Origin of the sequence: Archangium sp. Cb G35 (assembly GCF_001896145.1) — a bacterium.
Taxonomy (GTDB): domain Bacteria; phylum Myxococcota; class Myxococcia; order Myxococcales; family Myxococcaceae; genus Archangium; species Archangium violaceum.
Genome location: NZ_MPOI01000002.1, coordinates 57,278 through 172,620, shown reverse-complemented (window position 1 = coordinate 172,620; position 115,343 = coordinate 57,278). Strand labels below are relative to the sequence as shown.

Sequence of the window (115,343 nt, the reverse complement as noted above, 5' to 3'; positions counted from 1 at the left end):
CCATCCCCATCCTCTACATCTCCGCCCTGCTGCAGGACTCGGAGCTGGAGGAGCGGCTCTTCGACGACGGCGCGGACGGCTACATCCCCCAGCCCATCGAGTCGCGGCACCTGGTGGCGCAGACGTGGGCCCTCGTCCGCATGCGCCGGGCGGAGCAGGCCCGCCAGCGCGAGCGCGAGGAAGCCCAGGCCGAGCAGGCCCGCCTGCGGCGAGAGCTGGAGCGCACCCAGGCCCGCGCGCGCCGGCTCACCGAGTCCGGTCTCGTGGGCATCCTCTATTGGGACCTGGATGGCTCCGTGCTCGAGGCCAATGATCTCTTCCTGGCGATGGTGGGCTACACGCGCGAGGACCTGGCGCGGGGTCTCATCGACTGGCGGAAGATGACGCCGCCGGAGTGGGATGCGCCGGATGCGTGGGGCATCGAGAAGCTGCGCGCCCAGGGCTTCAGCGGGCTGTACGAGAAGCAATTCGTGCGCAAGGACGGCTCGCGGCTGGACGTGATGCTGGGGTCGGCCTCCTTCGACGCCGAGCCCCAGCGCGGCGTGACGATGGTGGTGGACCTCTCCGAGCGCCGCGAGGCCGAGCGCCAGCTCAATCACCTCATGGTGGAGCTGGGGCAGAGCGAGGCCCGGCTGCGGCTGGCGCTCGACTCGGCCGAGCTGGGCGCGTGGAGCTACGACCTGGCCACCGGCCAGCACCACTGGGACGCGCGCGCCAAGGAGCTGTTCGGCCTGCCGCCGGACGCGCCGGTGGACGTGTCGGTGTGGCGGGAGGCGACGCACCCGGACGACCGGGACGAGGTGTCGGCGGGCGTCCGGCGCGCGTTGGCCGGAGAGGGCGGGGGCTCGTTCTCGGCCGAGTACCGGACGGTGGGCCCGCGGGACGGGGTGTTGCGGTGGATTGCCTCGCGGGGCCGGGTGCTCTTCGGCGCGGATGGGCAGGTCACGTGCCTGTCGGGCACCTACCTGGACATCACCGAGCGCAAGCTGAACGAGCAGCGCGCCACGGAGCTCCAGGCCACCACCGCCGCCTTCGCGCACGCGCTCACCCCCGAGCAGGTGGGCGCCGCGCTGGTGGAGCACGGGCTGAAGTCGCTGGATGCCTACGCGGGAGCCCTCTGCCTGGTGGATGGCGAGTGGTTGCGCACGTTCCGCTCCTTCGGCTACCCGGCCCACCTGGTCCGGGACCTGGGGGTCCTCCCGCTCCGCGTGCGCACCCCCTTCTCCGTGGCCATCCACGAGGGGCGCTCCGTGGCGTTGCAGGCCACCGAGTCCCTGGCACGGGAGTGGCCCGAGTTCGCCGGGATGGTGCAGGGCAGCCGCAGCCGCACCTGGCTGGGCGTGCCCATGAAGGTGGGGGCGCGGGTGGTGGGGGTCCTGACGCTGAGCTTCTCCCTGTTGCGCCGTTTCAGCGTGCGGGACCTGGCATACATGGAGTCGCTCTGCGGGCTGTGCGGCCTGGCGCTGGAGCGCGCCCGGCTCTACGAGGAGGAGCGGCGGGCGAAGGACGAGGCCCGGCAGCGTTCCGAGCTGGAGCAGCAGTACCTGGGCGTGGTGAGCCATGACTTGCGCAACCCCCTGGCCTCCATCTCGCTGGGCGCGCGCACGTTGCAACGCCTGGAGCGGCCGGCTCCGGAGACGGTGTTGCGCACGGCCGGACGCATCGCGAACAGCGCGGACACCATGGGGCGCATGGTGTCGGATCTGCTGGACTTCACGCGCGGGCGGCTGGGCGGGGGCCTGCCCATGGAGCGCACGCGCAACGACCTGGTGCTGCTGTGCCAGGAGGTCATCGGCGAGTTCGAGGTGACGCACCCGGACCGGCGCATCCTCCTGGAGGGAGACGCGCGCTGCGAGGGATGGTGGGACGGTGAGCGCATGCGCCAGGTGCTCTCCAACCTGTTGTCCAACGCGCTGCGGCACTCGCGGCCGGGGACGCCGGTGTCCGTGCGGGCGCTCGGGTTGGACGGCGAGGTGGAGCTGGCGGTGTCCAACGAGGGCGAGCCGATTCCGGCCGAGCTGCTGCCGGTGCTCTTCGAGCCGTTCCGCCGGGGCCTGTCGGGGTTCCGTCCGGCGGGCAGTCTGGGGCTGGGGCTCTTCATCGTGCACCAGGTGGTGATGGGCCACGGCGGCCGGGTGGAGGTGGGCACGGGCGTGGAGGGCACCACCTTCCGCGTGCGCGTGCCCCGGGGCGCCCTGTCCGGAGAGCGGAGCGCCACGGGCGCGGCCGATGCGTGAGATGGCGGACAGCCATCGCCTCCCTTCCTGAGCGCGGGAGGGGCCATTCGTGGCAGACATGCGGGATACCCGCTCCCCCCGGCGGGTGAGCAGGGAGTTCCCCATCGTGTCGAGCAGCGGCCCCTCCGCCCCCTCTCCGCGCCCCGAGTCGCGGGAGACGGCTTCCCCCTTCCGGATGGAGGGGCGGGTGCTGGTGGTGGATGATACGGAAGCCAAGCGGTACTTCATCGTCAAGACGCTGCGCCGCGCGGGCATGGAGGTATTGGAGGCGGCCAGCGGGCAGGAGGCGCTCACCGCGGCGGCGCTCAAACCAGACGTGGTGGTGCTGGACGTGCGCCTGCCGGACATGAGCGGCTTCGAGGTGTGCCGCCGCCTCAAGGAGGACCCCTCCACCTCCGCGCTCGCCATCCTCTATGTCTCCTCCATGCTGCGCGACGAGGAGCTGGAGGCGCGGCTCTTCGAGGACGGCGCGGACGGCTACATTCCCCAGCCCCTCGAGCCCCGGCACCTGGTGGCGCAGACGTGGGCCCTCGTCCGCATGCGCCGGGCGGAGCAGGCCCGCCACCGTGAGCGCGAGGAGTCCCAGGCCGAGCAGGCCCGCCTGCAACGGGAGTTGGAGCGCTCGCAGGCCCGCGCGCGCCGGCTCACCGAGTCCGGCGTGGTGGGCACCTTCTACTGGGACCTGGACGGCTCCGTCCTCGACGCCAACGACACCTTCCTGGAGATGGTGGGCTACACGCGCGAGGAGCTGGAGCGGGGCCTGCTCGACTGGCGGAAGATGACGCCGCCGGAGTGGCGGGAGCAGGACCAGCGCAACGTCCGGGCCGTGCTCGAGCATGGTGTATCCGGGTTGATGGAGAAGCAGTACCTGCGCAAGAACGGCACGCGGGTGGATGTGATTCGCGGGGCCGCGGCTTTCGAGAGCGAGCCCCACCGGGGTGTGGGGGTGGTGGTGGACATCTCCGCGCGCCGCGAGGCCGAGCGCCGGCTGGCCCTGCTCATGGCGGAGCTGGAGTCCAAGGAGCGGCTGCTGCACGCGGTGCTCCAGCAGATGCCCACCGGCATCTTCATCACCGAGGCCTCCACGGGGCGCACGCTGCTGACGAACGAGCGGATGGCCACCCTGCTCGGCACTGCCCCGAGGCTGAACCTCGGAGAGATGCGCATGCACCTCATGGAGTACCCGGACGGCAGGCCCTGCTCGCGCGAGGAGCTGCCGCTGCTCCGCGCCATGCGCGAGGGCCGGGATGTGATGGAGGAGCTCGTCGTGCGGCGCGAGGACGGCTCGACCCGGTTCAGCTGGACGTGTGCCTCGCCGGTGCGGGATGCACGGGGGGAGATCGTCGCGGGCGTGCTGACGATGGAGGACATCACCGAGCGCAAGGCCACCCAGGAGTCCCTGCGGCTGAGCGAGGAGCGGTTGCGCCTGGCGATGGACTCGGCCGCGCTCGGGGTGTGGTCCTACGACCCCGCCAGGGACGAACTGGAGTGGGACGCGCGGACGCGGGAGCTGTTCGGCCTGGCCCCCGGTGCGCCCGTGGACCTGGGCGTGTGGCTGGAGCGCGTGCATCCGGACGATCGCGAGCGGATGGAGGCCATGGTCCGGCGGGGCTTCGCCGACGCGGACGGCGGCGTGGGCGACTTCGAGTACCGGGCCATGGGCGGGGAAGGCGTGCTGCGGTGGCTGTCGGGACGGGGCCGGGTGCACATGGGCACGGACAGGAAGGTCCGGCACATGGGCACCGTGCTGGACATCACCGAGCGCAAGCTGGCCGAGCAGCATGCCGAGGCGCTCCTGGCGACGACGGCCACCTTCTCGCACGCGCTCACGCCCCAGCAGGTGGCGGATGCGCTGGTGGCGCATGGGCTGAAGTCCCTGGATGCCTGCTCGGGCTCCGTCACGATGGTGGTGGACGAGACGCTGGTGGTGCTCGGGGCCGTCGGGTACCCGGAGACGGCGCTGCGCGAGTTCCGCACCGTGCCGCTCGCCCGGCGCATCCCCATCACGGAGGTGGTGCGCACGGGGCATGCGGTGTGGACTGAATCCTCCGAGGTGCTCGAGCGGGACTGGCCGGACATGGCCCGGTGGGTGCGGGACAGCCAGAGCCGGAGCCGCTCGTGGGGCTCGCTGCCGCTGATGAGCGAGGGGCGGGTGATGGGGGTGTTGGGGTTGAGCTTCCCCACGCCGAGGCGCTTCGGCGCGCGGGAGAAGGCGCACCTGGAGTCGCTCTGCCGGCTGGGCGCGAAGGCGCTGGAGCGGGCGCGGCTCTACGACGATGCGCGGCACCGGTCCGAGCAGGAGCAGCAATTCCTTGGCGTGGTGAGCCATGATTTGCGCAATCCCTTGCAGGCCATCTCGTTGGGGGCGCGCACGCTGCAGCGGATGGAGCGGCCGACGCCCGAGGCGTTGTTCCGGATGACGGGGCGCATCGCGAACAGCGCGGACACCATGGGGCGGATGATCTCCGACCTGCTGGACTTCACGCGGGGGCGGCTGGGCGGAGGCATTCCGCTGGAGCGCACGCACAACGACCTGGTGCGGTTGTGCCGGGAGGTCATCGACGAGTTCTCGGTGACGCACCCGAGCAGCGACATCCGCCTGGAGGGGGACGCGCTGTGCGAGGGGTGGTGGGACGGGCCGCGCCTGCGCCAGGTGCTCTCCAACCTGCTGTCCAACGCGTTGAGGCACGCGCGCCCGGGGAGCGAGGTGGTGGTGCGGGTGCACGGGCTGGACGGCGAGGTGTTACTGACGGTGTCCAACGAGGGCGAGCCGATTCCGGCCGAGTTGTTGCCGGTGCTCTTCGAGCCGTTCCGCCGGGGGATTTCGAAGTTCCGCCCGGCGGGCAGCCTGGGGCTGGGGCTCTTCATCGTGCACCAGGTGGTGACGGCCCACGGCGGCCGGATGGAGGTGGGCTCGGCCGAGGGCGTCACCTCCTTCACGGCGCGGATGCCGCGCGGGGCGTAGTCCGGAGGCCCACAGTGCGGTCTGCACGGAAAGTGCCCGGCCGGGCAGGGAGACGTCACGTTCCACGACATGACATGGGAGGTTGGCAACGTCTCGACAGAGGGTTACTATTCAGGTAGGGTGCTTCGCATGCGATACGACCGGAAGGTGGTCGCCTACCATGGCTGTGATTCGAGCGTTGCCGAGCGGCTCCTGACTGGGGAGTCGTTCAAGCTCAGCCAGAACACGTATGACTGGCTGGGGGATGGCATCTACTTCTGGGAGTACGGCGCCGGCCGTGCGCTCCAGTTCGCCCAGGAGCAGGTGGCACGGGGCAGGGTCCAGACGCCGGCCTGCGTGGGCGCGTTGATTCAGCTCGGCAAGTGTTTTGATCTGCTGGATACCCGCTTCACACGTGAGTTGGCGGCGGCCTACGATCCTTGGACGAAGCGCTATGCGTCCGAGGCGCTGCCATTGCCGCAGAACGCCGGACAGGCCCCGGACTTCAAGCTACGTCTCCTGGATCGCTCGGTACTCAATTGGTACCTGCGCCTATCCGATAGGCGGGGCGATCGCTTCGATACCGTGCGCTGCGGATTCCCGGAGGGTGGGCCGATCTATCCAGGCTCCGGGATTCTCGAGCAGACCCACATTCAACTGACGGTGCGCAACCCAGGTTGCATCCTCGGGGTGTTCCGTCTCAACGCGGAGACAGTATGAGCAGACACTCCATCAGCAAGGCACGCAGGCTGCGCACCATCACTACCCTGCCACCCCACGCGAATGCCGAGAACCACAAGCACATCATGGAGAAGCTCAGGACCATGACGCAGGCGGAGTTCTTCCAATCCCTGGTGGATGCGGGCATCTACACGCCCAAGGGCCGGCTCACCCGGCGATACGCGGGAGCCATCGACTTGTATCCCGTCCTGACCCCCGAGCAGATGGGGATTGCTCCGGCCACGAAGGCCATCCAGTCGCCCCGGCGGACCTCCGCGAAGACGGCCGCGCGCAAGTCCACCCGTGCTCCCCGCCGGAAGTCCGCGAAGGACTCCCGGCGGTAGCTCACTCCGGCTGTTTTACCTGCCCGGCGCGCGCCGCAGCGGGAGGAACTCGGGCCGCCACATCTCCGCCTCGAGCAGGCTTTCCAGGTCCTCGGGCAGCTTGCGCGTGGCCACTTCCTCCTTCATCGCCTGCCGCATCACGGCGATGGCCACCTGACGGCTCGCCGCGCGCAACCGGTCCATGCGCGGGTACAGCGCGCCCTGCGCCAGCCGCGCCCCGTCCGTGTAGTCCGCCAGCGCCAGCGACGCCGCCGTCAGCATCCCGTCCGTTACCCGCTTCGCCCTCGACAGCAGCACGCCCAGCCCCAGCCCCGGGAAGATGAACGCGTTGTTGCCCTGGCCCACCGGGTGCGGCGCCCCGTCCCACTCCACGTCCTCGAAGGGGCTGCCCGTGGCCACCAGCGCCTTGCCCTGCGTCCACTTGTAGATGTCCGCCGGCACCGCCTCGCTGTTCGCCGTCGGGTTGCTCAGCGCGAACACCACCGGGTACGCCGTGTTCTCCGCCACCGCCTTCACCACGTCCTCGCCAAACGCCGCCCGCTGCCCGCTCAGCCCCAGCAGCACCGTCACCTTCGCCTCCCGCGCCGTCTCCAGCAGGCTGGGAATCGAGCCCTGAATCTTCCACCCCGCCACGCGCGCGGGCTCGTGCGCGAACTCCAGCTTGTACGGCTCCAATCCCTTGCGGTCCTTCAGGATGAGGCCCTTGGAGTCAATCAGGTAGATGCGCTCGCGCGCCTGCTGCGTGCTCATCCCCTCGCGCTCCATGCCACGCACAATCTGCCTCGCCACGCCCACGCCACCGGCGCCCGCGCCGTGCACCAGGTACACCTGCTGGCCGAGCGTCGTCTGGCTGCGCCGCGTGGCCGACAGCAGGCCCGCCAGCACCACCGCGCCCGTGCCCTGGATGTCGTCGTTGAGCGAGGGCAGCACGTCCCGGTAGCGCTCCAGCACGTCGAAGGCCTTCTGCTTGCTGAAGTCCTCCCACTGCACCAGCACGTTGGGGAAGCGCTTCTTGAGCGCCGTCACGAAGGCGTGGATGAAGTCGTCGTACTCCTTGCCCTCCATGCGCGGACGCTTCACGCCCAGGTAGAGCGGGTCATCCAACAGCTCCTTGCGGTTGGTGCCCACGTCCAGCTCCACCGGCAGCGTCACCGCCGGGTCGATTCCCGCCGCGGCCGTGTACAACGACAGCTTGCCGATGCAGATGGCCAGGCCGCCGAAGCCCTGGTCTCCAATGCCCAGAATGCCCTCGTTGTCCGTGGCGACAATCAATTGCACGTCCGGGAAGGGCGTGTTCGCCAGCAGCGAGTCGATTTCGCCGATGTTCTCCGGGCTCACCACCAGCCCGCGCGGATAGCGGTAGATGCGGCTGAACTGCTCCACCGCCTGCGCCACCACCGGGGTGTAGATGATGGGCATCATCTCCTCGATGTGCCGGTTGAGCAGCGCGTAGAAGAGCACCTCGCTGCGGTCCTGCAGCGCGCGCAGGAAGACGTGCTTGTCCAGGTCCGAGCGGAAGGAGCGGAAGTTGGCGTAGGAGCGCTCAATCTGCTCGTCCAGCGAGGAGACGTGCGTGGGCAGCAGGCCCAGCAGGCCGAACTCGCGCCGCTCCTCCAGGCTGAAGGAGGTGCCCTTGTTGAGCAGGGGCAGGCGGGTGAGCATCAGCCCCTCCAGGTGCGTCTCCAGGTAGGGGCGGCCGTTCGCGTCGAGCTTCTTCTCGTACTGTTTCATGGGGGAAATTCGTGTCGTAAAAGGGGGGGCGCTCCCTTAACGGCTCGCCCTCGCCCTCAACAAGGCCCCCCATCAGGCAGGCATAAGCGACGGTTCGTCCCTCCATGCGGCCCGTGTACGCCGCTCCGCGCCAACGCGTCGCGTCAACCGCACCCCACCTCACGGGTCGTCAAGGATATTCCCCCGTGGAAGGGGGGCTGGCGGCCCGCCTGGTGCGGGAGCGGTTTCACACGTGGAACTGGCCTCGGGAGGGGGGCGCTGGTTCAATCCGCGCCCCGGGTCTCCGTCCGCCGCGACTGGCAGAGGATCGATGAACGCACGTGTCTGGAAGATTGCCCCCCTGCTGTTCGGCTCGGGCTTCTGCTCCCTGGTGTATCAGACGGCATGGCAGCGCGAGCTGCGCCTCATCTTCGGAGCCTCGACGGCGGCGTCGGCCGCGGTGCTGGCCATCTTCATGGGCGGGCTGGGCCTGGGCGGTGCGCTGTTGGGGGGGCGGGTGGACCGGGAGAAGCGCCCGCTGGGCTTCTACGCCAACCTGGAGCTGCTCATCGCCCTGAGCGCGGCGCTGACGCCCCTGCTGGTGTTGCTGGCGCGCGCCGTCTACACGGGCCTGGGTGGCTCCGTGTCCATGGGGCTGGGGCTCGGCTCGGTGGTGCGGCTGGTGCTCTCCGCGCTGGTGCTGGCGGTGCCCACGCTGCTGATGGGAGGCACGCTGCCGGCGGTGGCGCGCGCGGCCGAGACGGCGGAGGACGTGCGGCGCCGGGCGGTGGCGGTCCTCTACGGCGTCAACACGCTGGGCGCGGTGGCGGGCGCGGCGGCCTCCACCTTCCTCCTCTTCGAGGTGTTCGGCACCCGGAGCACCCTGTGGCTGGCGGCCCTCCTCAACGTGCTCGTGGCGCTGGTGGCCCGCACGGTGGACCGGACCCTGCCGGAGCAGGAGGTGGCCGCGGCCCCCGCCGCCGGGGAGTCCACGCCGGCCACCGCGCTGCCGCCGCGCCGCTTCGTGCTGGGCGCCGCGGCGCTGGTGGGCTTCGCCTTCTTCCTCATGGAGATGGTGTGGTACCGGATGCTGGGGCCGCTGCTGGGCGGCTCCACCTTCACTTTCGGCCTCATCCTGGTGGTGGCGCTGGCGGGCATCGGCCTGGGCGGCGCGGCGTACGCGGCGTGGGGCCAGCAGCGCCCGGCCACCCTGCGCGGTTTCGCGCTGACGTGCCTCCTGGAGGCGATGCTGCTCGCCGTGCCCCTGGCGCTGGGGGACCGGGTGGCGGTGCTCGCCTCCCTGGTGCGGCCGATGTCCGTCTTCGGCTTCGGCGGGCTGGTGCTGAGCTGGGCCGTCATCGCCGTGCTGGTGGTGCTGCCGGCCGCCTTCATCTCCGGTGTGCAGTTCCCCCTGCTGCTGGCGCTGCTGGGCCGCGGTGGAGATGACGTGGGCCGCCAGGTGGGCCAGGCGTATGCGTGGAACACGGTGGGCTCCATCGTGGGCTCGCTGGCGGGAGGCTTCGGCCTGCTGCCGCTGCTGTCCGCCCCGGGCGTGTGGCGGCTGGTGGGCGCGGTGCTGGTGGGCCTGGGGCTCGTCGCGGTGGTGCTGTCGCTGCGCCAGGAGCCGCCGTCGCCCGTGCGCATGGTGCCGCCCCTGGCCACGGCCGTGGTGGCCGCCCTGCTGCTCACCTCCGTGGGGCCCACCGCCGCCTGGCGCCACAGCTCCATCGGCGCCGGACGCGACAGGTTCGAGGCCTCCGACATCAACGGCATGCGCGGCTGGCTCGCCGACTCGCGGAAGTGGCTGCTGTGGGAGACGGACGGCGTGGAGAGCAGCGTGGGCGTGCTGGGCGCCTACGGCCTGTCCTTCATCGTCAACGGCAAGTCGGACGGCAACAGCATCGGCGACTCGGGCACCCAGGTGATGGGCGGCCTCATCGGCGCGCTGGCCCACCCCAACCCCCGCCGCTCGCTGGTGGTGGGCCTGGGTACCGGCAGCACCGCCGGCTGGCTCGGCGCCGTGCCGGAGATGGAGCGCGTGGACGCGGTGGAGATCGAACCCGCCATCCTCCCCTTCGCGCGCATGTGCGAGGCCGTCAACGAGCGGGTGCTCGACAACCCCAAGGTGAAGGTGCACCTGGACGACGCCCGCGAGGTGCTGCTGGCCTCCAAGGAGTCCTACGACATCATCTTCTCCGAGCCCTCCAATCCCTACCGGGCCGGCATCTCCAGCCTCTTCTCGCGCGAGTTCTACCAGGCGGTGAAGAAGCGGCTGGCGCCCGGGGGCATCTTCCTGCAGTGGCTGCAGACGTACGAGGTGGACTCGCGCACGGTGCGCAGTGTCTACGCCACGCTCGGCAGCGAGTTCGGCGCGGTGGAGACGTGGCGCACGCAGGGAGGAGACCTCATCCTCATGGCCACGGAGATGCCGCTGCGGCACGACCTGGAGCGGATGCGGGCGCGCGTGTCGCAGGAGCCCTACCGCCGGGCGCTGCCCTGGGTGTGGGGGACGAACGAGCTGGAGGGCGTGCTGTCGCACTTCATCGCCGGGCCCGCGGTGTCCCGGGCGCTGGCCGAGGGCCAGGAGGCCCTCATCAACACGGATGACCTCTCGTACGTGGAGTTCGCCTTCGCCCGCAGCGTGGGGCGCAAGGAGACGGGCTTCTCCCAGCTGGATCTGCGGCGTGCGGCCTGGGAGCACAAGGCGGAGCGGCCCGAGGTGGCGGGCGGCACGGCGGACTGGCAGCGGGTGGAGGAGCTGCGGGTGATGGCGGGTGATCCGCCCCTCGTCCGTGCGCGCTCCGGCCTGGACGAGGCCGCGCTCTCCCGGCGCCATGCCTTCCACGAGGCGATCAAGGCCAACGACGTCAAACGGGCGCTGAGCCTGTGGCGCGAGGCCGGGCGGCAGCCCCAGGGGCCCTCGGAGCTCACCAGCCTGGGCTCGATGCTGGCGTTCCTGGGGGACGAGGCGGGACTCCTGCCGCTCCTCGAGCCGCTGCGCGGCATGAATCCCTTCGATGCCGAGGCGCTGCTGGCGCGGTTGCGCTTCAAGCAGGGGCGCCTGCCCGAGGCGGCGGAGTCGCTCGAGCGGGCCTTCGCCGTGCTGCGCCAGTCTCCCTGGCACAACCGCACCCTCTTCAAGGACGCGCTGACGGTGGGCATGGAGCTCTCCGAGAAGGACGAGGCCCTGGGCCTGCGGATGTGGACCGCGCTGGAGAAGCCCTTCATCAACAACGTCGGGGAGGGCATGCGCGTGAGCGCCCGGCTGATGCTCGGCTTCCGGCTCGAGTCCGGGAAGCGGTGCGCCGAGGCGCTCGCGCACTTCGAGCCCCACGTCCCCTGGAACCGGAAGTTCCTCGAGGATCGCACCCGCTGCTACGTGAACACCCACCACCCGCTGCAGGACCAGGCGCTGGAGGACTACCTGGAGTTCATGCGGTCCGAGCCGCCGCCGCTCTGGGAGAACGGGCCGGACGCCGCTCCGGACGGGGTGCCCCCGCGGGATGGGCCTCCGGTGTCGGACGTGGGCTCGCCGTAGGCCAGCCCCTCCCTCTCCCGGGGTCTCCGCGCTAGGGTGCCGACCCATGCCGGAGACCCCCCTCGTCTTCAACCACACCGTCCAGGGACTCTTCTCGCGCTCGTTCCCGGACGGGGTGCCCGCCGGACTCAAGGCGCAGCTGCGCGAGGCGGGCGTGGACCTGGACAAGCCGCTGCTGCCCGCCTACCCCACCCCGGTGTGGTCCCGCTGCATCGACCTGGGCGCCCGGGCCGCCTTCCCCGACGAGCCGCGCCGCGAGGTGGCCTGGCGCAGGATGGGCGAGCGGATGATCGACGGCTACCAGGACTCGATGATCGGCCGGGCCATGTTCGGCATGCTCCAGGTGCTGGGGCCGCGCCGCACGTTGCAGCGGGCGCAGAAGAACTTCCGCACCGGCAACAACTACTCCGAGGTCCGCGTCAGCGACGTGTCCCCCACGGAGATGGAGCTGTGGTTCAACGAGACGGACGACGTGCTGCGCCACTTCACCGTGGGGCTGGTGCTCGCGGGCATGCGCGCCGGCGGCGCCGAGGAGCCCCAGGTGCGGCTGCACGAGGTGGACGCGAAGGGCTTCACCCTGCGCGCCTCGTGGAAGCCGAAGTGAGCGGGCTCCGGAGCCCCCTCACTTCCGGGGCGGGCCGCCGTAGAGCGTCTCGGCGCGGTGGAAGAGCACCCACGAGGTGATGATGTACTTGTCGTTGGACTCGGGCACGTTGCCCCGGTGGGTGTGGGTGAAGCCGGCGGGGAAGATGAGCATGCGGCCCGCCTTCGATTGGACCTTCTTCTCCTGGTAGAAGAACTCCGTCTCGCCGCCCTGGCCCACGTCGTTGAGGTAGAACTGGAAGGCGAGCACGCGGTGCAGGGGCTCGCAGCCGGCGTCCTTCGGGTACACCTCCGAGTGCCAGTGCGGATAGCCGCCGGAGCCCTTCAGGTACTTCTGCACGGTGAGGTCGCCGTAGCGGTAGAGGAAGCCGACGAGCTGCTCGAAGACGGGGTCTCCCAGCTCGGCGAAGTTCTCCCGCGTGAGCGTCGTCACCTGGCCCGTCTTCGGGTGCTTCGTGGACAGGGAGACGGCGCCGATGAGGCTGTAGAGGTACTTGCGCAGGTAGCTCTTGAGCGGGGGGAAGGCCGCGTCCAGCAACTGGCGCAGCACGGGCTGGTAGTCCGCGTGCTGGTTGAGGTTGAGGTCGTAGCTGTCCTTCTTGGTCACGTCCACGCCGCCCCCGGTGCGGCCGCGCTGCACGTGGGGGCTCTTCTCGAAGAGCTGGAGGATGTCCTGGCACAGCCGGGGAGAGAGGACCCCGTCGTGGACCTCGATGAAGTCGGTCATGGGGCGCGGCTCAGCGGGCGGTGAGCACTTCCACGTCGAAGATGAGCACCGAGTGGGGCGGGATGACGGGAGGGCTGCCCCTGGCGCCGTAGCCGAGGGTGGAGGGGATGACGAGCCGGCGCTTGCTACCGGCCTTCATGCCCACCAGTCCCTCCTCCCAGCCCGCGATGACGCGGTCGTAGCCGAACCGGAACTCGAAGGGCTTGTTGGTGCCGCGGCTGCTGTCGAACTGGGTGCCGTCGGGGAGCCAGCCGGTGTAGTGCACCTCGAGGTAGCGGCCGATGGAGACCTCGGTGGCACCGGTGCCCACCGCCAGGTCCTGGGTGTAGAGGCCGGACTCGCTGCGGTTCATGGCGCCGAGGTCCACGCCCAGCGCGGCGGCGTAGCTCACCTGGGTGGGGTCTCCCGACTCCGAGGAGCCACCGTCACAGGCGGAGAGGGCGAACAGCAGGCAGGCGGAGAGGAGCGGGAAGAGTCGATTCATGGCGCCCGGAGCCTAGCAAGGCCGGGCGCCGGCTGGTGGGAACTCACTGGGGACGGGCGCGCGGCCCGCCGCCTGCCCACTGGTAGCCCACGGTGGCGCCCGAGCCGATGAAGCCCAGGGCGATGTACTTGCGGAACCAGCCGAGCGTGCTGCGATTGTCGACCACTTCCTCCAGCAGGCCATGGACCGCCACGCCGAGCAGCGTGCCCACGGCGGCGCCGCCCAGCGCCCCGAGGAAGGCGCGGCCCCGGTCCTGGCTGCCGTCGAAGGCCAGCTCGCCCAGGCCCCAGGTGCCCAGCGCGGCCAGGGGCGGGGTGAGCACCAGCCCCGCGCCGAACGCGGCCACGTCCAGCTCGGCCCAGCGTCCGCCGGCGTCCGCGGACTGGAGGAACAGCAACTGCGCGGGCAATGCGCCCGTGAGACTTCCGGCCACCGTCTCCGTGGCGGTCACCCACAGCCGCTCCTCGCCAAGGCGGCTCGCCCCGTACACGCCCCCGAGCGGCGCGAGCGCGGCCGCGCCATACGTCACCCAGGCTCCGGGCGTGACGGGCGCATCCGTGGCGGTGAGGTGGGGAGACGTCCGCTCCGTCTTCTCGGGGGGCGGGGTCTTCTCCACGTCGGGGGAGGCCTCGGGGGGCTCCGGCTGGACGGGGATGGCGGGGAACTCGACGTTCTGATTGGGGACGTTCTGGTGGGGCAGGAGCGAGAGCGCGGCGGGGATGCCCCGGGCCCGCGCGCTCAGGGGCGACTCGTGCAGGGGCCGGGAGAAGGCCTGGGGCGGTGCGAGCACGGCCCCGAGCAGCGAGAGGGAGGCCAGACAGGAGGGCAGGGAAGCAGGCAGTCGCATGGTATCCAAGGAGGGCGCGCGTGTCGGCGGCCCCTGCCCGGATGCCGGGCGGCGGGGACGCGGCGGCGGGCCCGTGTGGGGGGAGGGATGGGGCGGGTGTCGCGTTTCGTCCACCCGTGCACCGGGAGGGGCGCGTTCCAGCGGACAGAGGGGCGCCGGGGGTGTCTCCGGGTGGACGGAGCGCGGGCCCATGAAGGCAGACGCGCGGAGCGTGACTAGCTTGCGCGCGTGAAGAAGACACCCTGGACACTGCTGCTGCTCGCGCTGGTGCTGGCGGGCTGTCCCCTGCCGAATCACCGCCTCGCCCTGCGCATCCGCGACACCGTGCCGGAGACGCCGGAGGGCATGTCGCTCGCCTGGTACCAGACGGTGGGCGTGGAGCTGGAGCCGGGCAATCAGGTGGAGCTCGTCCACAACGGCCACGTGTTCGACCGGCTGGTGGAGGAGATTCACGCCGCGCGCTCCAGCATCCACATCCTGCTCTACATCTGGCGCCCGGGGTACCCGTCGGACCGCATCATCCAGGCGTTGCGCGAGCGCCAGCCGGGGGTGGCCTGCCGTGTGTTGGTGGACCCGCTGGGCAGCATCCGCTTCGAGGACAACGTGGGGCCGGAGCTGGTGGCGGCCGGGTGCGAGGTGCGCATGTTCCGCCCGCTGCAGGGCACCATCTCCACGCTGAACCTGAAGCGCTTCCAGTCGCGGCTGCACCGCAAGCTGATCGTGCGCGACGGCGTCTCCGCGATGACGGGGGGCTGGGGCATCTGGAAGAGCTGGATTGGCGAGGGGCGCAAGCCGGACGAGTGGCGCGACGCGAACATCTGGGTGCAGGGCCCGGCGGCGCGAGGCGTCCAGCTGGCGTTCGCGCAGAACTGGCAGGAGGCGGGGGGCGGGATGCTGCCGGCCGAGGCCTTCCCGGAGCCGATGCCCACCCCGGGCGGGGCGCGGGCGGGCTTCGTGACGCACACGGGAGCGCCGGTGCTGACGAACGCCGAGCGGATGACGTTGCTGGCGATTGCCTCGGCGAAGAAGCGGCTGTGGATTTCGAACTCGTATTTCATTCCGACGGGGCCCATCCAGGACATGCTCATCGCGAAGGCGAAGGCGGGGGTGGACGTGCGGGTGCTGACGCCGGGGCGGCACCACGACATCCCTCCGGTGCACGAGGGCCAGCGTGCCACCTATGCGCGGCTGTTGGAGAACGGGGTGCGCATCTGGGAGTACGAGGTGTCGATGATGCACTCCAAGGCGGTGCTGGTGGATGACCGGCTGTCGATGGTGGGCTCGACGAACCTGGACCCGTTGGCGCTCAGTGCCGAGGAGGGCTCACTGGTGGTGGATGACGAGGGCCTGGCGGCGCAGATGGCGCAGGACTTCGAGGAGGACATGAAGCACTCGGTGGAGATCCGCTGGGACTCGTGGAGGAGGAGGGGCCTGTTCAAGCGGCTGTCGGAGCGGGTGACGGTGCTGTTCGGCAAGTACCTCTGAGGGCCCCACTCGCCGCTGCGCCGAGTACCCGGTAAGCTGGCCCTTGACAGGGAGGCTTCACGGCAGGGCCGGCGGACCCGCTTCCCGTGCGCATTACCGCGGGAGGACGGTCATGAACGGCTCCATCACGAGTCTCGACGGCATCCTGGCGATGTACCAGGAGGAGCGGTTCTTCCTCATCGCCATCTGTTCCACGTTGCTGAGCATCGGCGCGTTCCTGGTGTTCGCGCTGCCCTGGACGTGGGTGGCGTACAAGAACCCGGAGTCGCTGAAGAAGTACCGGGTCCAGGGGAGGGAACTCCCGGTGAAGCGGTGGTTCGCGCCGTCGTTGCAACGGTTCGCCATCAACAACCTGGTGTCCTTCCTGGGAGTGCTGGTGGCGTGGCCGGTGTTCCGCCTGTCTGGCATCCACACGGGCGAACTGCCCGCCTGGTACGTGATGGTGGGGCAGATCGTCTTCTTCGTCGTGCTGGACGATTTCCTTTACTACTGGATGCACCGGGCGCTGCACACGCGGTGGCTCTACAAGCACGTGCACTCGGTGCACCACCGCATCACCACGCCGTATGCGCTGACGGGCAATTACATGCATGCCGTCGAGTTCATGCTGACGTCGACGCTGGTGTTGGTGGGGCCCTCGCTGGTGGGGGCGCACGTGGTGACGTTGTGGGCGTGGATCGTGTTCCGGCAGTTGGAGGCGGCGGATGGGCACTCGGGGTACGACGTGCCGTGGAACCCGGCGCTGCTGATTCCGTTCTACAAGGGGCCGGCGTACCACGACTTCCACCACCGGAGGTTCTTCGGCAACTACGCGGGGTTCTTCTCGTACCTGGACAAGGTGTTCGGGGGCACGTGGTCGAAGGGATACGAGGAGTACCGGAGGGCGCAGCAGCAGAGGCCGGAGCCACAGGTGCAGCCGGAGCCGTAGCACCCTCTCCTTTCCATCAAACATGCATGGCGCTGGTTGGTGCTCCTTGGTCTGGCTGGTCTACCGTCGTGGGAATGAAAAACCAGGAGTTCAACCCACGTCTCTGGGTTGCCATGTTGGCTGCTGGGCTCGTGTCGGGTTGTGCAGCGGCCATCGCATGCCGGCCGGGAGAGTCCACGGTTGACTGCTGCATCAAGAAGTACCCATTGACCGCGATAGAGAGTTGCACCGCCAGCCGCTCGGACGTGCTCCGGGTCCTCCGGGACATTTCTCTGAGGATCGATGATGAGGAGTTCGAGAACAACGAAGACCTTCCCGAGTGGAAGCAGAAGTGCATCAAGAACTTCGTCCTTTGCCAGGACGAAGGCTGGATGGGGTCCTGTTACGACTGCATGCGCTATTGCGAGGGCCAGCACAAATGGCCAGAAGACAGGTGCCCGGATCCTCGTCAGAGTAAGAAGTAGGAGCGGAGATGTCCGATAGTCAGATGGATTGGGACCCCATTTGGGCGCTTGCAAAACGGGTCCTGGAGCAAGGCGAGCCCCTGGAACTCACGGATGAAACGTGCGCTCTCTTGCTGCGAAGCGCCCGCGAGGTGGCCATCAGTGACGCGGATGCGGAGAACTCCCTGCGCAGTCTGTCCACCGCTACGACTCTGCTACAGGAAGTCCGGCGGCGCATTCATGACGGGTCATGGCGGCTGAGCCGTGCTCGAGACCGGGCCTATGAGCTACGGGACGCGGGCGATCTCGACGGGGCACAGCAGCTCATGCGTGATGTGCTCGCCGTGGAGGTTGTTCCCTTCTACCGGCAGCAGGCTGAGATTGCGCTGGAGAAGTTGGCCGGGCTGGCGGAGGTGCGTGCAACCGGGCGGCTCGATCCAAACCTGCACGACCGGCAGCAACTCGCCGTTCTTCTACAACGCACCGAGCAGGGGCACGCCTTGGAACTCACCGACGACTTGCGCGCCCTTCTGCGCCGCACCGCTCCCACGGCGGCAATTGGCGAAGCCGAGGCGGAAGAGGCTCTCAAGAGTCCGGAAGGCGTTGAGGCCCTCATGGGGATGATTCTCTCCCGGTTCCAAAAGGCGCAGCGCCGATTCCTGCGCGCGATGTACCGGATGACGAGCCTCCGGGACTCGGGAGATCTTGAAGGAGCCCGCCAACAGATGCGCGACGTGCTCGCGGTGGAGAACGTGCCGCAGTACCGCCGGATGGCCGAGGAGGTGCTTGGGGGCCTCGACAGTCCGCCCCCGGAGTCGTGAAGCGCATGCTTGCCGGAATTGTCCGCGTGCCGGTTGCGTGCAAATCACCCGCGGACCAGTTCCTCGAAGCGGCGCCAGGAGACGTTGCGGCCGGTGAGCACGACCACGGTGGGCCCGAGCGCTCGAGGCAGCAGCTTGCGCAGGGCCGCGAGTCCCGCGGCGGCGGAGGGTTCGAGGATGTATTTGGTATCCGAGACACACCAGCGCATGGACTCGCGCAGCTCGTCGTCGGTGACGAGCACGAACTCATCCACGTTGCGCTTCAGGTAGGGCCAGGGGAGGAGCTCCTTCTCCACCTGGGCGCCGATGCCCTCGGCGATGGAGGGGCGCACGTCCTGGACGTCCACGGGTTGGCCCTCGCGGTGCCAGCGGGCGAGGACGGCGGACGTCTCCGGCTGGACGCCGATGAGCCGGATGCGCGGGTTGGCGGCCTTGAGCACGACGCTCATGCCGGCGAGGAGCCCGCCACCGCCCACGCCGACGAGGACGGTCTCCACCTGGGGGCAGTCCTCGAGGATTTCGAGGGCGACGGTGCCTCCACCTTCCATCATGTGACGGTCGTTGTAGGCGGAGAGGAAGGTATAGCCCCGCTCGGCGGCGACGCGGCGTGCGGCCTCGCGGGCGAGGGGAACGCTGTCGAAGTACTCGAGGTGGGCACCGTACTCCTGGATCATGCGCAGCTTGTCGGGGTCGGCGGAGCGGGGCAGGTAGATATGAGCCTTGGCGCCGAGGGTGGCTGCGGCGTAGGCGAGCCCGATGCCATGTCCGCCGGCGGTGGGGGCGATGAACTCGGCATCGGGGCGCGAGGCGCGGACGGAGAGCACCTTGTGCAGGGAGCCACGGGGCTTGAAGCTGCCGGTGACCTGGAGGTTCTCGAGCTTGAGCAGCACGGGGGATCCGGCGAGCTTCGAGAGGGAGGTGTTGGGCTCGAGAGGAGTATGGCGGAGATACGGGGCGATGCCGCGGCGAGCGGCGATGACATGCGAGGGGATGAGTTCCAACTCGGAGTCGGGCGTGAGCATGGCGCCTGTTATCACGTCCAATCACGTCCAGAGCCCAAGCACACCCGGAGCACAAGCACACCCGGAGCACAATCACACCCGGAGCCCAATCACACCCAGGAGCCCCCACGGTGCCCAAGTACCCCTCGCCCTCCGGGAGAGGGACGGGGTGAGGGTATCGAGGTTCCCGGGTTCCCCCCCTGCCTCGGCTCCACCGCACGATGGAGAGCGCCGCTTCCGAGATCGGCTGCGCGAGGACCCCACTCAACGAGAAGCCTACGTGGCCCGCAAGCGGGAGATCCTCGCCCAGGGCATCACCCACAGCGGGGACTACTCGGAGGCGAAGGGCACGGTCATCGAGGGCATCCTGAAGAAGGACTCCTGAAGGGCTCCCTGTACCCTCCAAGCCATCGGCGCACCGTAGACGCAAGCCAGGCCCTCGCGTTCAGCCCGCCTCCCGGGCGCGCTCTTCATGAACTTGTCCAACTGTTGGACAAGTTGGGCGAGACCGTGCCCGGAGGGGTCCGCCCTGCTCTCGAGCCGAGGACAGACTCCTGCACGGACTGTCTTCGGATGGCCGGGTCTACGGCGCGGGAACTTCCTGGCCGGGGTGGGAGGCGGGGCGCAGCTCATCGGCCTCGAGCATCACCTCGTCGTCGTAGCACCAGCCCCAGTCCTCGCCGGGCTCGAGCGAGCGGATGATGGGGTGCGACGTGGCGTGGTAGTGCTTCGTCGCATGGCGGTTGGGCGAGGAGTCGCAGCAGCCCACGTGGCCGCACTCCATGCACAGGCGCAAGTGCACCCAGCTCCCGCCGACGCGCAGACAGTCCTCACACCCGGCGGTGGTGCTCGGTCGGACGTCGTGGATGGAGTCGAGGTGGCGGCAGCCGGAGGTTTGCATGGTGGGCTCCTTTCCCCACAGGGTAGGCACCCCCCGGGGGCCTCGGGGCAGGCGGCCCGGGCAGGGCGCGGCCGGGCGTCTCGAACTTCCCGCCGGGAGGGCTGTCCTCCATTGAACAATCCCTGGCATCCTGGCCGCCGCGCGGCGTTCACCATCCATCATCGCATTGCCCTTCTGATCGCCTCCGGACTGGGAGAAGAGAGAACGCGTTCCCAATTTTTCCGTGTGATTGTCACGGGAGCGTGGGGCATGCAGGGGCTCGAGGGGTCGCGGGAGCTGGGGGCGGAACGTCCGGCGGCGGCGCGGCGGCGGTTGGTGTTCGAGCACACGGTCGATGGGCTCTTCCGCTTCTCCCTGCGCTCGCGTCTGTCCTCGCAGGCGTGGAATGGCCTGAAGGCGGTGGGCATCGACCTGTCCAAGCCGCTGCTGCCCGCCTACACCTATGACACGTGGAAGCGGGCCCTGGAGCTCACCGTGGTGGACCTCTACCCGCTGTTGCCGCGCGAGGAGGGATGGCGGCGGCTGGGGCAGGAGGTGGTGAATGGCATGGTGCACACGGTGATGGGCCGCGCCATGGTGGGAGTGGCCCGGCTGCTGGGGCCGCTGCGCTCGCTGCGCCGGTTGAACAACACGCTGCGCAGCGCGGACAACTACGTGGAGTCCCGCCTGACGGAGCTGTCGCCCACCTCGTGCGAGGTGTGGATCAACGAGGTGATGGGCCAGCCCGCCTACTACCAGGGGATTCTGGAGGCGTGCCTCGCCCTGGCGGGAGGCCAGCGGGCGCGGGTGCGGGTGCTGGCGCGCGAGGGGACGGGCGCGCGGCTTCACGTGGAGTGGGAGGAGTAGACGGCCTGGGGTGTGAGGCGAAGTCTACCCACGTGGGTAGCAGGGGACTCGGCGAGCGGATACTTCCCGTCTGCCGGGGATTACGGCACTCCTGCGGTGCTCGCCGGGTTTCAGGCATACTCGCGCCGCCAGGGCGCGGGAGAGCCGCCCGTTCATGTCGAGCATGTCCACCAGGGTCGCGCGAGCGCAGGGAGTTGGAGGGCTGGAGCCGTCGGGGCAGAGCCTCGCGCGTGCGAGAATGACGGTCCGGCTGCTGGCGGCGCTGGACGCCTTCCTTTCCGAGCCGTTGCGCCGCGCGCCCGCCGAGGAGCTCGGCCGCAGCCGGGTGCTGGTGGGCGCCAACGCGGTGCTGTTGTTCTGCTGCCTGGTCTTCCTGCTCTACGTGCCGAGGATGCCCTTCCCCGTGGCCATGGGGGCGGTGGGCGTGGTGTGCATGGCGGGCTTCCTGGGCTCGCTGCTGCTGCTGCGCCGGGGCGTGTCCTCGCGGCTTCCCGGGTTGCTGCTGTGCGCGATGCTGACGGGAGGCTTCCTGGCCGCCGGGCTGTGCATGCCGGATCCGCACGTGGGCACGCATGCCATCTGCATGCTCATCCCCATGCTGTCCGTCTACCTGCTGGGGCCCCGGCCGGGATTCCTCTTCGCGGTGGTGGGCGCGGTGGGCGTGGGCGCGGTGCTGCCTCTGTGGCACGGGGTGCAGGGGGGCCTGTGGATCCGCGCCTTGTGCGCCGCGCTCTTCATGCTGGGCGCCTGGGGGCTGAGCTGGCTCATCCTGGCCGCGAGGGATCAAGCCAACCAGGCGATGGTGCGGGCGCTGCGCTCGTTGCGCGAGAACGAGGGCAAGCTGACGAGCCTGCTGGAGAACACCGAGGACATCGTGTGCTCGGTGGACGCGGATGGGCGGCTCATCGCGGCCAACCCGGCGCTGGGGGAGATGTACCGGGAGCTCATCGGCACGGAGCTGGCGCCGGGGGACTTCCTCTTCCCGGAGCGCGCGCCGGAGCGGCTGCGCGTGCGCTGGCAGCAGTGCGCCGCGCAGGTGATGGCCGGCAAGCGGGTGCGCTTCGAGGCCTCGCCCTCCAAGCTCAAGCGGCCGCGCGTGCTGGATATCTCGCTCAACCCGGTGTTCGACGTGACGGGCTCGCGGGTGGTGGGAATGACGGTGTTCGGCCGCGACATCACGGACCGCAAGGAGGCCGAGGCCCGGCTGGGCGAGATGCACCGCAGCCTGCTGGACGTGTCGCGCCAGGCGGGCATGGCGGAGATGGCCACCGGCGTGTTGCACAACGTGGGCAACGCGCTCAACAGCGTCAACGTGTCCGTCAACCTGCTGGCCGAGCGGCTGCACCAGTCGCGGCTGCCCGGCCTGAAGAAGGCCACGGATTTGATGGCCTCGCACGGGGCGGACCTGGCGGCCTTCCTCACGGCGGATGGCCGGGGCCGGCAGCTGCCCTCCTACCTGCAGGCGCTCGCGTCCCAGCTCACCGGCGAGCGCGAGGAGCTGCTGGAGGAGGTGGACACGTTGCAGAAGAGCGTGGAGCACATCAAGTCCGTGGTGAGCATGCAGCAGGAGCATGCGCGCTTCGCGGGCGTGGTGGAGCCGCTGGAGCTCACGGCGCTGCTGGATGATGCGCTGCGCCTGCAGGCGGTGTCCTTCGAGCGCCTGGGCATCCAGGTGAAGCGCGAGTACACCGAGGGGACGCTGGTGAAGGTGGACCGGCACAAGCTGTTGCAGATCATCCTCAACCTGCTGAGCAACGCGCGGCAGGCGCTGGTGGAGAGCGGGCGGGCGGACAAGCAGCTCACCATCCGCGTGGAGCGCATGGTGGCCGAGCGGCTGCGCATCGCGGTGCAGGACAATGGGGTGGGGATTGCTCCGGAGGACGCGCCCCGCCTCTTCACACAGGGTTTCACCACCAAGAAGGACGGACACGGGTTCGGCCTTCACATCAGCGCACTGGCGGCGGCGGAGATGGACGCGTTCCTCTCCTGTTCGAGCGAAGGCCGCGGCCAGGGTGCTACGTTCACCATTGATTTGCCCATCTCGGGCGAGGAGAGCAGGGCATGAACGCCGCCACCACACCCAACCGCCGCATCCTGGTGGTGGATGACAACCAGGCGATCCACCAGGACTTCCGCAAGATTCTCTGTGCCGCCCCGGCGAGCACGGCACTGGACGCGATGGAGGCCGCGCTGTTTGGCGGGCCCTCGGCGGTGCCGGTGGACACGGGCTTCGAGGTGGACTCGGCCTACCAGGGCGAGGAAGGCCTGGCGAAGGTGAAGGAGGCGGTGGCCGAGGGGAAGCCGTACGCGCTGGCCTTCGTGGACATCCGCATGCCGCCGGGCATCGACGGCGTGGAGACGGTGCAGCGGCTGTGGAAGGAGGACGCGGACCTGCAGGTGGTGCTCTGCTCGGCCTACTCCGACTACTCGTGGGAGGAGATGACGCAGCGGCTGGGCATCAGCCAGCGGTTGCTGATTCTTCGCAAGCCCTTCGACAACATCGAGGTGCGGCAGCTGGCGCACGCGCTCACGGAAAAGTGGGAGCTGCTGCGGCAGAGCCACCGGCGTCTGGAGGATCTGACGCGCGAGGTGGAGGAGTGGACGCGCGAGCTGGCGGCGGCCAACGAGCGGCTGCGCAAGGAGATGGAGGACCGGGCGCGGCTGGAGCTGCGGCTGGTACAGGCCCAGCGGCTGGAGGCGCTCGGGCGGTTGTCGGCGGGGCTGGCGCACGAAATCAACAACCCGTTGAGCGTCATCATGGCCAGCGTGGGCTTCATCCGCTCGGAGCTGGATGACCAGGCCAAGGGCGGCCGGCAGGCGGACCCGGTCGAGTTGAGCGAGGTGTGCTCGGACGCGCTGCTGGGGGCGGACCGGATTCTGCGCCTGGTGAATGACTTCCGGCTCTTCTCGAAGCTGGATGGGCAGCCGCAGGCGTGGGTGGACCTGCGCGAGGTGCTGGACCATGCGCTGTCGGGGGCCAGCTACAACCTGGGGCCCAAGACGCAGGTGGTGCGCGACTTCCAGGACGTGCCGCCCGTGTGGGGCAGCGAGCAGGGCCTGGAGCAGGTGTTCCTCGGGTTGCTGAACAACGCGGGGCACGCGCTGAAGAACACGGCGGAGCCGCGGGTGGCCATCATCGCGCGCCAGCGGGAGGACGGCGGGGTGATGGTGGAGATCCGCGACAACGGGACGGGCATCGCCAAGGAGCACCTGACCCGCATCTTCGATCCGTTCTTCACCACCAAGGCGCCGGGAGAGGGGACGGGCCTGGGGCTCTCCATCTGCTACGGCGTGGTGTCGGGACTGGGCGGCGCCATCGAGGTGGACAGCGCGCCGGGACAGGGCGCCACCTTCCGCGTGAAGCTGCCCAAGGCCCCGGAGAACGTGGCCTCGGCGAGCAGCCCGTAGCTCCCGTTGCGAGCAATGGCCATCACCATCCGGCCCGCCCGTGCCGAGGATGCTCCCGCACTGGGACGCATGGGCGGGGCGCTCGTCCGCCTGCACCATTCGTATGACCCTCGGCGCTTCATGACGCCCGAGGAGGACGTGGAGTCCGGCTACCGGTGGTGGCTGTCACGGGAGATGAAGCGCCAGGGCGCCGTGGTGCTGGTGGCGGAGCGGGAGGGCGCGGTGGTGGGCTACAGCTACGCCACGGTGGAGGGCCGGGACTGGAACGCGCTGCTCGATGCGCACGGTGAGCTGCACGACGTGTGGGTGGACGAGTCCGTGCGAGGCAGTGGCGTGGGAGGGCTGTTGCTGGAGGAGATGGTGCGGCAGCTGAAGGCGCGGGGCGTGCCGCGGATCCTCTTGATGAGTGCCTCGAGGAACGAGGCGGCGCAGAGGCTCTTCGCGAAGCACGGCTGGCGCCCCACCATGGTGGAGATGACGCGCGAGGTGGAGGATTCCGGGAAGGACTCCGAGGAGGAGTGAGCCCATTTCCCCTCTCCCCTCGGGAGAGGGACGGGGTGAGGGTGCCACGCATCCCGGGTTGAACCCGGTGTCCACACCGTGGGCCACGGGTTGAAGAACGGGCCCGGATACCCTCACCCTGACCCTCTCCCGGGGGGAGAGGGGATATTCAGACAGATAGTGGATGCTCTCCGGTTCGCGCATGGCCAACGGAAGACACGTTGCCCTGGAGTCGGAGCCGTCTGTCTTCATGCGCCGCGTACCTTCGCGCGCTCCGGGCCCCACGCCCGGCCCGACGCGGAGGAGTCTCCTTGTCCCAGTCCCTGCACCGCCGCACCGTCCTGAAATGCCTCGTCGCCGCCGCGGCGAGCACCGCCTTCGGCTGTCATGAGGATGAGCCGCCCGTGGAGGACGGGCGTACGCATTTCCCTCAGTCCGTGGCCTCGGGAGATCCACGTGCCCTCAGCGTGGTGCTGTGGACGCGCGCGGTGGACCCCGCGCTCCCCGACGCCGACCTCGCACTCACCCTGTTGGTCGCCCGGGACGAGGCGTTCGAACACCTCGTCCTGGAGGAGACCGGTTTGCTCGCCAGCGCCGCGCATGACCACACCCTCCAGGTGAAGGTGACCCGCCTGGAGCCGAGGACGCGCTACTACTACCGCTTCGTCGTCGAGAAGGAGGGGAAGCGCCTGGGTTCGCCCGTGGGCCGCACCCGCACCGCCCCCGCCTACGACGCGAAAACCCCCGTCCGCTTCGCCGTGGCCAACTGCCAGGACTTCCGTGGCCGCTACTACAACTCCTGGCACCGCCTGCTGCAGCTCGACGAGGACCTCGACTTCGTCCTCTTCGTCGGCGACTACGTCTACGAGTCCGACTCCTCGGCCGTGCCCTCGCCGGACCCCGCGCGCGTCGTGCGGTTCTCCGACCCCGGCTCCGCCCTGCCCAGGGATCTCGGCGGAGGACGTGGGGAGCTCGTCGCCCAATCCCTGTCCAACTATCGCGATCTCTATCGCACCTACCGCTCGGACCCCTTCCTCCAGAAGGTACACGAGCGCTACCCGTTCATCGTCGTCTGGGATGACCACGAGTTCTCCAACGACTGCTGGGACGCGCACGCCACGTACACCGACGGGCGCACCGAGGAGTTCCAACCCGAGCGGCGGCGCAACGCGGAGCTCGCCTTCTTCGAGTACATGCCACTCGACACCGATGCCGGAGCGGGGGTCATCGACCCGGAGGAGCTGCCCCGCTACCCGGACACGCGCATCTACCGGGACTTCATCTTCGGCAAGCACCTGCGGCTGTTCGTCACGGACTACCGCACCTACCGGCCGGACCACCTCATCCCCGAGGATGCGTACCCCGCCACGGTGGCCATGGACGCGGCGGTGCTGGCCTCGCTGGGACTCACCGGCGCCTTCGCGGCCGATGCCTTCGCCTACGTGAACATCGACGAGTTCCCCGCGCAGCGGGCCGTGCTGCGTGGAGCGTACGTGCAGCTCGCGGTGGGAGGGGGGCTGACGGCCGAGGAGGCCTCGATGCGGGCCGAGTTGCTCGTGAAGGGCAACCTCGCACTGGCCTACGCCAACCCGGTGTTGCAGGCGGCGGCGCAGCCGGGGGCCGGGCCCATCGGCCCCGCGGGCAAGCCCCGGGGACTCGCCTTCGTGCACATGGGGAAGCAGGACCTCTTCTCCAGCATCGGCGCGCGCAACGTGGTCATCAAGGACACCTTCGACGTGTACGCGGCCTGGCGGTACAGCACCTCGGGCGGCGAGGCCCAGCACGCGCTCGGCAAGGACCAGGAGGCGTGGCTGCTGGCGCAGCTGCGCGAGGGCGTGAGCCCCCAGACGTGGAAGGTGATGGCGAGCTCGGTGTCCACGACGTCGATGATCTGGGACCTGAGGGCGAAGCCGGACGTCGAGCCGCCCTCGGTGCGCAACCGCTACTACTTCAGCGTGGACCAGTGGGACGGCTTCCCCGACAAGCGGAGCTCGCTGATGGCGGAGCTGCGGGAGCGCACGGATGGCCACGCGCTCGTCGTCGCGGGGGACATCCACGCGGCCTTCGCATCGGTGGAGCAGGGGGTGCCCTGCCTCACCGCGCCCGCCATCGCCTCGTCCGCCGTGCAGGAGGAAGCCGGCGCGGCGGTGGAGGCAGCGGGCTTCCCTCCGGGCTCGGCCGTCTACCGCTACGTCGTCACCGAGCAGGCGGCCACCTTCCGCGAGGGCAACCCGGGCATCGCCTTCGTGGACACCAACGCCCACGGCTTCACGGTGGTGGAGGTGGGCCCCGAGGAGGTGAAGGCCGCGTACCACCTCATTCCCAGCAGCGAGGTGGATGTGGACTACGGCTCGCGGCCCGGGGATCTCGCGGCGAGCTTCTCCCGGAGCGACTTCCGCGTCCGGCCCGGAGGCACCATCGACGCGGCGTGAGGGCCCCGAGGTGTGTCAGCCCGCCGAGGCCTTCGCGGGCGCGGGCAGCAGGGGCTGCTCCAGGGCCTCGAGCGCCCGCAGCGGGCCCGGTGCGTCCAGGTGCTCGAAGATGCGGCGGGCCCGTGAGAGGTGGATCTCGCGGGTGCCGCCGGGCTCGGAGGTCCGGGCCAACTCGTAGTGGGCGAGCCCCTCGTCGGTGGGCAGGCGCCAGGTGTTCGCCAGCTCGACGGCGCGCCCCCACAGCGCCCGGGCCCGGCCGGTGTGGCCCTCGAGCCAGGCATATGTGCCCTCGAGACGGGCGGTGCGGCTGTGGGCGGTGGGGTGGAGGCGGCTCGCCTTGCGCAGCACCCGGAGGGACGCGGTGGCCAGCGCCCGGGGCTCGGTGTCTCCGGTGCCGCGCGAGGCCTCCCAGAGCTCCAGACACGCCTGCACCAGCGAGGTGAGGGAGGTGAGGTCCGACCACATCACCAGCGGCCGTTTGTGCAGCAGACGCAGGGCCTCACGCGCGTGGAGGAGCCCCCGGCCGGGCTCGCCCTGACGCTGGGCCACGAGCGCCGCGTTGCAGCGGAAGCGCAGCGCGTTGCTGGGGTCCGCCAGGCCGAGCAGCACCTCCGCCTCGCGCAACCGCTCGGCCGCCTCGTCCTGCCGGGCGAGCAGCAGCAGCGTGGGCGTCATCTCCGTGAGGGCCCACAGCACGTTGACGACGTTGGAGACCTCGGTGGCCTCGCGCAGCATGGACTCGCGCACGTACTGGGCGGCGCCCGGCTCGCGCGCCAGCTCCAGCCCCATGCCCAGCACCTCCAGGCCGGTGCACAGGGTGAAATGCTCATGGAGGCGGCGGGCCCCGGCGATGCCCAGCTCGACCAGCCGCAGGCCCTCCTCCCAACGCCCGAAGGTGAGGTGCCAGGAGCCCTCGACGATGTCGGTATGCGGGCTGCGCGAGCCTCCCGGGGGACTCGCACGGTGGAAGTAGCGGCGCGCCAGCCCGTGCATCCGCCCCAGGCCGGCCATGTAGCCCAGCGAGTTGTAGGCCGGGGTGGAGGTGGAGAACTCGCGCGCCGCCTCGGCGAGGTTCACGGCGGTGAAGTTGGCGGCGAAGTGCTCCAGCATCCGGTCCGCGTAGAAGCTCTGCTGGGCGAGGGTGCTGAAGATGCCCGCGGCCAGGGTGAGTCGCTCCCGCTCCGCCTCCAGGCGCGGTGCCGGCAGCCAGCGCCCCACCAGCATGTGCCCCACGTGCCGCGTCACCTCCCATGCCAGCCGGCCGCCCCAACCCGCGCGTGAGCCGGGCCTCGTCAGCCCCAGCAGGCGCAGGGCCGCGTCACAGTGGCGCAGGCTGTGCTCCGTCTCGCCCAGCGCGTGGTACGCGGCGCCCAGCCGCGCGCTCCACCGGGCCTTGCGCAGCGCGTCCACCGGCTCGCCGCCGCTCGCGGCCAGCTCCAGGGCCCGCTTGAGCAGGGCCACCGTCTCCGCGTGCGCTCCTCGGGACACGGCGGCCTCCGCGGCCCGCTCCAGGTGCTCCAGCGCGCGCTCGGGCTGCTCGGCCATCCGCCAGTGGTGCGCCAGCAGCGGCTGGAGTTGCTCGCCCCGCTCCTCCTGCTCGCGCTCGTGCAGCAGCGCCACGGCGCGGTGCAGCTCCCGCCGCTGGGAGAAGGCCATCAGGTGGTAGGCCGCCTCCTGGATGAGCACGTGCTTGAAGGCATACACCGGACCCGTGCCGGACTCCTCGCGCTGCACCAGGTCCAACCGCTCCAGCTCGGCGAGCTGTTGCGGCAGCGTGGGCCGGTCCGCCTCCACCGGGTGCACGGCGCGCAGCAGCTCGAAGGGGAAGGCCCGGCCGAGCACGCTGGCCACCTTGAGGGTGAGCTGTTGCTGCTGGGTGAGCCGGTCGATGCGGCTGGTGATGAGGCCCTGGATGGTGCCGGGCAGCTCCAGGGCCATCTTCTCCACGGAGCGGGCACCCAGCCGGCACTCGCCGCGCTCGATGACGAGGTAGCCGGCGTCGCGCAGGGCACAGGCGAGCTCCTCGCTGAAGAGGGGGTGGCCCTCGGCCCGGTCGCGGATGAAGGTGGCGGCCTGGGCGGGCAGGGTGCGCGAGCCGAGCCGCTGGCGCACCAGGGCCAGCACGTCCTCATAGGACATGCGCCCCAGGGGCAGGTGCACGGTGCCGGCCGAGTCGCGCAGCTGGCGGTACTCGGCGGGCGTGGACTCATTGGGAGGGCGGGTGGAGAGCACCAGCAGCAACCGCTTCACCCGCCGCTGCACGGCGAGCGCGAGCTCCCACGAGGCGGAGTCCATCCAGTGCGCGTCGTCGAGCACCACCAGCCGGGGCCGCTCGCGGGCGCGGTCGTCGAGCAGTTGCACCAGCAGCTCGCGGGTGGTGGCGGTGCGCAGGGGCGCCGGCATGTTGTGCACGGCGTCGTTCTCCGGCACCTCCACGGGCAGCACGTCGTTGAGCAGCGGGGCCCACGCCTCCTGCTCGGGCCAGGCGCTCAGCCGCTCCAGGAGGCGCGCGGTGCGGGCGGCCTCGTCCGGCAGTCCCTCCAGCTCCAGCAGGCGCGAGAAGACGGAGCGCCACGCGTGCCACACGGGAGAGCCCTCCACGGAGGTGCCCAGGCCGAGCGCGGTGGACAGTCCCGCGGCGCGGGCGCGCTCGAGCAGCTCGCCCACCAGCACGGACTTGCCGATGCCGGCCTCGCCTTCGAGGAGCACGGTGCCGCCCACGCCCCGCTCCGCCAGCGCTCGCACCGCCGAGGCCAGCCGGGTGCGCTCCTCCTGCCGGCCCACCAGCCGGGTGCCCGGCCCGGAGGCCGTGGTGGTGTCGCCGCCGGGCTCGGGACGGAACACGGGCACCGGGTGCGTAATCCCCTTCATCTTCAGGGGCGCGAGCGTCTCGAAGCGCAGCCGCGAGGAGGCCAGCCGCAACGTGGTGGCATCGCACAGCACGTCGTCCACCGCGGCCTGCATGAGCCGCGCGGCGAGGTTCACCGTGTGGCCCACCATCACGTACTCGCGCCGCGTGGCCCCGCCGGTGGTGCCGCAGAAGACGCGCCCGGTGGCCAGCCCCAGCCGGTACTGCAGATTCAGCACCTGGAGCGCGCCCCGCAGGTCCAACGCCGTCTGCACCGCGCGCGCCGCGTCGTCCTCGTGGGACAGGGGAGGCAGCCCGAAGGCCGCCACCATGACGAGGCCCTTGTCGTCCACCACCACCTGGTTGGCGCTGCCCCCGTAGCGGAAGAGGACGGACTGGAGGGTGCTCACCGCGCGCTGCAACTCCTCGGGACGCTGGCCGGAGGCGAAGCCGGGCGCGGCGAGGTTGATGAACATCACCGTGACGGTGCGGAACTCGGAGAGCCACTGGCCGTGGCCGGCCTCCAGGCGGTGCGTCACCACGCGCGGCAGGTAGGAGCACAGCGCGGGCTCCAATTCCGGCGGCACCGGCTCCTGGGGGCGCACGTCCGGCAGCGGCCCGGGCTCCATGGACAACAGCTTCCAGCCCGCGGCGCCCCGGGGCTCGCCCTGGGCACGTGGCAGCAGGGGCCAGGCGCGAGGGCCGAGGATGATCTCCCCCGGCAGCGCCGCGCCCTGGGCCTGGGCCATCTCCAGCAGGGGCTCGCCCGAGGCGAGGAAGTCCCAGCGGCCCCGTTCGCCGCCCACGTCGGACAGACGCACGGTGCCGGCGCCGATGCCCACCTTGAGGCGCAGCCGCAGGCCGTCCACGGGCTGGCTGCCGTCGATGAGGCCCTGGGCGGCCTGGGCGCACTGGGCCGCGAGCCGCACCGCCCGTGCCAGGTCTCCGTCCGCTTCCACGGGCCAGAGGGCCACGAGCGCGTCACCGGCGAAGCGCAGCACGTCTCCGCCATGGGCGAGGAGGGTGTCGATGAGGCTGGAGAAGAAGGCGTCGAGAATGCCGCGAAGCCGCTCGGCGCCGGCGGGGCCGCTGTTCTCGAGGGCCTCGGCCACGGCGGTGAAACCCGTCAGGTCGGCGAAGAGGACGGCGCCCTGTTGCTCACGGAGGGCACCGGCGCGCGGCCGGGAGGTGTCCTCCTGGAGGGCGCGCACCAGGGAGCCGGGCAGAAATGCCGCCAGTGCGTGCAGCCGCGAAGGGAAACTCATGCCATGCCACCACCTTCGGGCGGGGGGAAGTCCCGGGGTGGAAGTGGGCCCATTCGTAGCAGATGGTGGCGGCTCCAGCCACACTGGAGGCTCGTCCTCGGAGCGAGCGAGCAGGCGAGCGGAGGGGCTGCCGGCGTGGGCGGATTTCGCGCGGTGTGAGAGCGCGCGGTGTTGTCCAGCGGGCCACGGGGCACTTCGGGATGTTCACCGTGCGGCGGAGTCCGGAGGGAGTGCTTCCTCTCGGGCTCCGGTCTCCAGATTGTGAGGAGATGGCACAGACTCCCTCCTCGGCCTGGCTGGATGTCTCCATCCCCCTGTCCTCCGCGATGCCTCATTACCCGGGAGACCCGGTGCCGGAGATCAAACGGGTGCAGGCGCTGGAGGAGGGAGCGGACGCCAACGTCACGCACCTGTCCTTGAGCGCGCACGCGGGGACGCACGTGGACGCGCCGGTGCACTTCTTCTCGGGGAGGGCGGGCATCGACGAGCTGCCGCTGGATGCCACGATGGGCCGGGCGCGCGTGGTGCATGTGCCGGGGGACGGGCAGGTGCGCGCGGAGGCGCTGCGAGTGCATGACCCGAGGCCTGGGGAGAAGTTGTTGCTGCGCACGCGCAACTCGGACCGGCGCTGGTGGGAGCTGCCGTTCCAGGAGTCCTTCATCGGGCTGACGCGGGAGGCGGCGGACTTCCTGGCCGAGCGCAGGGTGGGGTGCGTGGGGGTGGATTACCTGTCGGTGGCGGGCTTCCACGAGGACAGCCCGGCGGTGCACCGCACGCTGCTCGACGCGGGCATCTGGATCATCGAGGGGCTGTACCTGGGCGAGGCGGCACCGGGAGATTACGAGCTGGTGTGTCTGCCTTTGCGCGTCGCGGGCTCGGACGGAGCCCCGGCGCGCGCGCTGCTGCGTCCGTGGACGCGGGGATGAGAACTACGCCTCGCGCTTCTCCAGCGCGCTGAGCCGCTCCAGGAAGGCGCGGCCCTTCGCGGGGTCCGTCATGTGGATGAAGGCGGCCATGCCCTTGAGCTGGTCGAGCGTCTCGCCCTCCTTGCCCGGCTTGCCCTTCTCCCGGTTGTGCAGCGCCGCCCGCAGCTGGCGCACCACCTCGCGCGGCACCCGCGCTCCGGGCTGGTCCTTCGCGGCCTCGTTCACCACCAGCCCCGTCACCACCTGCCGGTTCCCCGGACGCATCACCCGCGTCTTGTCCGGATGCACCCGGAAGCCCTCCGCCTCCAACACCTTCTCCACCCGGGCGATCAGCACCGCCACCGGTGCCTCCGTCTTCCCCCGGCTCTTCTTCCAGGAGAACGTCATGTCGTCCGCGTAGCGCGTGTACGCGAAGCCCAGCCGCCTCGACAGCGCCGACAGCCGCTTGTCCAGCCGCAGGCACAGCGCGTTCGTAATCCCCGGAGACGTCGGCGCTCCCTGCGGCAGCGCGCGCGGCCCCTTCGCCACGTACAGCGTCTTGCCGCGGAACTGCACCACCTCGCGCGGCGCCTCCGTGGCCATCAGCGCCAGCAGCGTCGCCGTGTTCTCCGTGAGCCCGCCCTTGCGCAACAGCCCCTTCACCCGCTGCCACGTCACCGAGGGGAAGAAGTCCTTGATGTCCATCTTCACCACCACGTCCGCGCCCTTGTGCGCCATCGCGTTGGTGACGATGGAGCGCCCCGCCACGAAGCCGTGCGCCGCCCCGTGCACCGGCAGCCGCTCGACCACGTTGGCGAGCACCCAGCGCTGCGCCTCCTTCAACTCCTTCTTCGGCGAGGTGATGGTCCGCTTCCCACCGTCCCGCTTGGGAATCTCCCAACTGCGGTAGTGCGTCCCCGTGTCCACCTCGCGGTGGTAGGCGAACCAGCGCAGCCGCGACACGCTCAGCCCCAGCGCCTTCGCCAGCGTCTGCGCCGACTCCAGCTCCGGCAGCCCGTTGGACTTGGCCCGCTCCTCGCGGTCCTTCAGGTCGAACTTGTCCGGGCCTCCCGCCTCCTCCCAGTGCACCCCCGCGCCCAGGTGGTTGATGTGCGCGGTGCGCCACGCCTCCCACGCCAGACGCTTCAGCGCGCGGCGCTCGGCGGCCTCGGCCTTCTTCTTCTCCTTCCAGGCCGTCTTCTCTTTTTCCGAGAGTCCGCTCGGGTCCTCGTGCTCGGGCGCGAGCCCCTTGGCCTTGAGCTCGGCCTCGACCCACGCCTCCTGGCCGCCGGCTTCTTCAATCGCCTTCCAACGGGCGAGCCGGGCCTGCTCCTCGCGCTGCGAGACTTCGCGCTGGGCCACGACATTGGCCGAGGGGGTGGCGGGAGCGGGGGCGGGCACGACCACGGGGGCCGCGGCGGGGACGAACGTCTCGAGCTTCGCGGTCATCACTGCACCTCGTTGATGCGAGGAGTCGTCACGAAGGAGGGGGGACGGGGCGGCGCGAGCGGTCGAGAGAGGCCTGGAATCACCACATGCTCACCTGGGGCACGGTAGCCTCACCGGCTCTCCCTGGTAGTGGAGCTCCGGCCGCCTGGGGAAACGGCGGTTGCGTCGTTGGCTCAGCTCCCCGGGCGGCCGGAGCTCCACTACCAGGAGAGAGCCAAGAACAGGCTACCTTGCGGAGAGTGTCCTGCATTGCTTCCAGAGCGGCGCAGCGCCGCTCCCGCGCTCGAGGCGCGAAGGCTGATGCTTTCCGGACCTCTCTCGACCACTCGCGCTACCTGGCGCGTCTGCCGTGCGTCGTCGCGTCCACCCCTCCCGGCCGCGGGGGTCGCGGCCAGATGACAGCCGGAGTTTCTACACCATCCCTTTGGCCGAGTCGATGAACGGCGTCATTCATTCATTCCAGGGGCGCAGGGGGGTGAGGAGGCCTGCCCGGGCGAGGCGCTCGGAGACGTCGCGGGCCAGGGCCACGTGGGCGGGGTTGGAGGCGGTGAGGCGCTCAGGGGTGAGGATGACGAGCGTGCCCTTGTCCTCCACGGGCTCGGTGCGGACGGGGGCGGGGAGGGGCGGCAGGGGGCCGCGGCGGTGGGAGAAGTACGTGAGCCAGCCGATGAAGGTGCCGCCCGGCGTCGATTCTGGCCACACCTCATCGCGAAGCTCATGGGAGGTGGCGAGGCCCCACTCGGGCTCGAAGGCCACGGCCATGGCTCGGAGTATCCGCGCGAGGACGGGGGCTTGGAGCACGCGCTCCTCGGCGGGACCTTCCGCGGGCGGGTCGAAGAGGCACAGGTTGGAGACCCAGATGGATGCGTCACCGCAGAGCAGGGAAAGGCTGCTTGCCGCCTCATGCGTTACCCCGTTCCATCCTCTCAGGGAGAAGCCGTCCGTTGCGAAGCGCCCTTCCTTCTGTGCTTGCTGGTGGAAGAGCTTCGCGAGACTCGCCGCATCGGCTTCAAGGCGGTGTTGCAGCGCTTTCTTGAGGCTTCTACCCTTCTTGAACCACTGGGCGAGGCTTGGGTCGCATGCAGCGAGCAGGCTGAAGAAGGCTTCTGTTCGATGAGCACACGCCTCGATCGTCTCTCTCCGTGCCAGCCAGTACGCTCCAACGTAGTACGTTTCCTTCATGGGATGACCTCGATCCTGTCGAGGCGATTGGCCTTGAACAGCTTCCGCATGAGGTCCGCGACCTCCTGCTCGGCGAAATGCCACTGGATGGGGGTGCTTCCTGCTGCTTTGAGCTGCCTTTTGGCCTGCTCGAGCATCTCGTTGAGTCCTTCGAACCACCGCTTGCCGTACATCTTCTCCAGAAGCGCCTTGTAGCCGGGACCTTTGACCTCCAGGAGCACGCCGTTTTTGAAGCCATCGAAGTCCACGAAGTCCTTGGGCCCCGGGCCCGTGCGGACACGGTAGACCCAGCCCTCTGGAGCGCCCGTCATCTCGGACTGGAAGCGCCTGGCATCATGGCTCATGCGCTCCTCCTTCTGAATCCACTGGCCGGGTCCCTCGGGTGGCGGGGGCCAGGGCGTGGTGCCGCCGGCTGCATTGCTGCCCTGCGCCATGAGGACGATGGCGAGCGGTGTGGCTCCAGCCCCGACCACCGCCGTCATGGCTCCGGCGGGTACGGCCACTTCGTTCACCGCCAGCGAGCCCCTGGCGGACAGGGTGAGCACCGGCAGCTTCGTGGCCGAGGCCAATCGCGGCCCCACAGTGGCCGCACCTCCCTGGAGGGTCAGCAGATGCGTGGTCACCCGTGATGCCTCGCGAATCTGGTCCTCCAGATTCATTGCCCCATAGCGGGCGAAGTATTCGGGAGAGTTGGCGATGAGGCCCGCCACTGACGAGGGCAGGTGCGCCAGTCCTTCCAGGGTGCGAACCGGCTCGGAGAGGAGGGTCGCCAGTCCCCTGGCCATCTCCTCCAGTGCTGCCTCCGTCCCCAGCAGGGCGGCGGTGGCGGGGTCCCTTCCCAGGGCCCGTTCGCCCACGGGCGGAGAGTGCTGCTTGCGCAGGGCCTCGTCCACGGTGAAGTAGACGCCGCCTCCGTCGAAGTGGAAGGCACCCACGCGCATGTGCTGCACGTACAGCTGCCCCTGCTGGAGCGAGGGCTGTCCCAGCCAGGAGATGGGTGTGCCGGTGAGCGCCACGGCGCAGTAGCCATCCGGTCGTGCCACCACCAAGGGGCGGAAGCGCGCGGTGCGGGCGAGCAACTCGGCGTAGGGCAGGGGATGTTTGTTGGCCGAGGCCTCGCGGAACAGTCGCGCCAGGGTGGTACGGGGCGCGAAGGTCCGCAGGTCGGCGGGGCTGTCGACGAGACCCCGCCAGAGGGCCTGGGCCTTCTCCGGGGTGAGTGCCTGGCCCGGAGCCAGGTGGACGGATTGCGGCAGTCCGCTGTGTCGCAGCAGTACCTGGAAGTCATCCACCTCGGCGGCGAGGGCACCGGAGGCCAGCAGCAGCACGGCGGCCAGGAGCGCGGCGGGTGTTGGCAACCTCATGGCGCCATGCTGACACGTGCCGCGTGTCACAACCACACCACAGCCGCGGGTGGTACTGCGCGCCCAGGCGCGGACTCCACCGACGCATCAACGTTTCACGCGCCGCGCGCCCCGGTCCACCCGGGTGATGCGCCGCGAGTCCCCAGGCGCGGCCGAACGCCCCTCGAGGGCCCGGGCCAGGTCCCCCAGCCGGGGGTGCTCGAAGAGGACGCGCAGCGGCACCTCGAGGCCCAGTTCCTCTCTCGCTCGTGCCACCACCCGCATGGCCAGCAGCGAGTGGCCGCCCAGCTCGAAGAAGTCGTCCTCCAGGCCCACCCGCGGCACGCCCAGCAGCGCCCTCCACACGGTGGCGAGCCCGAGCTCCAGCGGCGTGGAGGGCGGCGTGCGGGGTGCGTCCGCCCCGGCGTCCGGCGCGGGCAGTGCGGCCCGGTCCACCTTGCCACCCGGCGTGAGCGGCAGGTGCGGCAGCGCCACCAGGGCCGTGGGCACCATGTGCTCCGGAAGCTGGCCCCGGGCGAAGGCGCGCAGCTCCGTCACCTCCAGGGGTGCGCCTCCCGAGGGCACCACGTAGCCCACCAGCCGCTTCACCCCCGGCGCTTCCTCGCGCAGCACCACCACCGCTTCCCTCACCCCCGGGTGCCGGCCGAGCACCGCTTCAATCTCCCCCGGCTCCACCCGGAAGCCGCGGTACTTGAGCTGTTGATCCGTGCGGCCGAGGTACTCCAGCGAGCCGTCCGGCAGCATGCGCGCCAGGTCCCCCGTGCGGTAACAGCGCGCCCCCGGCTCGGGGGAGAAGGGGTCCGGCAGGAAGCGCTCCGCCGTCAGCTCCGGCCGTCCGAGGTAGCCCAGCGACACGTGGGCGCCTCCCAGGTAGAGCTCGCCGGGCACTCCCGGCGGCACGGGCCCGAGCGACTCGTCCAGCACATACGCCCTCATGCCCGGCACCGGCCGGCCGATGGGGACGAGGCCACGCCGCAGCTCCTCGTCCGCCACGGCGTCCAGCTCCGCGGCCACCGCCACCACCGTCGTCTCCGTGGGGCCGTACTCGTTGCCCAGCCGCACGCCGCCCGCCACCCTCCGCCACTGGAGCACCTGCGCGGCGGGCACCTTCTCGCCTCCCGCGGCCACCGTCCTCACGCACCCGGGCAGCCGCGCCGCGCCCGAGGCCAGCGCTCCCGTCAGCTCCACCCAGAAGGCCGTGGGCAGCCACAACAGCGTGACGCCCCACTCCTCGCACCGCGCGCACAGCTCGCGCGCGTCCAACAGGGCCTCGGTGCGCAGCACCACCGTGCCCCCGCTCAACAGCGCCGGGTAGATTTCCTCCACGCTCGCATCGAAGCTGAGGGTGGAGAACTGCAACACCCGGTCCTCGGATGTGTAGCCGTGGAGCTGGATGCACGAGCGCGCGTAGCCCTCCACGGCCCGGTGGGGCACCACCACCGCCTTGGGCCGGCCCGTGGAGCCCGACGTGTACATGAGGTAGGCCGGGGCCGAGGGAGGCACGTCCACCCGGGGTGCCTCGCGGGGCGCGGCCTCCAGCTCGGCGCGGCAGGCGTCCACGTCCAGCACCTCCAGTGCTTCAGCGCCGCGCGTGCCCACCCGCTCGAGCAGCGTGGAGCGGGTGAGCAACAGCCGGGCGCCACAGTCCTCCAGCATGGCCTCCAGGCGCTCGCGGGGGTACTCGGGGTCCAACGGCACATAGGCCGCTCCCGCCTTGAGCACCCCGAGGAATCCCACCAGCGCCTCCACCGAGCGCTCCAGCAGGATGCCCACGTGCGCCCCCAGGCCCACGCCCCGGCGCCGCAGCGCGTGGGCGAGCTGATTGGCCCGCGCGTCGAGCTCCGCGTAGGTGAGCGAGCGCGACTCGTGGCGCAGCGCCAGGGCTCCGGGCGAGCGCGCCACCTGGGCCTCGAAGGCGCCGTGCAGCGTGAGGGTGGGGCCGGGCGGGGCGGCGGTGGCGCGGTGGCGCGCCAGCAGCACCGTGTCCTCGGGTGTGAGCAGGGGCAGGTGCCGCACCGCGCGCCCGGGCTCCCGCACCACGGCGGACAGCAGTTGCTCGTAGTGCCGCGCCAGTCGGGAGACGGTGGCCTCGCGGAACAGGTCCGTCGCGTACTCCAGCGAGCAGCGCAGCCCGCCGGGTTGCTCCAGCACGCTCAGCGTCAGATCGAACTTGGCCGTGCCCGTGTCCGCCTCGTACGGCGTGAGGCGCAGGCCGCCGAGCTGGAGCGTGGCCTCGGGCGCCACGTCGTAGCTGAACATCACCTGGAAGAGCGGCGAGCGGCTCGTGTCCCGCGGCGGCTGCACGTGCTCCACCAGCTTCTCGAAGGGCAGCTCCTGATGCGCCAGTGCCTCCCGGGTGCGCTCGCGCACCTGCTCCAGCAGCTCCGTGAAGGGGCGCCCGCCGCGCACGTCCACGCGCAGGGCCAGCGTGTTGACGAAGCAGCCCACCACGCCCTCCACCTCGCGCTGGCCGCGGTTGGCCACGGGGATGCCGAGCGTCAGCGACTCCTGCCGCGTGTAGCGGTGCAGCAGCGCCTGGAAGGTGGCCAGCATCACCATGAAGGGCGTGACACCCCGGGCCCGGGCGAGCGCGCGCACGCCCTCCGACAGGGACTCGGACAGTCCCCACGCGAGCGTGGCGCCCCGGTGCGACTGGACCGGGGGCCGGGCGAAGTCCGTGGACAGGTTCAGCTCGGTGTGGCCCTCCAGGTGCTTCTTCCAGAAGGCCAGCAGCGGCGCCTGGGCCTCCTCCGTCAGGTGCTCGCGCTGCCACGCGGCCACGTCCACGTACTGCACAGGAAGCGGGGGCAGGGCGGCCTCTCCGCCTCGCGTCCGCGCCTCGTAGAGGGCGGCGAACTCCCGGCTCAGCACCGCCAGGGACCAGCCATCCGCGATGAGGTGGTGGAGCGCCAGCACGAGCAGGTGCTCTCCGGCGCCCACCTCCACCAGCACGGCCCGGAAGAGCGGCGCCCGCTCCAGCGCGAAGGGGCGCCGGGCCACCTCGGCCACCACCGCGTCCATCCGCTCGCGCGCACTGGCCCCGGTGTCCGGAAGGGCGAGCCGCTCCAGCGAGAAGGGCGGCGCGGGCTCCACCACCGCCACGGGTCCGTCCGCCCCGGACTCGAAGCGGGTGCGCAGTGCCTCGTGCCGTGCCACCAGCGCGCGCAGCGCCTCCTCGGTGGCACCCACGTCCAGCTCACCCTCCAGCCGCAGGGCTCCGGCGATGGTGTAGAGAGGGCTGCCCGGCTCCAACTGGTCCAACAGCCACAGCCGCTGCTGGGCGGAGGACAGCGGCAGCGCGCCCGTCCGGGCCACGGGTACCACGGGAGGCGGCCCGTCCGTCCGCCGCGTCAGCCCTTCCACGCCGCGAGCCAGGGCCGCCAGGTCCTCCGCCTCGAAGAGCAGCCGCAGCGGCACGTCCACGCCCAGAGCCTCGCGCAGGCGCGACACCACCTGGACGACCTGCAGCGACTGGCCTCCCAGGTCGAAGAAGTTGTCGCCCGGACGCACGCCTCGCACGCCCAGCAGCTCCCTCCAGACGGAGGCCACACGCTCCTCGGTGGGGGACAGGGGCTCGCCCGTCTCTGGCTGCGCGGCCTCGTGCTCCTCCGCCAGGGCGAGCAGCGCCTTGCGATCCACCTTGCCACTCACCGTGAGGGGCAGGCGCTCCACGGGGATGAAGGCCGAGGGCACCATGTACGCAGGCAGCCACCGCTTGAGGGCGGCGCGCAGCGGGGTCACGTCCGGCGCGGCCCCTCCCGGCCCGGGCACGAGGAAGGCCACCAGCCGGCGCGGGGCCGCGTCCGTCACCTCCACGAGGCACTCGGAGAGCTCCGTCCCCGAGTGCAGGGCCGCGCGGCGCAGGGCGGCCTCGACCTCGCCCTTCTCCACCCGGTAGCCGCGAATCTTCACCTGCTGGTCCGCCCGGCCCACGAAGTCGAGCTGTCCGTCCGGCAGCCACCGGCCCAGGTCTCCCGTGCGGTACAACCGCCCGCCGGGGTGGAACGGGTCCGGCACGAAGCGCTCCGCCGTCAGCTCGGGCCGGTTCAGGTAGCCGCGCGCCACGCCGGGGCCGCCCACGTACAGCTCGCCCACACAGCCCGGCGGCAGCTCCGCGAGCGACGCATCCAGCACATGCAGGGTGTAGTTGTCACAGGGCCGGCCGATGGGCACCCGCTCCAACCGCTCCCATTCGGACGTCATCAACGCGGTGGCGTTGAGGCACGTCTCCGTGGGCCCGTAGTAGTTGATGAGGTGGCGGATGTGGAGGCTGCGGCCCACCAGCCGCACCACGTCCGTGCTCAGCACGTCGCCGCCGAAGCACAGGTACTCCACCTCCAGCCGGCCCGCCGCCGCGTCGCGCTCCAGCAGCCCCTTGAGCAGCGCCGGCACCGAGTCCACCACGTCGATGTGGTGCGCCGCCACGTAGGCCGCGAGCGCCTCGGGCGAGAGGATGGTCTCCTGGCGCGGCAGGTAGAGCGTGTCGCCCCGCATCAGCGGCAGGAAGATTTGATGCACCGACACGTCCACCGCGGGCGAGACCAGCAGCATGTGGTGCATGCGCCTGGACGTCCCGGAGAAGAAGCGGCGCAGCCAGGCGAGCTGCGCGCACAGCTGGCGCTGCTCCAGCATCACCCCCTTGGGGGTGCCCGTCGTCCCGGAGGTATAGATGACGTAGGCGAGGTGCTCGGGCCGGGCCACCTCGGGCAGGGCACCCTCTCCGGAAGCGTAGAGCAACGGCGCATCCAGCCGCAGCACGCGCCCTTTAAATGATGCGGGGCACGGCGTGGCCCCCTGGTGGAGCAGCAGCTCCACGCCGCTGTCGCGCAGCAACAGCTCGAGCCGCTCCTCGGGGTGGGAGGGATCCAATGGCACCCAGGCGCCGCCCGCGCCGAGCACGCCGAGGATGGCCACCACCATTTCCAGCGAGGGCTCGGCGAGCAGGCCCACGCGCACCTCGGGACCCACGCCGAGCGCGCGCAGCGTCCGCGCCAGCCGGCGGGAGCGTGCCTCCAGCTCCGCGTAGGTGAGCGAGCGGCCCTCGTGCCACACCGCCACGTCCGAGGCGTGCCGTGCGGCCACCTCCGTGAACAGGCCCAGCACCGTGACGTCCGTGGCGTGGGGCTGGCGCTCGGTGTGGAAGGCGTCCAGGCGGGCCCGGTCCTCCGGGGTGAGCACGTCCACGCCCGCGAGGGGCCGCGAGGAATCCCCGGCCAGCTGCTCCAGCACGCGGCGCATGCGCCGGGCGAGCGCCGCCACCTCCCCGCCCTCCAGCACGTCCGTGCGGTACGTCCACTCCAGCGCGAGCGCCCCTCCCGTGGACGAGGGCACGGCCGTCAGCGTGAGGTCCACCTTGGCCGCGGGGATGGGGTACTCCACCCGGTGGACGCGCGGCCCGTGGGCAGACGTCCGCTCCAGGGGCCGGGGCTCGCGCACGAGCAGCAGCACGTCATACGTGGCGCCCCCGGCGTCCGCGGAGGAGCCCTCCAGGAGCATGTCCAGCGGCACGGCCTCCCGGGCGAGCGCATCGCGGGTGCGCTGAGTCACCTCGGCGAGCAGCTCCGCCACCGTCATGCCCGGCCGCGTGCGGTTGCGCAGCGGGAGCGTCTGCGTGAGCAGGCCCACCATGCGCTCCAGCTCCGGGAGGGGACGTCCCAGCACCGGGGCGCCCACCACCAGCTCCCGCATACCCGAGTGCCGCGTCAGCAGCAGCGTCAGCGCGGACAGCAGCACATTGTAGAGCGTGGTGCCGTGCGCGCGCGCCAGGGTGTGGAGACTCGCCGCCAGCTCCGCGGGGAGTTCCTCCGTGTGCGTGGCACCGGCGTTGGAGACGGTGGCGGGACGCGCCCGGCCGGTGCCGAGTTCCAGCGGTGTCGGAGGCAGGGCCAGCTCACGCCTCCACCACGCCTCGGCCTCCTGGAGCGCCGGAGCCCCAGCCAGCCGCTGCTGCCAGGCCACGTGGTCCCTCGGCTGCAGGGCGGGGACCTCGAGCGTCCGCCCTTCATAAAGAGCCCACAACTCCTCCACAAGCACCTCCACCGAGGCCGCGTCCGCCACGAGGTGGTGCAGATCCACGAGCAGCAACGCCTCGGACTCCGAGATACGCGCCAGCCCCGCGCGCATCAGCGGCGCGGTGTCGAGCCGGAAGGGCCGCACGAAGCGGGCGAGCAGGCTGGAGACGTTCTCCCCCCGCGCCTCCCAGCGCTCCAGCGGCAGCTCCACGGCACTGCCCACGCGCTGCACCGTCTCTCCCTCCACCTGGTGGAAGGAGGTGCGCAGGGCCTCGTGGCGATGCACCAGTCCGGCCAGGGCCCGCGTCAGCCGGGCCTCGTCCAGCGGACCTTCCAGCCGCAGCGCGCCCGTCATGTGGTAGCTGGTGTCCGTGCCTCCGCTGCGCTCGTGCACCAAGTACATCCGCCGCTGGGCGGCGGTGGTGGGATGGTGGGAGGCGGACTCGGTGGGGACCAGGGGAGGCAGGGCGGCCTCGGCCTCGTCGAGCAGCGCGGCCAGCCCGCGCACGGTGGGGGCCGCGAGGAAACGCGAGAGCGGCACGCGCCGGCCCAGTGTGCCGGCCACGCGGTGCAGCAACTGGATGGCGAGCAGCGACTGACCGCCTTGCTCGAAGAAGTCGTCCGTGACGCCGCCCGTCTCCCGGCCGAGCACCTCGTGCCACAGCGCGAGCAGCTCCCGCTCCCGCGCGCCCTCGGGCGGCACGGCCTCGCGGGCGCGCACGGCCAGCGGCCACCTTCCCAGCGCCTTGCGATCCGTCTTCCCGCTCGGCAGGGTGGGCATGGCCGGCAGCGGCACCAGGTACGTGGGCACCATGTAGTCCGGCAGGTGCGCGGCCAGATGGCTCCGCAGGCCCGAGTCGTCCCCGCGTGGCACATAGAAGGCCGCGAGCACCGCCTGCCCGGCGCCGTCCTCGCGCACCACCACCGCGGCGCTGGCCACCACGCCCGAGGCCATCATCCGCGACTCCACCTCGCCCAGCTCCACCCGGTGCCCGCGCACCTTCACCTGGTGGTCCGCGCGGCCCCGGTGCTCCAGGTTCCCATCCGCCCGCCACCGGCCCAGGTCTCCCGTGCGGTACAGCCGCTCCGTGTCGTAGGGCCGGCGGATGAAGCGCTCCGCGTTCAGCTCGGGCCGGTTCAGATATCCGCGCGCCACACCCTCGCCGCCGATGAGCACCTCGCCCACCACGCCCGGGGGCAGCAGCTCGCCCTGGGCGTCCGTCACGTACACCCGAGTGGCACGCACCGGGCGGCCCACGTGGACATTGCCCGGCTGGCTCAGCTCCGCGGCGGTGGACCAGACGGTCGTCTCCGTGGGGCCATACATGTTGAAGAGGCGTGCCGGGGTGAGGCTCCGCACGGTGCGCAGCAGCGCGGGGGGCAGTGGCTCTCCGCCCACCAGCAGCAGGCGCACCGAGCGCAGCGCCCGCTCCCCGAGCGGATGGCCCAGGAGGAGCTGGAGGCGGGTGGGCGTGAGCTGCACCAGCCCGCAGCCCTCGCGCAGGATGAGGGTGGCCAGCAGCTCCGGCGAGGCCTGGGCCTCCTCGTCCGCCAGCACCACCTCCAGCCCGAGCGACAGCGGCAGCAGCGTCTCCAGCACGAAGATGTCGAAGGTGGCGTTGGTGCAGCACAGCACCCGGGGGCGCTCCCCGAGCGGCAGGGCCTCGGCCATGGCGGCCAGGAAGTTGCCCACGCAGTGGTGCTCGATGAGCACGCCCTTGGGGTTGCCGGTGGAGCCGGACGTATAGAGGACGTAGGCCAGGTCCCCGGGCTCGGGGCGGGCGGGGAGGGGCGCCGAGGCCACTGGCTCGCGGGGCATGTCCACCCGCACGGCCGGCACGGGCAGGACGTCGGCGAGCGAGGCGGTGGCCGCGTCCAGCAGCACCAGCCGGGCGCCCGAGTCCTCCAGCATGAAGCGCAGGCGCTCGGGAGGATGGGACGGCTCCAGGGGCAACCAGCCCGCGCCCGCGCACAGGACGCCGAGCTGTCCCACCAGCAGTGACGCCGAGCGCGACGTGCACAGCGCCACCGTGTCGTTCCGGCCCACGCCCCGGGCGGTGAGCTCCGCGGCGAGGTGCCGGGCCCGGCCGAGCAGCTCGCCATAGGTGAGCCGCTGTCCGCCCGCGCGCAGGGCCACCGCGTCGGGCGTGCGCGCCGCCTGCTCGAGGATGGGCGTCAGCGCGTCCCCGGGAGCGGGCGTGGTGGGCGGGGGAGGATTCAGTCCGAGCAGTTCCGCGCGCGTGGCTTCGCCCACCAGTGGCAGCCGTCCCAGCGGTGTGCCGGGCTCGCGCACCACCGCCTCCAGCAACGCGCGGAAGCCCTCCGCGAGCCGTGCGGGCACCTGCTCGGGGAAGGCGCCCGTGCGCACGTCGAGGTCCACCCGCAGCTCGCCCTGGCGCGTGCGATCGCTCACCTGCACCGCGAGCGCATGGGCTTCGTGGCCGCTGAACAGCCAGTGGATCTCCACCGGGTGGCCGGCCAGGGTGCTCTCGTACTGCTGGTTCTGGTAGGAGACGACGGTGTCGAAGAGGCCCTGGCGGCGCAGCGCTGGCGCCTCGAGCCGCTCCAGCAGCGACTCATACGGGTAGCGGCCGTGCCGGAGGAAACCCCCCACGCGGGAGCCCGCGCGCGGCAACCACTCGGAGAAGGGGCTCTCGGGCTCCAGCTCCAGGCGCAGCGGCACGGTGGCCACGCACATGCCGAAGGTGAGCATCGCCGGGCGCGAGTTCCGGTTGTGCAGGTACGTCCCGAGGCACACGTCCCGCCGCCCCAGCAGTCTCCCGAGGAAGAGGCCCGTGAGGGCGCAGAAGAATCGGTTGGGCGTGCTGCCCCACTCGCGCAGCCTGTCGTGGAGGGCCCGCGTCAACCCGGGCTCCAGCACCAGCGTGTGACGCTCGGCGCGGGTGCCGGTGAGGGCCAGCCCGGACTCTCCCAGCAGGGTGGGCTCTTCCACGCCTTCCAGCGCCTCGCGCAGCGCGGCCAGGTCTCCGGCGGCGGCCTCCGAGGCCAGGTACTGGCGCTCCTCCTCGCGGAAGGCGGCATAGCGCCCCGGCGTGGGGAGCTCCGGCTCGCGCCCCGCGGCGAGCGACTCATACAACCTGCCCACGCCCCGGCCGAGCAGGGCCAGCGATGCCGCGTCCGCGAGCAGGTGATGGAATCGCGCGAAGAGCGCTGAGCCCTCGCCCCACGTGAGCACCGCCAGCTCGCGCAGGGAGCCCTTCCCGAGGCTCAGCGGCTCGCGTGCGCGCTCCCCGGCCCAGGCCAGCGCGGCGGCACGGGGCTCGGGCCCGCCCCGGAAGTCCCGCACGGGCACTTCCTCCACGGGCCCGCGGGCGGGCACCTGGAAGGGCTCTCCCTGGTGCACCACCACCTCCGCGCGCGCGTCCTCCGTCCGCTCCAGGAACAGCCGCGCCGCCCGGGCCAGCAGTCCCGCGTCCACCTCGCCCTTCACCTCCAGCAACCCGGCGAGCGTGCCCACCGCGCCGCCGGGGGCCACCTGCTCCGTCAACCAGATGCGGCGTTGGGGATGGCTGAGGGGCTCGGCTTCCTCGGGAATGGCGGACGGAGAGGGGCTCATGTGTCGGGCGGGCGGGAGAGGGGAGAGCGTTCGGCTTCGGTGCTTCTCAGCGCTTCAGAGGTAGGACACGGCATCGCCGCGGCGGCGCACGTCCACCGTGGCGCAGTGGAACGAGCCGCCGAAGGTGTTGAAGTTGCGGAAGTTGCAGGGAATGGGCGTGAAGCCCCACCGCCGCAGTGCGGAGATCATCGGCTCGTCGCTGCGCTCCACGACGACCCGCTTCTCGTCCAGGCTGAGCAGGTTCATGTTGATCCACTTGCTCGTCATGTAGAGCGGGTGGCCGTCGGGGATGCTGGGCGTGGGCGCCTCGAGGATGTCCCAGCCGCGGAAGAGGGAGGGCACCTTGGGGAAGCGGTGCGGGTTGACCAGCAGCTTGCCCGGCGCCAGCGGCATGATGGTGGCGTCGATGTGCATGGGGTGGGTGTCGCGCGGCTCCACCACGTGCACCCGGAAGCGGCCCTCCAGGTGGCGCTGCAGCCACCGGATGCCGAACTCGTTGGTGACGTTGCTCTTCTGGACGACGAGATCCTTCCCGAACTTGATGAAGTCCGCGGCGTCGAAGGTGGGCTCGGTGTCGGTGATGACGTAGCGGGGCGGCTCGTCCTCGGTGGGGTCCACGAAGTCGTGCACGTACAGCTCGTCCTTGAGCTCCGGCTTGGGCGCGGCCGTCCAGCGCGCGCCCGCGCGGAAGTACTCCTTGATGAGCGCGCGGTAGGCCAGGGGCTCGAAGTAGCGCGAGCGCCACGCCATGGGCGACTCGATGACCTCATCCCCCACCACGAGCAGCACGTCGCGGGGCATGGCCGCGTACAGCCCGCCCGAGCTGGCGAAGTGGGGCGTGACGATGGGCCGGCGGAAGTCCAGCGCCTCCGGCCTCCGCACGGTGACGCCCTCGGCCTCCAGGATGTGGACCAGCTCCTCCAGATCCTTCTTCGCCGCGGCGATGCGCTCGGGCGGAAAGGGGCGGCCCGCGTTGCGCTGGAAGAGATCCCACATGTTGTCCGGCACGGTGGCCTTCAGTGAGATGTGCCACTCGGGGAAGGTGGCGTTGTCCACCACGCCGACAATCACCTCCTCCAGGAGATCCCACTCGGTGAAGGCGTTGACGACGGGCAGCGACCTGGACGGTTGGAGTTGGGCTGGGGCGATCATTCGGGTGTCTCGCGAGGAGGGGGGTGGAACGGAGGGCGTCAGGCCACGCGCTCTGGCGGGACCTGAGCGTTGGCATCGGGAGGCCGGGCGGCGTTGAACGCCGGAGTGGTCCAGCTCTTCACCACCGCGGTGGGACCCAGGAAGTAGCCGTGGCAGTGATTGGCCGCGGAGTACTCGGGGAGCGGTTCCAGCATCCGGTGGATGTGGGCCAGGTTGGCCAGGGGGATGCGAGGGAAGATGTGGTGCGTGAGGTGGTAGTTGTCGTGGTGCGGGTGCAGGAAGAACGCCAGCCCGTTGGACGGCAGGTTGCGCGTGTAGCCGACGATGCCTCCCGGCTCGAGCCCGACATGGTCGGAGATCTCCGCGAACACCTTGATGGCGTGATAGACGGTGGCGCGCGCCAGCATCCACACGGCCGCGAATGACAGCGCGGCGCGGGCGCCTCCGAGGACGCCGAGCACGGTGAGCAGGACGGCCCACCAGAGGACCACCCGCAGACGCTCGGCTCCGCTCATGCGCGGCAGCTCTCCCAGCAAGGACTTGCGCCACAGCGCGCCGTTGAACAGGAAGTGCCGGTAGAAGCGCCACGGCGAGCGCACCACGTGGGTGTCCGCGTCACGGGGCGGCGGGAGGAAGTCCGGGTCCCCCTCCGGGTCTCCGAGGTAGGCGTGGTGCCGCAGGTGCGAGAGCCGGTACGCCTCGAAGTCCTCGAAGATGCAGGGGCCGAAGAGGAGCGTGGCCACCCCGCGGTTCGTCTTGCGCCCGGTGAACATGTTGCCGTGGGCCGCGTCGTGCAGCGTGTTGCCGAGCGCGCGCTGCCGCGAGCCCACCAGCACGAGCGCCAGGGGGAGCCACAGCGGGGACACGTACACCACCGCCGCCCACCCGGCGAAGACGAGCGCCCACGACTGCACCACCTGCCAGAGCGCCACCAGGGGCCTCGGCTCGTGGTAGCGCCGGAAGAGCTCCGCGCGCTCGCCCTCGGACAGATAGGTCCGGAAGCGGCGCAGCTCATCCACCTTCAGTCTGGGTGACGCCGCCGTCTCCCGGACGGTGGAGAGTGGGGGGGCCGTGTCCTCCATGATGATGTCAGTGCTCCATGTGTCGGGTTCGCCCGTCACCGGGGTCGTGTCTGGCTTTGTGAGATGAACCCGATGCCAGGGATGGAGGAACCGGGCCGCTCGAAGCTTTCACGGGGACGATAGCGGCGCGTCTGACATGCCCCGCCGCCGCGGGAGGGGACACGGGCGTTGGGCGGGCATGACAGACCTATGTCCTATACAGCGCCATCACCTGACACGTTCCCGGGAATCAGAGACATGTACACGCTGCGTACTTTATTCCAGACACATCTCGTGAAACCCCAGGGCATCATCTACGCGGGGGCCCACGTGGGTGAGAATGTCGGGGCCTTTCTCGACGCGGGCTTCGAGTCGGTGTTGTGCATCGAGCCCAACCCCGAGGACTTCTCCCAGCTCGAGCGCCATGCCTCGGCGCGCGTGCGCTGTGTGCACGCGGCGGTGTCGGACCGGGAAGGAATGTCCGCGTATTACATGGTGCCGGGAGTGCCCACCCTCAACTCCCTCCTGAAGCCGGACGATGAGTACTGGGTGAAGCTGGTGGGGAAGGAGATGGCGGACGCACACGCGCCGGCCCGCGTGGAGGTGCGCACGCTCCGGCTGGACACGGCCGTGGAGCGACATGGGGGCGGGGTTCCCTACAACGCGCTCTACCTCAACATCCAGGGCGGCGAGCTGCTCGCGCTGAAGGGAGCGCCGCGCACCCTGGAAGGGCTGGACACCGTCTTCACCGAGGTGAACTTCGATCGGCGCTACGAGGGCTGCGCGCTCTTCGAGGAGGTGGACGCGTTCCTGCGCGATCAGGGCTTCCGCCTCATGTACCTGGAGAAGTTCCCGCACTCGGGGGGCCAGCACGGCGAGGCGCTCTACCGGCGCGTTTCCGATCTGCCCACGCCGGGGCTCGTGCCGCTGTCCGAGCTGGAGAACCGGTAGCCCCGTGAGCATCCGCGAGGCACACAGCGGCCAGGAGGGGCCGGACTTCAGGACCTTCATCGCCATCTGGCTGGGGCAGGCGGTGTCGATGGTGGGCTCGCGCGTGTCGCGGCTCGCCCTGGGCATCTGGCTCTTCCAGCGCACGGGGGCGGTGACGGACTTCGCCCTGGTGGCGCTGTGCGATGCACTGCCAGTGTTGCTGTTGCTGCCCTTCACGGGGGTGGTGGCGGACCGGTACGACCGGCGCCGGGTGATGCTGTGGGCGGACTCGGCCGCGGCGCTGTGCACGCTGGGGATGGCCGGGCTCCTGCTGTCTGGTCACTTCGAGCCCTGGCACCTGTACCTGACGGTGGTGGCGGGTGCGAGCGCGAGCGCCCTGCAGTCACCCGCCTGGTCCGCCGCCATCTCGCAGTTGGTGCCTCCCGAGCGGCTCTCCCGGGCGGTGGGGCTGGTGCAGGTGTCGGAGGGAATGACGGACATCCTCGCGCCCACGCTGGCGGGAGGACTGCTGGCGGTGGGCGGGATGATGGCCGCGCTGGTGTTCGACTTCACCACCTTCCTCATCGGCATGGGGCTGCTGCTCCTGCTGCGCTTCCCGGCGGTGCCGCGAGCGCAGGAGACGGAAGAGCGGCCGGGCCCGGTCTGGCGCGAGGCGATGCGGGGCTGGGAGTACGTGGCCGCGCGGCGGGGGCTGGTGGGGCTGCTGGCGCTGGCCTCGCTGGTGACGATGATCCTCTGCGCCATGGAGGTGCTGGTGCCTCCGATGCTGCTGGCCCATGCGTCGCCGACGGTGATGGGCATGGTGATGTCGGTGGCGGGCGTGGGCGCGCTGTGCGGCAGCGTGGTCATGAGCACCTGGGGTGGGCCGCGCCGGAAGATGGACGGGGTGCTCGGCGCGGGCGCGCTGATGGGGCTGGCGCTGATGGGCGCGGGCCTCGGGGGCTCGGTGGTGGTCATGGCCGTGGCGGGGTGGGTGGCCATGTTCTGCATGCCCGTGGTGTGGAGCTGTTCCCACGCCGTGTGGCAGCTCCAGATTCCCGCGGAGCTCCAGGGCCGTGCGTTCGGTCTGCGGCGCATGGTGGGCGAGGCCACGGCGGTCGCCGTGTTCTTCGGCGCGGGGCCGCTCGTGGACCAGGTGCTCGAGCCCCTGCTCGCTCCGGGTGGGGCGCTCGCGGGCAGCGCGGGCGGAGTCTTCGGCGTGACGCGGAGCCAGGGCGTGGGCCTGCTGCTCTTCCTGCTGGGGCTGTTGTTGTTGACGGTGATGGTCGTGGTGCGGGCCCGGCCGGGCCTGTACCGCATCGAGGATGAGGTTCTCCGAGACAACCCGACACACGCCACCGGAGTGGGTGGCTGAGGGAGTGTGGGAGGGGGGTTGCATACTGGAATCCCTCCCACCCAACGAGCGCATGCGAGAGATGTCCGCCCAGGTCATGAGCGAGCCGAACGAGGTCCTCCACGCGGGAGAGGTGTATGTGTTTCCTGCCTCGTACGCGCAGAAGCGGATGTGGTTCCTGGAGAGGTTGGAGCCGGGGAGCGCCGCCTATCACATGCCCTTCGCCCTGCGGCTGTCGGGGCCGTTGGATGTGAAGGCCTTGAGGCAGGGCCTCGACGCGGTGTTCCACCGCCACGAGGCGTTGCGCACGCGCTTCGAGGAGGCGGCGGATGGTGAGGTGAACCAGGTCATCCATCCGCCCGAGCCGCTCGGCCTGGGGCTGGCGGAGCTGGAGGCGGTGGAGCCGGAGGCGCGCACGGCGCGCGTGCTGGACTGGTGCGCCCGCGAGGCGGCGCGGCCGTTCGATCTGGAGCGGGACGTGCTGCTGCGTGCCTCGCTGCTGCGGCTCGGGGACGAGGAGCACGTGTTGCTGCTGGTGCTGCACCACATCATCTCGGACGGGTGGTCCATGGCCATCTTCGCCCGGGAGATGCTGGAGGTGTACGCCGCGGCCCGGGAAGGGCGGGGCTCGCCGCTGCCGGAGCCCGAGCTGCAGTACGTGGACCACAGCGAGTGGCAGCGCGCGTGGATGGAGGAGGGCGGCGAGTCCCGGAGCCAGGTGGAGTATTGGAAGCGGAAGCTGGCCGGTCCGCTGCCGGTGCTGGAGCTACCGGTGGATCGCCCCCGCCCGCCCGTGCAGACGCTGAAGGGCGCGACGCTGGACTTCTCCCTGCCGCGTGAGGTGCTGGCGCCGCTGCGGGAGTTGGGGCAGCGCGAGGGAGCCACGCTCTTCATGACGCTGCTGGCGGGCTTCTCCGCGCTGCTGCACCGGTATTCCGGGGCGCAGGAGGTCGTCATCGGCACGCCGGTGGCCAACCGCCGCCGCGCCGAGCAGGAGGGGTTGATCGGCCTCTTCGTGAACACGCTGGCGCTGCGCGTGTCCACGGCGGGCAACCCGGGCCTGCGCGAGCTGGTGCGCCGGGCGCGCACGGAGACGCTCGAGGCCTACGTCCACCAGGACATCCCCTTCGAGAAGGTGGTGGAGGAGCTGCGGCTGCCGAGGAGCCTGGGCGTTCCCCCCGTCTTCCAGGTGATGCTGGTGCTGGAGAACCAGCCGGCGGTGCCGCTCGCGCTCGCGGGCCTGCGCGTCACGCCGCTGGCCATTCCCACGCGCACGGCGCGGTTCGATCTCATGCTGTCGCTGGAGGAGACGGCCGAGGGGCTGCGCGGCCACGTGGAGTACAGCACGGACCTCTTCGACGAGGCGACGGTGCGCCGGATGCTCGCGCACTACGAGCGGGTGCTGCGGGGCGCGGCGACGCCGGAGGTGGGCATCGCGGACCTGCCGCTGCTGGACGCGGAGGAGCGCGCGCGGGTGCTCGGCGAGTGGAGCCGGGGAGCCGAGCCCGGCCAGGAGGAGACGACGTTGCCCGCGCTCGTGGAGGCGCAGGCGCGGCGCACGCCGGACGCGGTGGCCGTCAGCGCGGGCGACGCGAGCCTCACCTACCGGGAGCTGGACGTGCGCGCCAATCAGCTCGCGCACCACCTGCGCCGGCTGGGCGTGGGGCCCGAGGTGGTGGTGGGAGTGTGCGCCGAGCGCTCGCTGGAGCTGGCGGTGGGGATGCTCGGCATCTCCAAGGCGGGAGGGGCGTACCTGCCACTCGATCCCGACTATCCCGAGGATCGGCTCGCCTTCATGCTGAAGGACAGCCGCGTGTCCGTGCTGGTGGCGCAGGAGCGCGTGGCCGGGCGCATTCCCTCGATGGGGGAGCGGCGGGTGCTGCTGGACGCACACGCGGAGGCCCTCGCGAGGGAGCCCGGCGAGGCGCCCGGGAGCGAGCTGGCGCCGGACAACCTCGTCTACGTCATCTACACCTCCGGCTCCACCGGTAGGCCCAAGGGCGTGGGAGTGACACACCGGGGGCTCGCGCGGCTGGTGACGGGCTCGACGTACGCGCGGCTGGGGGCGGGAGAGCGCGTGCTCCAGTTCGTCTCCATCTCGTTCGACGTCTCCGCCTACGAGCTGTGGGGACCGCTGTGCAACGGCGGCCAGGTGGTGATGGCTCCGCCGGGCGCGTTGTCCCTGGAGGAACTGGGGACGCTGTTCCAGGAGCGGAAGGTGAGCACGCTGTGGCTCACGGCGGGCCTGTTCCATCAGATGGTGGAGGGCAACCTGGAGGGGCTCGCGGGAGTGCGGCAGTTGCTGGCGGGCGGGGATGCCGTGTCCGCGCACCACATGCGGCGCGTGCGCGAGCGCTTCCCGGAATGTGCCCTCATCAATGGCTACGGGCCCACGGAAGTCACCGTGTTCGCGTGCACCCACGTGGTCGAGCCGGGTGCGCCCGTGGATGGCTTTCCCATCGGCCGGCCCATTCCGGGGACGGAGGCCCATATCGTCGACGCGCGGCTGCGGCCCGTGCCGGTGGGCGTCCCGGGGGAACTGCTCCTGGGAGGGCCGGGAGTGGCCCGGGGCTACCTCGGCCGGCCGGAGCTGACCGCCGAGCGGTTCATCCCCCATCCCTTCAGCGACAGGCCCGGCGCGCGGCTGTACCGCACGGGAGACCTCGCGCGTTTCCGCGCGGACGGCCGCATCGAGTACCTCGGGCGGTTGGACCGGCAGGTGAAGGTGCGCGGCTACCGCATCGAGCTGGGAGAGGTGGAGGAGGTGCTGCGCGCCCGGCCCGAGGTGGGGGACGCCGTGGTGCTGGCACTGCCGGACCCCTCGGGAGACAAGCGGCTGTCCGCGTTCGTCGTGCCGCGGAACGAGGCCGAGCCCCCCTCGCCCTCCGCGCTGCGGGTGGCCCTGCGCCAGCGGTTGCCGGAGCACATGGTGCCCACCTCGTGGACGGTGGTGGACGCCCTGCCGCTCGGGCCCAACGGCAAGGTGGACCGGCAGCGGCTCGTCGAGGCCGAGGCCCCGCGCTCCCCGGGCGTGCCCTCGCGCTTCGTTCCCGCCACCGAGGAGGAGCGCCTGCTCGCGGCGCTGTGGACCCAGGTATTGGAGGTGGAGGTTCCGGGCTCGGACGCGGACTTCTTCGCGCTGGGCGGGCACTCGCTGCTCGCCACGAAGCTGGTTTCCCGTCTGCGTGAGACCTTCCGGTTGCAGGTGCCGCTGAAGACCGTGTTCGAGCATCCGCGGTTGGAGCAGCTCGCGGCCTGGTTGCGCGCGCGCGCCGGGGAGGCTCCCGCGCGGCTGCCTCCGCCGCTGCGCCGGGTGGAGCGGAGCACCCCGCCGCCGATGTCCTTCGCCCAGCAGCGGCTGTGGTTCCTCGACCAGTTGGAGACGGGCAGCGCCTTCTACAACATGGCCTTCGCGCTCCGGCTGGAGGGGAGGCTGGATGCGCCGGCGCTCGCCGCCGCGCTGCGCGGGTTGGTGGAGCGGCACGAGGTGCTGCGCACCCGGCTCGTGGAGGTGGAGGGAGAGCCGCGCCAGCTCATCGACTCCGAGGCCGGGGTGACGCTGGAGCAGGTGTCCCTCGCGGAGGTGCCGGAGGCGGAGCGGGAGGCACGGGCGCTCGCGCTGGCCCGGGCGTGGCTGGAGCGCCCGTTCGACCTGGCGCGTGGTCCGCTGCTGCGGGCCCACATGTGCGCGCTCGGGGCCGGGAAGTACGTGCTCGTGCTCGCCATGCACCATGCCGTCTCCGATGGCTGGTCGCTGCGCGTGCTCGTGCGCGAGCTGGGGGAATTGTACGCGGCGCACCTCGAGGGCCGTCCGTCCGCCCTGGCGCCGCTGCCCGTGCAATACGCCGACTTCGCCGCGTGGCAGCGCGGGTGGGTGGAGTCCGGCGCGCTCTCGGGCCAGCTCGACTACTGGCGCAAGCAGCTCGGTGGCGAGCTGCCGGTGCTGGAGCTGCCGAGGGACAGGCCCCGGCCCCAGCGCCAGCGCTACCGGGGCCGCACGCTCGGACGGCACGCCTCCGGAGCGCTGCGCGAGGCGTTGCTCGCCGCGAGCCAGGGGCAGGGCGTCACCCCCTTCATGTGCTCCCTCGCGGCCTTCCAGGTGCTGCTGCACCGCCTCACGGGACAGGAGGAGCTGCTCGTGGGCACGCCCATCTCCGGACGCACGCACGCGGACGTGGAGGGGCTGCTCGGCTGTTTCGTGAACACGCTGGTGTTGCGCTCGGCCGTGTCCGGGGCGCTGCCCTTCCGCGAGCTGCTCGCCCGGGCGAAGCAGGTGTGCCTGGAGGCCTATGCGCACCAGGACATCCCCTTCGAGCACGTGGTGGAGGCGGTGCAGCCGGTGCGCTCCACCCAGCACACTCCGCTGTTCCAGACGATGTTCATCTACAACGAGCGGGGGGGCTCGCCGGAGCGGTTCTCCTCGCTGAGGGTGGAGCCGCTGAAGGTGGAGACGGGCACGTCCACGTTCGACCTCACGCTCGCGGTGACGGACACCGGCCACGGCCTGGAGCTGGAAGCCGAGTACGACACGGAGCTCTTCAACGAGGAGATCGTCGCGCACTGGCTGTCCGTCTACGAGACGCTCCTGGAGGCGGCGGTGCGTGCTCCGGAGCTGCGCGTGCGCGAGCTGCCGGTGCTGGACGCCGAGGCCCGCCAGCGCATCTGCGTGGAGTGGAACCACACGCCGGACGTGTTCCCCACGCACACGAATCTCGCCGCGCTGCTCGCGGCCCAGGCGGCCCGCTCGCCCGAGGCCCCGGCGGTGTCCTTCGGCACGTCGCTCCTCACCTACCGGGAGCTGGAGGCCCGGGTCCGGAGCGTGGCCCGCTCGCTGAGGGCTCGCGGCGTGGGTCCGGAGGTGCGCGTGGGCGTGTGCGCCGAGCGCTCGTTGGAAATGGTCATCGCCGTGCTGGGCGTCATCCACGCGGGCGGCGCCTACGTGCCGCTGGACGCCACCCACCCCGCCGAGCGGCTCCAGTACATGCTGGAGGACGCGGGCGCGCGGGTGCTGCTCGCCCAGAGGAAGCTGGAGGAGCGCCTGCCCGTCATGGCGCTCGAGCGCCTGTGGCTCGAGGACGTAGCGGGGGTGGAGGACCTGAGGCCACTCGCGCTCCCGGCGCTCCAGCCGGAGCACCTGGCGTACGTCATCTATACGTCGGGCTCCACGGGGCGGCCCAAGGGCGTGATGCTCGCGCACCGCGAGGTGTGTCAGCGGCTCGCGTTCGGGCAGGCCGCCTATCCGCTCGGCGAGGGCAGCCGGGTGTTGCAGGTGGCTTCGCTGGGGTTCGACCCGTCCGTGCTGGAGATCTTCCACGCGCTCTCCACGGGCGCGCAGCTCGTGCTGCTGCCGCCGGGAGGCAACAGGGACCCCTCGGTCATTGCCCGGCACGTGGACGAGCACCGCGTCACCAGCATGGAGCTCGTCCCGTCCATGCTGGAGTTGATGTTGGACCAGCCGCTCTTCATGCGCAGTGCGTCCCTGCGGCGCGTCTTCGTGGGCGGCGAGGCCATTCCGCTCGTGTTGCAGGAGCGCTTCCTGGCCACCCTGACCGTCGAGCTCGTCAACACCTATGGGCCCACGGAGGCCACGGTGGACGTGGTGCACTGGCCCTGCCGCATGGTGCCGGGGATGCAGAGCGTGCCCATCGGCCGGCCCATCTCGCGCTCGAGCATGTACATCGTCGACGCGCACCTGCGGCCGGTGCCGGTGGGGGTGCCGGGCGAGCTGCTCATCGGCGGCCACTACCTGGCGCGGGGCTACCAGGGGCGGCCGGAGGTGACGGCGGAGAAGTTCGTGCCGGACCCCTTCAGCGGCGAGCCCGGCGCGAGGCTCTACCGGACGGGGGACCTGGTGCGCTACCTGCCCAACGGGGACATCGAGTTCCTCGGCCGCACGGACCACCAGGTGAAGCTGCGCGGGGTGCGCATCGAGCTGGGGGAAGTGGAGTCCTGCCTGCGCGCCCACCCGAGCATCCGCGACTGCGTGGTGATGACGCACACCTTCGGGCCGGGGGACGTGCGGCTGGTGGCGTACTGCGCCGTGCGCGACGCGCTGGAGGGGCCCGCCCAGGCGGAGTGGTCCGGCTCCCTGCGCACCCACCTGGCGGCCTCGCTGCCGGCCGTCATGGTGCCGGCGGCGCTCGTGCCCATGTCCGCGCTGCCCCTCAACGCCAGTGGCAAGGTGGACCGCAAGCAACTGCGTCCCCCCGAGGCCTCTCACCTGGGGCCGCGCACGGCGGCGGTGGCGCCGCGAGGCCCGGTGGAGGAGGCGCTCGCGTCTCTGTGGAAGCAGCTCCTCTCCGTGGAGCAGGTGGGGGTGACGGACGACTTCTTCGCGCTCGGCGGCCACTCGCTGCTAGCGCTGCGGATGATGACGCGGGTGCAGCAGGAGCTGGGGGTGAAGCTGCCGCTGGACACCCTGTTCGAGACGCCCACCATCGCCGGGCTCGCCCGCCGCATCGAGGCGGGGAGGAGCGCCGCGGAGCACTCGCCGCTGGTGCTGCTGCGCGAGGGCGGTGAGCGGCCTCCGCTCTTCTGGGTGCACCCGGTGGGCGGCGGGGTGCTGTGCTACGAGCCGCTGGTGCGGCGCCTGGGACGCGAGCGGGCCCACTATGGCCTGCGCTCGGTGGGGCTGCTGGGCGTGGAGCGTCCCGAGGAGCTGGCCGAGCTGGCGCGCGAGTACGTCCGGTGCGTGTGCGAGGTGCGCCCCGAGGGGCCCGTGCTGCTGGCGGGCTGGTCCCTGGGTGGCGTGCTGGCCTTCGAGATGGCGCGTCAGCTCGAGGCGCGCGGGCGCGAGGTGGCGCTGTTGCTGGCGCTCGACGCGGTGCCCGACTCCGTCAGCGAGGTGTCCGAGGAGTGGGCGGCGGCGGAGCTGGCCGGGCTGGTGTCCGCCGAGCTGGGCGTGTCCGAGGACGAGGCCCGGGCGCTGCTCGCCGGGAAGGGCGGGGCCGAGGAGCCGCTCCAGCACGTGCTGGAGGAGCTGCGGCGCAACCTGGGCGCGCTGCGGCGCTACCGTCCCGGGCCGTACCTGGGCCGCATGCTGCTGCTCGAGGCCACCGAGCGTGAGGCTCCGTTGGAGCCCGCCCTGCCCGACACCTGGAAGGCCGTCGTCCTGGGAGGCGTGGAGCACCACCAGGTGGCGGGAGACCACTACCAACTCGTGCGCGAGCCGCACGTCGACGCCGTCGCGGAGCACTTCCGGCGAGCGTTGGAGGAAGCACCATGAGAGCCATGCCCAATCGACCCATTGATGTCCGGGAGAAGCTGTCTCCTCGCGAGTTCGTCCAGGAATACGTCCTCCCCAACAAGCCGGTCATCGTCTCGGACGCGCTGGACACCTGGAGGGCGCGGGAGCTGTGGACGCCCGAGTTCTTCCTGACCCTGCTGGGGACGATGCCGGTGGAGGTGACCCGGGACGGGCCGGACCCCGAGGGCCGCATGCCGTACTCGGAGTTCTACGAGCACCTGCGGCTCGCCCAGACGGGCCCGGTGCCCGAGGATGGGAGCATCCAGCACCTGCGCTACATGCGGATGCGGGAGCTGGAGCCGCTGGAGCAGGTGCGCGGCCAGTGGGCGCGGCCCTACTTCATGCCCGCGCGCGGCTACTGCATTCCCTTCGCGCCCCTGGGGATGGACCCCACGCGCGAGCGCTACCCGGGCTTCGGCCTCTTCATCTCGCCCCGGGGCGGCGCGAGCAAGCTGCACGTGGATGGCATCCGCTCCAACGCCATCGTCTGCCAGGTGCACGGCTCCAAGCGCTGCTACGTGCTGGCGCCGGACCAGGAGTCGCAGTTGCCGGACCGGGACTCGCGGCGCGCGCGCCAGGTGAAGCACCTGGAGTTCGAGCCTCCCTCGTTCGGCCGCGCGAAGATGGTGGAGTTCGATCTGCATCCCGGGGAGACGCTCTTCGTCCCCCACCTGTGGTTCCACGAGGTCCACACGACCCATACGAGCATCTCGCTCACGTACAACTTCGTGCACGGCAGCGAGGCACTCGGGTTCGCCTGGTGGTTCCTCAAGACGTCCCTCACCAACCCCAACTCCCACAGCGTCGGCTAGGAGCTCGTCTTGTCCGAAATGGTCTCAGCGCAGCCTCGGTTGCTCAATCCCTACCTGTATCTGCTGTCCTTCGCCGGCGGCTTCAACGTGATGCTGCTGGAGATGTGCGGCTTCCGGGTGCTGGGGACGGCGTTCGGCTCGTCCATCTACGTCACCGGCGTGCTGCTGGCGCTGGTGATGATCGCCCTGTCGGTGGGGTACTACCTGGGGGGCCGCTTCTCGCAGCGCTTCGGCACGCTGGAGTTCCTGCTGGGCCTGCTCGCCGGGGCGGCCGTCTACGTGGCGGTGGTGCACCTGCTCCTGGTCGAGCCCCTGCTGGACGCGTGTTACCAGCTGCGTGCCTCGTTCGATGACGTGACGCTCCAGCACGTGGTGCCGGTGTCGCTGGCGACGCTGGTGCTCTTCGGGCCGCCCATGGTGGCGCTCAGCCACGTGTCGCCCTACCTTATCAAGCTGCTGTCGGCCTCGGACGCCGGGCAGGGCGCGGGGCGCACCGCGGGCAACCTGATGGCGGTGTCCAACGTGGGCAGCATCGCGGGCACCACGCTGCCCTCCTTCCTGCTGCTGCCGGTGCTGGGCGTGAGGACGACGCTCGGCATCTTCCTGGCGTCGCTGGGGCTGGTGGTGGCGCTGGGGCTGGTGCTCGGGCGCAGGCGGGTGCTCGCGGCGGCGGCGGCCACCGCCGCGGTGGCGATGGCGGTGGGCGGGCCGGCGGCGGCGCACCTCCTGGAGAAGCAGGACGCGGCGCTCGTGTTCGCGGGCGAGTCGCTCTACGGCACCGTGCGCGTGCTGCGCGCCCAGGAGGACGGCGGGGACGAGCGCCTGGAGTACATGCCCTCGCGCGACTACGTGCACTCCACGGTGTACCCGAAGGCGCCGCTGAAGGATCAATTCACCACCGCCTACGTCAACGTGGGGCTCGCGCGGGATTCCCGGCGCTACCTGGTGCTCGGCACGGCGCTGGGCGGGGCGGTGGCGGCCATCCTGGCGGCGGATCCCCAGGCGGAAGTGACGGGCGTGGAGATTGATCCCCTGGTGGTGGACCTGTCGCTCCAGTTGGTGCCCGCGCTCCAGTCCCCGCGCGTGAAGATGGTGGTGCGCGATGCCCGGCTCTTCCTGCGCGAGGACACCAGCACCTACGACTACATCGTCGTGGACATCTTCGCCGGCGAGCAGATTCCCACCCACTGCATCACCCAGGAGTTCTTCGCCCTGGCGCACGCCCGGCTGGCCGAGGACGGGGTGATGCAGATGAACACCAACCTGTGGGACTACCAGGTGCTCAGCGGGCTGGAGCAGCCCGAGCCCTTCGTGGGCGTGCGGCACCTGCACTCGGCGCTGCTGCACGCGGGCTTCGCCTCGCTCTTCCAGAGTGACTTCTTCGGCAATGGCCACCTGTATGCCTTCAAGCGGCCCACGGAGCTGGCCGGGCTGCGGGAGCAGCTCTCGCGCCGGGCGCTCGACACGTCGGCGGATCCCCACCTGCGCGCCTCCTGGGCGGTGGCGGCGCTCTCGCTCGTGACGGTGCCGGACGCGCGCCGCGAGGTGCGGCCCTTCACCGATGCGTGGGTGCCGGACCATCAGCTCCACCTCAAGGGCTACATCGATCGCTACCTCGCCTCGCTGCTGCGCGCGAAAGAGAGCGCCGGGTGGAAGTCCCAGGTAGAGGGCGCGAGCCCGGATGATCTGCGGATGATCTCCGTGCGGCACTACGCCGCGGCGGCCGCGTCCTTCTCTCCGAGCGAGCCGGGCTTCAAGAGCTACCTGGACAAGAAGGGGAACGACTTCTGCCACGAGCTGCTGAACTGGGCGGCGCGGCAGCAGGAGGACATCCACGTCCCGGTGGCCCGCTACGTCCACACGCCGGTGCTGGAGCGGTGCGCGCAACTTCCCGCCACCGAGGTCCCCGCTGGGGGCGCCGCGCCGCGGCTCCGTCGTTACGCGGAGGCCGCCACGCTGGTGGACTCCAATCAGGGCGCCCAGGCGCTGCCGTTGCTGGTGGCGTTGCTCGGCGACGGCCACGTCGCGGGGCAGTGAGGGGCGCCTGCCTCCCAACCCCCTCTTCCCTTCTCCCTTCCCCCACGAGAACAGACCATGTTGGACACCGCCGCGCTCCTCGAGTCCCCCGCGTTGCACCCCTTGTGGCAGCACCTCCAGGCCTCCGGGCCCTACCAGCCCGGACGGGGCTGGACGCTGGACAATCCCTATCACCGGCCCACGGACCTTTCGGGCCTGTCGCCCGGCTCGCTCGGGGAGCCCCTGCGGATGGAGACGTTGTGCACGCGGCGCTCGCTGGTGCTCAACCGGCTGCTCTTCAACATCTACGAGCAGAACAACCTCTACCTGCCGCCCGCGCGCTTCAGCGAGCAGGAGATGCAGGCGTTCCACGGCTACTACGCGCCGGACTTCGTGGCCGCCAACGCGCTGTTGCGCCCGGTGCTGGAGCGCTCCTGCTTCGACTTCCTCTCCGGGACCATCTCCGTGCAGGGCCCCTGGAGCATGGCCCACCTGGAGGAGTACACGCGCGACGCGCTGAGCCGCTTCGAGGCGGCCCCGAGTGGCCTGTGCGAGCGCATCCGCCGGACGGCCCACCCGGACAAGGCCGCGCGCCTCTTCCTGCTCCAGGTGGCGCCGGACTTCCTCTCGGAGGCCTCGCAGATGGCGCGGGCTCTGCCCGGCAACTACGGGCCGGTGCACTCGGAGTTGATGAAGATCTTCATCGATGAGTTCGGCTACGGCGTGCACCCGCAGAAGCACTCCACGCTCTTCGAGGAGACGCTCACCTCGGTGGGGCTCAGCCCGCGGGTGCACACGCACTACTACTGGTACCTGCCCACCTCGCTGTTGATGACGAGCTACTTCCACTGGATTACCGCCGTGAAGACGCGGTGGTTCGAGTACGTGGGCGCGCTGTATTGGATTGAAGCGGTGGTGCCGCATTTCAACCGGCAGTTCAGCCGGCTGCTGCACGACACCTTCGGAGCGGGGGTGAACACGGGCTACTTCGACGAGCACGTGGGAATCGACCTGCACCACCGGCGCATGGCGTTCGACAAGCTCATCCGTCCCATGGTGGAGCGCTATGGGGACGGCGTCATTCCCGCCATGGTGCGCGGCATCGAGGCGAGCCGGCTGCTGGGGGACGTGTCCGAGCGCGACTACCTGGAGCAGATGGACTTCTGCGAGGCGCTCGCGGCGGGAGGAGCGGCGCCCGCCGGGCCGTGGCAGGGGTTGCCGGCGCGGGAGCTCGCGGCGGGCACCTTCCTGGAGCCGAACGTGTACGACACGCCCCACGTGGTGGGGGTGGTGAAGGGCCGGGTGGAGGTGGATGGCGGCTACCTGTCGCCGCGCGTGCTGGCGCCGGGCGAGGCGGTGGTGGTGCCCGCAGGGCGGATGCTGGGCGTGCGCGTGCTGGAGGAGGGCGCCTCGCTCGTGCTGGAGCCCCAGGCCCGGGAGGAGCGCGGATGATTCTCCAGATGGAGGCCCGGCACTGGGCCCGCCAGCGCGTGGCGGGGGAGCGCTACCTGTGCCTGTTGCAGGAAGGGGAGCTCGTCGTCGTCCTGGATCGGTGCAAGCACCGGGGTGGCCCGCTGAGCCTGGGGACGTATGATGAGCGGACGCAGTGCGTGAAGTGCCCGTGGCACGACATGGTGAACACCCCGCGCAACCTGGAGGCCAGGCGCATGCCGTCCGTGCGAGTGGGAGCGGTGATGACGGTGGTGGTCCCGGAGCCGGACTGAGCCCTATTTCCCCTCTCCCCTCGGGAGAGGGACGGGGTGAGGGTATCGGGTGAACCCGGGTTGAACCCTGTGCCCACACGGAGTGCCACGGGTTGAAGAACGGGTCCGGGCACCCTCACCCCCACCCTCTCCCGGAGGGCGAGGGAGTATTGGGTCACTTCCCTGAAGGAATCTGGATGTATGGACAGGACAGGTCGCATGAGGGGGATGGCCCTGGTGCTGGCGGTGGTGGCGTGGGCGGCGCCGGGGCAGGCCCGGGCGGCGGAGGGCCCGGGGGTGGAGGGCTTCGAGGCGCTGCGCACCCGCGAGCCCCCGCGCGTGGACGGGCGCCTGGACGAGGAGGCGTGGCGTCAGGCCCCCGTCTTCGACCGTTTCCACCAGAGCTTCCCCGAGCCGGACGCCGCCCCGAGTGAGCGCACGGAGGTGCGGGTCCTCTACGACGACGGCAACCTGTACGTGGGGGTGCGGTGCTTCGACGGCCAGCCCGCCGCCATCCGCGCGCCGCTCGGGCGGAGGGACGAGCTGCCCATGTCGGACGTGGTGCGGGTGATGGTGGACAGCCTGCGGGACAGGCGCTCGGGGCTCGTCTTCGCGGTGAACGCGGGCGGGACGCTGGCGGACGCGCGCATCACCCAGGACACGCGGACGGATACGGCGTGGGACGGCATCTGGGAGGGGGCCTCGTCGGTGGACGGGCTCGGGTGGAGCGCGGAGCTGCGCATTCCGTTGCGGCTGCTGCGCTTCCCGGAGGCGGGGGAGCAGCGCTGGGGCTTTCACGTGCGGCGCGAGCTGGCGCGCACCCACGAGATACTGGAGTCGGTGCCGCTGCCACGGGACGTGAATGCGCTCGTCTCGCGTTTCGCCGAGCTGCGGGCGCTGAAGGAGCTGCGGCCACCGAGGCAGATGCTGGTGCTGCCGTACGTGGCGCTGCGCTCGGTACGCGAGGGAGTGGGGCCGATGGGGCCCTCGGCGGACGTGGGCGTGGACGTGCAGGCGGGGCTCACCTCCAACCTGTCGCTGACGCTCACCGTCAACCCAGACTTCGGGCAGGTGGAGGCGGACCAGCTCCTCTACAACCCCACCCGGGTGGAGCTGTACTTCCCGGAGAAGCGCCCCTTCTTCCTGGATGGGCTGGAGCTCTTCGAGCCGCTGGTGGACAGCGAGCTGCCGGAGCAGTCGTTGCTGTATTCGCGGCGGATGGGCCTGGAGCTGCCCCTGCTGGGCGCGGTGAAGCTCAGTGGCAGCGTGACGGAGAACGTGCAGGTGGCGGTGCTGGACGCGGTGGTGGCGGGCGAGGCGGGGACGGGAGAGGAGGAGCCGCTGGATACGTCCGTGCGCTTCCTGCCGTGGAGGCCGCTGCACCTGGCACCCGGCCATACCCTGCCCGGGCGCGTGGGCCCACCCACCAACTTCCTGGCCGGCGTGGTGCGGGCGCGCGTGTCCGAGGCCGCCACGGTGGGTGGCTCGGTGGCGCTGGCCACGCCGCTGCGGCCGGACTGCGAGCCGGAGGACGCGGAGCTGGAGGGGTGTACCGCCCGGGGAGGCCAGGCGGCCACGTTGGACATGGCGCTGCGCAGCGGCTCGGGAGACTACGTGCTGGCGGCGCAGCTCTCCGGCTCGCGGGTGACGGGTGGGCCCGCCGGGGGCCGGCTGCTCGCGGATGGGACGCTGTTGCGCCCGGGAGACATGGGCTATGGCCTGCGGGTGAGCGGCGGCAAGGAGGGCGGGGAGCCCTGGCGGCTGCGCCTCGGGTATGGCCTCACCTCGCCCCGGTTGAACCTCAACCCCACCGGCTTCCAGCCCATGCACAACGAGCAGTTGCTGCTCGTCAACCCGGAGCTCGTCCGCATCGACTGGAACGGGCTGCCCGAGGTGGCGGTGGGGGTGCACGCCCAACAGCGCTGGTCCGCGGATGGGCGCCAGCTGCCGCTGAGTACGCGGGCGCAGGTGGAGGCGCGGGTGGTGCTGCCCGACTCGAGCGCGGGCGACTGCTACGTGGGCCTGGAGACGGCGCGGCAGGACCTGTTCGAGGTGGTGGGGGCGGGCGTGGCCCTGGAGCGCCCCTCCTTCGTCTTTGGCAGCTGCGCGTACACCACGGACCTCTCGCGGCCGCTGTCGCTGGAGGCGGTGGTGTACGCGGACCGGCTCATGGGCGTGCCCGTGCGCCACTGGAGCACCGGCCAGAACGTCTCACTGGGTGGCACGTGGATGCCCCTGCCGCAGCTCAGCACCACGCTGAGCCTCTCCTTCGAGAACGCGTCGGATGGGCCGCGCTGGCTGGACAGCTCGTCCGAGGGGCTGCACCACTTCGGGGACCTGGTGCCCCGGTTCGTGGGCGTCACGCTGCGCCAGCTCGTGGTGCTCTCGCCCACGCTGACGCTCCAGGCGCATGCCCAGCTCTACAGCGGCTATGGCCGGTACGACCGTTTCTTCGAGGTGGTGGGCGAGCCGGGCGCGCGGCTGCGGCTGGCGGATCTGCGCGAGGTGCCCCTGACGGGAGAGAATCCGGCCTTCCACACGGCGGCTCTCAACATCAACCTGGTGCTGCGCTGGGAGTACGCGCTCGGCTCCACGCTCTTCGTGGTGTACGCGCGCTCGCAGGAGGCGCAGTCCCGTGCCGGAGCGCCGGTGCCCCTCACCCTGTTGCCCGAGGGCTTGCTGGAGGGCAGCCACTCGGATGCGTTGATGGTGAAGCTCTCCTACGCGCTCTGACCTGCCCAGGAGCTCTCAGAAGGGGTGCCCCTGGGAACAAGGGCTGACAACGCGGCCATTTCCCCTCGCCCTCCGGGAGAGGGACGGGGTGAGGGTGCCACGCATCCCGGGTTGAACCCCTTGTCCACATCGTGGTTCACGGGTTGGAGAACAGGGACAGGCACCCTCACCCTGACCCTCGCCCTCCGGGAGAGGGGATATTGGGTCACTTCCCTGAAAATCAGGCGGAACTCAGCCGCGCAGCGGCCGGGTCGGGACCGAGGGACGGGCCGGCTCGGTGGTGCTCGGCTTCTGGGGCCTCGCCGCGCGCTGGGGCTCGAGGTTCTTGGTCTGCAGGATGTGGGTGCGCTCCGCCTCGAGCGCGCTCATGGGCCCGAGCCCGTCCCCCGGTTCCGGCGCCGGAGGCTTCGGAGCGGGGGGCGGCACGGGGGCGGGCGCCGGAGCGCTGCCTGGACGCCGCGCGGGAGCCCCGGCGGAACCCCGGGAGGACCCCTTGGCGGGAGCCCCCCGCGCCGCGGCCTTGGCGGCCCGGGCCGCCTCTCGCTCGGCCTCCAACTGCTTCACCCCGATGATGTGCGTGCGCTCCACTTCCCGCACGTTCATCTTCGGCGCCGCGCCCGCGCGCTGGCGCAGGCCCCCGGACTTCGGCGCGGCATGGGGATCGCGCTCCGCCAGCGCGGTGACGAGCGTGCGCAGGCTCTCGACGTAGCCGGTGCCGTAGGGGCTGGGATTCGCCTTCGCCAGCCGCTCCAACTCCGCGAGCACGCGCGGGCCCTGCGCCGGCTCGGGGTTGCTCCGCAAGCCCTCGAGCAGCTCGACGGTGAAGCGGCCTCCCTCGAGGTTCATGCCGTACAGGGGCGCGTGGACGCTCAGGGCCGAGTGCAACAGACGCCGGGCCTCCTCGCCCTCCCCCTTCTGGCTGCGCGCGACGACGGTGCCACTCAGGGCCCGGAAGACCTGGCGGGCCACGCGCTGGACGAACATCCCGCCGCCCTGCTGGTAGTGGGGCACGTGCAGGCCGCTCTCGGAGAGCAGTTGCAGCATGCGCGGATGGCTCAGGGGCCGGGCCACCACGGGCACGATGCCCAGGAAGCTCGGCTCGCCCTGCTCCTCGTGGATGAGCGTGTGGCGCAGCACGCGCTGGCCGTTCTCCGTCGCGCCCACCGCGTCCAGACACGCCACCGCCACGAGCGCCTCGGTGACCAGGGGGCCATTGCCGCCCCCGGGCACGGCGCCGCGGGCCGCGAGCACCAGCGCGCACGCGGGCAGGAGCGCCGCCAGCATGCCCACCTGCGCATCCAGCTTCACGCAGTGCTCGAGCAGTTCCGCCTTGTCCGCCGCTGTCTGCACCGGGCGCACCAGGGGGCCGCAGCGCTCGCGCGCCTCGCGGATGATGCGCGTGAAGGCCTCGGCGAGCGCCTGGGCCGCCTCCTGCTCGCCGCGCTCCATCAGGTTGAGCATCAGCCGGATGGCCAAGTTGCCGCCACCGGGCGTGGCCTGGAGCGCGAGGGGCAGCGCCTTGACGAGCCGGGGCAGGCCGTGCGCCTTGCCCTCGCCGAGCACCCCCGTGAGGACGGTCTTCGCCAGGGCGTTGCACTCCATGCGCCCGAGTGGCTCCGCCGCACCCAGCAGCTGCACCAGCACCGAGCGCAGCTCCTCGGAGGGCAGCCGCAGCGCCTCGCGCGCCAGACGCTCGAGGTGCTCTCGGCTCTTGTCGATGAGCGCGGCGCGGTAGGTCTGGTTCGCGGCACGCCGCAGCGCGGACTGCAGCTCGGAGGCGCACACGATGGCGCCAGCGCCGGCGGAGGACTTCAGGTGGCGGGCCTCGGCGTCGGCCGTCGCCGTCAGCAGCTTCTCGAAGGTGGCGGCGTTCTCGCGGCCCGCCAGCTGCGCCGAGCGGGACACGAACGCGGCGATCTTCCGACGGTTCTCCGTGGTCGCCTGGTCCACCTGATCGGCCAGCCGGTCCAGCTGGGGCTTGAGCTCGCGCGCCAGCAGGTTCTTGAACTCCACGCCCTGGGCGCCGCTGAGCTGCTCGTTGAGCAGACCGACGATGCGCGCGGGCCCCTCGCCCTGGCTCTCGACCTGGCCGAGCAGCTGGGCCTCGCGCCGAGCCTGGTGGAAGGCGGTGATTTCCGTGTCCTCGCCCAGCAGCCGCATGCGCATGGCGGCGCGGTGCCGAGCCTCGTCCTCTCCCTCTTCCAGGGGCGAGCGCCCGAAGGAGGGGGGCGGCTCTGGGGGCGGGGGATGGCGCATCGCCCTCTCAGTCTACCCGCTCCGAGCCCCGCGCGTCAGGGCCGCCCTGCCCTGGACGCGAGCGGCCGGGCGGGCTGGCATGGCCCGGCCAGGCCCGCTGGACTACTCGACCGTCCAGGTCACCGTGCCGCTGCAACCGTAGGAGTAGCCGCAGCCCGCGCGGATCTGGTACGTGCCGCTGGTGAGGCTGGTGAAGGACAGTCTCGAGGCGTAACCGTTGAAGCAGCCGTTGTCGCTGGCGGCGACCTGCGTGGCGGAAGGGCCATAGAGCCGCAGGTAGGTGTCGTCCATGGTGCTATCGCAGGTGCTCACGGAGATCTTCTGGCCCGCGACGACGGAGATGTTCTGGTTCACCGTGTTCTGCTGGGCGTTGTTGGTGTTGGTCGCGCTGAAGGTGTACGAGCCCCCGGTCGGCGGTGGAATCGAGGAGATCTTCCACACGACCGTGGCGGTGCAGCTGGTGCTGGAGTAGCAGCCGCCGCGGATCTCGAAGTTGCCCCCGCCGGAGGTGGTGAAGGTGAGGCTGGAGCCAGCGCCGCCGCAGGCATCGTCATTGGAGGCCAGCTGGAGGCCCAGGGGCCCGATGAGGCGCAGGTAGGTGTCGCCCGTGTAGGTGGCGCCCGGCAGACCGCAGGTGGTCACGGTGAGCGTCTGCCCCGCGGTGAGAGCCACCACCTGATTCACGGTGTTCTGATGAGCGCTGCTGGTGTTGCTCGCGCTGTAAGTGTAGGAGCCGGTCAGCGCCGACGTGTTGACGGTGAGGGTGTCCTGCTCCGGTACGGCACTGGCCTCGTCGAGAGGGCCGCAGCCCACGAAGGCCAGGGTACACAGCAGGGTTCCAATCACGCGTGCGCGCCGAGGGACGCGGGAGCAGGGAATTCGCATGGACAGCCACTCCTTGGGAGCTGGAGACAGAGGGTGCTGGAGACAGAGCCGCCAGCCGGGCGGCCGAGCGGGTCACGGATGAATGATGCCTGCGCGCTCTGACATGCCCAGGCTACCCTCCGGGTTCCTCCAGGTGCTGGACAGGAGGACCCCTGTCCTCGCTAGACTGCTCACCCGAGAGGAAGGTCATGGCCACGCGAAAGATCATCCGACCCGCCACGTCTGGTAACACCGGAACGTCGGCGGCGCCTGCCACGGCAACCGCCGCGGCACCCGCCCCGGCTTCAGCGCGCACCCTCAATCTCCCGGATTTCGTCGAGCAGCTCAGGAAGCAGACCGACTCCGCGCGGGTCCAGAAAGCGACCTCGATGCTCCAGAGCGATCGCTTCCAGCTCTTCGACGAGGTGAGCGATGAGCATGTCACTGGCGTCGTCAAAAGCCAGACGGACTACTCGCTCTTCTACGCGTGCAAGATCGACAAGCATGGGAACTTCATGTGCTGCACGCAGAACCTCAACCGCTGCGGCGGCCTCAGCGGCAACAAGCCCTGCAAGCACATGCTCGTGTTGATGATCGGCCTCGTGCAGGGGGGGAAGATCGACGCCACCCGGCTCTCCGCGTGGACGGACGCGGCCAAGGGTAAGAAGCCGGTGATCGACAAGGACGCGATGAGCGCCACCTTCGTCAAATACAAGGGCGCCGAGGCCGGTGAAATCGAGTGGCGCCCGACGGAGACCACTCCTGAAGACTACTATGCCTTGTAGCCGGCTCGCCCGATGAACAGCCTCGAGGAGGTCGGACAGGAGGCGGACACGCTCCGCACGGAGCTCGAGCAACTCTATGTGCGCGGCCTCGCATCGTCGTCCGCCGCGGACTGGAAGAAGCTCGCATCGCTCGCCGAGCAGTGGGAGCGCATCGGCGCGGGGCACATCGCGTCGCGCCTGATGGCCGCGCTGCGGGCCGCCGAAACCGGCACGAAGGACGCGCCGCGTGCGCTCCTCTCCGCGCACACCAGCCTGCACGTGTTCGAGCGCGTGCTCAGCCTCGAGGCCGCCGCCGAGTCGTGGGCCGCATATGTCGCGGCACGGAGCGAAGAAGAGGCGGTGGACGCGGCGCCAGCGGCCTCCCCGCCCGCCGTGAAGCCGCCCGCCGCCGCGCCCCCCATCGAGGATCCCAAGGGCGCGCTCGCCCTCCTCGAGGAGCTGTCACGCGCGGTCGAAGACCTGGTGCGCACGGGCGTCCCCGTCGCTACCGAGGCCACGCGCGCCAAGATCGATGCGTCCTTCAAGGAGGCGTCGCGCCGCAAGTTCCTCCGGCTCGGTCCGTCGCTGCGCTACGTCAACGACGATGTCGGCCGCTACCTCGCTGGCGACCCGCAGTTTTCGATGCGGCGCTTCTCGTTCTTCCTCCACCGCTCGTGGCTCCTCGCTCGCGGGATGGTGAAGGCGATCCGCGACAAGAATGACGTGTTGTTCGCGGCGCTGGCCGCGGCCCCGCCGGCCGCACCGCGGCCGTTCAAGTCCATCGAGGTCGTCACGCTCGGTGTGCTCAAGCGCACCGTTGCCAGCGCGTACACGTTCGAGTTCAAGCTGCGCATCGTGGGCGCCGCGGAGCCGGAGCTCGTGGGGCGGAGCGTCACCTACAGCCTCGTGTTCGCGCGCAAGACCGAGGGGAAGGCGAAGGATCTCCCGGCTGAAGCCTATCTGCACCTGAGTCAGCCGCAGAAGTTCATGCCCAGGGTCTTCCGCCAGGGCAAGGCCGTGAAGATCACCGACGGGGCGTTGATGCTCGACGAGCGCGGCGGCGGCCGGCTCGCACTCGGGCCCAAGAGCACCGTGACCGAGGGCCCTGCCCATACGGACTGGCCACCCCTCTTCCAGTTCGACCCCGCCGCGGCGCTCGAGCGCGTGAAGCGCCACACGCCGGGGCCGTTGGATCTCGCGGTCGAGCTGCAGGAAGAGGTCGTCGTCGCCGGGGCCACGATGAGCGAGAAGCCGATCAAGACCGGTGACGGCCGGCGGATCTTCGCGCTCCGTGGCGCGGACGGGCTCTCGTTCGATGCGGTGATCCCCGATGGCCCGGACGGAGAGGAGCTCCTGCCGCGCCTGCGTGCGGGGCTCAAGCAGGCAGACAAACCCCTCCTCTATGGCATCACCTATTATGAGTTCGGCCGCATGATGCTCCTGCCGCTGTCATTGCTCTCCACCGGCTCCGAGGCCCCAGAGCCCGAGCCCGCCCCAAAGGCCCCGAAGAAGAAGGGCAGCAAGAGCGAGGGCAAGGCGCCGGTGAAGAAGGACGGCGGCCCGGAGCATCTCATGCTGAGTGACAAGACGTTCGATGTCTCCGCCCTCGTGGGCAATCTGTTCTGAGGACCGGTGAGAAGCATGGCGAAACCCGCGAAGAAATCCGAAGAGACCGCAGCCCCTCCCGTATCCGAGATCCTCAAGGAGCCGGCGGAAATCAAATACGCCCAGGAGCTGGAGGCCCTGCGCCAGAACGAGAAGGACGAGGTCCCCTCCGCCTGGAAGCTGTCCCCGCGCTCGGTGCTGGCCTACATCGCCGGGACGAAGAAGCCGCTCACCGCGACCATCAATGGCACCGAGGTCGAGGTGCCCATCACGCGCAAGTTCTTCGGTGACGACACCATCGTCGAGCGCTCCATCGTGACGCTCGCGAGCGAGCGCGCGCTGCTGCTCGTGGGAGATCCAGGCACGGGCAAGAGCTGGCTCTCCGAGCACCTCGCCGCGGCGATCAGCGGCTGCTCGACGCTGACGATTCAAGGCACGGCCGGCACCACCGAGGAGCAGATCAAATACTCGTGGAACATCGCGCGCATCATCGCCGAGGGTCCCAAGCCCGAGAACATGATCGCCTCGCCGTGCATGATCGCCATGCGCAAGGGCGCCATCTTCCGGTTCGAGGAGATCACCCGCTGCGTCGGTGACGTGCAGGACGCGCTTGTCTCCATCTGCTCGGACAAGGCCATCGCGGTGCCCGAGCTGCCGGGGGATGCCATGGTGTTCGCCCGGCCCGGGTTCAACATCATCGCCACCGCCAACGCGCGGGATCAGGGCGTCAACGAGCTGTCCGCCGCGCTCAAGCGCCGCTTCAACTACGTGCACATCCCGGTGGTCGCAGACCAGAAGACCGAGGTGGAGATCGTCCGCACCCGCTCCAAGGAGCTGCTCGAGCGCTACAAGATCGCCGCCCGCGTGGAGGAGCCGGTGCTCAAGCTGCTCGCCACGGTGTTCCGCGAGATGCGCAATGGCGTGACGGCCGAGGGCGTCAACATCCAGAAGCCCTCGACCACGCTGTCCACCGCCGAGGCCATCGGCGTGGCGCTCGATGCCGCCATCCACAGCCGCCATTTCGGCTCGGGCGTCGTGGGCGCCGACTCCATCGGCCGCAACCTCGTGGGCTCGATCGTCAAGGAGGACCTCGACGACGTGAAGGTGCTCAAGGAGTACCTGTCCCTGGTCGCCAAGAAGCGCGGCGAGGGCGACGCGCAGTGGAAGGCGTTCTACGAAGCGGCCATCTCCGCCATCAAATAGCCGATGACCCCCGCCTCCCCCATCGCTCAGCTCCTCGAGGAGCTCGACGCCGGGCGCATCGAAGCGCGCGCGCAGGCCGTGCTGGCCGAGCCCCTCCACTGGTTCCCGGTGCGGCATCACTCGCCCGCGGTCGCCCGCCACGTCGCCCAGACCATCCGGGCGCGGCGGCCGTCGATCGTCTTCATCGAGGCGCCCTCGGACGCCTCGGAGCTGGTGCCGCACATCGTCGATAAGAAGACGAAGCCGCCGATCGCGCTGTTCTCCTCGTACCGCGACGACGACAACACGCTCGGGCTCGCGGGCATCGAGAGCCCGGCGCCCGACGTGCCCTTCAAGGTGTCCGTCTATTATCCGCTGCTCTCGTACTCACCCGAGTACGTGGCCATGCGCGAGGCGGCGGCGCTCGGGGCGCGCGTGGTGTTCATCGACCTGCCCTTCCGCGCCCGGGTGAAGAGCGCGGCCGAGCGAGGACTCCAGGGGGTGCCAGCGGAGACCGGCGCGCCCGGAGAAGAGGGGGGGCCGCCCCAGGATGACGCGCATCACGTGGCCGAGCACCACGAGAGCCAGCCCGGCTGGGAACACCTCGCGGTGGAGAGCTCCTTCTACCAGAAGCTCGCGGACGCGGCGGGGTACCGCTCCTTCGACGAGTGCTGGGATGCGCTCTTCGACGTGTCCCTGCGCCACGCGGACACGGAGAGCTTCCGGCGCGATCTGGCCTATTTCTGCGCTGCGGTGCGCGCCACCACCAGCCGCGAGCGGATGGAGCTCGACGGCACGCTCCTGCGCGAAGCGCACATGTGGAGCACCATCACGCGGACTCTCGCGGAGACCCGGACGCCGCCCGAGAAGGCCATGGTGGTGTGCGGAGGGTTCCACATCTTCCTGGAGAAGAGCACGGAGCCTGACCGGGCCCTTCCGCCGGGCACCGTGTACAACTCCCTGGCGCCGTATTCGTACCTGCGGACGAGCTCCGACACCGGCTATGGGGCCGGCAACCGCGCGCCCCTCTACTACGAGCGCCTCTTCCAGTACTCCGAGGCCGACCCCGCGAACGCGCCCGTCGCCGCGATGGTGGATCACGTGGTCAGCGTGCTGGCGCGCGGCCGGCGTGACGGAGAGCTCCTGTCCCCGGCGGACGCCATCTCGGTGACGCAGCATGCGCGCATGCTCGCGAGCCTGCGCAACCGCTCCGCGCCGATCCTCGACGATGTGCGTGACGCGCTGATCTCCTGTTGTTGCAAGGGCTCGCCGCAGGAGGAGGGCAGGTACCTCCTGGGCGCGATGAAGGCGATCGAGACCGGCACGGCCGTGGGCCGCGTCACCCCCGCGCTCGGCAAGCTCCCGCTCCTCTATGACTTCTACAAGGCGCTCGACGAGCTCGACCTCGGCGAGTACGTCTCCCAGGACAGGAAGGCCAAGGTCGTCCTCAAGCTGCAAAAGGCGGAGGACGAGCGGCGATCGATCTTCTTCCACCGGCTCGCGCAGATAGGCATTCCCTTCGCCAAACAGTTGGCCGTGGACAAGGCGGGCACCCTGTTCACCGAGGAGTGGGAGGTCTCGTGGACCCCCAAGGTCGAGGCCGCGCTCATCGAGGAGAGCATCCACGGCGACAGCGTGGAGTCCGCGGCGCTCGCCAAACTCGACGAGGAGCTGGCACAGGAGGCGGGCTCGGCCGGCGCCGTCGCGGAGCGCCTGCTGCGAGCCGTGAACATGGATCTCCCCGGGATGGTGCTGCGCCTGCAGGCGTCGGCTGGCGGGGCGATCGACGCGGACACACGCCTCGCCTCGCTCGGGAAGGCCTTGACGCACCTCGTGGTGCTGGAGCGTCAGGCCGCCCGGCGCCGTCTGAACAAGGACCTCCTCGCCGGCCTCATCCAGCGGTGCTTCGGCCGCGCGTGCTTCGCCATGCCGAACGCGGCCAATGTCCCGCCCGAGGAGTTCGACGAAGTGGTGGCTGGGGTGAAGAGCCTCGCGGAGGTGCTCATCAGCGAGAAGGGCGCGGAGCTGGATCGCGACCTGTTCATCGAGAACGCGCGCACCACGCTCGGCGATTCGAAGAGCCAGCGCCTGCGCGGCGCGCTCTCCGGCGTCCTGACGGAGATCCGCGCGCAATCGCCCGAGGACCTCGCCGCCGACGTGGCGCGCTTCGCGAGGGCCCTGCCCGAGGAGATGGTCCAGTGCGGGGACTACCTGAGCGGCGTCATGGAGACCAGCAGGACGGCGTTGATGCTCGGCGCGGATGGCATCGTCCATGCCATCGACGAGCTCCTGCGCGTGGCCAGTTGGGACCAGTTCCTCATGTTGCTCCCGCGCACGCGCGGCGCCTTCGAGGCCGTGCACGAGCGCGCGCGCATCTCGCTCGGGGACCGGGTGGCCGTGATGTATGGCCTCCAGGATGACGACGCGGCGGCGGTGACGAAGCTGGAGACGAGTGTCGGTGCCGCGCTGAAGCTCTCCGAGCTCGACGCGCGGGTGGGGGAGATCATGAAAGAGTGGGACTTCGCATGAGCACGCCGCCCAAGCCCGCCAGGCGCTCGCTGAAAGACCTGACCGACCAGGAGCGCGGGCAGCTCAATCGCTGGAGGCTCGTGCTCGGCAAGAGCGCCGAGCAGAGCGGCCTGCACATCTCGCCCGGGGCGAGCGAGGGGGATTGTGAGGGCGCGGAGGCGGCGCTCGACTTCCTCTTCAACGAGCGTGGCGGCGGCGCGAGCGGCTCGAACCTCACGGTTCCCCGGTGGATCGACTCGGTGAACGAGCTCTTTCCACGGCAGGCCAAGGAAGTGCTGGAGCGCGAGCTCGTCCAGCGCAAGGGCATCCACAAGTTGTTGGAGCAGCCCGAGCTGCTGGAGCGGATCGAGCCCAACGTGGAGCTCGTGAAGACGCTCCTGACGCACAAGGATCTGCTGACGCCGAAGACCCGGGTGCTCGCGCGCAAGGTCATCGACAAGGTCGTCAACGAGCTCAAGAAGAAGCTCGAGGTGCGGGTGGAGCAGGCCATCACGGGGGCCATCCGCAAGGACAAGCACTCTCCGAGGCGGGTGTTCAAGAACCTGGACCTCCGGACGACGCTGCGGCGCAACCTGAAGAACTGGAACGGCGAGCGGCAGAAGCTGTTGATCGACCGGATCTGGTTCCATGCGGCCGAGCGGAACAAGCGGCCCTGGCACGTCATCGTGTGCGTGGATCAATCCGGCTCGATGCTGGAGTCGGCGATCTTCTCGGCGGTGATGGCGTCGATCTTCGCGGAGCTGCCCGGGGTCAAGACGTCGCTGGTGCTCTTCGACACGCAGATCGTGGACCTCAGCGACAAGGTCGGAGAGCCGGTGGACGTCCTGCTGAGCGTGCAGCTGGGAGGCGGCACCGACATCACCCGGGCCATCGAGTACTGCTCGGGGCTGGTGCGCGAGCCCGCGCGCACCATCGTCGTGCTCATCACCGACTTCTACGAAGGCCGCTCCGAGGAGGACCTCGTGCGCGTGGTGCGGCGGCTGGTGGACGCGAATGTGCGCATGGTGGGGCTCGGGGCGCTCGGGTATGACGCGCAGCCCCAATACAACCGGAGCACGGCGGGCCGGCTGCGCAAGGAAGGGATGGACATCCTGGTGTGCACGCCGGAGAAGCTCGCGGAGGCGATGGGGAAGATCATCACCGGGTGAGGCGTGTGAATTCCTTCACCAGCCGAGCGGTGGCCAGGGCGGTGAGCTTGAGCGGATCGAACTCGGGGATGAACTCGGAGACGTCCATGCCCACCAGCTCGTAGCGGCTGGCGAGCGCGCGCAGCACCACCAGCACCTCGCGCAGGGTGGGGCCGCCGGGGTAGGGCGCCTCGACGGCGGGCACCTCATGCGGGGCGAGTGCGTCCAGGTCCACCGACACGTAGACGCGCTTCACGGGGCCGAGCTGCGCCACGAGCGACTCCACCACGGCGGGCAGCCCCCGCTCGCAGAAGTCCAGGGCGGGGATGATGCCGGGGCGCCAGTGCCGCAATCCCTCGCGCTCGCGGAGGTTGACCTGGCGCAGGGCCAGCAGGCTCGTGCGCTCCGGGCGGATGTGCGGGAGCCGCCAGGCGTGGTGGAGGATGGAGCCGAAGTAGAGCGCCTCGTCCTGGGTGCAATCGGGGTGGGCGTCCAGGTAGACGACGCCGCAGTCGTCATGGACGGCGCTGACGGCGGACAGGGCCGCGTACTTGATGAGGTGGTCTCCGCCCAGGCACACCGGCCGCTGGCCCCGGCGCAGCAGACCGAGGAATCGCTCGCGCACGGCGGCCACCTGCGCTTCCAGGGAGAGCCCCTCAAGGGGGAGGTTGCCCGCGTCGAAGAGGGAGGCGCCGTCCTCGAGCTGCTCGGTGAGGGAGGGGGATTCGTTGTCGGCGGCGCGCACGAAGTCGGCGGTGAAGAGGGAGCGTGGCTCACCCGCCTCGCCGGCCTTGCCCCGGGCGCTCTCGGAGAAGCCGGCGCCCCGGGTGTTGGACCCGAAGAGTACGGTGCGGGCCTCGCGCTCCGTGGGCGCGGTGGCGAACTGGAGGTGGTGGTTCATGGCGGAGGTGGAGTTGGAATCGGTGGGCACGAATCCTCGCGCACCCCTCCGACACCCGGAGGCCGGTGTGTGGGGCCTGTGGGCGGTGCTGGTGGTGGGGGTGGTGGTGGCGGTGTGGAGCTCGGAGCGTCCGCCGGAGCCCCTGGGGGCGGAGGTGCCCGCGGAGGCCTTCTCGGAGGCGAGGGCCTGGCCGGTGTTGCGCCACCTGGTGGACGAGGTGGGGCCGAGGGTTGCGGGCACGCCGGGACAGGCGCGCGCGGCGGAGTACCTCGTGGAGCGGCTGCGGGGGATTCCGGGCGTGGAGGTGGAGTTGCAGCGCGCGGCGGGCGTCCGGGTGGACGGGAACGGGGCGTGGGACTACCGGGCGGAGAACGTGCTGGCGAGGCTGCCGGGGACGGGGGACGGGGTGGTGTTGGTGTCCGCGCATTATGACTCCGCGGAGGAGGAGCCGGGCGCGGGAGACAACGCGCTGGCGGTGGCGGCGGCGGTGGAGGTGATGCGGGCGCTGGCGGCGGGGCCTCGGCTGGAGCGCACGGTGGTGCTGGGCCTCAACGGCGCCGAGGAGGCGGGGCTGGTGGGCGCGGCGGGCCTGCTGGGGCATCCCTGGCTGCGGCGGGTGGAGGCGTTCATCAACCTGGACGCGGCGGGCTCGCGGGGCAGGTCGCTGCTGTTCCAGTCCACGCCGTCGGCGCCGTGGCTGCTCGCGGCCTATGCGCGCTCGGTGCCGCATCCGTATGCACTGGTGGTGGGGCAGGAACTCTTCCAGACGGGCCTCATCCCGTCGGAGACCGACTACCGCGTCTTCACGCGCGAGGGTCACTGGCCGGGGATGGACCTGGCGCTCTACCAGGATGGCTACGCCTACCACACGCCATTGGATGGGCTGGCGCGGGTGGAGCCGGGGAGCCTGCGGCAGCTCGGGGAGAACGTGCTGGCACTGGTGCGCGAGCTGGCGCGAGGCCCCCGTCCGGAGGACACGGGCGAGGCGGTGAGCACCTATTACGACGTCCTCGGGGTGGAGATGGTGGCGTATGGCCGGCGCACGGCCTGGGGGCTGGTGGTGCTGGGGGGCGTGCTCGCGCTGGGGGCGCTCGGCCTGGTCTGGCGACGCGGCGGGGTGAGGGCCGCGGGAGTGGCGCGAGCGTTGGGGGGACTGCTGGTGTGGGGACTGTTGGGGGTGCTGGTGCCGGTGGGTGCGGCGTTGCTGCTCGGCTTCGTGCTGGGGAGGCCGCACGGGTGGTACGCGGCCCCGTGGTTGGCGGGGGGCGCCTTCGGAGCGCTCGCGCTGGCCGGAGTGTTGTGGGGATGCGCGTTGGTGCCGGGAGAGCGAGTGGTGCTGGCTCGAGGCGCGGCGGCGCTGGTGCTGGCGTGGGGAGTGGGCGTGGCGCTCACGGCGATGGGGCTCGGGGTGGCCTATCTGTTCCCGTGGTGGACGCTGCCGGGGGCGGTGCTCCTGGGCGTGGCGAGCCTTCGCGAGCGGCTGGCCGGGCCCGTGCTGCTGGTGGCGAGCGTCCCGGGATGGGTGCTCACGGTGGAGCTCGTGTGGAGGCTGCTGGCGATGTTCATTCCGGTGACGGGCCGCCTGGCGGCGGGCCTTCCCCTGGATGGGGCCGTGGCGTTGCTGGTGGCGCTGGCGGTGGTGCCGGGGGCGCTGGGGCTCGGCGTGGCGCTCGGGGGGGGAGGACGTCCGGGCCGGACGGCGGGAGCCGTGGCGCTGCTGGGCCTGGTGGGGTGTGGGGCGCTCGCCGGGGTGCGCCCGTCCAATGAGGAGCGGCCCCGGCGGCTGTTGCTCACCCATATGGAGGAACAGGGGGCTCCGGCGCGGCTGGAGGTGGCGGCGGAGGATGGACTGCCCCTGGGCGGGCTGCTCGAGGGCCGTGGCGCGGCGGTTCTGGAGACGGGAGAGGCGTGGCTCGCCGCGGAGCCGTCGGGCTTGGGGCCGTTGCCCGTCACTGTGAAGCAGGAGGGGGTGACGGAAGGAGGCCGTGCCGTCACGTTGAGCTGGAGGGGCGAGCCGGGAGCCCAGCTCGTCGTGCGCTTGCCCCGGGAGGCGGTGGTGGGCTGGTCGCTGCCGGCGAAGCTCCCCGAGGGCCCCGAGCTCGTCCTGCGGGTGGTGGTGCCGCCCGCCGGGGAGTGGTCCGCGCGCCTCGTGCTGCGGGGCGAGGCCCCGGTGCCCGTGAGTCTCAAGGAGTGGCGCGCGGGCTACGTCACGAGGGACATCGAGGCCCTGAGGCGCAGGCTACCGGACTGGGTGGTGGTGGAGCCGGAGGCATGCCGCGCGGTGAGCCTCTCCTGGTGACTTCACCATCATTCATTCCAGGGGCGCAGGGGGGTGAGGAGGCCGGCGTGGGCGAGGCGCTCGGAGACGTCGCGGGCCAGGGCCACGTGGGCGGGGTTGGAGGCGGTGAAGCGCTCGGGGGAGAGGATGACGAGCGTGCCCTTGTCCTCCACGGGCTCGGTGTGGACGGGGGACGGCAGGGGCGGCAGCGGGCCGCGGCGGTGGGAGAAATACGTGAGCCAGCCGATGAAGGTGCCGGGCCTGGCGGATTTCGGTGCGACCAGTTCGCGAAGCTCCTGGGAGGTCGCGATGCCCCATTCGGGCTCGAAGGCCACGGCCATGGCGTGCATGATCCGCGCGAGGACGGGGGCTTGGAGCATGCGCTCCTTGGCGGGACCTTGAGCTGGCGGCTCGAATACGCAGCAGTTGGGGACCCAGATCGATGCGTCGCCGCAGAGCAGGGAGAGGCTACTCTCCGCTTCCTGGGTCTGCCCATTCCATAGCCCCAGCGAGAAGCCTTCGTCGGCGAAGCGCCCTTCTTCCCGCGTTTGTTCACTGAAGATGTTCATGAGGCTTGCCATATCGGGCTCAATGCGATGTGTCAGCGCCTCCTCGAGGGTCGAGCCCTTCTCGAACCACTGGGATAGGCTCGGGTCGCATGCGGCCAGCAGGCGGAATAAGCACTTCGTCCGCTGTGCACAGGCCTCGGCCGTCTCTCGCCGTGACAACCAGTACGCTCCAACGTAATACGTCTCCTTCATGGGTGGACCTCGATCTGGCTGAGGCCTCTGTTCTGGAATTGTCCGCGCATCAAGTCCGACACATCCTTTTCGGCGAAGTGCCATTGAATGGGAGTGCCATTGGCCGCCCTGAATTGTCTTCGGGCTTGGGCGATCATGTCCTCGGCGCCGCGAAACCATTTCTTTCCGTACATCTTCTCGAGAAGCGCCTTGTAGCCGGGACCTTTGACCTCCAGGAGCACGCCGTTCTTGAAGCCGTCGAAGTCCACGAAGTCCGTGGGTCCCGGGCCGGTGTGGACGCGGTAGACCCAGCCCTCTGGAGCGCCCGTCATCTCGGACTGGAAGCGCTTGGCATCATCGCTCATGGTCTCGGCCTTCTGAATCCACTGGCCGGGTCCTTCGGGAGGTGGAGGCCAGGAGTTGCCGCTCCCGGTCACCTCACTGCCTTGCGCCATGAGGACGATAGAGACGGGGGCAGCTCCGGCTCCGACCACCGCCGTCATGGCTCCGGCGGGTACTGCCACTTCGTTCACCGCCAGCGTGCCCCTGGCGGACAAGGTGAGCACCGGCAGCTTCGTGGCCGATGCCAATCGCGGCCCGACCGTGGCCGCACCTCCCTGGAGGGTCAGCAGGTGCGTGGTCACCCGTGATGCCTCGCGAATCTGGTCCTCCAGATTCATTGCCCCGTAGCGGGCGAAGTACTCGGGAGAGTTGGCGATGAGTCCCGCCACTGACAAGGGCAGGTGCGCCAGCCCTTCCAGGGTGCGAACCGGCTCGGAGAGGAGGGCCGCCAGACCCCTGGCCATCTCTTCCAGTGCTGCCTCCGTCCCCAGCAGGGCGGCGGTGGCTGGGTCCCTTCCGAGGGCTCGTTCACCCACCGGCGGAGAGTGCTGCTTGCGCAGGGCCTCGTCCACGGTGAAGTAGACGCCTCCTCCGTCGAAGTGGAAGGCACCCACGCGCATGTGCTGCACGTACAGCTCCCCTTGCTGAAGGGTGGGCTGTCCCAGCCAGGAGATGGGTGTGCCGGTGAGCGCCACGGCGCAGTAGCCATCAGGCCGTGCCACCACCAAGGGGCGGAAGCGCGCGGTGCGGGCGAGCAACTCGGCGTAGGGAAGGGGTTGGTTGGTGGCGGAGGCCTCGCGTAGCAGGCGCGCCAGGGTGGTGCGGGGCGCGAAGGTCCGCAGGTTGGCGGGGCTGTCGACGAGACCCCGCCAGAGGGCCTGCGCCTTCTCCGGGGCCAGCGACTGGCCCGAAGCCAGCTGGACGGATTGCGGCAGTCCGCTGTGTCGCAAGAGTTGCTGAAACTCATCCGGCTCGGCGGCGAGGGCACCGGAGGCCAGCAGCAGCACGGCGGCCAGGAGCGCGGCGGGTGTTGGCAACCTCATGGCCTCATGCTGACACGTGCCGTATGCCCCAACCACACAATCTGGCCGAGTCAATAAACGGCGTCTTTCCGGCCAGAGCTGTGGTTGGGCGTTGGCAGGGGTGGATGTAGAAGGCGCCCATGAGCAAATGGGGACATGCGACGTTCTTCCGGACCCGCAACCTCGATGCACTCGAGCGCGCCATCCGCGACCTCTGCCTGGAAGAGGGACTCGTAGCGACGCCCTACGTGCGACGCAAGCGCGAGACCTGGGACCGGATGCAATACGGGACGGGCGCGACCTCCGACCGGTGGGCCCTGGCGATCGGGGCCGGTCAGGGCGGCTGGACCGTCGTCGAGACCGCGCCGTTCGAATTGCTCGCGGAGCCGAGGCCTTCGGGTGAGCATCGGCTCGGCATTCTCGCACGCGCTCTTCGGTGCGAGGCCCTGCACGTGTCGCTCTATGACGGCGTTGCGATGGCGATCGTGCAGGCCGCGCCAACAGGAGAGGTCGTGCTGTCGGGTTACACGATGGATGGTCCGAGCTTCCACGGTGTCGAAATCGCCGAGGAGCATCTCAGGCCCGGAATCCGGTACGTCGACGTGCCGCCCTCCGTCCACGAGGCGCTCGAGCGCTCCCTCTCCGATGGCTTCGATGAGCTGCTCGAGCGGCTCGGCAATTCGGACTGGGTTTCGGACTGGGTTGATGTCTCAGGCGCGTTGATCAAGGGCGAAGAAGTGCCGTCCGCGCGTGTGTCATCGTTCGTGCGTCCCGCGCTCGACACGATGCCGCCGCTGGGGGTGACATTCGCGGTGGAGGAGCATCCGCTCGGCACACGGTACGTGCTCGACGGTGGAGTGTGGGTGGACGACGGCACCCTCGATGCCGCCAATGCGGAGGTTGGGGCCGCGTTCGTGCGCAAGGTGGCGCGCTGGCTCGACGTACCGGTCTCGCTCGAACCCGGTGTACCTCGTTCCGTATTCTGCGTGCGCGCGGCGCCGAGCGAGAGCGTGCGGCGCGTCGGAGTAGAGACGGAGCTGCTGTCCATCGGGTCTCGGGAGGGCACCGAACTCCTCCTCCACGGTGCTCGGGGTGTCGGCACTGCGGAACTCGATGAGCGCAGCCCGTATCAGCGGCGGCGCCTCGTCGATGTCCTCGCACGTGCGCTCGTTGGGGCGCGTGCCAGCGCTGACGCGGCCTACCGCGGCTTCGAGCGCGTCGTCACGGAGCCGACGCCGCGAGCCTTTGGTGCATTCGCGGGCGAGCGCCTTGTTACGGCATGGTGGCGGCGAGGCAGGTCGGCCATCTCGATCGAGGGCAGGGAGCTCTTCGAGCTGCCGGGGCTCTGCACGGCCATGGCCGGCGCACCGGGGCGGGTCGCCCTCGCGCTCGTCACGCCGAGCTTCGTCAACGGGAACTCCCAAGGGTATGGGCATGACGATGCCGTGGTCATCGTCGTCATCGACGTCGACACGGGCGAGGTGCAGGAGGTACTCCGCAGCGGCGCGGGCCTGACGTTCGGGTTCACGCACCTGTGCTTCGCGGGTGACGTGCTCGGTGTCCAAGCCGAGCGTGGCAGAGCGCCAGTCATCATGACGCTCGAGCGCGGCAGATGGGAGGAGCATCCGGGAGAATTCCCGCAGTGGATGCGCGAGGCGCTCCGGGCCCCGCCCACGGTCGATGACCTCTACTCGTCGTATGAGGTGCCGATTCTGTGGGCCGGGCCGCATGCGATCGTGGTCGGGCGCGAGGCCGCGGGGAACGCGCTGGCCGTGCTCGACCTGAGTACGAAGCAGCGGCGCCCCCTTTTCGACTCGGAGGGTCTCGAGCCGCTCGCGTCTTCCGAGAGCGGCTCGCGGTGCCTCGCGAGAGGTGGTGCGCGGGGACTCTTCGTCGGCAGTGCTACACCGACCCGCCCACCGAGTCGATGAAGCCCTCGGAGGCCAGCGACTCCAGGCGCGCGAAGTAGGCCGAGCGGGCCTCGCCGTCCGTGTCGAACCACAGCCGCTGGTGGCGCTGATCGCCCAGACGCGGGCCCCACTCCACCGACACCAGCTTGCCGTCCAGCGACACCCGGTACACCTGCTCCTGGCCCGCCTCGTCGCGCCGCACGTACGAGCGCGTCTCCGCGCGGATCTGCGCCCGTCCCTTCGGCGTCTGCCGCAGCGCCTCCTCCTGCGCCCTCTGCCGCGCGTATGCCAGCCGCAGGGCGATCATGTGCTCGCATGGGCCCTCGCGCAGCCCCGAGCGCCGGTAGTGCGGGCAGCCGCAGCTCGCCTCGCGCACCCGGCCCTCCAGGTCCAACATGAAGCTGGGGAAGAAGCTGCGCACCGCCTCGCGATCCACCACCTCGCCGCTCAGCCGCGTGCCCACGCCCACCACGTCGTGCACCTTGGTGAGCTTCACCTCGCCCGCGCCCGGGCCACCGTCGCCCAGCAGCCGGTGTGCCCGCTCCTCGCGCTCGTTGCCGTAGCGGATGACGGCCTCGTCCACCGGCGTCGAGAGCAGCTCGCGCGGCCGGTACGTCCCCTTGGCGATGTCATACAGCACGCGCCCGCGCAGGCACTCGAGCTGCAGCGCCCCGCGCACCGCGTCCTTCGGCGCATCCGTCCCCGAGGCCAGGGTCTCGAAGCTCAGCGGGCCCTCCTTGCGGAGCCGGTTGCGCAGCTTCTCCGCGAGCCCGTCCGGCACCTCGCGAGGCATGAGCGCATCGAAGGCCGCGGCGCTGGACCAGCCGCTCTCCGTCCACCCGGTGAGCGCCAGCGTCAGCGTCGCCGGGCCCAGGTCAATCACCCAGAACACCGGCAGGCCGGGCCCGAGCATCTGCACGCGCACGCCCTGCGCATGGGGCAACAGCCGCGCGAGCGCCGCCAGCCGCTGCCGTCCGAAGGTACGCACCACCGCGGGCGTGCTGCCCTGGTACTTCGGCCCGTGGCACTCCAGCACCAGCTCCCAAGGCTCAATCACGAGCCTCGGCTGCATGCCGGGGACGAGCTCGAAGCGCAGGGCGCGCGGGGCCTTCTTCGCCTTCCGGGTGCGCAGCGCGAAGAGCACGTTGTACAGGTCGATCGGCGCCAGCGTGCAGGTGCTCGCGGGCAGCGTGGCGGCGGACTGTACCTGGAGGAAGCCGCGCAACCACGCGTGCGGCACCTCCACGTTGCGCGGGGCACGGGACTCGGCGCCGCGCGCGGGCAGGGCGACGTGGGCCTCCAGCGACACCGGCACGTAGGTGCGCAGCCGGTCCACCTTGGCCAGCAGATCCGCCGGCACGTCCAGGAAGGTGGATCCGTGCGCGGCCTCGCGGCCCTCGAAGAGCGAGTTGTCGAAGGACAGGCGCGCATAGGCGCTCTCGTCGCGGGAAAACACCTCCAGCGACACCTGGTCCGGGTCCACGGTGAGGACAGGGTCCAGCACCGCGTCCGCCTTCTTCTCTCCTTCCAGCGACTGCTCCAGGAAGGCCTTCTGCGCCTCCCAGATTTGAGCCGTGGCGCGCTTGCCCTGCTTCATCAGGTACGCGAGGTACGCGGTGCGATCCTTGCCCCGGTAGCGCAAGTCGCTGGCGAGGATGCCGAGCGTGGCGGCGAGCGCATCGCGGAAGAGGGCGGGCTCGCGCACCTTGCCGCGCACGCCCACGGTGCCGCGGGAGCCCTCCAGGGCCAGCTGGACGTGCGAGGCATTGGCGCCGGCGTCCACGTCACTCGTGGTGACGTAGCGCAGCTCGACGGCGTGGTGGGTGGCGGTGCTCACGACGGGCTCCCTTCCTTCCGGGCGCGCTCGGCGGCGCGGAGTGCACGTTTGTGGGCGCGGTAGGCGGCCTTCCGCAGCTCCACGGATTGAGACTTGTCGAAGGCCTGGCCGCGCAGCACTTCCGCGGCCTCGGTGCCGCCCAGGCGTCCCAGCGCGGCCCAGCCATCCTGCCGCACCTGCTCGTCCTTGTGGGTGGCCAGCGGGCGCAGCGGCTCCAGCTCCTTGCCGGCCAGTACCGAGGGCAGGGCCATGCGGCGCGCCTCGGAGGTGGCGAGCTGCTTCGGGCTGCGCACCGTTCCACCGGCGGGGCCCGTGGCCACCGGGTCGAACGGCTGCACCGCCAGGGCCCACTCGGCGGCGCGCTCGGGGGCGATGCGGGCCAGGGCGGAGGTGGCGGCCTCGCGCACCTCGGCGTCCGGGTCCGACAGCGCGGCACGCAGGGCCTCGGGAGCCGCGTTCAGCCGGCCCAATGCCCGGGCCGTTTCGAGGCGAACCCCGGCCGGGGCCTTGGCCTCTCCACCCTGGAGGATGTCCTTGCCCGCCTTGGCCAGCTCGCTCACGCCCAGGCACGAGCCCGCCCACAGCAGATGCTCCCAGGCGGTCTCCAGGGGCTCACGCTTGGGCGCGGGCGTGGAGGCCCACTCGGAAGCGGTGCGGCGCTCGGCGGTGGCGATGGCGCGGCCCAGGACGGCGCGGTCCTCGGCGGACCAGGCGCGCGAGGCGTCCTGCTCACCGGTGCGCGCGCCCACCAGCCACGCGGCCTCTTCACGCGCGGAGGGCTTCTCGTGACCGAGCAGCATCGCCAGGGCTCCGGCGGGCAGCGACGCACGCCGCACGAGTCCCCGGCGCAACCGCTGGCGCAGCTCCTCCTTGTCCAGCGTGGCCAGACGCGGGAGCAACTGCATGGGGTCCGCCTCGGTGGCGAGGTAGCTGGCGGCGGGCTCGGAGATGTCCTCCTGCTCGCTGGCCACGGCGAGGAACTCCACCCGGATGCGCTCCTTGGGGAACAGGGCGTCGAGCGCCTTGCGAGCCGCGGCGCGCAGCTCGTCGTCCCAGTTGTCCAGGGCCTTGGCCAGGGTGAGCTCGGCGGCGGTGTCCCCGAGCTTGCCCAGCTCCTGGGCCGCGGTGAGGCGCACCGTGTTGTCGACGTCGTCGTCGGCCAGCAGCGTCTCCAGCCGGGAGCGGGCGCGCTCGCCGCCGATGAAGCGCAGGCCCCGGACGCCGGCCTGCCGTTGCTCGGTGGAGCGGCCCTCCATGGCGGCGAGCTCCACCTTCTCCTCGACGCGGCGGCGATCCTCGCCCTCGGGCAGCTTCGGGGCGAGCCGGCCCATGCCCTCGAGGGCCGCGGCCACCATGCTCTCCTCCACGGGAGCCTCGGGCGTGCCACCGGCGGCCACCTGCTCCAGCTCGGACAGGGCGCGCGCGTCTCCCAGCGTGCCCAGGGCCAGCAGCGCCCGCTCGCGCTCTCCCTCCTCGCCCGCGCGCACGTACAGCAGCAGCGGGCGCAGGGCGCTCGTGCGGCCACGGGAGGCCACGCCCTCGGCGGCGGGGAGCATCAGCTCGCGAGCACCGCCGCGCAGCACCTCCTCCAGCGGCTCCACCTTCGCGCCCTTGTGGATGACGCGCGAGGCGTAGCCGGCCACCGACTCCATGCGCACCGTCACGTCGCGGTCCGCGAAGAGGCCGGCGAGCAGCTCGTCCTGGCCCACGTCGTCGCCCTGGGCCAGCTCGGTGGCGGCGGCCTTGCGCACACTCGGGTCCGCGCTGCGCACGGCCGCGCGGAGGAAGCGCATCGCCAGGGCCATGTCGCGCTTCTTCTCTTCCTTCTCGTCCTTCTCGTCCTTCCGGGGCGGGGTGGCCACGTCCATGGCGGCGCCCACGCAGGCGTAGCGCACGGTGGCGGCCTCGTCGTCGAGCTGCCGCGCGAGGGCATCCACGGCCTCGGGCCTGCGGGTGTGGCCCAGGGCCTTCACGAGGGCGAGGCGCTCATGCAGTTCCGGGGCGGTGCGCAGCCGTGCGGCCAGGGCTCCCACGGCGGCCACCGAGCCGAGCCGGGCCAGGGCCTCCTGGGCGCGCTTCACCACCGAGGCGTTCTCCGAGCGCAGGAAGGCGGCGAGCACCTCCACGGCGCGGTCATCCTGGCGCCAGGCGAGCAGCTCGGCGGCGCGCAGGCGCAGGTCCTCGTGCTCGCTGCCGGCGGCGCGGCCGAGGGCCTCGGTGACGCGCGAATCATTGGCACCGGCGAGCCGCTCGATGACGCCGACGCGCAGGTCCGCGTGCTCGCTGCCGAGCGCGGCCAGCAGGGGCTCCAGGCTGCCCGGAGGGCTGAGGCGCTCCAGCAGCTCGAAGGCGTACTTGCGCACGTCGGACAGGGGCGAGTTGAGCGCGGCGGTGAGGCGGCCCTTGGCGGACTCCCCGCGGGCGGCGAGCTCGTCCAGCGCGGCGCGGGCCACGTCCGCGGAGAGCGAGGCCAGGGCGAGCGCCAGCGGCTCATCGGAGCCAGCGGGGTACAGCTCCTTGAGGCCGGCGAGGGCCGCCTTGCGCACGAGCTGGTGCGGATCCTCGAGGGCGCGCAGCAGGGCGGCCACGGCGGCGGGCGTGCCGGCATGGCCCTCCTGGGTGAGCTTCACCACGCGGTCCACGGCGTCGCGGCGCACGCGGTGGCCCTCGTCGTCACCGGAGGACACCTGGCGCAGCAGGCCCACGTAGGCGCCGAAGGCGAGCCGGCGCAGGTGCTGCTTCTCGGCGGAGACGAGCGCCTCGGGCGAGGGCTCGGCGGTGGCGGCCTTGCCGGTGGCGGTGGAGAAGAGGCGGCGCAGCCAGTTGCGCGCGGGCTTCTCCTCCACGGGCCGGGCCTGGGCCTGGGGCGACGTCTCGGGCTTCCACGGCGCTTCCAGCGAGCGCGGGCGGGCCACCTTGGCGGCCTCGCGGAAGTAGTCGAGCGGCTTGTGGCGCAGTTGGAGCACCTGGGCGGCGGCGTAGCGCTGCTCGGGCAGGTCACTGGCGAGCGCCTCGGCGAGCCCCACCATGGCGCGGGCGCGCTCGGCCTCGGCGGGCCAGTCCTTCATGTCGCCGGCCTTCTCGGGGCGGGGCGGCTGGAGCACCTCGACGAGGTGGGCGTGGGAGGCCTCCGTCTCCGTGCGCAGCTCGAGGGCGCGGGCGGCGGCGTAACGCACCTCGGGCCGGCCGCTGGAGAGGGCGCTGGTGAGCAGGTCGGGCGGCTCACCCCGGCGCGAGGCGCGCAAATCCCGGGCGAGCACGATGGCGAAGACGGTCTCCTGCACCTCGCGGGCACGGTCTTCCAGGCCGTGCAGCAGGCCGCTGTCACCGTCCGGGCCGAGCGCGGCGAAGGAGAGGATGGCGCCGATGCGGATGGGCTGGTGCTCGTGGCGCAGGTTGCCGGTGAGGACGGGCAGGGCGCGGATGTCGCCGAGGCGGGACAGACCATCCGCGGCCCAGGAGCGCACGGCGACGTCCGCGTGCCCGAGCGCGTCGAGCAGGTAACCCTCGTCACCCCGGCGGCTGGCGGTGGCGAGCCCGCGGGCACCCTGCTCGCGCACCCCGCTGGCCTCGTCCTTGAGGAGCGTGGTGGCGAAGAAGGACAGCAGCCGGCGGGAGCCGAGGGTGGCCAGGGCGCTCGCGGCGCGGTGGCGCAACGGCTCGAGGAAGGCCGGCGGGTAGATGCGCTGAAGCTCCTTGTCGGTGAGGAGGTTGCGCATCGGCTCGATGATGTCCTCGGCGCCGCGGGCGGCGAGCAGCTCGGCGGCGCGCACCTTGAGGGGCAGCTCACCGGAGCCGAGGCCCGCGAGCAGGGGGCCGTTCTCGTTCTTGATGAGCTTGTCGAGCGCCTCGAGGGCGGCGATGTAGACGGGGGGCTCCTCGGCGAGCAGCAGCTTGAGGAGGGCCGAGCGCACGGCCTCGGCGGGAGCCTGGGCGGCGTTCTTCGCGGCCAGGGCGCGCAGCGGGGCGTGGGCGGTGTCGAAGGCGGCCAGGTGCGGCTCGGCCTGCTCCTTGCCCACGTGCTTCACCCAGGCCTCGTAGGCGGCCTGGGCCACGTTGGCGTCACGGTCTCCCACCACCTTCTTGAGCCGCTCCAGGGCCCAGCCTTCCTTGATGCGGGCGGCGAGCTCGTCCACGGCGCGGCGGCGCAGGTCGGGGAAGCGGCCGGCGAGCGCGCGCTCCAGGGCCTCCTGGGGATTCTTCTCGTTCCAGGCCCAGAGGGTGCGGAAGGCTTCGTCACGCACCTTGGCGGACTCGTCCTCGAGCGCATCGCCGAGCAGGTGCACGGCGGCCTCGGAGCGCTTGCCCGGGAGCTTCACGAGCCGGTCGAGGCCGCGGACGCGCACGTCCTCGAAGGAGGAGCGGAGGGCGGCCTCGGCGGTGGAGAGGGGGGCCTCGGTGTCGAGCGTCACCACGGCGTCGAGGGCGGTGGCGCGCACGTCGGCGTTCTCGTCGTCCAGCATCCACACGAGGCGCTCGCGGGCGCGGGCGTCCTGGAGGGCGCGGAGGGCCTCGGCGGCCTGACGGCGGATGGCGGCATCGGGCTCGCGGGAGAGCTGGAGCAGCGCGCCGAGCGCGCGGGCATCCCCGAGCTGCGCGAGGCCGCGCGCGCCACGCACGGCGGTATCGGGAGTGCGGCAGGCCATGGCGGCGAGCAGCGGCTCCAGGCTGGCCTCGGCGAGAGGCTCGCCGGCCTTGCCGGTGCCGGGCAGGGCGGCGCGGGCGGCACGGGCCTCGTCATCGGTGGGACGGGGCTTGCGGGCGAGGCGGCGCGCGACGTCCAGGGCGGCGCGGGCGAAGTCCTCGTCCTTCTCCTCCAGCACGTGGGCGAGCGGGCGGCGCTCCAGCACGCGCACGGTGAAGGCCACGCGGCGCACGTCGGCGTCCGAGTCATCGAGGGCGCGGGCCGCCAGGGGCTGCAACTGGGGCGAGCCCAGCCAGCCGGCACCGGCGGCGCGGATGAGCACCTCGGCGCGCAGGTGGGAGGTGCCGCGCTCGAAGGCCGTCTTGAGGGGCTCGGTGCTGTCCTTGGGGAACACCTGCTCCAGGGCATCCAGCGCTGTCGTCGAGACGGAGGCATCCGAGTCCGTCAGCTTGCTGGAGATGAGGCCCGGCACCAGGGGCGAGGTGCCACCGAGCGTGGCGAGCCTGCGCAGTCCGGCGATGCGGGTGTCCGGGTAGCGCGAGTCGAGCGCGGCGCGCGGGGCGGCGAGCGGGGACTCCTTCTCCAGCGTGGCGAGCGACTCCAGCGCGGCGGCGCGGACCGCCGGGTGCTCGTCGTCGAGGCGCTCACGCAGCTTCACGCGGGCGCCGGTGCGGCCGAGCCGGCCCAGCTCCTCGGCGGCGAGCTTGCGCACCTCGTACTCGCGGTCCGAGGAGAGCATCGCGAGGACGAAGTCGAGGGCCTCGGGCTCCTCGAGGGCGGCGGCCTCGCGGACGGAGGCCTCGCGCTTGGGCCGGTTGCCCTTGCGAGACTCCTCGAGCAGGTCGAAGCCGTGGGAGAAGGAGACGGTGTCGTTGCCGGGCTTGCCCTCGGTGTCCAGCTCGAAGCGGCGCACCGTGCGGTCCTCGCCGCCGGCGTAGACGAAGCCGAGCTGCACCTTGGCCTGGCGCGCGCTGACGGGCGGAGCGAAGGCGAGGGCGTACACGGGCTTGCTGCCGCAGTCGAGCGTGCGCGGCTTACGGCGCTCGTCCAGGCGCCACGCCTTCACCTTGCCGTCGTCGCCGGAGGAGAAGATGCGGTCGGAGGCCTCCTCGCCGCGCTCGGGAGTGGGCGTGGGCGGGAAGAGGAGGGCGGTCACGGCGCCGGTGTGGCCGGAGTCCTTGTCGCCGCGGACCTCGTGCTCGACGGCGCCGACGAGGTACCAGATGCGCAGCTTGCCATCATCTCCGGCGGAGACGAGGCGTCCATCGCGCGGGGTGAAGGCGAGCGCGCGCACGGCACCCTCGTGGCCGGGCATGTCACGGCGGGCGCCGTTGGCGAGCGTGAAGGAGCGCACCACCGAGTCGTCACCGCCACAGGCGGCGTAGGTGCCGGAGGGGTCCACGGCGACGGCGCGCAGGGGCTGGGACGAGGCCTGCCACTCATGGACGCGCTTGCCCTTGGCGAGCTCCCAGGCGCGGAGGAAACCATCGAGGCCCACGGTGAAGGCGCGGGAGCCATCGGAGCTGAGGGCGAGGGCGGTGCAGGGGCCGCGGTGGGCGTCCTTGAGCTCGCGCTGGACGGAGCCATCGCCGAGCGCGCCGATGCGCACGGTGCCATCCGCGCAGGCGGCGACCCAATTGTCTCCGGCGTGGGCGAGCCCGAGGACGGCGGCGGGCAGGTCCACGGTCCAGGCCACCTTGTTGGTGGAGGGCTCGTAGGCGGTGAGGCGGCTGTTGGCGGCGGCACGGGAGCCGCCGGCGAGCAGCAGGCGCGGGGTGGCCGCGAGGGCGCGGACCTTCTCGTAGTGGCCGATGGAGAGTGAAGCCATCCGTCAGAATCCTCCGGACGGAGGGGTTTAGCACAGGTGAACACACTGCCCGTGCTATTCCAGGTGTCCGTCCTGCTCGCCCAGGGCCTCGCGAAGCAGCCGGGTTGCTGGCCTGGTGTCCAAGAGGGATTTCGTCCGCGGGATGCGCTGGGGATCCGGGCTGTAGAGAATCTGCAGGTTGTCCGACCGGGTGGCGTCGAGCCGTTTGCAGCGGAGCGTGATTCCCTCCTTGTCCGGCTTCGGAACCTTCCAGCGGGTATTCCGGGCCTGGGTGCGGACGCGGATGCTCTCGGGTTTGACACCACCCCGGGCCAGGATTCGGACGACGATCTCCCCGATGGGTCCGGCCCAGAGCCCGCCCGTTTCGAGGATGTACCAGACCCGCCGGCCGTCGATGAGCTGCTCTCCCGGACGCGCGCTCTGGCCGGAATAGGGAGTGGACACGACCCCGTAGCGCACCCGGATTTTCGTGTCCCCCTGGGCGAAGCGGGTGGTGAAGACATGCCATGTCTCGCGATGGGGTCTGGTGCGGCCCGAGCCCGGTGGCCATGAGGGAATGGCGCGCTCGACTTCCCGGGCCTCGCTGGTGACGGCCTGGCCTTCGACCCAGACGGAGAAGCCTTCCAGGGGCTCATGGGCGGCGTACTCCTGCAGGTCATCCAGGCGCACATCCCTGCCCGGGAATCCCACTTGCAGCTCCTTGGGCGGGCCCGGGTTGGCCATGGTGAAGGTGACGTCGATGAGGACGTAGGCGTCGTGAAGCTCGAGGGTGACCGTTTCGTGCTTCATGGAGATGCCCTGGGCGGCCTTGGCATCCATGGGGCGTGGCTCGGACAGGCCGGCGAGCGGACTGGGCGCGATGTCGGCGAGGCCAGGGGTGGGGAAGGCCAGCAGGGCGAGCAGGAGGGGCCAGACGATGGGTAGGCGCATGGGGACGCTGTACCTCGCTCATCCTTCAGGTTTCCACGCCTGTCCGGCATCGTGGCCTGGTGCGACCCACCGCCGGTTGGCTCCATCGGTTGAGCAGGCTTGCGCTCCTGTTGTTTCTCACGGGATGCGCCGCGCAACGCCCCTCCGGCGTTCCGCGATGGTACGGGCAGAGCACTGCTGGGGGCTTGCCGGGGACGGTGAGCGCAGGGGCTCGGAGCGTCGAGGTTGACTTCGAGGCTGTCACGCCTCAACGGGCGGAGGCGCTGCGCCGAGGCGGTGTCCAACTGCCCCGGGGCTCCGAGCGGCTCGCCGACCCACGCGCGCATCGGGACTTCGTCGAGCGGCGAGTGACGGCGGTGGGCTTCGGGCTCACCGAGGGAGGCTATCTCCTCTACTGCGAGGGGTTGGCGCTGCCGGTGCTCGTCCCGGAATCGCAGGTCGATCTGGGAGTGACGAGCGCCGAGCCGCTCGGCGCGTTCATCTACCCGGACCGGGACAGCGCCCTGGCGGACCTGGAGGCCAGGGGAGCGGAGGCAGGACAGCTGGGGTACGCGTGGTACCGGGGAGCGGGGGGCGCGCTCATCGTGCCCACGCTCTTCTCACCGGCCACTACCCCGCGCATCGCCCGGACGATGCTCGAGGTGCGAGAGCACCTGGCGCAGACGACCCAGCGAGAGCTGAAGGTGCTGTTGTTGACCCTGACGGGCACGAAGGTGCTTCAGGGCGTCTTCTCCCGAGTGCTGCGGGTGGGCACGGAGCCAGCGCCTCGTCCACAGCCCAGACAGGAGGGGGTGAGTGGCAGGGCCCCAGCATCGCAACCCTCCGCGCCACAAGCCGCTCCACCTGCTCCGGAACCTGTTCCCGTCCCAGCAGCGCCCGCGCCGGTACCGGGCTCACCCGCGCCATCGCCGGGACTGGTCCAGGCGCTCTCGGGTGGCAATCCGACGTCACGAGTAGCCTCTGTCCCACGCTTGCCTCAAGATGTCGCGGCCAGCCCCCATGTGCCTCGGGAGTTGTCGCCGAACCGGCCCATCAGTTCCAGCGCCTCCCAGAATGCGCAGATCCAGGCGGACATCCAGTATCTGCAGGACGTCGGCGCCACGAACATCCGGGTGAACCAGCAGCAGATCACACTGCGCAACAGCCAGCGTGTCGGAATCAACCGGCCGGACCTGCAGTTCGACTATAACGGCCGCCGCTACCATGTGGAGTACGACACTCCCACGTCGGGGCGTGGCCCAGGCCATCAGTCGCGTATTGCGTCCAATGACCCGAACGCGGAGACCATCCTCCTCATTGTGCCCTGATGGGCAAGGCTCACCGGATGACCGAGAACATGAAGGGATTGCTCCTGGATGATCGCTGGGCGCCGATCACTTCGGAAATGGGATTTCTGGAGACCGATGCGGAGCACGCAGCTCGTGCCTTCACGGCCTGGCACGGCGGTCTGCAGGCGCCCCGTGGCATTGCAGTGGGGGTGCGTCCGGTCTCCGGCTCCCTGGAGCAGGCCCTCTCCGCTCTTCTGCCCATGACCAGTCCCGAAACGCGGCGGCACCTTTTTTTGCCGACACGCAGCCCCTGGACGGCGTACGTCGAAAGTGGATGGGGCGGAACTGATGCGGGGAGTGCAATGCCCGCTATGGCCCGGAGGTTGGGCTGCCGGGGCATGCGCGTGGTCGCGGTGCCTCACACCTTGCGTGGCGACAAGGGCCGCTATGGGGCCGTGATGTTCGAGCTGTACGGACCCCAGCAGACTCACTGGCTCAACTACCTGCGCACCCTCTATGTCTCCAACGATGGAGGCAAGTGGGTCTTCGGCCAGTCCGGTGAGCCCCTGCCCTTCGAGAAGCTGGAGCGCTACCAGGCGCGCAAGGTACGAGACCGCTTCACCTTCGAGATGCTCGAGGAGTACTTGCGCCACCTGGGGCTGTCCCCCTTCCAGGAGGACTTCTACTTGCCCCAGGGCGCTCCCGCGTGGCTCGTGGAGAAGACGGGAACCTTCGTCCCTGCCCAGAAGGAGTTCACCCTCGCCCAGGCCCGAGAGCATTTCTGAGCAGGTATCAGTGGAGGTCTCCTGAAGTGAGCCCGGGAGGCGGTTTTTCATGGACCGGACGACGTACTGGGTGGCTCGATGCCCACGGACAACATACACGCTAACGGGTTGAGGGCTTCAGGCCGATTCCTCCAGGCACACCATGTCCCATCTTTGGAAGCTGGCTGTACGTATCGTGGTTGTGACTATTGTCGCCATGGTCGCAATGGGCCTCCTGATGGTGCAGTACCTGTCGCGGGATGCGCCTTCGCCCATAAAACCCGAGATCTTCCTCCGGACAGGACATGCCGAAGGTGTCATATCCGTGGCGTGGAGCCCGGATGGAAGGACGCTGGCCTCGGGCAGTGGGGACAGCACGGTCAAGCTCTGGGACGCCACCAGCGGTAACCTGCTGCGCACCCTCTCTGGGCATGTCGAAGGTGTCAGGTCCGTGGCGTGGAGCCCGGATGGAAGGACGCTGGCCTCGGGCAGTGAGGACAACACGGTCAAGCTCTGGGACGCCACCAGCGGTAACCTGCTGCGCACCCTCTCCGGACATGTCATATCCGTGGCGTGGAGCCCGGATGGAAGGACGCTGGCCTTGGGAGATAGGGGCACGGTCAAGCTCTGGGACGCCACCAGCGGCAACCTGCTGCGCACCCTCTCCGGACATGCCTCCTGGGTCAGTTCTGTGGCGTGGAGCCCGGATGGAAGGACGCTGGCCTCGGACGGTGGGGACAACACAGTCAAGCTCTGGGACGCCACCAGCGGTAACCTGCTGCGCACCCTCTCCGGACATGCCTCCTGGGTCAGGTCCGTGGCGTGGAGCCCGGATGGAAGGACGCTGGCCTCGGGCAGTTGGGACAACACGGTCAAGCTCTGGGACGCCACCAGCGGTAACCTGCTGCGCACCCTCTCCGGACATGCCGAAGGTGTCAGGTCCGTGGCGTGGAGCCCGGATGGAAGGACGCTGGCCTCGGGCAGTGAGGACAACACGGTCAAGCTCTGGGACGCCACCAGCGGTAACCTGCTGCGCACCCTCTCCGGACATGCCGAAGATGTCTGGTCCGTGGCGTGGAACTCGGATGGAAGGACGCTGGCCTCGGGCAGTGGGGACAGCACGGTCAAGCTTTGGGACGCCACCAGCGGCAACCTGCTGCGCACCCTCTCCGGACATGTCTCCAGGGTCAGTTCTGTGGCGTGGAGCCCGGATGGGAGGACGCTGGCCTCGGGCAGTGAGGACAACACGGTCAAGCTCTGGGACGCCACCAGCGGTAACCTGCTGCGCACCCTCTCCGGACATGCATCCTGGGTCGGTCTCGTGGCGTGGAGCCCGGATGGAAGGACGCTGGCCTCGGGCAGTGGGGACAACACAGTCAAGCTCTGGGACGCCACCAGCGGCAACCTGCTGCGCACCCTCTCTGGGCATGTCGAAGGTGTCAGGTCCGTGGCGTGGAGCCCGGATGGAAGGACGCTGGCCTCGGGCAGTTGGGACAACACGGTCAAGCTCTGGGACGCCACCAGCGGTAACCTGCTGCGCACCTTCTCTGGGCATGTCGAAGATGTCTGGTCCGTGGCGTGGAGCCCGGATGGAAGGACGCTGGCTGCTGGCAGTGAGGACAACACAGTCAAGCTCTGGGACGCCACCAGCGGCAACCTGCTGCGCACCCTCTCTGGACATGCCTCCTGGGTCATTTCTGTGGCCTGGAGCCCGGACGGAAGGACGCTGGCTGCTGGCAGTGGGGACAACACAGTCAAGCTCTGGGACGCCACCAGCGGCAACCTGCTGCGTACCCTCTCCGGACATGCCGACAAAGTCTGGTCTGTGGCGTGGAGTCCGGATGGAAGAACGCTGGCTTCGGGCAGTGGGGACAGTACGGTCAAGCTCTGGGACGCCACCAGCGGCAACCTGCTGCGCACCCTCTCCGGACATGCCTCCTGGGTCATTTCTGTGGCCTGGAGCCCGGACGGAAGGACGCTGGCCTCGGGCAATACGGACAACACGGTCAAGCTCTGGGACGCCACCAGCGGTAACCTGGAGCGGACCTCCCTCGCCCTGCCAGGGAACGTATGGCTGACATACCTTCCTGATCGTCTTCTCTACTCCGCTTCTCAAGATGGAGACGCTCTGGCCGCAGTCTGATTCGACTCCAAGACGGCTCCTGTGTATGCCCTGACATGCTATCAGGCGGAATTGCAAAGGAGTGCGCTTTCTCGCGACGACACGTTTCCTGTTCCCTTCATTGAGCCCAGGCCTCTCTGCCAAGTCTGGGACCGTTTCGAGAACAAGGCCGTCTGGTTCATCGTGACCACGGTGTTGTACTTGGTGGCCGTTTCCATCGTCCTGTTCCGTGCGCATCGTCTCAATCCCATGCGGGTGGCTCAGCGTTTCTTTTCCAACGCGGGCTTCACTCGTGCCGAGCGCATCTCTCGGAACCTGCTCTCCCTCTCCTCGGAGCACAAGGAGCGAAGGGCTTATGCCCTGCTCTGGCAGGAGGAGCGGACCTTCGTTCCCCTGAAGAGCCCGTCCACCATCTACGTCCTTTATGCGGACCATGTCCCGGAAGGTGCACGGGACCAGCTCCGGAACAAGCTCTCCTGTGACGTCATCCTCCTCTCCACGCCTACCCTCGCCATCGCGCTCTCCGAGGGAACGAGCGCTTCCGTCCTCCGTGAGGCAGAGGACCGCTTCGCGACACGCGTGGATCCCTATGACGAAGCGAAACCCGTGGACGACCCCGCTTGGTTCCACGGGCGGGTGGATCTCCTGGACCGGCTCGCCATGGCCTTGAAGCAAGGTCAGCACGTCGGGCTCTTCGGTCTCCGCAAGGTGGGTAAGACCTCGTTGCTCAAGCAGCTCCGCAACCGCGCGCAGGATACGCCCGTCGTGGAGATTGACTGCCAATCCTACGAGCCGGTGGCGATTGACTATCTCCAGCGCATTCTCGCGAAGCTCCGCATGGAACTTGAGCGCTTGCGCCTCCAGGAGCTTCCCCCGCCCAGGAAGGTCTCTTCCGCCAGGGACTTCCACGAGAGCGTTCTGGAACTCCATCAGCACTGGGTGCGGTCTGGAAGAGCCAGTCCCTTCTTCGTGCTGTTGGACGAGATCGACAAGTTCTTCGTGGATCGGCGCCGGGAGAACAGTGCTCGAATCCTGGCGGAGTACGTGCAACTGCTCAGGCCGTTGCGAGCCCTCGCCCAGGAGAGCAACTGCCTGTCGGTGCTCGTCACCACCTATCGGGCCGAGGTCAACCGGCAGAACGTGCTGATGCCGTCCGTGGGGGAGAACCCGATGTTCATGTCCTTTCAGGAGTACTTCCTGGGAGCGCTCAGCGCCGCGGAGACCCGGGCCATGGTGGAGAAGATCGGCGCATGGAGGGATATCCGCTGGGAGCCGGCGGCGCTCGAGGAGCTCCATGCCTATTGTGGAGGACACCCCTTCCTCACCCGCATCCTGGCCTCTGACGCTTGTGAGGGTGGACGAAGCCGTTGGGTCACTCTCGACAAGGTGCGGGACGTCACCCGGGCAATACAGTCCAACTTCCCGAAGCACAGGATAGGGCAATACTACAAGGAGTCCATCTGGCAGGAGCTGCGAGAGGATGAGCGCGAGGCCCTCCTGCTCATCGCCAGCCAGGAGTCTGGACTTCAGGAGACCGCGCTTCCTGATCCACTCAAGGAGGCGCTGACGCAGATCGAACTCTATGGGCTCATCCGGAGGAATGAAGGGGGGATGCTCATGATCGCGGCACGGCTGCTGTCTCAGTGGGTCAACCAGGAGGAGTATGAATGAGTCCCACGCGCGAGTCCGCACGTTCGAACCCCTACGACTGCGCGGCTCCGGGCAGGCTCTTCGTCGGCTACGAGGAACTGCTGCGGGAGATTCTTCGTGGCCTGGGGGACGGGAAGTCCTACGCCCTCCTCGGCGGGCGGCGGTGTGGAAAGACCTCCCTTCTCTTGCGGCTCCAGGAAGAGCTGCACCGCAGCGAGGCCGTGCCGTTCCAGGTTCTGCCACGCTTTCTCGACATCCAGGCGGTCGTCCCCCGTTCCCCGTTCGACTTCTTCAGCCGCCTCTACGCGCTCGTCTCCGAGGGGCTCGAGGTTCCCGGTTGGACCAGTCCACCCCCCGGGCAGACCTACGATGAGTTCCTGTCGCGGCTCGACGAGCTGCAGCCGTGGATGGAGCGGAAGCACGGACCCGGATGGCTCGTCGTTCTGCTGATTGACGAGCTGGATGCGGCGCTCAAATACCTTCCGGATGACGAGTGCTTCCAGAACCTCCGGAATTTCCTCACCGTGTCACGTTACAAGGCCTACTTCCGTGTCGTGGCCTCGGGTTGTTCCGAGATGGGGAAGTTGATTGGTGCGGGCAGTCCGTTGAATAACCTGCACAAGCAATTCACTCGGGCCCTAATGGTGGCGGAAGCGCGCGAGCTGGTGGCCTTCGGGTTTCCAGAGGGGCTAGAGGCGACTGTGGAAGCGGAGCTCCTGCGTAGCACCGGGAGACATGCCTATGTCCTGCAGGGGCTGCTCGAGAAGCTCTTCGACGAGCCACGGCCGTTCTCGATGGAGAAGGTTCACCGGGCGGGCGAGCGGTTCGTCCGTGACCACGCCAGTGAGTTCAAGGTGTGGCATCGGGATCTGGGGGAGGCCGGACGTGCCTGCTATGCGGCTCTGGCGAAGGTCGAGCCCGAATCGCTTGACCGGAAAGCGCTTCGCGCGCATGTGGGCCCGGGCATAGTCATCGCCGATGGGCTCATGACCTTGGACTATCATGGGCTGCTTCATCTCAAAGAGGAGACAGGCCACAGGTATATCGAGGGCACTCTCTTCAAGGACTGGTTCTTGGAAGACGCGCCGCAACAGCCTCCTGTTTCCATGACCACACATCCAACCCAGGTGTCTGCTCCCATGAATGACGAGTTTCCACCCCCCCTGATCGAAGCCTGTCGCACCAGGAAACTCGCGCTGTTCGTCGGTTCGGGAGCCTCGATGGGTCGCGATGTTGGAGGTGGCTTTCCCGCCTGGAAGGACCTCCCGCTGCGGCTGCTCGAGGCCTGCCATCGCTACGGGGCGGCCGATGCGTCCCTCATCGAAGCAAAGAAGCGTGTGTTTGAGCGCGACCTGTCTCTCGAGGTGATGCTCGCGGAGCTGGGCTCCTTGCGAGCGGCACTCACTCGCGATTATCAGGATGCGCTCAATGATGTCTTCCGTCCGAGAAACCTGGCGCCGGGTGCTGTGCATCAGGCCATGGGGCGTCTCGGAGTTCGTGCCATCCTGACGACCAATTATGATGGCCTCATTGAGGAGGGGCGGGAGAGCCCTCGCAGGCATGTCTATACCTGGAAGGAGTCTACGCAAGCCCTCAATGACCTGAAGTCCGACCGGCCTGTCCTGTTCAAGATCCATGGGACAGCCGAGCGTGCCGACACCGTGGTCATGACGGAGACGGAGTATCGCCAAGCGCGAGCGGAGCGCTCGTATCAGGCAGTGCTGAGCCATCTGATTCAGGAGTACACCTTCCTGTTCATCGGCTATGGGATGAATGACCCGCTCGATCTCGATCTGGTGCTGAGGTGGAATGCCGAAGTGTTCAACTCTGCTGCCCCTCGCCACTACGTTCTGATGAAACAGCCGGGGCGCGAGGCGAGAGACCGCTACCTGCGCGACTATAACGTCCAGGTCATCTCCTATGACGACCATGCTCGATTGCCGGAGCGCCTGGAAGATCTCCAGGGTCTGGCGTCCACGCTCCCGGGGAGCAGGCCGGCGGGGAATGCAACCTTGCTCGGGCAGGCCTCACCGGCACAGGCTCGCTCGAGCCCCGCTGCGCTTCGAGGAACTCCTCCTGTCTCCGAGACGCTCACACCCTCCCGAGCCCAGAGCGACCTCTCGACGACGCGTGATCAGGTCTTCATCAGCTACAGCAGGAAGGACAAGAAGTGGCTGGAGCGGCTCCAGACCCATCTGAAGCCACGTATCCGGAACGGCAAGGTCCATGTCTGGAGCGACGATCGCATCCAGGCTGGCGATGAGTGGCGGAAGGAGATCGAGCGAGCCCTGGCACGAGCCAGGGTGGCGGTGCTGCTCGTCTCACCCGACTTCGTTGCCTCGGACTTCATCGCGAGGAATGAACTGCACCCCTTGCTTGAGGCCGCCAAGAGGGAAGGGGTGAGGATTTTGTGGGTTCCCGTGAAGACCGCCGCCTTCCAGGAAGCGAACCTCGACATGTACCAAGGGGTCCTCGACCCGGCGAGGCCTCTGAACAGACGCCACCACGCCTATGTGGACGAGGCGATGGAGGAGATCTGCAACGCCATCATCAAGGCGTTCTCGGGCGCTTGATGGGCGGTGTCGCTGCGGCAAGCGCGGCTGCCGCCTGCGTGAATGGAACGATGCTCTTGCCCAAGTCGTTGTCCGGCTATTCGACGGTTCCCTCTGCATCCATGGCTGGCCGCGTACGATCCCAGAGCACGACGCGCGCAGATTCGCTGAACATTTTCTTCCATTTCGGGCTGTGACCCTGGTCACTAATTAGGTGCATCTCGGCTCGTGCATCCCCCTTGCTTTCGCAGGCTCATTTCTGAAGCGAACTGAACGGGCAGGTCATGTCGCCTACCTGCCCTGGTCCATTTTCAAAGCACGCCGGGGAAACAATGCCCGACACAACTATAGGTCCAGAAGGTTCCACACCCGCTATCCGAAACTTGACAGTTATCAGCTCCAGCACCGCAATAATAACCACTGCTACACCAATCAGAGGAATTGGAACAAGTACAGCTGTAACCGGTAGGGTAGTATTTGAGCAGCTCACCGCCCTCATCCGACGTCGCGACCTCGCCCAATTGACCGAGCAGCCGACGAGCCTCATCCTCACCAAAGTGTCCAACAAACCGCTTACTCAGATCTTGCAACCGCGTGTGCATGACCGAGTTTGAGCGTTCTACCGAATCAACTCCAGAACGGAACAACTCTGGAGTCGCCATTGCAATGGCTTCGCGAAGCACCTCAGCCTGCTCCTTGCTCAATCCAGGGCGTCCGATCAAATACCTGGAAAGATACTGACGCCACATGTGGCTCTTCACTTCGGGACTAAGCATTCGGAAAACGCTGCGCTTATAAACCGAAGGAACGGCTTCAAATCCCGAGATATTCTCCGGAAGAGGGCGCTGCTCCGAAGCCAACCACACTTTGGCTGTTCCATCACAATCACTGGCCAATGCCACCCTGGACATCAAGACACAACTCACCACCGCAAAAGAAATAAGCCTCATAATCATATCAATCTCCATCAACACAAATAAGGAATGCGCAGTGGATACTACGGAAGAGCACCATGCGAGTCACGCACAATCGGGCAGCGCCCATAAAAGAGTCCTCCGTGGGAAGGCGCGCGTTGGAGAAAGAGGAAGCCGAGAGCGACTGCGTAAAGCGCTGATTGACGTGCCACCTATGAGATGAGCCCTGAGCTGGCAGGTCATGTCACCGCCTCTTCGGTCCATTCTTTGAAACGAGTTCTTAGTACTATACTGCCCGGTCACTTCCCCTGGGGCCCTGCGGAACTCCGGGTAGAAATCCTCCTCGGAGAGCGGCCGAACTGACCGAAGTAGTATTAAGACCGTGCCGCGATTCCGTCAGACGGCCGAGGTGCAGCTAAGGATCCTCAAGAGCCCGCCCTCCCGTGCAGTAGCCGCTCGGGGTGGTTACATCCTTGGTAGGCAGCTCCTCGGGTTGGAGAACTGTGGTATGACGGCCCGAGCAATGGGCGGCTACAACCGGGGACGTGGACTATCTTTAGTGGGTTAGGGCATGTCGTACCGGCGCGTCCATTGAGGCTCAGAAGAGGAGGCCGAAAGAAATGGTGAAGAGTATCCGAGTCGAGCGCTCCAAACTCTCGGCAGTTGACCGCTTAATTCGACTTCGCGTCCTGGTGCCTCGAGATGCAATGGGCGGGGATCTCGAAACCATCGCGCAAGCCGAGCAGTCGGGGGAAGCCTTAGAACTCCTTGAGCCGATAGGTAGCGTGCCGTTAGGGCGTGTGACGGTGTTCTCGCGGACGGTGCATCCCCTTCCAAACACGGGCGTTGATGAATGGGTTGTTCGCTTACAAGCGGAGGACAAGAAGGCTCAAGACACGCTTGCAGCACTTCCTCCTGGACCCCCAGAGCCGTTCTAGTGTTGTGCCAGTCTTTATCCCGCCACGAAGGAACAGGAGCAGATCGCCCGTAAGAAGGCGATTACCGCGCGGGTAGAGCGCGCATACGCAAGTGCGATGGGGTTGTGGACGACTAGCCCCCAAAGAGGCAAGAAGGCCTGTTCCAGCCCACTAATTAGTCGCGTATCACGTCCAACGACCCGGACGCGGAAACCATCATCTTGATCGTTCCCTGCCGGGCAATGTGTAGCTGATGACCAAGACCATGAAGGGACTGCTCCTCAATGACCGCTGGGCGCCCATCACTTCGGAAATGGGATTTCTGGAGACCGGTGCTGAGCATGCCGCCCGTGCCTTCGCGGCATGGCAGGCAGGGCTGCTGGCGCCTCGTGGTCTCGCCGTGGAGGTGCGCCCAGTTCATGGCTCCTTGGAGCAGGTTCTCTCCTCCCTGCTGCCCCTGACAAGTCCAGAGGCGCGGCGAGACCTCTTCATTCCGACACGAAGTCCCTGGACGGGGTACGTCGAAAACGGGTGGGGTGGGACCGATGCCGGGAGTGTCATGTCCTATATGGCCCGGACGCTGGGCTGCCGGGGCCTGCGCGTGGTTGCTGTGCCCCACACCTTGCGCGACGACAAGGGCCGCTATGGGGCCGTGATGTTCGAGTTGTATGGACCCCAGGAGACGCACTGGCTCAACTACCTGCGCACCCTCTATGTCTCCAACGATGGAGGCCACTGGGTCTTCGGCCAGTCCGGAGAGCCCTTGCCGTTCGAGAAGCGGGAGCGCTACTTGGCGCGCAAGGTGCGGGATCGCTTCACCTTCGACATGCTCGCGGAGTACCTGTACCACCTGGGGTTATCTCCCTTCCAGGAGGACTTTTACCTGCCCCAGGGCGCTCCCGCGTGGCTCGTGGAAAAGACGGGAACCTTCGTCCCCGCTCAGACGGAGTACACCCTCGCCCAGGCCCGGGAGGACTTCTGATTCTGGCGTCTGCCCTATGAGGATCTCCGGCCATTGGAGGCCGGAGCGTCGCTCAACCAGTCGCGCATCACCTGCAACGATCAGGACGCGACGGTCATCCTCCTGGTCGTTCCTTGAAGGAAGAGGCTCCGTGGATGATCGAAGACCCGAGCAAGCTGCTTCTGCAAGACCGCTGGGCGCCTGTCACTTCGGATATGGGCTTTCTGGAGGCTGATGCGGAGCGCGCTGCCCGCGCCTTCTCGTCATGGCAGGGCGGGCTGTGGGCATCAGATGGCGTCACCGTGGATGCACGACCGGTTGCGGGCTCCCTGGAGCAGGTTATCTCCTCCCTGCTGCCTCTGACCGATGGGGAGAAGCAGCGGCACCTCTTCATTCCGACACGCAGTGCCTGGACGGCCTATTTCGACAATGGCTACCGGGGAACTGATGCCGTGAGCGCCATGTCCTATCTGGCCCAGGTAGTGGGATGCCGGGGCATGCGCGTGGGCGCGGTACCTCATACGTTCCGGAAGGACAAAGGGCGCTACGGCATCGTCGCGCTGGAGGTGTATGGCCCACGGCAGACGGATTGGCTCAACTATCTGCGTACCATCTATGCCATGAACGATGGAGGCCGCTGGGTCTTCGGCCAATCCGGTGAGCCCCTGCCCTTCGAGAAGCTGGAGCGCTACCAGGCGCGCAAGGTGCGAGACCGCTTCACCTTCGAGATGCTCGCGGAGTACCTGCACCACCTGGGGTTGTCTCCCTTCCAGGAGGACTTCTACCTGCCCCAGGGTGCTCCCGCTTGGCTCGTGGAGAAAACGGGGACCTTCGTCCCCGCCCAGACGGAGTTCACCCTCGCCCAGGCCCGGGCGGACTTCTGACTTCAGGCACGCGGCCTGCTGTCAGAATCCTCCGAGTTCCACGCCGGGGTGCGCCGCGCGCAGCCTGACCAGTGAGGCCAGGCAGTTCTGCCACTCACCCTTGGCCATCGAGCCGGTGAACTCACCGAGCACCGGCGTCACCACGCGGGCGAAGCTCTCGTCTTCCAATCCCAGATCACGCACCAGTTCAATCACCCGGCGCTTGGCCTCGCTGGCGGACACCCGGCGGGCCACATTGCCCTCGCGGGCCTCCTTGGAGCGCCCAGGGGGCAGGCCGAAGAGCATGCGGCGCAGGAAGGTGCGCAGCGCCTCCACGTTGGCGAAGCGCTCGGTGGCACCCACCGGAGACTCCGTGGCCCCCGAGGGCTTCCACCCCTCCGGCAGGTGCAGCGGGCGGTGCTTCTCCCAGAGCAGCCGGATGGCGAACAAGCCCACCTCACGGTCGGCGCTCTCCATCAGCCACGCGAGCCGCTCGGGTCCACCCAGGCGCGCGTAGTGGCGGCGGATGAGCTCCACGGCCACCTCGCGGGTGGACCGCTTGGTGCTCTCGGTGAGCGTGAAGACCTTCACCGGATCCAACTCCTCGGGCGTCAGGGTGCGGCGCTTGTCGGCGCCCTCCTCGCCCGCCTCGAGCAGGGCGTCATAGGCGAGGTTGCGCACTTCCTTGGCGTTGGCCTCGGCGAGCTCGTACACGCGGGTGTGCCAGCCCCAGGCGCGCAGCTCCACGCGCGTCACCGCGAGCGCGAAGTGGCGCACGTCGTCACGGGCGTCGAACAGGGCCGGCCACAGCCGCTCGGGGGTGTACGCGTTGCGAGGCGCCTTGGGCTTGAGCTGGTAGGACTTGGACTCGGGCTGCTCGGGGCCGATGACGGGGTGGTGGCAGCGCAGGTACGTCTGGGCGAACGTCCGCACGGGCGCGGGCTGCTTCGCTCCGAGCGCCAGCTCGAAGAGCCGCTCCAGGCCCGCGGCGGCGTCCCCGGACTCGCTGAAGTCGGCGGGCGCCACGTTCTCCAGCAGGTAGCGGTGGGCGAAGTCGTGCAGCGTGGGGTCCGCGCGCCGGGCGAGCGCCAGCAGCCAGGCAATCCCCACGTCCCGGGGCGCGAAGAGCTTGCGGTTGCCGAGCAGCTGGATGGCCACATGGCGGTACTTCGCGTTGAAGACGAGTCCCTTCACGCGCTCCACGTCGAGGCCGGGCAGGGCGTCCGCCTCGGAGAGCCACTCGGAGAGGGTGTCGCCGAAGTTCGGGTGGATGGCGCGGTCGAGCAGCCACTCGGCGCCGATGTCCGCGGGCTTGAAGGCCTTGAGGGACTCGAGCGCCAGCTCCTCCACGTCGCTGCCATAGGACTCCAGCCGCGAGTCATCGAGCAGGGCCTTCCAGAAGGACGTGGGCAGCTCGCCCTTGCCGTACTTGGACTTGAGGTACTTCGTGGCCCATTCAATCTGCTCCTCGTCGCCGAAGAGCATGTCGAAGAGGAACTTCTGGGTGAGCTCGGCGCGGTCGAAGCCCTGCTCCAGGGCCTTGGCGGCGAACTTCGCGGTCTGCTTGTGGACGAGCAGCCGGCCGAGGAAGTCCGGGCCGAGCTCGCGCGGGTTGCGCTTCTCCAGCACGGCGGCGGCGAAGGCCTTCACGTCGTTGTGCTCGCCCTCGAGCAGCCCGGCGAGGCGCTCGGGGGGAAGGTCCTGGGCGTGGGCGCGGGCGTACTCGATGGCGTAGGTGCGCGCCTTGTTGCTCTCGGAGACGAGCAGGGCGAGCACGGCCTCGTGGAGCCCGAGTCCGCGCAGCTTGCCCTGGTGGAACTCGGGGGAGCCCTGGAGGGTCTCCACGAGGAAGTCATGGGCGCTGGCGAGCGGGCGGCGGGCGAGCCGGTCCAGCCAGGCGGGGGTGATGTTGCTGCGCAGGGTGTCGGGGAAGTCCTTGCGCAGACCCTGGATGGCGAAGCGGGCGGCGGGGTCCGACTGGCAGGTGTCGAGCAGCCGCATGAGCGCATCGGGCGAGCGCTTCCACGCGTCGGTGAAGGCGCGCTTCTTCACCATGTCGCTGGGGGGCTCGATGGGGAAGGAGTCGGCGGAGTAGTTGCCGTTCTCGTGGGCCCAGATGTGGTGGGGGACCCAGCACGAGCGCCAGGAGGTATCGGGCTCGTAGTGGCGGAGGACCTCGATGGCGAACTGGGGGTAGAGCTCGGGAACGGACTGGCCGAGCTGACGGAGGAAGCGCCAGGCGCGGCGCTGGAGGTAGGTGAGGGTGCCGCGGGAGACGTCGCGGGAGCGGTAGGACTCGGAGCGCTCGGTGTCGAAGCGCCAGGCGAGGACGCCGAACATCTCGGCGTCATGGCGGGCCTCGGCGAGCTTATAGATGCGCTTGAGGCCGCCCCAGAGGCCGAAGCGGAGGTCTGCCTTGCGGGCGAGCTCGAAGAGGGCGGCGCGGGAGGCGCTGGTGTTGCGCTCGTAGAGGGAGACGAGGAGGTCCGCGAGGGCGAAGCGTGCGGGGAGGGGGACGTCCTTCTGGGCGAGGTAGCGCTGCCAGGCCTCGCGGGCGCCGGTGTGGCGGGCCTCGGCGCTGCGGCGGGCCTGGGACTGGTGCAGGAGGCTGAGGAGCCCGTCGAAGGAGAGGGCGCCCTGGGGAAGCTGGTCGGGTGCCTTGTCGGGCTGCTCGAGGAAGGCCAGCACGGCCTCCGCGAAGCCGGGCGCCTCGGCCCGTGACAACCGCTCCAGATCTGCTGCCGTCAGCTCGTCGCTCGTGCCCATCGGGCGGAGGGGTTTAGCACAGGTGGAGCGCGGTGGGCGTGTTCGGAGATGCTTCCTGCGGCCGAGGGGGGGCCTTTCCCGGCTGGATTCAGGTCGGGTGTCCGGTCATCAGGAGCGACGCTGGTGCGAGTGGTCTCGCCCGGCGTGGAAGCTGGGCGAGCCTTCCGCGCGTGCTAGCGTTCGGGCATGAGCACGACCCGTATCAGCCGGCATGTGAAGGCGCCCCGCGCGCGTGTGTATCGCGCACTTGTCGATGCGCGAGCGATCGCGGCGTGGAGGGTGCCGCCCGGCATGACCAGCCACGTGCATGTATTCGAGCCCCGCGAAGGTGGCTCGATCCGCATCTCGCTCACGTACGATGAGCCGACCGGGACCGGCAAGACGACCGCGCACACCGACACGTATCATGGCCGCTTCGTGAAGCTCGTGCCGGACGAGCAGGTGGTCGAAACGATCGAGTTCGAGACGGCGGATCCCGCGCTGCGCGGCGAGATGACGCTCACGATCTCGCTCGTCGATGCGGACGGTGGCACCGATGTCATCGCCGTACACGATGGGGTGCCGAGCGGCGTGTCCCCCGCCGATAACGAGACCGGCTGGCGGTTGTCACTCGAGAGACTCGCGGCGCTCGTCGAGGCGGGCTGATGCACCTGCGGCCTGGCGCGTGAGCCGGGGCGCGCCATGCGAGCGATGCCTCCCTTTTCAGCGGGAGGCCGATGCGCGGAGTCCAGGGAGTGGACGGGCGACGGGCTGAGCCCGGAGGTGTAGAAGCGGGCGAGAGGAGGCACTCGCATGGCGGACGCGAAGCGCGGGAAGGGTGGGAGGCTGGGGCCGTATCGGCTCGGCAGGCGGCACGGGAGCAAGGGCGCGGAGGGCGAGCTGGGCCGGCTCTATGAGGCGCACAACGTTCATACGGAGATGCCCGCGTTGGTGTTGGTGCCGGGATCTGAAGAGGGTGGGGCGTCCGAGGAGGATTGGACGGTGCGCGTCACGGCCCGGGAGCGGCCGCCCTACGTGGCGCTGGAGGTGGAACAGGCGCCGGCCACGGGAGGGCCTGCGGGACTGGCGGGGCTCTTCGAGGTGCTCACCCGCATGATGGAGCGGATGGAGTGGAGCGACGAAGCGCGCCATCACCTGACGCACCCACCGGAGGGGCGGCTGAAGCGATGGACCGTGGCCGCGCGCCGGGTGCTGGAGAAGGGATTGGATTACAGCGTCGAGCTGCTCGTCGTGGCCCTGGTGCTGTTGATGATCGCGGCACACGTGCGGGCCTACTTCGACAACCAGCGGGGCGAGCAACACGAAGACGGCGGGGTCGTGGTCGAGGTGGTGGAGGAGGGCCGCGCGCCCACGCTGGTGGACACGGGTGACGAACGCCCGGTGGGCATCACCTATCCCCTGCCGGCGAAGCCGTTCAGTGACCAGGCGAAGGCGCCGTGCAGGTCCAACCGGTCCGAGGTGGAACTCAGCGGTGGCTGCTGGTTGGCGCTCGAAAAACGTCCGCCCTGTGGAGAAGATTTCGCCGAGTACCAGGGCAAGTGCTACGTGCCAGTCTCGGCGCGCTCGCGAAAGCCGCGTGAGCCACAGTCCATCCAACCGTGAGCCACTGTTGCTACCTGAGAGACGTCTCCGTGCACTCTCGCGCGGTGGGAAAAGCATTCTCATGCATGCAATAGCAGACGTCCGCTGAGTCCATGCGCGACACTGCTGTCTGCCTGGAAACCTTCACGCTCACTCCGTCCTGGCGGGCAGGAGGGCAGTAGGAACAGGGAGCACTACATCCCTCCTCTCGCGCTCAGCGCTCCTCAGAGGAGGCCGATGTGGATGCTCCTGGCCAGTCCGAAGGCGTCTCCCAGTTGCGGTTGCTCGTCGGGGTGCATGAAGGCGGGTTCAACGGCATCGACACCTACTCGGAGCAGGTCGCGGCCAGCGCCGTGGCCGCCGGGCACGAGGTGACACTGGCTGTCACGACGCCCGCTGCCTCCCGTCTCCGCACGGGCCTCGGACTGGCCGGGGTCCGCATCCTGGAACTCGACATCGCTCCTCCTGGCCGGGTGGCTCGTCTGGCGGCGCGCTTCTGGCCCCGGCTCGAGCGGCGCCGGCTCGAGCGCGGGCTGGCCTCGGCACTCGCCCGCACAGGGCAGCGCTTCGACGTGGTCCACCTCAACCGTCCGGGTCTGGCCCCCGCCATCCGCCCCTTCACCCGCAGACTCGTCTCGGCCGCCTGGTTCTACCCTCACGAGCCGGTGCGTCGCGCCGTGGAGACCTGGCGGCATACCCGGGGCGGCAACCTCCTCCGGCGGATGGTGATGACCCTCAAGTCGTTCTCCCACTACCTCGGCGATGTGGAGGGCTACCGTGCCTCGGACTGCGTCGTGGCTCCGACGCCTTCGCTCTCCGCCCAGCTCCGCTCCCAGGGCATCCAGGCCATGCTCTGCCCTCCGCCCGTTCACGTGGCGCGCCCGCCCCCGTCCCCGGTACAAGAGCGGCGCGCGGCGGACCTCAAGCGGCTGCTCATCTGCAGCGGAGACCTGTCCCATCCGCGGAAGAACCTCCTCCTCGCGCTGGAGTCCCTGCGTTACCTCGCGCCGCGCGGCTGGCGGCTCCAGTTGGAGGTGATTGGAAAGAACCCGGAGCGGCTCCAGGCGCTGGCTCGCACCCTGCCGGAGGGCATCGACGTGCGCTTCACCGGTCCGCTCCCGGCCGCGCGAGTCCAGGCTCACATGCGTTCCGCGGATGTCTTCCTCTTCCCCAGCCTCTACGAGGAGTGGGGCTATGCCGCCGTGGAGTCGCTCCTGTGCGGCACGCCCGTGGTCACCTTCCCCGTCTACCCCTTCCCCTTCATGCTCGAGGGTGGGCTGGGGGAGATCGCGGGAGACCTGTCCGCGCGAAGCCTCGCCGAGGCCGTGGAGCGGGCCTTCCATTTGAATGACAGGCCCCGGCTCGCCCGGGCCGCCGCCGAGCGGTTCGGTGGCTCCGTGGTGGCCCGGAAGCTGACGGAGATCTGGACCGCGCCGCGTGCGTGAGGGGTGCACTCCCCCGGGTCAGCGCTCCCAGAGCGTGGCGAGCTTCAGGGGGAGCACCGCGAAGGGCTCGGCGTGCACGGTGGCCTCGCCGCTCCAATGGCCCTGCCGGCTCCAGCGCCGCCGCTCCAGCCGGTAGACCTCCAGCGCCTGCTGGAGTGGCTCCACCAACCACAGGTGGCTCACGCCTTCGCGGGCATAGGCCTTCATCTTCTCTTCCCGGTCCAGCACCGCAGTGGAGGGCGAGAGCACCTCGCACACCCAGTCGGGAGCCAGGGTAATGGCCGCAGCGTGCGGCATTTCCGGCATGCGCTCCCGGCGCCAGCCTGCCAGGTCCGGCACCAGGGCATCGTTTCCGAGGTGCAGCTCGGGCTCGTACACGATGAGCCAGCCTCCAGGTCCTCCCTCTCCGAGGTCGAAGGGTCCTCCCAGACGCATTCCGAGCCGGGAGGCGGCTCTAAAATGAGGCGAGGCCGGGCGAGGGCTCACGTACAGCTCGCCATCGACGATCTCCCCCACGCAGTTGGGGGGGACGGCCTCCAGGTCTTCGTAGGTGGCCTTGCGCCTCGACCCGCTCATGCCCGGAGCATGGGGAGTCGAAAGTGCTTCTTCAAGCGGTGCCCAGCGGCTGTCGAGCGAATCATGGCCCATGCATACAGTCTAAAGGTGACTTTAAAAGTTGGCAACGTGAAGCCGACATGAAAGGTCACTTTGGGCAGGCTCGTGAAGACGGCAAGCGGGCGGCCGTCTCATTCCAGCCGCGAGGCGTGTGCCAGCCACCCCGTACACCCCGACAGGCTTCCGGCTCGCTCTGCTGCGCCACGCATGCGCCCCTACCCTCAAGGGCAGGTCAACCGTCGGATGCCAGACACGGAGACCGCAGATTTTTCAGGGGTTGGACTTCTCGGCGCACGGTCCGATGCCTACTTCCGTTGTCTCATGAACGAGGCGCTCGTCGCGGAAGGCATGCCGGCAACGGTGGGAGAGGCCGTATGGGAGCAGAGGTCCGCGCCCGCCGATCTTCCCTACCAGGAGCTCTTCCTCGCCCTCGCCGAGGCCCTGCCGGACGCGGTCTTCACCAAGGATCTCCAGGGGCGCTACACCTTCATCAACAGCGCCGGAGCGCTCTACCTCGGCCTGTCCGTGGAGGACATCCTCGGCCACACGGACGACGAGCTGCTGCCCTCGGAGGAGGCGCGGCGCACCCGGGAGCTCGATCAGCGGGCGCTGCTCTCCGGTCATCCCCTGTCCATCGAGATTCGCGAGCGGACGGCGGGAGTCGAGCGCGAGTGGTTCTCCACCAAGGGTCAGTTGCGCCGGGCGGATGGGACGCTGGTGGGGATGTTCGGCCTCGCGAGGGACCTGCTGCCCCATCGCAGGAGCGAGGCGGCCCGCCGCCGGAACGAGGCGCTCTTCCGGGCGGCGGCCAGCGGCAGCCCCGATGCGTTCTTCCTCCTCGGAATCGAAGGGGGCGGGAGCCCGCGCCTGCTGCACCTCAATGCCCGCGCCGAGTCGCTGCTGGGCCACGCGGCTCGCGGCGCGGAAGGGCGGCTGCTCTCCGATTTCCCTCATGCCACCTTCCTCGCGCCTCCGTCCCTGTGCGAGCAGGTCTGGCGGACCGGCGAGCCACATGACGCGGAGGTGGAGCAGGTGGTTCGCGGGTTGGGGCGCCGCTGGTTCCGCCGGCAGGTGCGCGCCGTGGGCGACTGCCTCGCCGTCACCGTGCGCGACATCACCGAGCAGCGGGAGACCGAGGCGCGGCTGCGGCTCAACGAGCGGCTGGCCTCCATCGGCCGGCTCGCCGCGGGCGTGGCGCATGAAATCAACAACCCGCTCGCGTACGTCGCGGGCAACCTCGGTTTCATCGGCACCGAGCTGTGCCGGCTGCCTCTGCCCGAGGACGAACGGCGCGAGCTGCTGGAGGCGCTCTCCGAAGCGCGCGAGGGCACCGAGCGCATGCGGCTCATCGTCCAGAGCCTCCAATCCCTCTCCCGAGGGGACGCCGTGGCTCTGCGGCCGCTGGCGCTGCACGAGGTGCTGGAGAGCGCCCTCCGGATGGCCTCGGGGCGGCTGGGCGGCGGTGTCCGGGTGTTGCGCGACTATGGCGAGGTGCCGCGGGTGCTCGGCCATGGCGTGCAGCTGGCCCAGGTCTTCACCAACCTGCTCGTCAACGCGGCGCAGGCGCTGCCGCCGGAGGGCGGGGACATCCATCTGGTGACGCGCCGGTTGGGGCCCTCGGCGGCGGTGGTGGAGGTGCGGGACACCGGCTGTGGGATTCCCGCCGAGCACCTCGAGCGCATCTTCGAGCCCTTCTTCACCACCAAGCCCGTGGGCGAGGGCACGGGCCTGGGCCTGTCGCTATGCCACGACATCATCCGCGGGCTGGGCGGGGTGATGACGGTGGACAGTCTCGTGGGCGAGGGGAGTTCCTTCCGCGTCTTCCTGAACGTGGCGGAGCCGGCGCCAGAGACGGTGTGGGAGGACACGCGAAGCTAATCCCTTTCAGGACTGTGACCGATATCCCCTCTCCCCTCGGGAGAGGGACGGGGTGAGGGTATCTGTCCCCGTTCTTCAACCCGTGGCCCGTATTGTGGACAGGGAGTTCAACCCGGGATGCGTGGCACCCTCACCCCGTCCCTCTCCCGGAGGGCGAGGGGAAATGGCCGCGGTCTCAGCGCCTTTTCTCAGGGGCACGCATTCGCGGGGGGCTAGCGGGAGGCCTGGGCCTTGGCGAGCACGAGGTTGGAGTAGCGCGCGGTGATGCGCAGGTGCTTCTTGTAGAAGAGGAAGCCGCCCTCGGCGTCCACGTGGAGGGTGTCGAGCACCTGGCCCATGCCGGGCTGGGCGCGGAAGTCCATGCGCACGTCCACCCGGTTCGCCATGTCCGGCAGCGCCGTGGGGCTGTAGACGAGGCGCAGCAACTGGCCCGAGCTGGGGTCCACCAGCGCCTCGCCCTTGTGGACGGAGGGGGCCTTGGTGTCATCGGCGCGAGGCTCGAAGCGCAGCCGCAGCTTGTGGGGCTCGCGCGGGTCCGGGCCCGCCAGCGAGAAGCGGTGCTGCGCCAGGTGCGAGGCGGCGAAGGGCAGGTTCACCGAGTTGAACGCGGTGCGCACCTCGCCCTTGCGCTGGCGCTCCTCCAGGTCCTTGCGCAGGGCCGCGGTGGCGTCCTGGCCGTCCTTGCGCGCCTGGAGCACTTCCCGGTGGTGCTGGCCGTCCTTCACCGTGACGCGGTCCACCCGCTCCTGGGTGTGCTTCACGTTGCCGTCCCCATCGAGCTCCTCCACCCGGAGGGAGATGGTCACCTGCTCCACCTTGCCGGCGAGCAGCTCCTCCATGCCCCAGGTCGTCTCCCCCAGGCGCCGGGCGAGCACCTCGGCCTCCATGGCGGACGGGGGGCGTCCCTGCGCTTCCACGGGTAGGGAAGAGAGCAGCAAACCCACCAGGGTGAGCGCGCGATACATGCAGGGCTCCTGGATGACCCCACCCCGAGCGGCGGGGGGCGTGGAAGATGCACCACACCGCGCCCTGGTGGAAGTGGGGATTCCAAGAAAGTTGTCCTTCTTCTCGCGGAGCCAACTTCCAGGCGTTCTCATGGGCCGGGAAGCCTGGCCGCCTAGGGGCGGCAGGCGCTTCTCGAAGGGCTCCAGCCGCACCGGGCGTCCCTCCCGCAGGGACTGGTAGAGCGCGCTCCTGCCAGCTGTTGGGCTCCTCCTGGCGGATGGGGTGAGGGGGTGGCCCTCCTGGCGTGTCTGTTACAGTGTGGGGAACCTGCGCGCCGGAAGTCGGGGGGATACGGGCGCGCGCCGGGTGGGCGCACGGGTGGCGGGAGGGGTTGTCTCCTGACATCGGGAACGCAGGCCACAGCTTGTTGGAGGAGGAATGCGTTCAGCCGAGAAGGGGCAGGAGCCCGGGACGGCGGCGGGCCGGATACGTGCGCGGTTGGACTTGTTCGTGCTCGGACTGGTCGTCGCCGCCCACGTGATGGCGGTGATCTCCATCTGGGGCCAGTGGGAGCGCATCGGCATCATCTCGGCCATGTTCGTGGGGGTGGCCTGCATCAACTTCGTCATCGCGCGGCGGTTTCCGGCCGAGCGGGCGAGGACGGCCGAGGCCCTCCGGATGACGTTCAACCTGCTCGTCTCCATGCCCGTCTATGGCCACTTCACCGGGTGGGCGCTTCCGGTGTGGATCCACCTGCCACTCAACAGCCTGTGGGTGGGGGGGTTCATCGACATGTGGTCGCGGGTGCGGCTGATGGTGTTGCTCCTGGCGGTGGTGGGCTTCGCGCTGTTCGAGGGGTGTCCGCCGGTCATGCCGCTCACCTTCCTGGTGATGTCGGTGGCGCTCGCGGGCATCTCGGAGGCGCGCATCCACCTCAACCAGCTCACGACGAACGACTTGGAGCAGCGCAACCAGGAGCTGGCCAAGGCGTTGGCGGAGCTGGACCTGGCGCACCGGCGGGCCCGCGAGCAGGAGCGGCTGAGCAGCCTGGGCATGCTGGCGGCGGGCATCGCGCACGAAATCAACAACCCGATGAGCTACGTGAAGAGCAACATCCACACGCTCCATCAGGAGATGAAGGATCAGCAGGAGCTGCCCGGGCCGCTGCGCGAGTACGTGACGGAGGTGTTGCCGCAGACGTTGGATGGCATCAAGCGGGTGTGCTCCATCGTGGCGGACCTGAGGCGCTTCGCGCGGGGAGACCCCGAGGCGCTCGTCGAGTACGACCTGAACGAGGAGGTGCGGGCGTCGCTGCGGATTACCCGGAGCCGGGTGCTGCCGGAGTGTGACGTGGTGATCGAGTTGGGGGAGCTGCTGCCGATGCTCGGTCACCCGAGGCAGATTTCGCAGGTGGTGGTGAACCTGCTCATCAACGCGGCGCAGGCGATGAAGGGGCGGGGCACGGTGTACGTGTCCACGCGGCCGGACGGCGAGGATGACGTGGTGTTGACGGTGAGGGACACCGGGGTGGGGATGGCGCCGGAGGTGGTGGCCAACCTCTTCCAGCCCTTCTTCACGACGAAGCCGGCGGGCGAGGGGACGGGGCTGGGGCTGGCGGTGGTGCACGGCATCATCACGGCGCACGGCGGGCGCATCCGGGTGGAAAGCCAGCCCGGGGAGGGGAGCACCTTCACGGTGCGGCTGCCCCGGGTGCCGCCGATGAAGTTCATCGCCGCGCAGGAGGTGCCCGAGCAGCCGGGCACCTCGACCATTCATGTATTCCAGGGGCCGCTGGCGCGCGAACGGCGGGAGGAGGGTTAGGTGGGGAAGCCGGCCGCGTCCTCCGGAGAGGTGTATTGCTGGGGAGGTGGCGGGATGGGGCGGTGCTTCCAGAGACGCGCGGCGGCCACGCCCCAGCCGGTGACGAGGAGACCCTCGGCGACGGCATCCAGCAGGTACACGGGGGAGATGCGCTGGGGCGAGTAGATGACGTCCACGGCCGCGAGCGAGGCGGCGCTGCCGGCGGCCAGGGAGATGAGCTCGGGGTGGACGCGGCGGCGGAGGCCCGCGGCCAGCAGGGTGCCGCCGACGACGGCGATGAGGGCGCCCACGGTCTTCACCAACCAGCCCTCGAGCTTGGGGCCCGTGACGGCTTCGAAGCTGCGCAGGTGGATGATGGGCCACAGGCCCGTGGCGAGATAGAAGACGCCCTGGGTGACGGCCAGTCCCGAGGCCAGTGGCCCGGCGTGCTCGGACTCGAGTTGCTCGACTGCCTCCATGTGCTCCTCCGGTGTTCTGTGAGGAAGATGGGGATGGTGGGGGGAGAGCCGCTCGCCCGCTCGTTGTACATCCGGGAAGGTGAGCGTGAGTCTGACTCCGTCACTCCTCCCTCGCCCTCAGGGAGAGGGGAAATGGGGCTCAGAGAAGGGACTCCACCGTGCGCACGGCTGCGTCCAGGCTCGCGAGCCCCTCGCGGCGCACCGTGTCCACTGCCTCCCGGGCCCACGCCACCACCTCGCGCCGGTCCTCCTCGGGCATGCCACGGAACCTCGCGTCCCCCGCGCGGATGTCCTCCGCCACGTGCGCCGCCACGCCCAGGTTCCGCCCCACCTCCACCGCCCGCCCGGCCCGCTCCGTGCCCGCCCACAGCACCCGCAGGTAGAGCGCCCACTGTTGTCCGGCGATGCCCTCGGCCACCTGCTTGAAGCGCGGTGCCGTCCACGCGGCCGTGCGCACCTCGAGCACCTGCAGGCCCGCCGCCGTCACCATGTCCGCCGCGGCCTCGGCCAGCACGGCGGCGGGGAGCTCCGCCCG

70 protein-coding genes (2 of these 70 running past the window's edge) are annotated in these 115,343 nt (G+C 70.0%); 43 read left to right on the top strand and 27 right to left on the bottom strand.

What is annotated here, in order from left to right:
- The 4 genes from BO221_RS07060 to BO221_RS07045 form a co-directional block, all read left to right on the top strand.
- A protein-coding gene (locus BO221_RS07060; RefSeq protein ID WP_083680816.1) for a PAS domain S-box protein crosses the window boundary here: on the top strand, positions 1-2,237 show its 3' portion. Its footprint begins 289 nt before the window's first position; only the last 2,237 of its 2,526 coding nucleotides appear in the window; its start codon lies off the left edge, out of view; its stop codon occupies positions 2,235-2,237.
- A gap of 58 nt (positions 2,238-2,295) precedes the next feature.
- On the top strand, positions 2,296-5,202 hold the full coding sequence (locus tag BO221_RS07055; protein WP_073559614.1) for a PAS domain S-box protein: 2,907 nt from the start codon (positions 2,296-2,298) through the stop codon (positions 5,200-5,202).
- 129 nt (positions 5,203-5,331) lie between these two features.
- The gene (locus BO221_RS07050; RefSeq protein ID WP_073560237.1) at positions 5,332-5,901 is read left to right on the top strand and encodes a hypothetical protein; all 570 of its coding nucleotides are present in this window, start codon (positions 5,332-5,334) and stop codon (positions 5,899-5,901) included.
- A complete protein-coding gene (locus tag BO221_RS07045) occupies positions 5,898-6,245 on the top strand; it encodes a hypothetical protein (protein WP_073559613.1) in 348 nt (115 codons plus the stop codon). The genes BO221_RS07050 and BO221_RS07045 overlap by 4 nt, the downstream gene beginning before the upstream one ends.
- A gap of 15 nt (positions 6,246-6,260) precedes the next feature.
- Here BO221_RS07045 and BO221_RS07040 read toward each other — a convergent pair whose 3' ends face one another.
- Complete coding sequence (locus BO221_RS07040; RefSeq protein WP_073559612.1) at positions 6,261-7,976, bottom strand: NAD-dependent malic enzyme; 1,716 nt, start codon at positions 7,974-7,976, stop codon at positions 6,261-6,263.
- A 310-nt stretch (positions 7,977-8,286) separates the two neighbouring features.
- Here BO221_RS07040 and BO221_RS07035 point away from each other — a divergent pair, with 310 nt between their 5' ends.
- Together BO221_RS07035 and BO221_RS07030 are read left to right on the top strand one after the other, a co-directional pair.
- Positions 8,287-11,493, top strand: a complete 3,207-nt coding sequence (locus tag BO221_RS07035; protein ID WP_233165756.1) for a fused MFS/spermidine synthase — start codon at positions 8,287-8,289, stop codon at positions 11,491-11,493.
- Between the two features lie 46 nt (positions 11,494-11,539).
- Positions 11,540-12,097, top strand: coding sequence for a DUF2378 family protein (locus BO221_RS07030; protein ID WP_073559611.1), 558 nt, complete (start codon positions 11,540-11,542; stop codon positions 12,095-12,097).
- Between the two features lie 18 nt (positions 12,098-12,115).
- Here BO221_RS07030 and BO221_RS07025 read toward each other — a convergent pair whose 3' ends face one another.
- From BO221_RS07025 to BO221_RS07015, 3 genes are read right to left on the bottom strand one after another with little or no spacing between them, the layout of a single operon-like run.
- The gene (locus BO221_RS07025) at positions 12,116-12,823 is read right to left on the bottom strand and encodes a 2OG-Fe(II) oxygenase (protein ID WP_073559610.1); all 708 of its coding nucleotides are present in this window, start codon (positions 12,821-12,823) and stop codon (positions 12,116-12,118) included.
- A 10-nt stretch (positions 12,824-12,833) separates the two neighbouring features.
- Complete coding sequence (locus BO221_RS07020; protein ID WP_073559609.1) at positions 12,834-13,307, bottom strand: FKBP-type peptidyl-prolyl cis-trans isomerase; 474 nt, start codon at positions 13,305-13,307, stop codon at positions 12,834-12,836.
- 43 nt (positions 13,308-13,350) lie between these two features.
- Positions 13,351-14,154: a hypothetical protein gene (locus BO221_RS07015; protein WP_073559608.1), complete on the bottom strand. Its 804-nt coding sequence runs from the start codon at positions 14,152-14,154 to the stop codon at positions 13,351-13,353.
- A gap of 228 nt (positions 14,155-14,382) precedes the next feature.
- On the opposite strand from BO221_RS07015, the gene BO221_RS07010 reads away from it, so the two are divergent.
- The 3 genes from BO221_RS07010 (at position 14,383) to BO221_RS06995 (ending at position 17,831) form a co-directional block, all read left to right on the top strand.
- Positions 14,383-15,639 (top strand): phosphatidylserine/phosphatidylglycerophosphate/cardiolipin synthase family protein, encoded by a 1,257-nt coding sequence (locus BO221_RS07010; protein WP_073559607.1) that lies wholly within the window; start codon positions 14,383-14,385, stop codon positions 15,637-15,639.
- Positions 15,640-15,751: 112 nt separating this feature from the next.
- Positions 15,752-16,567 carry a sterol desaturase family protein gene (locus tag BO221_RS07005; protein WP_073559606.1) on the top strand — a complete coding sequence of 272 codons (816 nt, stop codon included), beginning with the start codon at positions 15,752-15,754 and terminating at the stop codon, positions 16,565-16,567.
- Between the two features lie 472 nt (positions 16,568-17,039).
- Positions 17,040-17,831 carry a DUF2379 family protein gene (locus BO221_RS06995; protein WP_073559605.1) on the top strand — a complete coding sequence of 264 codons (792 nt, stop codon included), beginning with the start codon at positions 17,040-17,042 and terminating at the stop codon, positions 17,829-17,831.
- A 44-nt stretch (positions 17,832-17,875) separates the two neighbouring features.
- Here BO221_RS06995 and BO221_RS06990 read toward each other — a convergent pair whose 3' ends face one another.
- Entirely contained in the window at positions 17,876-18,853 is a 978-nt protein-coding gene (locus tag BO221_RS06990; protein WP_073559604.1) for a threonine/serine dehydratase, read from the bottom strand.
- On the opposite strand from BO221_RS06990, the gene BO221_RS55935 reads away from it, so the two are divergent.
- Positions 18,789-19,217: a GrpB family protein gene (locus BO221_RS55935; RefSeq protein ID WP_083680910.1), complete on the top strand. Its 429-nt coding sequence runs from the start codon at positions 18,789-18,791 to the stop codon at positions 19,215-19,217. The genes BO221_RS06990 and BO221_RS55935 overlap by 65 nt on opposite strands.
- A 198-nt stretch (positions 19,218-19,415) precedes the next feature.
- On the opposite strand, the gene BO221_RS06980 is transcribed toward BO221_RS55935, so the two are convergent.
- Positions 19,416-19,733, bottom strand: coding sequence for a UBP-type zinc finger domain-containing protein (locus BO221_RS06980; protein ID WP_073559602.1), 318 nt, complete (start codon positions 19,731-19,733; stop codon positions 19,416-19,418).
- Between the two features lie 249 nt (positions 19,734-19,982).
- Here BO221_RS06980 and BO221_RS06975 point away from each other — a divergent pair, with 249 nt between their 5' ends.
- From BO221_RS06975 to BO221_RS06955, 5 genes are all read left to right on the top strand, one after another.
- Positions 19,983-20,579: a DUF2378 family protein gene (locus tag BO221_RS06975; RefSeq protein WP_073559601.1), complete on the top strand. Its 597-nt coding sequence runs from the start codon at positions 19,983-19,985 to the stop codon at positions 20,577-20,579.
- A 154-nt stretch (positions 20,580-20,733) separates the two neighbouring features.
- Positions 20,734-22,644 carry a nitrogen regulation protein NR(II) gene (locus BO221_RS06970; RefSeq protein WP_233165752.1) on the top strand — a complete coding sequence of 637 codons (1,911 nt, stop codon included), beginning with the start codon at positions 20,734-20,736 and terminating at the stop codon, positions 22,642-22,644.
- Complete coding sequence (locus tag BO221_RS06965) at positions 22,641-23,987, top strand: ATP-binding protein (RefSeq protein ID WP_073559599.1); 1,347 nt, start codon at positions 22,641-22,643, stop codon at positions 23,985-23,987. Before BO221_RS06970 ends, BO221_RS06965 begins: the two co-directional genes overlap by 4 nt.
- 15 nt (positions 23,988-24,002) lie before the next feature.
- The gene (locus BO221_RS06960; RefSeq protein WP_073559598.1) at positions 24,003-24,509 is read left to right on the top strand and encodes a GNAT family N-acetyltransferase; all 507 of its coding nucleotides are present in this window, start codon (positions 24,003-24,005) and stop codon (positions 24,507-24,509) included.
- 290 nt (positions 24,510-24,799) lie between these two features.
- Positions 24,800-26,920: an alkaline phosphatase gene (locus BO221_RS06955; RefSeq protein WP_073559597.1), complete on the top strand. Its 2,121-nt coding sequence runs from the start codon at positions 24,800-24,802 to the stop codon at positions 26,918-26,920.
- Between the two features lie 15 nt (positions 26,921-26,935).
- Here BO221_RS06955 and BO221_RS06950 read toward each other — a convergent pair whose 3' ends face one another.
- Positions 26,936-31,033 carry an AAA family ATPase gene (locus tag BO221_RS06950; protein WP_073559595.1) on the bottom strand — a complete coding sequence of 1,366 codons (4,098 nt, stop codon included), beginning with the start codon at positions 31,031-31,033 and terminating at the stop codon, positions 26,936-26,938.
- Positions 31,034-31,302: 269 nt separating this feature from the next.
- On the opposite strand from BO221_RS06950, the gene BO221_RS06945 reads away from it, so the two are divergent.
- Positions 31,303-31,959 carry a cyclase family protein gene (locus BO221_RS06945; protein ID WP_073559594.1) on the top strand — a complete coding sequence of 219 codons (657 nt, stop codon included), beginning with the start codon at positions 31,303-31,305 and terminating at the stop codon, positions 31,957-31,959.
- 3 nt (positions 31,960-31,962) lie between these two features.
- Here BO221_RS06945 and BO221_RS06940 read toward each other — a convergent pair whose 3' ends face one another.
- The 6 genes from BO221_RS06940 to BO221_RS06915 all read right to left on the bottom strand — a co-directional run bounded on the left by BO221_RS06940 (position 31,963) and on the right by BO221_RS06915 (position 47,755).
- Positions 31,963-33,387 (bottom strand): reverse transcriptase family protein, encoded by a 1,425-nt coding sequence (locus BO221_RS06940; RefSeq protein WP_073559593.1) that lies wholly within the window; start codon positions 33,385-33,387, stop codon positions 31,963-31,965.
- A gap of 450 nt (positions 33,388-33,837) precedes the next feature.
- Positions 33,838-34,569: an immunity 52 family protein gene (locus BO221_RS06935; protein WP_073559592.1), complete on the bottom strand. Its 732-nt coding sequence runs from the start codon at positions 34,567-34,569 to the stop codon at positions 33,838-33,840.
- Entirely contained in the window at positions 34,566-35,933 is a 1,368-nt protein-coding gene (locus BO221_RS06930) for a Tox-REase-5 domain-containing protein (protein ID WP_083680812.1), read from the bottom strand. The genes BO221_RS06935 and BO221_RS06930 overlap by 4 nt, the downstream gene beginning before the upstream one ends.
- A gap of 87 nt (positions 35,934-36,020) precedes the next feature.
- On the bottom strand, positions 36,021-45,521 hold the full coding sequence (locus BO221_RS06925; RefSeq protein WP_073559589.1) for a non-ribosomal peptide synthetase: 9,501 nt from the start codon (positions 45,519-45,521) through the stop codon (positions 36,021-36,023).
- A gap of 54 nt (positions 45,522-45,575) precedes the next feature.
- A complete protein-coding gene (locus BO221_RS06920) occupies positions 45,576-46,673 on the bottom strand; it encodes an amidinotransferase (RefSeq protein WP_073559588.1) in 1,098 nt (365 codons plus the stop codon).
- A gap of 38 nt (positions 46,674-46,711) precedes the next feature.
- Positions 46,712-47,755, bottom strand: coding sequence for a fatty acid desaturase (locus tag BO221_RS06915; protein WP_073559587.1), 1,044 nt, complete (start codon positions 47,753-47,755; stop codon positions 46,712-46,714).
- Between the two features lie 237 nt (positions 47,756-47,992).
- On the opposite strand from BO221_RS06915, the gene BO221_RS06910 reads away from it, so the two are divergent.
- The 8 genes from BO221_RS06910 (at position 47,993) to BO221_RS57240 (ending at position 64,528) form a co-directional block, all read left to right on the top strand.
- Positions 47,993-48,685 carry an FkbM family methyltransferase gene (locus BO221_RS06910; RefSeq protein ID WP_073559586.1) on the top strand — a complete coding sequence of 231 codons (693 nt, stop codon included), beginning with the start codon at positions 47,993-47,995 and terminating at the stop codon, positions 48,683-48,685.
- A 4-nt stretch (positions 48,686-48,689) separates the two neighbouring features.
- Positions 48,690-50,039 (top strand): MFS transporter, encoded by a 1,350-nt coding sequence (locus tag BO221_RS06905; RefSeq protein ID WP_073559585.1) that lies wholly within the window; start codon positions 48,690-48,692, stop codon positions 50,037-50,039.
- A 76-nt stretch (positions 50,040-50,115) separates the two neighbouring features.
- Positions 50,116-57,243, top strand: a complete 7,128-nt coding sequence (locus tag BO221_RS06900) for a non-ribosomal peptide synthetase (protein WP_158079796.1) — start codon at positions 50,116-50,118, stop codon at positions 57,241-57,243.
- Positions 57,244-57,248: 5 nt separating this feature from the next.
- Positions 57,249-58,076 carry a cupin-like domain-containing protein gene (locus BO221_RS06895; RefSeq protein WP_073559583.1) on the top strand — a complete coding sequence of 276 codons (828 nt, stop codon included), beginning with the start codon at positions 57,249-57,251 and terminating at the stop codon, positions 58,074-58,076.
- Between the two features lie 18 nt (positions 58,077-58,094).
- Positions 58,095-60,113, top strand: a complete 2,019-nt coding sequence (locus BO221_RS06890; protein WP_073559582.1) for a fused MFS/spermidine synthase — start codon at positions 58,095-58,097, stop codon at positions 60,111-60,113.
- 57 nt (positions 60,114-60,170) lie between these two features.
- A complete protein-coding gene (locus BO221_RS06885; RefSeq protein WP_073559581.1) occupies positions 60,171-61,544 on the top strand; it encodes an iron-containing redox enzyme family protein in 1,374 nt (457 codons plus the stop codon).
- Complete coding sequence (locus BO221_RS06880) at positions 61,541-61,816, top strand: Rieske 2Fe-2S domain-containing protein (protein WP_073559580.1); 276 nt, start codon at positions 61,541-61,543, stop codon at positions 61,814-61,816. Before BO221_RS06885 ends, BO221_RS06880 begins: the two co-directional genes overlap by 4 nt.
- 198 nt (positions 61,817-62,014) lie before the next feature.
- Positions 62,015-64,528, top strand: a complete 2,514-nt coding sequence (locus tag BO221_RS57240) for a carbohydrate binding family 9 domain-containing protein (protein WP_073559579.1) — start codon at positions 62,015-62,017, stop codon at positions 64,526-64,528.
- A 231-nt stretch (positions 64,529-64,759) separates the two neighbouring features.
- Here the strand turns inward: BO221_RS57240 and BO221_RS06870 are convergent, their stop codons facing one another.
- Positions 64,760-66,784 carry a hypothetical protein gene (locus BO221_RS06870; protein ID WP_073559578.1) on the bottom strand — a complete coding sequence of 675 codons (2,025 nt, stop codon included), beginning with the start codon at positions 66,782-66,784 and terminating at the stop codon, positions 64,760-64,762.
- A gap of 102 nt (positions 66,785-66,886) precedes the next feature.
- Positions 66,887-67,669, bottom strand: a complete 783-nt coding sequence (locus BO221_RS06865) for a PPC domain-containing protein (protein ID WP_073559577.1) — start codon at positions 67,667-67,669, stop codon at positions 66,887-66,889.
- Positions 67,670-68,037: 368 nt separating this feature from the next.
- Between BO221_RS06865 and BO221_RS06860 the strand changes: the two genes are divergently transcribed.
- From BO221_RS06860 to BO221_RS06840, 5 genes are read left to right on the top strand one after another with little or no spacing between them, the layout of a single operon-like run.
- On the top strand, positions 68,038-68,433 hold the full coding sequence (locus BO221_RS06860) for a hypothetical protein (RefSeq protein WP_073559576.1): 396 nt from the start codon (positions 68,038-68,040) through the stop codon (positions 68,431-68,433).
- 12 nt (positions 68,434-68,445) lie between these two features.
- Entirely contained in the window at positions 68,446-70,038 is a 1,593-nt protein-coding gene (locus tag BO221_RS06855) for a hypothetical protein (RefSeq protein ID WP_073559575.1), read from the top strand.
- 15 nt (positions 70,039-70,053) lie between these two features.
- Positions 70,054-71,220 carry an AAA family ATPase gene (locus BO221_RS06850; RefSeq protein WP_073559574.1) on the top strand — a complete coding sequence of 389 codons (1,167 nt, stop codon included), beginning with the start codon at positions 70,054-70,056 and terminating at the stop codon, positions 71,218-71,220.
- A 3-nt stretch (positions 71,221-71,223) separates the two neighbouring features.
- Entirely contained in the window at positions 71,224-73,728 is a 2,505-nt protein-coding gene (locus BO221_RS06845) for a DUF5682 family protein (RefSeq protein ID WP_073559573.1), read from the top strand.
- Positions 73,725-74,876 carry a VWA domain-containing protein gene (locus tag BO221_RS06840; protein WP_083680806.1) on the top strand — a complete coding sequence of 384 codons (1,152 nt, stop codon included), beginning with the start codon at positions 73,725-73,727 and terminating at the stop codon, positions 74,874-74,876. Before BO221_RS06845 ends, BO221_RS06840 begins: the two co-directional genes overlap by 4 nt.
- On the opposite strand, the gene BO221_RS06835 is transcribed toward BO221_RS06840, so the two are convergent.
- Positions 74,866-75,786 carry an arginase family protein gene (locus tag BO221_RS06835; RefSeq protein WP_143195314.1) on the bottom strand — a complete coding sequence of 307 codons (921 nt, stop codon included), beginning with the start codon at positions 75,784-75,786 and terminating at the stop codon, positions 74,866-74,868. The genes BO221_RS06840 and BO221_RS06835 overlap by 11 nt on opposite strands.
- On the opposite strand from BO221_RS06835, the gene BO221_RS06830 reads away from it, so the two are divergent.
- Positions 75,755-78,055, top strand: coding sequence for a M28 family peptidase (locus BO221_RS06830; RefSeq protein ID WP_073559571.1), 2,301 nt, complete (start codon positions 75,755-75,757; stop codon positions 78,053-78,055). The two genes, BO221_RS06835 and BO221_RS06830, sit on opposite strands and share 32 nt — an antisense overlap.
- Positions 78,056-78,063: 8 nt before the next feature.
- On the opposite strand, the gene BO221_RS06825 is transcribed toward BO221_RS06830, so the two are convergent.
- On the bottom strand, positions 78,064-78,795 hold the full coding sequence (locus tag BO221_RS06825) for an immunity 52 family protein (protein ID WP_073559570.1): 732 nt from the start codon (positions 78,793-78,795) through the stop codon (positions 78,064-78,066).
- Entirely contained in the window at positions 78,792-80,159 is a 1,368-nt protein-coding gene (locus tag BO221_RS06820) for a Tox-REase-5 domain-containing protein (protein ID WP_083680804.1), read from the bottom strand. Before BO221_RS06820 ends, BO221_RS06825 begins: the two co-directional genes overlap by 4 nt.
- 119 nt (positions 80,160-80,278) lie before the next feature.
- Between BO221_RS06820 and BO221_RS06815 the strand changes: the two genes are divergently transcribed.
- A complete protein-coding gene (locus BO221_RS06815) occupies positions 80,279-82,069 on the top strand; it encodes a hypothetical protein (RefSeq protein WP_073559569.1) in 1,791 nt (596 codons plus the stop codon).
- Here the strand turns inward: BO221_RS06815 and BO221_RS06810 are convergent.
- Genes BO221_RS06810 through BO221_RS06800 form a run of 3 tightly spaced genes read right to left on the bottom strand, consistent with a single transcriptional unit; the run spans position 82,041 to position 91,288 of the window.
- On the bottom strand, positions 82,041-83,885 hold the full coding sequence (locus BO221_RS06810; RefSeq protein WP_073559568.1) for a hypothetical protein: 1,845 nt from the start codon (positions 83,883-83,885) through the stop codon (positions 82,041-82,043). The genes BO221_RS06815 and BO221_RS06810 overlap by 29 nt on opposite strands.
- A complete protein-coding gene (locus BO221_RS06805; RefSeq protein ID WP_073559567.1) occupies positions 83,882-90,358 on the bottom strand; it encodes a HEAT repeat domain-containing protein in 6,477 nt (2,158 codons plus the stop codon). The genes BO221_RS06810 and BO221_RS06805 overlap by 4 nt, the downstream gene beginning before the upstream one ends.
- A 54-nt stretch (positions 90,359-90,412) precedes the next feature.
- Positions 90,413-91,288 carry a hypothetical protein gene (locus tag BO221_RS06800; protein WP_073559566.1) on the bottom strand — a complete coding sequence of 292 codons (876 nt, stop codon included), beginning with the start codon at positions 91,286-91,288 and terminating at the stop codon, positions 90,413-90,415.
- A 197-nt stretch (positions 91,289-91,485) separates the two neighbouring features.
- Here BO221_RS06800 and BO221_RS06795 point away from each other — a divergent pair, with 197 nt between their 5' ends.
- The 5 genes from BO221_RS06795 (at position 91,486) to BO221_RS06775 (ending at position 99,665) form a co-directional block, all read left to right on the top strand.
- Positions 91,486-92,595, top strand: a complete 1,110-nt coding sequence (locus tag BO221_RS06795; protein WP_143195313.1) for a hypothetical protein — start codon at positions 91,486-91,488, stop codon at positions 92,593-92,595.
- Positions 92,596-92,927: 332 nt separating this feature from the next.
- On the top strand, positions 92,928-93,341 hold the full coding sequence (locus tag BO221_RS06790) for a hypothetical protein (protein WP_143195312.1): 414 nt from the start codon (positions 92,928-92,930) through the stop codon (positions 93,339-93,341).
- A 142-nt stretch (positions 93,342-93,483) separates the two neighbouring features.
- Complete coding sequence (locus BO221_RS06785) at positions 93,484-95,463, top strand: WD40 repeat domain-containing protein (RefSeq protein WP_083680803.1); 1,980 nt, start codon at positions 93,484-93,486, stop codon at positions 95,461-95,463.
- Positions 95,464-95,625: 162 nt separating this feature from the next.
- Positions 95,626-97,113, top strand: a complete 1,488-nt coding sequence (locus BO221_RS06780; RefSeq protein ID WP_073559562.1) for an AAA-like domain-containing protein — start codon at positions 95,626-95,628, stop codon at positions 97,111-97,113.
- Entirely contained in the window at positions 97,110-99,665 is a 2,556-nt protein-coding gene (locus BO221_RS06775) for an SIR2 family protein (protein ID WP_073559561.1), read from the top strand. Before BO221_RS06780 ends, BO221_RS06775 begins: the two co-directional genes overlap by 4 nt.
- A gap of 290 nt (positions 99,666-99,955) precedes the next feature.
- On the opposite strand, the gene BO221_RS53495 is transcribed toward BO221_RS06775, so the two are convergent.
- Positions 99,956-100,600 (bottom strand): bacteriocin fulvocin C-related protein, encoded by a 645-nt coding sequence (locus BO221_RS53495; RefSeq protein ID WP_158079795.1) that lies wholly within the window; start codon positions 100,598-100,600, stop codon positions 99,956-99,958.
- A 1,434-nt stretch (positions 100,601-102,034) separates the two neighbouring features.
- Between BO221_RS53495 and BO221_RS06765 the strand changes: the two genes are divergently transcribed.
- The gene (locus tag BO221_RS06765; RefSeq protein WP_073559559.1) at positions 102,035-102,457 is read left to right on the top strand and encodes a hypothetical protein; all 423 of its coding nucleotides are present in this window, start codon (positions 102,035-102,037) and stop codon (positions 102,455-102,457) included.
- A 134-nt stretch (positions 102,458-102,591) separates the two neighbouring features.
- Entirely contained in the window at positions 102,592-103,320 is a 729-nt protein-coding gene (locus BO221_RS06760; RefSeq protein ID WP_073559558.1) for a hypothetical protein, read from the top strand.
- A 21-nt stretch (positions 103,321-103,341) separates the two neighbouring features.
- Here the strand turns inward: BO221_RS06760 and BO221_RS06755 are convergent, their stop codons facing one another.
- Positions 103,342-106,065 carry a hypothetical protein gene (locus tag BO221_RS06755; RefSeq protein ID WP_073559557.1) on the bottom strand — a complete coding sequence of 908 codons (2,724 nt, stop codon included), beginning with the start codon at positions 106,063-106,065 and terminating at the stop codon, positions 103,342-103,344.
- A 186-nt stretch (positions 106,066-106,251) separates the two neighbouring features.
- Here BO221_RS06755 and BO221_RS06750 point away from each other — a divergent pair, with 186 nt between their 5' ends.
- The 3 genes from BO221_RS06750 (at position 106,252) to BO221_RS06740 (ending at position 109,091) form a co-directional block, all read left to right on the top strand.
- Positions 106,252-106,710 carry an SRPBCC family protein gene (locus BO221_RS06750; RefSeq protein ID WP_073559556.1) on the top strand — a complete coding sequence of 153 codons (459 nt, stop codon included), beginning with the start codon at positions 106,252-106,254 and terminating at the stop codon, positions 106,708-106,710.
- Between the two features lie 147 nt (positions 106,711-106,857).
- Positions 106,858-107,667, top strand: coding sequence for a hypothetical protein (locus tag BO221_RS06745; protein ID WP_073559555.1), 810 nt, complete (start codon positions 106,858-106,860; stop codon positions 107,665-107,667).
- Between the two features lie 218 nt (positions 107,668-107,885).
- Positions 107,886-109,091 carry a glycosyltransferase family 4 protein gene (locus tag BO221_RS06740; protein WP_073559554.1) on the top strand — a complete coding sequence of 402 codons (1,206 nt, stop codon included), beginning with the start codon at positions 107,886-107,888 and terminating at the stop codon, positions 109,089-109,091.
- An 18-nt stretch (positions 109,092-109,109) separates the two neighbouring features.
- Here BO221_RS06740 and BO221_RS06735 read toward each other — a convergent pair whose 3' ends face one another.
- Positions 109,110-109,667 carry a Uma2 family endonuclease gene (locus BO221_RS06735; RefSeq protein WP_073559553.1) on the bottom strand — a complete coding sequence of 186 codons (558 nt, stop codon included), beginning with the start codon at positions 109,665-109,667 and terminating at the stop codon, positions 109,110-109,112.
- 360 nt (positions 109,668-110,027) lie between these two features.
- On the opposite strand from BO221_RS06735, the gene BO221_RS06730 reads away from it, so the two are divergent.
- Complete coding sequence (locus tag BO221_RS06730; RefSeq protein WP_073559552.1) at positions 110,028-111,584, top strand: ATP-binding protein; 1,557 nt, start codon at positions 110,028-110,030, stop codon at positions 111,582-111,584.
- A gap of 212 nt (positions 111,585-111,796) precedes the next feature.
- Here the strand turns inward: BO221_RS06730 and BO221_RS06725 are convergent, their stop codons facing one another.
- Positions 111,797-112,549, bottom strand: coding sequence for a hypothetical protein (locus BO221_RS06725; protein ID WP_073559551.1), 753 nt, complete (start codon positions 112,547-112,549; stop codon positions 111,797-111,799).
- Between the two features lie 418 nt (positions 112,550-112,967).
- Between BO221_RS06725 and BO221_RS06720 the strand changes: the two genes are divergently transcribed.
- The gene (locus BO221_RS06720; protein ID WP_073559550.1) at positions 112,968-114,350 is read left to right on the top strand and encodes a sensor histidine kinase; all 1,383 of its coding nucleotides are present in this window, start codon (positions 112,968-112,970) and stop codon (positions 114,348-114,350) included.
- Here the strand turns inward: BO221_RS06720 and BO221_RS06715 are convergent.
- Together BO221_RS06715 and BO221_RS06710 are read right to left on the bottom strand one after the other, a co-directional pair.
- A complete protein-coding gene (locus BO221_RS06715) occupies positions 114,347-114,808 on the bottom strand; it encodes a hypothetical protein (RefSeq protein ID WP_073559549.1) in 462 nt (153 codons plus the stop codon). The genes BO221_RS06720 and BO221_RS06715 overlap by 4 nt on opposite strands.
- 139 nt (positions 114,809-114,947) lie before the next feature.
- Positions 114,948-115,343, bottom strand: partial view of a hypothetical protein gene (locus BO221_RS06710; RefSeq protein WP_073559548.1) — the 3' portion only. 321 nt of this gene lie beyond the right edge of the window; 396 of the gene's 717 nt are visible here — the last part of the coding sequence; its start codon lies off the right edge, out of view; it ends in the stop codon at positions 114,948-114,950.

What these genes read in the sequence shown, in the direction of transcription:
- BO221_RS07055 (WP_073559614.1), top strand. Translation starts at nt 2,296, where the DNA reads ATGCGGGATACCCGCTCCCCCCGGCGGGTGAGCAGGGAGTTCCCCATC.
- BO221_RS07050 (WP_073560237.1), top strand. Translation starts at nt 5,332, where the DNA reads ATGCGATACGACCGGAAGGTGGTCGCCTACCATGGCTGTGATTCGAGC.
- BO221_RS07045 (WP_073559613.1), top strand. Translation starts at nt 5,898, where the DNA reads ATGAGCAGACACTCCATCAGCAAGGCACGCAGGCTGCGCACCATCACT.
- BO221_RS07040 (WP_073559612.1), bottom strand. Translation starts at nt 7,976, where the DNA reads ATGAAACAGTACGAGAAGAAGCTCGACGCGAACGGCCGCCCCTACCTG.
- BO221_RS07035 (WP_233165756.1), top strand. Translation starts at nt 8,287, where the DNA reads ATGAACGCACGTGTCTGGAAGATTGCCCCCCTGCTGTTCGGCTCGGGC.
- BO221_RS07030 (WP_073559611.1), top strand. Translation starts at nt 11,540, where the DNA reads ATGCCGGAGACCCCCCTCGTCTTCAACCACACCGTCCAGGGACTCTTC.
- BO221_RS07025 (WP_073559610.1), bottom strand. Translation starts at nt 12,823, where the DNA reads ATGACCGACTTCATCGAGGTCCACGACGGGGTCCTCTCTCCCCGGCTG.
- BO221_RS07020 (WP_073559609.1), bottom strand. Translation starts at nt 13,307, where the DNA reads ATGAATCGACTCTTCCCGCTCCTCTCCGCCTGCCTGCTGTTCGCCCTC.
- BO221_RS07015 (WP_073559608.1), bottom strand. Translation starts at nt 14,154, where the DNA reads ATGCGACTGCCTGCTTCCCTGCCCTCCTGTCTGGCCTCCCTCTCGCTG.
- BO221_RS07005 (WP_073559606.1), top strand. Translation starts at nt 15,752, where the DNA reads ATGAACGGCTCCATCACGAGTCTCGACGGCATCCTGGCGATGTACCAG.
- BO221_RS06995 (WP_073559605.1), top strand. Translation starts at nt 17,040, where the DNA reads ATGTCCGATAGTCAGATGGATTGGGACCCCATTTGGGCGCTTGCAAAA.
- BO221_RS55935 (WP_083680910.1), top strand. Translation starts at nt 18,789, where the DNA reads ATGCCGCGGCGAGCGGCGATGACATGCGAGGGGATGAGTTCCAACTCG.
- BO221_RS06990 (WP_073559604.1), bottom strand. Translation starts at nt 18,853, where the DNA reads ATGCTCACGCCCGACTCCGAGTTGGAACTCATCCCCTCGCATGTCATC.
- BO221_RS06980 (WP_073559602.1), bottom strand. Translation starts at nt 19,733, where the DNA reads ATGCAAACCTCCGGCTGCCGCCACCTCGACTCCATCCACGACGTCCGA.
- BO221_RS06975 (WP_073559601.1), top strand. Translation starts at nt 19,983, where the DNA reads ATGCAGGGGCTCGAGGGGTCGCGGGAGCTGGGGGCGGAACGTCCGGCG.
- BO221_RS06970 (WP_233165752.1), top strand. Translation starts at nt 20,734, where the DNA reads ATGTCGAGCATGTCCACCAGGGTCGCGCGAGCGCAGGGAGTTGGAGGG.
- BO221_RS06965 (WP_073559599.1), top strand. Translation starts at nt 22,641, where the DNA reads ATGAACGCCGCCACCACACCCAACCGCCGCATCCTGGTGGTGGATGAC.
- BO221_RS06960 (WP_073559598.1), top strand. Translation starts at nt 24,003, where the DNA reads ATGGCCATCACCATCCGGCCCGCCCGTGCCGAGGATGCTCCCGCACTG.
- BO221_RS06950 (WP_073559595.1), bottom strand. Translation starts at nt 31,033, where the DNA reads ATGAGTTTCCCTTCGCGGCTGCACGCACTGGCGGCATTTCTGCCCGGC.
- BO221_RS06945 (WP_073559594.1), top strand. Translation starts at nt 31,303, where the DNA reads ATGGCACAGACTCCCTCCTCGGCCTGGCTGGATGTCTCCATCCCCCTG.
- BO221_RS06940 (WP_073559593.1), bottom strand. Translation starts at nt 33,387, where the DNA reads ATGACCGCGAAGCTCGAGACGTTCGTCCCCGCCGCGGCCCCCGTGGTC.
- BO221_RS06935 (WP_073559592.1), bottom strand. Translation starts at nt 34,569, where the DNA reads ATGAAGGAAACGTACTACGTTGGAGCGTACTGGCTGGCACGGAGAGAG.
- BO221_RS06930 (WP_083680812.1), bottom strand. Translation starts at nt 35,933, where the DNA reads ATGAGGTTGCCAACACCCGCCGCGCTCCTGGCCGCCGTGCTGCTGCTG.
- BO221_RS06925 (WP_073559589.1), bottom strand. Translation starts at nt 45,521, where the DNA reads ATGAGCCCCTCTCCGTCCGCCATTCCCGAGGAAGCCGAGCCCCTCAGC.
- BO221_RS06920 (WP_073559588.1), bottom strand. Translation starts at nt 46,673, where the DNA reads ATGATCGCCCCAGCCCAACTCCAACCGTCCAGGTCGCTGCCCGTCGTC.
- BO221_RS06915 (WP_073559587.1), bottom strand. Translation starts at nt 47,755, where the DNA reads ATGGAGGACACGGCCCCCCCACTCTCCACCGTCCGGGAGACGGCGGCG.
- BO221_RS06910 (WP_073559586.1), top strand. Translation starts at nt 47,993, where the DNA reads ATGTACACGCTGCGTACTTTATTCCAGACACATCTCGTGAAACCCCAG.
- BO221_RS06900 (WP_158079796.1), top strand. Translation starts at nt 50,116, where the DNA reads ATGAGCGAGCCGAACGAGGTCCTCCACGCGGGAGAGGTGTATGTGTTT.
- BO221_RS06895 (WP_073559583.1), top strand. Translation starts at nt 57,249, where the DNA reads ATGCCCAATCGACCCATTGATGTCCGGGAGAAGCTGTCTCCTCGCGAG.
- BO221_RS06890 (WP_073559582.1), top strand. Translation starts at nt 58,095, where the DNA reads ATGGTCTCAGCGCAGCCTCGGTTGCTCAATCCCTACCTGTATCTGCTG.
- BO221_RS06885 (WP_073559581.1), top strand. Translation starts at nt 60,171, where the DNA reads ATGTTGGACACCGCCGCGCTCCTCGAGTCCCCCGCGTTGCACCCCTTG.
- BO221_RS06880 (WP_073559580.1), top strand. Translation starts at nt 61,541, where the DNA reads ATGATTCTCCAGATGGAGGCCCGGCACTGGGCCCGCCAGCGCGTGGCG.
- BO221_RS57240 (WP_073559579.1), top strand. Translation starts at nt 62,015, where the DNA reads ATGAGGGGGATGGCCCTGGTGCTGGCGGTGGTGGCGTGGGCGGCGCCG.
- BO221_RS06870 (WP_073559578.1), bottom strand. Translation starts at nt 66,784, where the DNA reads ATGCGCCATCCCCCGCCCCCAGAGCCGCCCCCCTCCTTCGGGCGCTCG.
- BO221_RS06865 (WP_073559577.1), bottom strand. Translation starts at nt 67,669, where the DNA reads ATGCGAATTCCCTGCTCCCGCGTCCCTCGGCGCGCACGCGTGATTGGA.
- BO221_RS06860 (WP_073559576.1), top strand. Translation starts at nt 68,038, where the DNA reads ATGCTCCAGAGCGATCGCTTCCAGCTCTTCGACGAGGTGAGCGATGAG.
- BO221_RS06855 (WP_073559575.1), top strand. Translation starts at nt 68,446, where the DNA reads ATGAACAGCCTCGAGGAGGTCGGACAGGAGGCGGACACGCTCCGCACG.
- BO221_RS06850 (WP_073559574.1), top strand. Translation starts at nt 70,054, where the DNA reads ATGGCGAAACCCGCGAAGAAATCCGAAGAGACCGCAGCCCCTCCCGTA.
- BO221_RS06845 (WP_073559573.1), top strand. Translation starts at nt 71,224, where the DNA reads ATGACCCCCGCCTCCCCCATCGCTCAGCTCCTCGAGGAGCTCGACGCC.
- BO221_RS06840 (WP_083680806.1), top strand. Translation starts at nt 73,725, where the DNA reads ATGAGCACGCCGCCCAAGCCCGCCAGGCGCTCGCTGAAAGACCTGACC.
- BO221_RS06830 (WP_073559571.1), top strand. Translation starts at nt 75,755, where the DNA reads ATGGCGGAGGTGGAGTTGGAATCGGTGGGCACGAATCCTCGCGCACCC.
- BO221_RS06825 (WP_073559570.1), bottom strand. Translation starts at nt 78,795, where the DNA reads ATGAAGGAGACGTATTACGTTGGAGCGTACTGGTTGTCACGGCGAGAG.
- BO221_RS06820 (WP_083680804.1), bottom strand. Translation starts at nt 80,159, where the DNA reads ATGAGGTTGCCAACACCCGCCGCGCTCCTGGCCGCCGTGCTGCTGCTG.
- BO221_RS06815 (WP_073559569.1), top strand. Translation starts at nt 80,279, where the DNA reads ATGAGCAAATGGGGACATGCGACGTTCTTCCGGACCCGCAACCTCGAT.
- BO221_RS06805 (WP_073559567.1), bottom strand. Translation starts at nt 90,358, where the DNA reads ATGGCTTCACTCTCCATCGGCCACTACGAGAAGGTCCGCGCCCTCGCG.
- BO221_RS06800 (WP_073559566.1), bottom strand. Translation starts at nt 91,288, where the DNA reads ATGCGCCTACCCATCGTCTGGCCCCTCCTGCTCGCCCTGCTGGCCTTC.
- BO221_RS06790 (WP_143195312.1), top strand. Translation starts at nt 92,928, where the DNA reads ATGGCCCGGAGGTTGGGCTGCCGGGGCATGCGCGTGGTCGCGGTGCCT.
- BO221_RS06785 (WP_083680803.1), top strand. Translation starts at nt 93,484, where the DNA reads ATGTCCCATCTTTGGAAGCTGGCTGTACGTATCGTGGTTGTGACTATT.
- BO221_RS06775 (WP_073559561.1), top strand. Translation starts at nt 97,110, where the DNA reads ATGAGTCCCACGCGCGAGTCCGCACGTTCGAACCCCTACGACTGCGCG.
- BO221_RS53495 (WP_158079795.1), bottom strand. Translation starts at nt 100,600, where the DNA reads ATGATTATGAGGCTTATTTCTTTTGCGGTGGTGAGTTGTGTCTTGATG.
- BO221_RS06765 (WP_073559559.1), top strand. Translation starts at nt 102,035, where the DNA reads ATGTCCTATATGGCCCGGACGCTGGGCTGCCGGGGCCTGCGCGTGGTT.
- BO221_RS06760 (WP_073559558.1), top strand. Translation starts at nt 102,592, where the DNA reads ATGATCGAAGACCCGAGCAAGCTGCTTCTGCAAGACCGCTGGGCGCCT.
- BO221_RS06755 (WP_073559557.1), bottom strand. Translation starts at nt 106,065, where the DNA reads ATGGGCACGAGCGACGAGCTGACGGCAGCAGATCTGGAGCGGTTGTCA.
- BO221_RS06750 (WP_073559556.1), top strand. Translation starts at nt 106,252, where the DNA reads ATGAGCACGACCCGTATCAGCCGGCATGTGAAGGCGCCCCGCGCGCGT.
- BO221_RS06745 (WP_073559555.1), top strand. Translation starts at nt 106,858, where the DNA reads ATGGCGGACGCGAAGCGCGGGAAGGGTGGGAGGCTGGGGCCGTATCGG.
- BO221_RS06735 (WP_073559553.1), bottom strand. Translation starts at nt 109,667, where the DNA reads ATGAGCGGGTCGAGGCGCAAGGCCACCTACGAAGACCTGGAGGCCGTC.
- BO221_RS06730 (WP_073559552.1), top strand. Translation starts at nt 110,028, where the DNA reads ATGAACGAGGCGCTCGTCGCGGAAGGCATGCCGGCAACGGTGGGAGAG.
- BO221_RS06725 (WP_073559551.1), bottom strand. Translation starts at nt 112,549, where the DNA reads ATGTATCGCGCGCTCACCCTGGTGGGTTTGCTGCTCTCTTCCCTACCC.
- BO221_RS06720 (WP_073559550.1), top strand. Translation starts at nt 112,968, where the DNA reads ATGCGTTCAGCCGAGAAGGGGCAGGAGCCCGGGACGGCGGCGGGCCGG.
- BO221_RS06715 (WP_073559549.1), bottom strand. Translation starts at nt 114,808, where the DNA reads ATGGAGGCAGTCGAGCAACTCGAGTCCGAGCACGCCGGGCCACTGGCC.